General features: G+C 62.0%; 104 protein-coding genes (1 of these 104 only partly in view). 51 read left to right on the top strand and 53 right to left on the bottom strand.

The window, feature by feature from the left end; all coding sequences use genetic code 11:
- Nucleotides 1–800, top strand: partial view of a hypothetical protein gene (locus ACIPO9_RS10395; protein WP_400780681.1) — the 3' portion only. It extends 67 nt beyond the left edge of the window; only the last 800 of its 867 coding nucleotides appear in the window; its start codon lies off the left edge, out of view; the stop codon is at nt 798–800.
- A gap of 15 nt (nt 801–815) precedes the next feature.
- A complete protein-coding gene (locus tag ACIPO9_RS10390) occupies nt 816–2,153 on the top strand; it encodes an endonuclease/exonuclease/phosphatase family protein (RefSeq protein WP_400780679.1) in 1,338 nt (445 codons plus the stop codon).
- Nucleotides 2,154–2,288: 135 nt separating this feature from the next.
- On the opposite strand, the gene ACIPO9_RS10385 is transcribed toward ACIPO9_RS10390, so the two are convergent.
- The 5 genes from ACIPO9_RS10385 to katG form a co-directional block, all read right to left on the bottom strand.
- A complete protein-coding gene (locus ACIPO9_RS10385; RefSeq protein ID WP_400781061.1) occupies nt 2,289–4,733 on the bottom strand; it encodes a TonB-dependent siderophore receptor in 2,445 nt (814 codons plus the stop codon).
- 137 nt (nt 4,734–4,870) lie between these two features.
- On the bottom strand, nt 4,871–5,875 hold the full coding sequence (locus ACIPO9_RS10380) for a FecR family protein (RefSeq protein ID WP_400780676.1): 1,005 nt from the start codon (nt 5,873–5,875) through the stop codon (nt 4,871–4,873).
- A 49-nt stretch (nt 5,876–5,924) separates the two neighbouring features.
- Nucleotides 5,925–6,425, bottom strand: a complete 501-nt coding sequence (locus tag ACIPO9_RS10375) for a sigma-70 family RNA polymerase sigma factor (protein WP_274132816.1) — start codon at nt 6,423–6,425, stop codon at nt 5,925–5,927.
- 625 nt (nt 6,426–7,050) lie between these two features.
- On the bottom strand, nt 7,051–7,674 hold the full coding sequence (yfcF, locus tag ACIPO9_RS10370; protein ID WP_400780674.1) for a glutathione transferase: 624 nt from the start codon (nt 7,672–7,674) through the stop codon (nt 7,051–7,053).
- 172 nt (nt 7,675–7,846) lie between these two features.
- Nucleotides 7,847–10,108, bottom strand: coding sequence for a catalase/peroxidase HPI (katG, locus tag ACIPO9_RS10365; RefSeq protein ID WP_400780673.1), 2,262 nt, complete (start codon nt 10,106–10,108; stop codon nt 7,847–7,849).
- 278 nt (nt 10,109–10,386) lie between these two features.
- Here katG and ACIPO9_RS10360 point away from each other — a divergent pair, with 278 nt between their 5' ends.
- Entirely contained in the window at nt 10,387–10,821 is a 435-nt protein-coding gene (locus tag ACIPO9_RS10360; RefSeq protein ID WP_400780671.1) for a GNAT family N-acetyltransferase, read from the top strand.
- A gap of 20 nt (nt 10,822–10,841) precedes the next feature.
- Here ACIPO9_RS10360 and ACIPO9_RS10355 read toward each other — a convergent pair whose 3' ends face one another.
- Nucleotides 10,842–11,783: a DMT family transporter gene (locus ACIPO9_RS10355; protein WP_400780669.1), complete on the bottom strand. Its 942-nt coding sequence runs from the start codon at nt 11,781–11,783 to the stop codon at nt 10,842–10,844.
- Between the two features lie 92 nt (nt 11,784–11,875).
- Here ACIPO9_RS10355 and ACIPO9_RS10350 point away from each other — a divergent pair, with 92 nt between their 5' ends.
- On the top strand, nt 11,876–12,820 hold the full coding sequence (locus ACIPO9_RS10350; protein ID WP_400780668.1) for a LysR substrate-binding domain-containing protein: 945 nt from the start codon (nt 11,876–11,878) through the stop codon (nt 12,818–12,820).
- 7 nt (nt 12,821–12,827) lie between these two features.
- Here ACIPO9_RS10350 and ACIPO9_RS10345 read toward each other — a convergent pair whose 3' ends face one another.
- The 3 genes from ACIPO9_RS10345 to ACIPO9_RS10335 all read right to left on the bottom strand — a co-directional run bounded on the left by ACIPO9_RS10345 (nt 12,828) and on the right by ACIPO9_RS10335 (nt 16,881).
- On the bottom strand, nt 12,828–15,233 hold the full coding sequence (locus tag ACIPO9_RS10345) for a TonB-dependent receptor (RefSeq protein WP_400780666.1): 2,406 nt from the start codon (nt 15,231–15,233) through the stop codon (nt 12,828–12,830).
- Nucleotides 15,234–15,424: 191 nt separating this feature from the next.
- Nucleotides 15,425–16,375, bottom strand: coding sequence for a FecR domain-containing protein (locus ACIPO9_RS10340; protein WP_400780665.1), 951 nt, complete (start codon nt 16,373–16,375; stop codon nt 15,425–15,427).
- The gene (locus ACIPO9_RS10335; RefSeq protein WP_400610333.1) at nt 16,372–16,881 is read right to left on the bottom strand and encodes a sigma-70 family RNA polymerase sigma factor; all 510 of its coding nucleotides are present in this window, start codon (nt 16,879–16,881) and stop codon (nt 16,372–16,374) included. Before ACIPO9_RS10335 ends, ACIPO9_RS10340 begins: the two co-directional genes overlap by 4 nt.
- Before the next feature lie 146 nt (nt 16,882–17,027).
- Between ACIPO9_RS10335 and ACIPO9_RS10330 the strand changes: the two genes are divergently transcribed.
- From ACIPO9_RS10330 to ACIPO9_RS10320, 3 genes are all read left to right on the top strand, one after another.
- Nucleotides 17,028–17,537, top strand: a complete 510-nt coding sequence (locus ACIPO9_RS10330) for a thioredoxin family protein (protein ID WP_400780663.1) — start codon at nt 17,028–17,030, stop codon at nt 17,535–17,537.
- Between the two features lie 131 nt (nt 17,538–17,668).
- Nucleotides 17,669–18,130, top strand: coding sequence for an Hsp20 family protein (locus tag ACIPO9_RS10325; protein ID WP_400780661.1), 462 nt, complete (start codon nt 17,669–17,671; stop codon nt 18,128–18,130).
- A 139-nt stretch (nt 18,131–18,269) separates the two neighbouring features.
- On the top strand, nt 18,270–18,623 hold the full coding sequence (locus ACIPO9_RS10320) for a hypothetical protein (protein WP_274132799.1): 354 nt from the start codon (nt 18,270–18,272) through the stop codon (nt 18,621–18,623).
- Nucleotides 18,624–18,837: 214 nt separating this feature from the next.
- Here the strand turns inward: ACIPO9_RS10320 and yghU are convergent, their stop codons facing one another.
- Nucleotides 18,838–19,677 carry a glutathione-dependent disulfide-bond oxidoreductase gene (yghU, locus tag ACIPO9_RS10315; protein WP_400780658.1) on the bottom strand — a complete coding sequence of 280 codons (840 nt, stop codon included), beginning with the start codon at nt 19,675–19,677 and terminating at the stop codon, nt 18,838–18,840.
- Nucleotides 19,678–20,010: 333 nt separating this feature from the next.
- Nucleotides 20,011–20,412 carry an ester cyclase gene (locus ACIPO9_RS10310; protein ID WP_400780656.1) on the bottom strand — a complete coding sequence of 134 codons (402 nt, stop codon included), beginning with the start codon at nt 20,410–20,412 and terminating at the stop codon, nt 20,011–20,013.
- Between the two features lie 286 nt (nt 20,413–20,698).
- On the opposite strand from ACIPO9_RS10310, the gene ACIPO9_RS10305 reads away from it, so the two are divergent.
- On the top strand, nt 20,699–23,122 hold the full coding sequence (locus tag ACIPO9_RS10305) for a glucose/quinate/shikimate family membrane-bound PQQ-dependent dehydrogenase (protein ID WP_400780653.1): 2,424 nt from the start codon (nt 20,699–20,701) through the stop codon (nt 23,120–23,122).
- Between the two features lie 68 nt (nt 23,123–23,190).
- Here the strand turns inward: ACIPO9_RS10305 and ACIPO9_RS10300 are convergent, their stop codons facing one another.
- Entirely contained in the window at nt 23,191–23,802 is a 612-nt protein-coding gene (locus ACIPO9_RS10300; protein WP_400780651.1) for a glutathione S-transferase, read from the bottom strand.
- A 277-nt stretch (nt 23,803–24,079) separates the two neighbouring features.
- On the opposite strand from ACIPO9_RS10300, the gene ACIPO9_RS10295 reads away from it, so the two are divergent.
- Together ACIPO9_RS10295 and ACIPO9_RS10290 are read left to right on the top strand one after the other, a co-directional pair.
- On the top strand, nt 24,080–25,723 hold the full coding sequence (locus ACIPO9_RS10295; protein WP_400780649.1) for a phosphoethanolamine transferase: 1,644 nt from the start codon (nt 24,080–24,082) through the stop codon (nt 25,721–25,723).
- A gap of 6 nt (nt 25,724–25,729) precedes the next feature.
- Nucleotides 25,730–26,554 carry an AraC family transcriptional regulator gene (locus ACIPO9_RS10290; protein ID WP_400780646.1) on the top strand — a complete coding sequence of 275 codons (825 nt, stop codon included), beginning with the start codon at nt 25,730–25,732 and terminating at the stop codon, nt 26,552–26,554.
- On the opposite strand, the gene ACIPO9_RS10285 is transcribed toward ACIPO9_RS10290, so the two are convergent.
- From ACIPO9_RS10285 to ACIPO9_RS10265, 5 genes are all read right to left on the bottom strand, one after another.
- The gene (locus ACIPO9_RS10285; RefSeq protein ID WP_400610347.1) at nt 26,555–27,142 is read right to left on the bottom strand and encodes a LysE family translocator; all 588 of its coding nucleotides are present in this window, start codon (nt 27,140–27,142) and stop codon (nt 26,555–26,557) included.
- A 206-nt stretch (nt 27,143–27,348) separates the two neighbouring features.
- Nucleotides 27,349–28,788: an MFS transporter gene (locus ACIPO9_RS10280; protein WP_400780644.1), complete on the bottom strand. Its 1,440-nt coding sequence runs from the start codon at nt 28,786–28,788 to the stop codon at nt 27,349–27,351.
- A gap of 150 nt (nt 28,789–28,938) precedes the next feature.
- Nucleotides 28,939–30,336 carry a class II fumarate hydratase gene (locus tag ACIPO9_RS10275; RefSeq protein ID WP_400780642.1) on the bottom strand — a complete coding sequence of 466 codons (1,398 nt, stop codon included), beginning with the start codon at nt 30,334–30,336 and terminating at the stop codon, nt 28,939–28,941.
- A complete protein-coding gene (gene dctA, locus ACIPO9_RS10270) occupies nt 30,333–31,634 on the bottom strand; it encodes a C4-dicarboxylate transporter DctA (RefSeq protein ID WP_274136579.1) in 1,302 nt (433 codons plus the stop codon). Before dctA (ACIPO9_RS10270) ends, ACIPO9_RS10275 begins: the two co-directional genes overlap by 4 nt.
- A gap of 78 nt (nt 31,635–31,712) precedes the next feature.
- Nucleotides 31,713–33,068 carry an adenylosuccinate lyase family protein gene (locus ACIPO9_RS10265; protein WP_274136580.1) on the bottom strand — a complete coding sequence of 452 codons (1,356 nt, stop codon included), beginning with the start codon at nt 33,066–33,068 and terminating at the stop codon, nt 31,713–31,715.
- A 115-nt stretch (nt 33,069–33,183) separates the two neighbouring features.
- Here ACIPO9_RS10265 and ACIPO9_RS10260 point away from each other — a divergent pair, with 115 nt between their 5' ends.
- The gene (locus ACIPO9_RS10260) at nt 33,184–33,933 is read left to right on the top strand and encodes a GntR family transcriptional regulator (RefSeq protein WP_400781059.1); all 750 of its coding nucleotides are present in this window, start codon (nt 33,184–33,186) and stop codon (nt 33,931–33,933) included.
- A gap of 118 nt (nt 33,934–34,051) precedes the next feature.
- Here ACIPO9_RS10260 and ACIPO9_RS10255 read toward each other — a convergent pair whose 3' ends face one another.
- Together ACIPO9_RS10255 and ACIPO9_RS10250 are read right to left on the bottom strand one after the other, a co-directional pair.
- On the bottom strand, nt 34,052–35,485 hold the full coding sequence (locus tag ACIPO9_RS10255) for an NAD-dependent succinate-semialdehyde dehydrogenase (protein ID WP_400610359.1): 1,434 nt from the start codon (nt 35,483–35,485) through the stop codon (nt 34,052–34,054).
- A gap of 132 nt (nt 35,486–35,617) precedes the next feature.
- On the bottom strand, nt 35,618–35,890 hold the full coding sequence (locus tag ACIPO9_RS10250) for a helix-turn-helix transcriptional regulator (protein WP_274133283.1): 273 nt from the start codon (nt 35,888–35,890) through the stop codon (nt 35,618–35,620).
- A gap of 374 nt (nt 35,891–36,264) precedes the next feature.
- On the opposite strand from ACIPO9_RS10250, the gene ACIPO9_RS10245 reads away from it, so the two are divergent.
- Nucleotides 36,265–37,752, top strand: a complete 1,488-nt coding sequence (locus tag ACIPO9_RS10245; protein WP_400780638.1) for a nucleobase:cation symporter-2 family protein — start codon at nt 36,265–36,267, stop codon at nt 37,750–37,752.
- A 59-nt stretch (nt 37,753–37,811) separates the two neighbouring features.
- Nucleotides 37,812–38,291 (top strand): LEA type 2 family protein, encoded by a 480-nt coding sequence (locus ACIPO9_RS10240; protein WP_274133285.1) that lies wholly within the window; start codon nt 37,812–37,814, stop codon nt 38,289–38,291.
- A 141-nt stretch (nt 38,292–38,432) separates the two neighbouring features.
- On the opposite strand, the gene ACIPO9_RS10235 is transcribed toward ACIPO9_RS10240, so the two are convergent.
- Nucleotides 38,433–39,359 (bottom strand): carbon-nitrogen hydrolase family protein, encoded by a 927-nt coding sequence (locus ACIPO9_RS10235; protein WP_400780636.1) that lies wholly within the window; start codon nt 39,357–39,359, stop codon nt 38,433–38,435.
- Nucleotides 39,360–39,452: 93 nt separating this feature from the next.
- Here ACIPO9_RS10235 and ACIPO9_RS10230 point away from each other — a divergent pair, with 93 nt between their 5' ends.
- Complete coding sequence (locus tag ACIPO9_RS10230; RefSeq protein ID WP_400780634.1) at nt 39,453–40,358, top strand: LysR family transcriptional regulator; 906 nt, start codon at nt 39,453–39,455, stop codon at nt 40,356–40,358.
- A 1-nt stretch (nt 40,359) separates the two neighbouring features.
- On the opposite strand, the gene ACIPO9_RS10225 is transcribed toward ACIPO9_RS10230, so the two are convergent.
- The gene (locus tag ACIPO9_RS10225) at nt 40,360–40,617 is read right to left on the bottom strand and encodes a hypothetical protein (RefSeq protein WP_400610369.1); all 258 of its coding nucleotides are present in this window, start codon (nt 40,615–40,617) and stop codon (nt 40,360–40,362) included.
- 202 nt (nt 40,618–40,819) lie between these two features.
- Here ACIPO9_RS10225 and ACIPO9_RS10220 point away from each other — a divergent pair, with 202 nt between their 5' ends.
- Nucleotides 40,820–41,137, top strand: a complete 318-nt coding sequence (locus tag ACIPO9_RS10220; protein WP_274133292.1) for a YqjD family protein — start codon at nt 40,820–40,822, stop codon at nt 41,135–41,137.
- Nucleotides 41,138–41,328: 191 nt separating this feature from the next.
- Here ACIPO9_RS10220 and ACIPO9_RS10215 read toward each other — a convergent pair whose 3' ends face one another.
- The 3 genes from ACIPO9_RS10215 to ACIPO9_RS10205 all read right to left on the bottom strand — a co-directional run bounded on the left by ACIPO9_RS10215 (nt 41,329) and on the right by ACIPO9_RS10205 (nt 44,472).
- Entirely contained in the window at nt 41,329–41,682 is a 354-nt protein-coding gene (locus ACIPO9_RS10215; RefSeq protein ID WP_400780631.1) for a hypothetical protein, read from the bottom strand.
- Between the two features lie 112 nt (nt 41,683–41,794).
- The gene (gene dctA, locus ACIPO9_RS10210; RefSeq protein ID WP_400780629.1) at nt 41,795–43,132 is read right to left on the bottom strand and encodes a C4-dicarboxylate transporter DctA; all 1,338 of its coding nucleotides are present in this window, start codon (nt 43,130–43,132) and stop codon (nt 41,795–41,797) included.
- Between the two features lie 167 nt (nt 43,133–43,299).
- Entirely contained in the window at nt 43,300–44,472 is a 1,173-nt protein-coding gene (locus ACIPO9_RS10205; RefSeq protein ID WP_400610372.1) for a mandelate racemase/muconate lactonizing enzyme family protein, read from the bottom strand.
- 117 nt (nt 44,473–44,589) lie between these two features.
- Between ACIPO9_RS10205 and ACIPO9_RS10200 the strand changes: the two genes are divergently transcribed.
- Nucleotides 44,590–45,459: a LysR family transcriptional regulator gene (locus ACIPO9_RS10200; RefSeq protein ID WP_400780627.1), complete on the top strand. Its 870-nt coding sequence runs from the start codon at nt 44,590–44,592 to the stop codon at nt 45,457–45,459.
- A 123-nt stretch (nt 45,460–45,582) separates the two neighbouring features.
- Here the strand turns inward: ACIPO9_RS10200 and ACIPO9_RS10195 are convergent, their stop codons facing one another.
- Nucleotides 45,583–46,989, bottom strand: a complete 1,407-nt coding sequence (locus ACIPO9_RS10195; RefSeq protein ID WP_400780624.1) for an NAD(P)/FAD-dependent oxidoreductase — start codon at nt 46,987–46,989, stop codon at nt 45,583–45,585.
- Between the two features lie 256 nt (nt 46,990–47,245).
- On the opposite strand from ACIPO9_RS10195, the gene ACIPO9_RS10190 reads away from it, so the two are divergent.
- The 6 genes from ACIPO9_RS10190 to ACIPO9_RS10165 all read left to right on the top strand — a co-directional run bounded on the left by ACIPO9_RS10190 (nt 47,246) and on the right by ACIPO9_RS10165 (nt 52,999).
- Complete coding sequence (locus ACIPO9_RS10190; protein ID WP_400610455.1) at nt 47,246–47,878, top strand: paraquat-inducible protein A; 633 nt, start codon at nt 47,246–47,248, stop codon at nt 47,876–47,878.
- Nucleotides 47,875–48,489, top strand: a complete 615-nt coding sequence (locus ACIPO9_RS10185) for a paraquat-inducible protein A (protein ID WP_274133304.1) — start codon at nt 47,875–47,877, stop codon at nt 48,487–48,489. The genes ACIPO9_RS10190 and ACIPO9_RS10185 overlap by 4 nt, the downstream gene beginning before the upstream one ends.
- Nucleotides 48,482–50,164 carry an intermembrane transport protein PqiB gene (locus ACIPO9_RS10180; protein ID WP_274133306.1) on the top strand — a complete coding sequence of 561 codons (1,683 nt, stop codon included), beginning with the start codon at nt 48,482–48,484 and terminating at the stop codon, nt 50,162–50,164. The genes ACIPO9_RS10185 and ACIPO9_RS10180 overlap by 8 nt, the downstream gene beginning before the upstream one ends.
- Nucleotides 50,161–50,778: a membrane integrity-associated transporter subunit PqiC gene (locus tag ACIPO9_RS10175; RefSeq protein ID WP_400780621.1), complete on the top strand. Its 618-nt coding sequence runs from the start codon at nt 50,161–50,163 to the stop codon at nt 50,776–50,778. The genes ACIPO9_RS10180 and ACIPO9_RS10175 overlap by 4 nt, the downstream gene beginning before the upstream one ends.
- Nucleotides 50,779–51,158: 380 nt before the next feature.
- Nucleotides 51,159–51,626, top strand: a complete 468-nt coding sequence (locus ACIPO9_RS10170; RefSeq protein ID WP_400610381.1) for a helix-turn-helix domain-containing protein — start codon at nt 51,159–51,161, stop codon at nt 51,624–51,626.
- Between the two features lie 86 nt (nt 51,627–51,712).
- Nucleotides 51,713–52,999, top strand: coding sequence for an amidase (locus ACIPO9_RS10165; RefSeq protein ID WP_400780618.1), 1,287 nt, complete (start codon nt 51,713–51,715; stop codon nt 52,997–52,999).
- A 155-nt stretch (nt 53,000–53,154) separates the two neighbouring features.
- On the opposite strand, the gene araH is transcribed toward ACIPO9_RS10165, so the two are convergent.
- The 5 genes from araH to ACIPO9_RS10140 all read right to left on the bottom strand — a co-directional run bounded on the left by araH (nt 53,155) and on the right by ACIPO9_RS10140 (nt 58,572).
- Complete coding sequence (gene araH / locus ACIPO9_RS10160; RefSeq protein WP_400780616.1) at nt 53,155–54,120, bottom strand: L-arabinose ABC transporter permease AraH; 966 nt, start codon at nt 54,118–54,120, stop codon at nt 53,155–53,157.
- A gap of 39 nt (nt 54,121–54,159) precedes the next feature.
- On the bottom strand, nt 54,160–55,695 hold the full coding sequence (araG, locus tag ACIPO9_RS10155; RefSeq protein WP_274133316.1) for an L-arabinose ABC transporter ATP-binding protein AraG: 1,536 nt from the start codon (nt 55,693–55,695) through the stop codon (nt 54,160–54,162).
- A 62-nt stretch (nt 55,696–55,757) separates the two neighbouring features.
- Complete coding sequence (locus ACIPO9_RS10150; RefSeq protein ID WP_274133318.1) at nt 55,758–56,762, bottom strand: substrate-binding domain-containing protein; 1,005 nt, start codon at nt 56,760–56,762, stop codon at nt 55,758–55,760.
- Between the two features lie 177 nt (nt 56,763–56,939).
- On the bottom strand, nt 56,940–57,818 hold the full coding sequence (locus ACIPO9_RS10145; RefSeq protein WP_400780615.1) for an SMP-30/gluconolactonase/LRE family protein: 879 nt from the start codon (nt 57,816–57,818) through the stop codon (nt 56,940–56,942).
- Nucleotides 57,819–57,879: 61 nt separating this feature from the next.
- A complete protein-coding gene (locus ACIPO9_RS10140; RefSeq protein ID WP_400780614.1) occupies nt 57,880–58,572 on the bottom strand; it encodes a FadR/GntR family transcriptional regulator in 693 nt (230 codons plus the stop codon).
- A 344-nt stretch (nt 58,573–58,916) separates the two neighbouring features.
- Here ACIPO9_RS10140 and ACIPO9_RS10135 point away from each other — a divergent pair, with 344 nt between their 5' ends.
- The 8 genes from ACIPO9_RS10135 (at nt 58,917) to ACIPO9_RS10100 (ending at nt 64,203) form a co-directional block, all read left to right on the top strand.
- Nucleotides 58,917–60,062: an aldose epimerase family protein gene (locus ACIPO9_RS10135; protein ID WP_400780611.1), complete on the top strand. Its 1,146-nt coding sequence runs from the start codon at nt 58,917–58,919 to the stop codon at nt 60,060–60,062.
- 619 nt (nt 60,063–60,681) lie between these two features.
- Nucleotides 60,682–60,906: a DUF6555 family protein gene (locus tag ACIPO9_RS10130; RefSeq protein ID WP_274133327.1), complete on the top strand. Its 225-nt coding sequence runs from the start codon at nt 60,682–60,684 to the stop codon at nt 60,904–60,906.
- 346 nt (nt 60,907–61,252) lie between these two features.
- Nucleotides 61,253–61,570 (top strand): YXWGXW repeat-containing protein, encoded by a 318-nt coding sequence (locus tag ACIPO9_RS10125; RefSeq protein ID WP_400780610.1) that lies wholly within the window; start codon nt 61,253–61,255, stop codon nt 61,568–61,570.
- Between the two features lie 106 nt (nt 61,571–61,676).
- Nucleotides 61,677–62,273: an RNA polymerase sigma factor gene (locus ACIPO9_RS10120; RefSeq protein WP_400780608.1), complete on the top strand. Its 597-nt coding sequence runs from the start codon at nt 61,677–61,679 to the stop codon at nt 62,271–62,273.
- Nucleotides 62,270–62,704 (top strand): hypothetical protein, encoded by a 435-nt coding sequence (locus ACIPO9_RS10115; RefSeq protein ID WP_400780605.1) that lies wholly within the window; start codon nt 62,270–62,272, stop codon nt 62,702–62,704. The genes ACIPO9_RS10120 and ACIPO9_RS10115 overlap by 4 nt, the downstream gene beginning before the upstream one ends.
- The gene (locus ACIPO9_RS10110; RefSeq protein WP_274133335.1) at nt 62,701–63,174 is read left to right on the top strand and encodes a periplasmic heavy metal sensor; all 474 of its coding nucleotides are present in this window, start codon (nt 62,701–62,703) and stop codon (nt 63,172–63,174) included. Before ACIPO9_RS10115 ends, ACIPO9_RS10110 begins: the two co-directional genes overlap by 4 nt.
- A gap of 89 nt (nt 63,175–63,263) precedes the next feature.
- Nucleotides 63,264–63,476, top strand: coding sequence for a hypothetical protein (locus tag ACIPO9_RS10105; protein ID WP_274133336.1), 213 nt, complete (start codon nt 63,264–63,266; stop codon nt 63,474–63,476).
- Between the two features lie 73 nt (nt 63,477–63,549).
- Entirely contained in the window at nt 63,550–64,203 is a 654-nt protein-coding gene (locus ACIPO9_RS10100; protein ID WP_400780604.1) for an HAD-IA family hydrolase, read from the top strand.
- Between the two features lie 12 nt (nt 64,204–64,215).
- Here ACIPO9_RS10100 and nagZ read toward each other — a convergent pair whose 3' ends face one another.
- The gene (gene nagZ, locus ACIPO9_RS10095; protein ID WP_400781057.1) at nt 64,216–65,214 is read right to left on the bottom strand and encodes a beta-N-acetylhexosaminidase; all 999 of its coding nucleotides are present in this window, start codon (nt 65,212–65,214) and stop codon (nt 64,216–64,218) included.
- Between the two features lie 103 nt (nt 65,215–65,317).
- Nucleotides 65,318–66,031, bottom strand: coding sequence for a TetR family transcriptional regulator (locus ACIPO9_RS10090; RefSeq protein WP_400780601.1), 714 nt, complete (start codon nt 66,029–66,031; stop codon nt 65,318–65,320).
- Nucleotides 66,032–66,281: 250 nt separating this feature from the next.
- Between ACIPO9_RS10090 and lexA the strand changes: the two genes are divergently transcribed.
- Nucleotides 66,282–66,893, top strand: coding sequence for a transcriptional repressor LexA (gene lexA / locus ACIPO9_RS10085; RefSeq protein ID WP_274133339.1), 612 nt, complete (start codon nt 66,282–66,284; stop codon nt 66,891–66,893).
- Nucleotides 66,894–66,904: 11 nt separating this feature from the next.
- Nucleotides 66,905–67,405: an SOS-induced cell division inhibitor SulA gene (sulA, locus tag ACIPO9_RS10080; RefSeq protein ID WP_274133340.1), complete on the top strand. Its 501-nt coding sequence runs from the start codon at nt 66,905–66,907 to the stop codon at nt 67,403–67,405.
- Between the two features lie 94 nt (nt 67,406–67,499).
- Here sulA and ACIPO9_RS10075 read toward each other — a convergent pair whose 3' ends face one another.
- From ACIPO9_RS10075 to ACIPO9_RS10045, 7 genes are all read right to left on the bottom strand, one after another.
- Nucleotides 67,500–67,736: a hypothetical protein gene (locus tag ACIPO9_RS10075; RefSeq protein ID WP_093467610.1), complete on the bottom strand. Its 237-nt coding sequence runs from the start codon at nt 67,734–67,736 to the stop codon at nt 67,500–67,502.
- 82 nt (nt 67,737–67,818) lie between these two features.
- Nucleotides 67,819–68,340 (bottom strand): DUF6586 family protein, encoded by a 522-nt coding sequence (locus tag ACIPO9_RS10070; RefSeq protein ID WP_400780598.1) that lies wholly within the window; start codon nt 68,338–68,340, stop codon nt 67,819–67,821.
- A gap of 130 nt (nt 68,341–68,470) precedes the next feature.
- Nucleotides 68,471–71,074, bottom strand: a complete 2,604-nt coding sequence (gene topA, locus ACIPO9_RS10065; protein WP_400780596.1) for a type I DNA topoisomerase — start codon at nt 71,072–71,074, stop codon at nt 68,471–68,473.
- Between the two features lie 110 nt (nt 71,075–71,184).
- Nucleotides 71,185–71,421: a DUF1653 domain-containing protein gene (locus ACIPO9_RS10060; RefSeq protein ID WP_400610405.1), complete on the bottom strand. Its 237-nt coding sequence runs from the start codon at nt 71,419–71,421 to the stop codon at nt 71,185–71,187.
- A gap of 101 nt (nt 71,422–71,522) precedes the next feature.
- Nucleotides 71,523–72,698 (bottom strand): acetyl-CoA C-acyltransferase FadA, encoded by a 1,176-nt coding sequence (fadA, locus tag ACIPO9_RS10055; RefSeq protein WP_274133346.1) that lies wholly within the window; start codon nt 72,696–72,698, stop codon nt 71,523–71,525.
- Nucleotides 72,699–72,721: 23 nt separating this feature from the next.
- Nucleotides 72,722–74,869, bottom strand: a complete 2,148-nt coding sequence (gene fadB, locus ACIPO9_RS10050) for a fatty acid oxidation complex subunit alpha FadB (RefSeq protein WP_400780593.1) — start codon at nt 74,867–74,869, stop codon at nt 72,722–72,724.
- A 591-nt stretch (nt 74,870–75,460) separates the two neighbouring features.
- Nucleotides 75,461–75,898 carry a hypothetical protein gene (locus ACIPO9_RS10045; RefSeq protein ID WP_400780590.1) on the bottom strand — a complete coding sequence of 146 codons (438 nt, stop codon included), beginning with the start codon at nt 75,896–75,898 and terminating at the stop codon, nt 75,461–75,463.
- A gap of 109 nt (nt 75,899–76,007) precedes the next feature.
- On the opposite strand from ACIPO9_RS10045, the gene ACIPO9_RS10040 reads away from it, so the two are divergent.
- The gene (locus ACIPO9_RS10040; RefSeq protein ID WP_274133349.1) at nt 76,008–76,451 is read left to right on the top strand and encodes a universal stress protein; all 444 of its coding nucleotides are present in this window, start codon (nt 76,008–76,010) and stop codon (nt 76,449–76,451) included.
- 167 nt (nt 76,452–76,618) lie between these two features.
- On the opposite strand, the gene ACIPO9_RS10035 is transcribed toward ACIPO9_RS10040, so the two are convergent.
- Entirely contained in the window at nt 76,619–78,538 is a 1,920-nt protein-coding gene (locus ACIPO9_RS10035; RefSeq protein ID WP_400610412.1) for an ATP-binding cassette domain-containing protein, read from the bottom strand.
- 539 nt (nt 78,539–79,077) lie between these two features.
- Here ACIPO9_RS10035 and ACIPO9_RS10030 point away from each other — a divergent pair.
- On the top strand, nt 79,078–81,006 hold the full coding sequence (locus tag ACIPO9_RS10030) for a transglycosylase SLT domain-containing protein (protein ID WP_400610414.1): 1,929 nt from the start codon (nt 79,078–79,080) through the stop codon (nt 81,004–81,006).
- Nucleotides 81,007–81,131: 125 nt separating this feature from the next.
- Here ACIPO9_RS10030 and ACIPO9_RS10025 read toward each other — a convergent pair whose 3' ends face one another.
- Complete coding sequence (locus ACIPO9_RS10025) at nt 81,132–81,941, bottom strand: MOSC domain-containing protein (RefSeq protein ID WP_400780588.1); 810 nt, start codon at nt 81,939–81,941, stop codon at nt 81,132–81,134.
- A 120-nt stretch (nt 81,942–82,061) separates the two neighbouring features.
- Nucleotides 82,062–82,988: a chemotaxis protein CheV gene (locus ACIPO9_RS10020; protein ID WP_274133353.1), complete on the bottom strand. Its 927-nt coding sequence runs from the start codon at nt 82,986–82,988 to the stop codon at nt 82,062–82,064.
- A 532-nt stretch (nt 82,989–83,520) separates the two neighbouring features.
- Here ACIPO9_RS10020 and ACIPO9_RS10015 point away from each other — a divergent pair.
- The 3 genes from ACIPO9_RS10015 (at nt 83,521) to ACIPO9_RS10005 (ending at nt 86,061) form a co-directional block, all read left to right on the top strand.
- Nucleotides 83,521–84,030 (top strand): hypothetical protein, encoded by a 510-nt coding sequence (locus ACIPO9_RS10015; protein WP_400780586.1) that lies wholly within the window; start codon nt 83,521–83,523, stop codon nt 84,028–84,030.
- Between the two features lie 520 nt (nt 84,031–84,550).
- Nucleotides 84,551–85,405 carry a sensor histidine kinase gene (locus ACIPO9_RS10010; RefSeq protein ID WP_400780584.1) on the top strand — a complete coding sequence of 285 codons (855 nt, stop codon included), beginning with the start codon at nt 84,551–84,553 and terminating at the stop codon, nt 85,403–85,405.
- Nucleotides 85,402–86,061, top strand: coding sequence for a response regulator (locus tag ACIPO9_RS10005; RefSeq protein ID WP_400780581.1), 660 nt, complete (start codon nt 85,402–85,404; stop codon nt 86,059–86,061). Before ACIPO9_RS10010 ends, ACIPO9_RS10005 begins: the two co-directional genes overlap by 4 nt.
- Before the next feature lie 283 nt (nt 86,062–86,344).
- Here the strand turns inward: ACIPO9_RS10005 and ACIPO9_RS10000 are convergent, their stop codons facing one another.
- The 5 genes from ACIPO9_RS10000 to ACIPO9_RS09980 all read right to left on the bottom strand — a co-directional run bounded on the left by ACIPO9_RS10000 (nt 86,345) and on the right by ACIPO9_RS09980 (nt 93,071).
- Nucleotides 86,345–86,722: a response regulator gene (locus tag ACIPO9_RS10000; protein WP_274133356.1), complete on the bottom strand. Its 378-nt coding sequence runs from the start codon at nt 86,720–86,722 to the stop codon at nt 86,345–86,347.
- A gap of 167 nt (nt 86,723–86,889) precedes the next feature.
- A complete protein-coding gene (locus ACIPO9_RS09995) occupies nt 86,890–88,071 on the bottom strand; it encodes a hybrid sensor histidine kinase/response regulator (protein WP_274133357.1) in 1,182 nt (393 codons plus the stop codon).
- Complete coding sequence (locus ACIPO9_RS09990) at nt 88,065–88,694, bottom strand: chemotaxis protein CheB (RefSeq protein WP_274133358.1); 630 nt, start codon at nt 88,692–88,694, stop codon at nt 88,065–88,067. Before ACIPO9_RS09990 ends, ACIPO9_RS09995 begins: the two co-directional genes overlap by 7 nt.
- Nucleotides 88,691–89,512 (bottom strand): protein-glutamate O-methyltransferase CheR, encoded by an 822-nt coding sequence (locus ACIPO9_RS09985; protein ID WP_274133359.1) that lies wholly within the window; start codon nt 89,510–89,512, stop codon nt 88,691–88,693. The genes ACIPO9_RS09990 and ACIPO9_RS09985 overlap by 4 nt, the downstream gene beginning before the upstream one ends.
- A gap of 49 nt (nt 89,513–89,561) precedes the next feature.
- Complete coding sequence (locus ACIPO9_RS09980) at nt 89,562–93,071, bottom strand: response regulator (protein WP_400780579.1); 3,510 nt, start codon at nt 93,069–93,071, stop codon at nt 89,562–89,564.
- Nucleotides 93,072–93,343: 272 nt separating this feature from the next.
- On the opposite strand from ACIPO9_RS09980, the gene ACIPO9_RS09975 reads away from it, so the two are divergent.
- From ACIPO9_RS09975 to ACIPO9_RS09915, 13 genes are all read left to right on the top strand, one after another.
- A complete protein-coding gene (locus ACIPO9_RS09975; RefSeq protein ID WP_274133361.1) occupies nt 93,344–93,706 on the top strand; it encodes a response regulator in 363 nt (120 codons plus the stop codon).
- A complete protein-coding gene (locus tag ACIPO9_RS09970) occupies nt 93,696–95,000 on the top strand; it encodes a glycosyltransferase (protein ID WP_400780577.1) in 1,305 nt (434 codons plus the stop codon). Before ACIPO9_RS09975 ends, ACIPO9_RS09970 begins: the two co-directional genes overlap by 11 nt.
- A 189-nt stretch (nt 95,001–95,189) precedes the next feature.
- A complete protein-coding gene (locus ACIPO9_RS09965; RefSeq protein ID WP_400780574.1) occupies nt 95,190–95,510 on the top strand; it encodes a helix-turn-helix domain-containing protein in 321 nt (106 codons plus the stop codon).
- A gap of 73 nt (nt 95,511–95,583) precedes the next feature.
- Nucleotides 95,584–96,489 carry an AraC family transcriptional regulator gene (locus ACIPO9_RS09960; protein WP_400780571.1) on the top strand — a complete coding sequence of 302 codons (906 nt, stop codon included), beginning with the start codon at nt 95,584–95,586 and terminating at the stop codon, nt 96,487–96,489.
- A gap of 377 nt (nt 96,490–96,866) precedes the next feature.
- Nucleotides 96,867–98,180 carry a sugar ABC transporter substrate-binding protein gene (locus tag ACIPO9_RS09955; RefSeq protein ID WP_274133365.1) on the top strand — a complete coding sequence of 438 codons (1,314 nt, stop codon included), beginning with the start codon at nt 96,867–96,869 and terminating at the stop codon, nt 98,178–98,180.
- Between the two features lie 78 nt (nt 98,181–98,258).
- Nucleotides 98,259–99,191 carry a carbohydrate ABC transporter permease gene (locus ACIPO9_RS09950; RefSeq protein WP_274133367.1) on the top strand — a complete coding sequence of 311 codons (933 nt, stop codon included), beginning with the start codon at nt 98,259–98,261 and terminating at the stop codon, nt 99,189–99,191.
- Between the two features lie 10 nt (nt 99,192–99,201).
- Entirely contained in the window at nt 99,202–100,035 is an 834-nt protein-coding gene (locus ACIPO9_RS09945) for a carbohydrate ABC transporter permease (RefSeq protein WP_274133369.1), read from the top strand.
- Between the two features lie 147 nt (nt 100,036–100,182).
- Nucleotides 100,183–101,286: an ABC transporter ATP-binding protein gene (locus ACIPO9_RS09940; protein ID WP_400780568.1), complete on the top strand. Its 1,104-nt coding sequence runs from the start codon at nt 100,183–100,185 to the stop codon at nt 101,284–101,286.
- A 32-nt stretch (nt 101,287–101,318) separates the two neighbouring features.
- Nucleotides 101,319–102,818, top strand: coding sequence for a mannitol dehydrogenase family protein (locus tag ACIPO9_RS09935; RefSeq protein WP_400780566.1), 1,500 nt, complete (start codon nt 101,319–101,321; stop codon nt 102,816–102,818).
- Nucleotides 102,819–102,825: 7 nt separating this feature from the next.
- Nucleotides 102,826–104,307, top strand: a complete 1,482-nt coding sequence (xylB, locus tag ACIPO9_RS09930; RefSeq protein WP_400780563.1) for a xylulokinase — start codon at nt 102,826–102,828, stop codon at nt 104,305–104,307.
- 22 nt (nt 104,308–104,329) lie between these two features.
- The gene (locus ACIPO9_RS09925) at nt 104,330–105,265 is read left to right on the top strand and encodes a carbohydrate kinase (RefSeq protein WP_400780561.1); all 936 of its coding nucleotides are present in this window, start codon (nt 104,330–104,332) and stop codon (nt 105,263–105,265) included.
- Nucleotides 105,266–105,360: 95 nt separating this feature from the next.
- Nucleotides 105,361–105,558, top strand: a complete 198-nt coding sequence (locus ACIPO9_RS09920) for a type II toxin-antitoxin system HicA family toxin (protein WP_400610438.1) — start codon at nt 105,361–105,363, stop codon at nt 105,556–105,558.
- A 20-nt stretch (nt 105,559–105,578) separates the two neighbouring features.
- The gene (locus ACIPO9_RS09915) at nt 105,579–105,983 is read left to right on the top strand and encodes a type II toxin-antitoxin system HicB family antitoxin (protein WP_400780559.1); all 405 of its coding nucleotides are present in this window, start codon (nt 105,579–105,581) and stop codon (nt 105,981–105,983) included.
- Between the two features lie 99 nt (nt 105,984–106,082).
- On the opposite strand, the gene ACIPO9_RS09910 is transcribed toward ACIPO9_RS09915, so the two are convergent.
- The 6 genes from ACIPO9_RS09910 to ACIPO9_RS09885 all read right to left on the bottom strand — a co-directional run bounded on the left by ACIPO9_RS09910 (nt 106,083) and on the right by ACIPO9_RS09885 (nt 112,100).
- On the bottom strand, nt 106,083–106,700 hold the full coding sequence (locus ACIPO9_RS09910; protein ID WP_274133378.1) for a hypothetical protein: 618 nt from the start codon (nt 106,698–106,700) through the stop codon (nt 106,083–106,085).
- Between the two features lie 176 nt (nt 106,701–106,876).
- Nucleotides 106,877–107,905, bottom strand: a complete 1,029-nt coding sequence (locus ACIPO9_RS09905; protein WP_400780556.1) for an alpha/beta fold hydrolase — start codon at nt 107,903–107,905, stop codon at nt 106,877–106,879.
- 153 nt (nt 107,906–108,058) lie between these two features.
- Nucleotides 108,059–108,418: a winged helix-turn-helix transcriptional regulator gene (locus ACIPO9_RS09900; RefSeq protein WP_400780554.1), complete on the bottom strand. Its 360-nt coding sequence runs from the start codon at nt 108,416–108,418 to the stop codon at nt 108,059–108,061.
- Nucleotides 108,419–108,494: 76 nt separating this feature from the next.
- Nucleotides 108,495–109,526: a histone deacetylase family protein gene (locus ACIPO9_RS09895; RefSeq protein ID WP_400780552.1), complete on the bottom strand. Its 1,032-nt coding sequence runs from the start codon at nt 109,524–109,526 to the stop codon at nt 108,495–108,497.
- Complete coding sequence (locus ACIPO9_RS09890) at nt 109,526–110,767, bottom strand: Zn-dependent hydrolase (RefSeq protein WP_400610445.1); 1,242 nt, start codon at nt 110,765–110,767, stop codon at nt 109,526–109,528. The genes ACIPO9_RS09895 and ACIPO9_RS09890 overlap by 1 nt, the downstream gene beginning before the upstream one ends.
- 28 nt (nt 110,768–110,795) lie before the next feature.
- Nucleotides 110,796–112,100, bottom strand: a complete 1,305-nt coding sequence (locus ACIPO9_RS09885; protein ID WP_400610447.1) for an MFS transporter — start codon at nt 112,098–112,100, stop codon at nt 110,796–110,798.
- 163 nt (nt 112,101–112,263) lie between these two features.
- Here ACIPO9_RS09885 and ACIPO9_RS09880 point away from each other — a divergent pair, with 163 nt between their 5' ends.
- Complete coding sequence (locus ACIPO9_RS09880; protein WP_274133384.1) at nt 112,264–113,208, top strand: LysR family transcriptional regulator; 945 nt, start codon at nt 112,264–112,266, stop codon at nt 113,206–113,208.
- Nucleotides 113,209–113,463 lie beyond the last annotated feature (255 nt).

The following is a 113,463-nucleotide window of genomic DNA, read 5'->3' as shown; positions in this document are numbered from 1 at the left end:
CTTCGGAAAGCTGCCGCATGGTGCTGCACAAAGGCACTCTGTATTGCGCCTACCTGAGTGGCGGCGAAATCAGGCTAAGCAGCCGGCAGTCCTCATCAGCGCAGTGGAGCCTGGGCACACCGAGTACTGGCCTGGTCAGCACAACCTTACCCGGGCTTGCGTCTTTCAAAGGCCAACTGGTCATCGTTTACAAGAACACATATGGCAACATTGCGGTGTGCAAGTACAACGAAACGGCGCAGACCTTCATTCAGACAGCAGTGCTAACAGATGGGCTGTCACAGACACCAACGTTCTCGGTCCTCAATGGCGTGCTGTTCATGTTCTACAAACACCCTGGTTTTTCCAGCGTTTTTTACCGAACAACCGCCAATCTTGTCACCTGGACAACGTGGAAAGTCCTTCAGAAAGACAAGGACATCAACATCTCCACCTTTCTGAGCCCTGTGGCAACCCTGTACCAGAACCTGACTCATCTGATCTATGAAGATCGTGACGACAAGAAGGTCTATCTGCTCAAAAGCGATGGTGAAAACTGGACGAGCAGCATCCTGCTGATCAACAAGCGATATGGCCACTCCCCGGGCCTTGCGGTCCATAACGGACTGCTCAAGCTGATCTTCATCGGGAAGAACAATCGACTGGATCAATACACCTACGATGGCAACGCCTTCAGCCCCGCCATACCCAGCAACGGGCTTCTGTGCGGGTCGGGAAGTCCGGCACTGGCCGTTCAGGATGGCGCACTGGTCGCGGTTTTCCCCGGCTACGTATCCCCACCCACCGCTTCGGCATCCTGATCGTGAGTCCCGCCCATGCCCGTTGACAGCACGATTCACGACTACACCTCGATGCAGCTACTGCCATCCTTGAGCGCAACAGATTTCGAGACACAGCTGGAAGTCATCGTGACCGATATCTTCGCCCTGCTGCCCACCAACCCCGAGACTGCACGGCATACGGCTGCCTGGCTGGTTTACTACCTGTCGACCCATTGCATGCGCAGCGCCAACGACCCCACGCAACGCAGCTACGCACTGGTTCTCAGGTCAACCTTCAGTCGCCTGTACAACGAAGCCGGGATCATCGCTCACATCAATGCCGTGCACCCGCGGGACAGTTACCCGCTGTTGCTGAGCTTCTATCACCTTCACCACGCATTCATCATGAACGGCATGCGGGCGCCCTTTGGTCCTCAGACCCTCGATTACGGCGACGCCCTGAGAATGCTGCAGTTCGCCGTCGGTGCCGCGCACGGTCCCTGGCATGCCCGGATCAGCCTGCAAGGCGGCATCCGTGATTATTACCACGCCCTGATTCGCGACGATGGTCAGGACGCGTTGATCGAACTGGGCAGACCCCCTGTCGCAGGGAATCATCCGGTGAACGTCGCAACCTGGAACATGCAGGGTGCTGCGGAAGCGACCGATACCAAGTGGCGCACGTTCGTCCTGCAACTGGCTCGCGCCAATGCGGTGGTGGCCTTGCAAGAGGTGGGTGTTGTACCAAACTCTGCAGTTCATGCGACTCCGATCGTCGTTCTGGACCAGTTCGGCACAGCGTTCCAGATAGAGCATTACCATTGGAACGCCGGAACGGTCACGCGCCCGGAGTGGTACAGGATCTTCTTCATCGATGTTCAACGCCTGCGGGTTAACCTGGCCATCGTCGTCTCGCTTGCCAGCGGACTGGATATCGTGCGACCCGTGGTGATTTCCGACGGTTTGCCAAACAGCGAGAGCGGCCGATTCAATCGCCCCGCGCTGGGCCTGCAGCTACGTTTCCGGTCAGATTCCCAGGAACTCTTCAGCGTCTACAGCTTTCATGCGATCTCCGGTGGCGGTGTCAACGCTCCGCGCATGCTGCGCGAGGTCAGTTGGCACACGCCTTCGCGCTTTTTCATGACAGGAGACTTCAACAGGGATCCACGCCAAGGCCCACCCGGTTCAACGCAGCGACGAGGCAACTGGATTTCCCCTCCCGACATCGCGCAACTGGCGTTGCCCGCTTCCGAAACCCACCCCAGTGTCGCCCCGCTGAACATGCTCGACTATGCCGTGGTCAACGGCACTGAGCCTTCAACTGGCAGAGTACTCCCGGCGGGACCGTCCGATCACCGGGCCGTGAGTTTTCGGTGCAATTTCCCGGGCTGACCCGGGCCAAACCGATTGCCAGATAACCCCGTAGCAGCACGGCTTGCCGGCGGGAGCGGTGTGTCAGACAAGAATCCATTGCCTGACACGCCGCTCCCGCCGGCAAGCCGTGCTGCTACGGGATATGGATCGACCTTAGAACCCCACGCTCGCCTGCACGAAGAAGGTACGCGGCTGGCCCAGGTAGATGCCTGAGTTGTTGTCGCTGGAACGAGTGAAGTACTGATGGTCGAAGACGTTCTTCACCCCTGCACCCAGCTTCAGGTTGGACATCGTCTTGCCGAAGTCATAGGCGCCGCGCAGGTTCCAGGTCACGTAGCCGGGGATGTTGCCGTACTGGCCGTCAGCCGAGGGTTCGGTGATGTAGTTGCCATTGAAGCTGCCATCGGCGTTGGTGCCGGTGCCCGGGGCGCGCTGTTTCGATTGGGCGAAACCGTCGAGGTTGTAGGTCCAGCGGTCGACTTCATAACGCAGGCCCACGGTGGCCACCTGACGGGAATAGAACGGCAGGTCGCGGCCCTTGAAGCCCGGAATGTCGCCTTCATAGGTGGCGCGGGTGTAGGTGAAACCGGCGTTGGCGGTCAGGCCGGCCAGGCGTGCATCCAGGGCGCTGAGGTCATAGTGCGCCGAGGCCTCGATGCCCTGGTGCTTGGTGGCGCCCAGGTTGGTCCAGCCCACGTCGTTGCTGATGTATTGCAGCTCGTCGTCGAAGTCGATGTAGAACGCCGTCACCTCGCCGCCCCAAGTGCCGTTGTCGTAACGGGTGCCGAGTTCGTAGGTCTTGGCCTTCTCCGGTTGCAGGCCGCTGGCGGTGTCATTGCCGATACCGCCCTGGGCCACCTGGAAGTATTGCAGGCTGCCGAAGGAAGTTTCGTAGTTGGCGAACAGTTTCCACTCGTCCGACAGGTGATACATCACGCTCAGCGCCGGCAGCGGCTCATTGTTGTTGACGCTGCGGTCCTTCTCCTGCACCCGCACACCGTTGGTGCCCAGCACCGGGCGTTCGTGCCAGTCAGTGCTGATGCGCTCGAAGCGAATGCCCGGGGTGATGGTCCATTTGCCCACGTCGATCTTGTCGTCGATGTAGAACGCCGTCGCTTCGGTGCCGCCGGTGCGGTCCTGATAGACGTGCCCGTCGGAGCCAGGAATCGCCACCGGGGTATTGTTGACCAGGCCCAGGCGCGAAGCCTGCTCGTGCATGGCTTCTTTCAGATAGCGCGCCCCCACGCTGACTTCCTGGGTGGTCGGCCCCAGATCCAGCACGTGGGATACCCGAGGCTCGATACCAAAGGTGTGGTAGCTGCGCGGGAACGAACCCAGGGTCTTCTGATCGCGGGCCGCAATGTTGCTGCCACGGAAACTGTCGGTGTAATAGGTCAGCACCTCGGCCTGGGTCGAGTCGTCGATCTGACGCTTGTACTTGATCGACACGTCCTTGCGCCGCCCCGTGAAGTTGTCGTAATCGCGGTCGGACTGGTACGGGTTGGCGTCGAACTGGCGCTGGGTCAGGCCGCCCGGCATGTCGGCCTTGGCGTCGTAATAATGGAAGTTCACCGACAGGTCGTCTTCTTCGGTCAGCGCCCAGTGAGTCTTGAGCAGTACGTCGTCGATGTCGTTGTCGTTGTTGCTGGATCGATAGCCATTGCCATTGACGGTGGAGTACAGCAGGGCCGCGCCCAGGCCGTTGTCCGCCGTGCCGCCGATGAACATGGTTTCCAGATTCTTGTAGCCACCGTGGCGGCTGGTTTCGATGGTACTGCTGAGGTCACCGCTGAGTTTTTCAGGGATGGCGCGGGTCACGAAGTTGATCACGCCGCCGACGTTCTGCGGCCCGTAGCGCACGGAACCGGCGCCGCGCACCACGTCGATGCTGTCCAGGTTGCCCGAGGAAATCGGTGCCATGGACAGTTGAGGCTGGCCATAGGGGGCAAATGCCGCCGGCACGCCGTCAATCAGCACGGTGGAGCGTGGCGACAGGCGCGAAGTCAGGCCGCGCACGCCGACGTTGAGGGAAATGTCGCTGCCACCGGTGCCATTGGACTCCTGCACCTGCACGCCGGGAATCCTGCGCAGCACATCGCCGACGTTCTGCGCGCCCTGCTCGACCATCGCCTGACGACGCACGACGGTACGTGCGCCGGGGTGGTTCTGCACCACCGCCTGGTCGGCATCGCCCAGCCAGTCGCCCACCACCTTCACTTCCATCGGGGCGATTTCCATGCTGCCAGGGGTCGCGGCGGCGCTGGTTCCGGCAGGCTTGAGCACCACGGTGTCAGCGGACATCTCGTAATCCAGCCCACTGCCCTTGAGCAGGGAACGCAGGGCCTGCTCCGGCGACAGGTTGCCATCGACTGCCGGGGCCTGCTTGCCGGCGACCAGATCAGGACTGAAGAATAATTGCAGGGAGGTCTGCTGACCCAGTTGACTCAACGCAGCGCCCAGGGACTGAGCCTGGATGTGAATGGCGGTCGGCGCGCCTTCGGCAAAACTGTTGCTCGCCCCCGTGCCCACGGCAAAGGCCAGCACCCACGGCAACCAGCGGGAAGATGGCGAAGATGGCAGTGAGCGACTGACAGCCAGTTGAAGCGCGTTGAGTCTATTGTTTTTCACGTCGTTTCTTGTCCTGAAGTCCAGAATGCGGAGCCTGTCTGCGAATTTTTGAATGCTAAGCAATCGCAGTTGGACAAGAAGACGAAGGGCGCGAAAAAAACCTGAATCTATTTTGAAAAAATTTCCTGGCTGCCATCGGCCAGGGTTCGCACGGCCACTGGCAGGATGCTTGGCAAGGCGCGCAACAGAGCGTCTGTGTCATCGGATTTGAACACGCTGGTCAGGCGCAGGTTCTCGGTTTTGCCCGGTGCAACCCGCAGCGGTTTTTCCCGATAACGCGACACGTCCCGAACCACATCCTTGAGCGAGGCATCGTTGAACACCAGCTTGCCGCCGCGCCAGGCGGTGATCGCTGCGGTGTTGACCGCCGATGCCGGGGTCACCTTGCCGCTGGCGTCGATGTTCGAGCCCAGCCCTGCGGTCAGCGTGACCTGGTTGCCCGGCTCGTCGGCACGGCCCTTGACCTTCACCGTGCCGGATTCCACCACCACCTGGGTCAGGGCCGGATCGCGGCGCACATCGAAACGGGTGCCGGTGACTGTCACCGAGCCCTGGCCAGTCTGCACCACGAAAGGTCGCGAAGGGTCGTGTTCGACGCTGAACATGGCCTCGCCTTCGGCCAGCTCGATCTGCCGGCTGTCGCGGTAGAAATGCACCTTCATGCGCGTGCGGCCATTGAGGTCCAGCACCGAGCCATCGGGCAAGGCCACCTGGCGCCGTTCACCCAGGACCGTGGCGAACTCTTCGCTGTAGTCGGGCTTGGGGTTCACACCCAGGTACAAGGCACCTGCGCCCACCATCGCCACCAGGCTGGCGGCCACGGCGTAACGGATGAACGCCCTGCCCGTCGCGGGTTTCGGAGGGCGCAACAGCGTCGGCGCGTCGGCTTCGCACAGGGCTTCAAGACGGGCACGGGGCAGCAGGTCGGCGGCGCCCCAGAGGTTGTGCAACAGGCGGATTTCATGGGCATGCTGGTCATGCTCGGCCAGCCAGCTTTCGAAACTGGCCCGCTCCTCGGCAGGCAGGTCACCATCGCGCGAGCAGGCGAACCAGAAGGCCGCCTGATCGCGTACAGCATCGGCGCCACATGGGCATTCACGGTCCGTCGTCATGGCATTTCCTGAGCTGATAAAAGGCGGGCCTGTTCCCGATGACAAAGCTTCATTTCGCCGAGGCGTCCAGCCGGTCACGCAGATGGCGAAGTGTGCGGATCATATACTTTTCCACCATGTTCTTGCTCAAACCCAGCCGTTCGGCGATTTCGAGCTGGCTCAAGCCTTCAAGCTTCTGCCAGATGAACACCTTGCGGCAATTGAGCGGCAACTCGGCCAACGCCCGCTCGACGGAGTCGGCCAGTTGAACGGCATGCATGAACGCCTCCGGGTCACCTTCGTGGCCGGCTGAACTGTCGATGGAGTGTGTTTCCAGCTCCTGGCGCCGGTCTTCCCGTCGCCAGGTGTCGACCGCGATGTTGCGGGCCGTCTGGTGCAGATACGCGCGAGGCTGCTCGACGCTGGCCCCACCCGATTCCAGCACGCGCACGAAGGCGTCATGGGTCAGGTCTTCGGCCTGATGACGGTTCTTCAGACGGCGAGTCCAGGTGCCCACGAGCTCTTCGTAGTGATCAAGAAAGCCTTTGCTTCGCGGCAGCTTGAGGGTCATGGGATGGGGGCATGGGGAGAAAGGCGCGAATGGTAATAGTTATTATTAAAACCCGCAATGCGCGTGTCTCTCCCGGCACAGCCCTGGCAGGCGCGCCGTGGCGCCTGATGGGGATATCAGCCCGGCGGGATGGTCGCCAGCATGCCGATGCCGATGGTCAACGCCAGAAATCCCAACAGAAAAAGCGTCATCTTGCCCATGGGGCCACCTCTCATTGACAGATTTGCGGTACAGGTGAAAACACCTGCCTTCAAGGTTCGAGTCCGGATTGGCCGAAGCCTTGATGTGGGTTCAATTCTGGAGGGATGGGCTGTTTCAGTACAGATTCAGGTTGATGTGAAAAATACGGATCAGATGAATATCTAATCCTGCTCCGGTATGCACAAGACCCCAGGATGATCGCATCATCCAAGGTGTACCGATAACCTGTGGGAGCGGGCTTGCCCGCGAAGGCGTACGACCTGACGCCTTGATGGTGCTTGATCCACCGCCTTCGCGGGCAAGCCCGCTCCCACAGATCCGAGCCGGGCAAACATCGGAGGTACACCTGAAAACCGTAGCAGCACGGCTTGCCGGCGGGGCGATTTCAAGGACGCCCCCGCGGGCGATGTGGTGTCTTGAGCACTCAGCGCGAGAGGTTCAGCCATGCCTGAACGCTGGGCCGCTGCCATTGGCGTTGTGCGTACTGGACCAGCGCAGGCGGCACGTCGTCGCCGTTGAGAATCAGGCGATTGAGCATCAGGGCCAGGTCCACGTCGGCAATCGACCATTCACCGAACAGGTATTCCCGGCCATCGGCAAGCAAGGTGCTGGCGGCGTCGAACAGCTTGCTCACGGCTGGCGCTGCGTCGGCGGTCAGCGGTGGCCGCTTTTGCCCGCAGAACACCACTTCCGTCGAGCGCTGCTGACGGATGGGCATCAGGTCACTGCGCAGCCAGGCCTGGATCTGCCGCGCGCGGGCGCGCTGTTTGATGTCTTGCGGGAACACCGGCGCCTGCGGAAACGCCTCTTCCAGATACTCGATGATCGCGCTGGATTCGGACAGGGCGAAATCCCCCTGCACCAGGGTCGGCACGCGCTGGGTCAGCGACAGATGGGCATAGTCTTTGGCCTGATGTTCGCGGGCACCCAGGTCCAGGGCAATCAATTCGAAATCAATGCTCTTTTCCTTGAGCACCACGAACGCCGACATTGCGTAGGGGCTGGTGTATTGGGCATCGACGTACAAGCGAGTGCGGGCAGTGTTCACGACTTGATCTCCATATTCAGGGAACGCAATGACAGGAGACGCAAAGCTACGAGAACGCCCGCGCCCAAGACAAATCAATGTTTTTCATGGGCCCAGTCCCGAGCGGAATACAAACGACAACGCCGCCTCAAACGGCGGCGCTGTAGTTCACTCAAGCCAGGCCGAGCCCGGATCAGGCCAGGTCGAAACGGTCCAGATTCATGACCTTGGCCCAGACTTTCACGAAGTCCTTCACGAACCGTTCCTGCGCATCGGCGCTGCCATATACCTCGCTCAGGGCCCGCAACTGCGCGTGGGAGCCGAACACCAGATCCACGCGGGTGCCGGTCCATTTCACTGCACCGGTCTTGCGATCACGGCCCTCGAAAGTCTCGTTGCTCGGTGAGGTGGCCTTCCATTCCACGTTCATGTCCAGCAGGTTCTTGAAGAAGTCGTTGGTCAGCGCTCCCGGTTGCTGGGTGAAGACGCCGTGCTTGCTCTGCCCTGCGTTGATGTCCAGCACCCGCAGGCCGCCCAGCAGCACGGTCATTTCCGGCGCGCTCAGGGTCAGCAGTTGCGCCTTGTCGACCAGCAGTTTTTCCGCCGACACCTTGTACTGCCCTTTCAGGTAGTTGCGGAAACCGTCGGCGATGGGCTCAAGAAAGCCGAACGATTCAACGTCGGTCTGCTCCTGCGACGCATCGGCGCGGCCCGGCGTGAACGGCACGCTGACACTGTGCCCTGCGTTCTTCGCCGCCTGCTCGACGCCCGCAGCACCGGCCAGAACGATCAAGTCCGCCAGCGAAACGTGCTTGCCACCGGCGTTGAACCCCGACTGGATGCCTTCAAGGGTGGAGAGCACTTTAGCCAGTTGTTCGGGCTGGTTAGCCGCCCAGTCTTTCTGTGGCGCCAGACGCAGACGCCCGCCGTTGGCGCCGCCGCGTTTGTCGGAACCGCGGAAAGTGGAAGCAGCAGCCCACGCGGTGGACACCAGTTGCGACACCGACAGCCCCGATTCCAGCACCTTGGCCTTGAGCGCAGCCACATCGCTGTCGCTGATCGGCGGTTGCTTGGCGTCCGGGATCGGGTCCTGCCAGAGCAGTTCCTCACCGGGCATTTCCGGGCCCAGGTAGCGTGCCAGCGGTCCCATGTCGCGGTGGGTGAGCTTGAACCAGGCGCGGGCGAAGGCGTCGGCCAGTTGCTCGGGGTTTTCCTTGAAGCGCCGGGAGATCGGCTCGTAGATCGGGTCGAAACGCAGCGCCAGGTCAGACGTCAGCATGCGCGGTTCCTGCCGTTTGGCCGGATCGAAGGCGTTGGGAATCTGCCCCGCGCCTGCGCCGTTCTTGGGTTTCCACTGATGGGCGCCGGCCGGACTCTTGGTCAGTTCCCAATCGAAGTTGAAGAGGTTTTCCAGGTACTCGTTGCTCCACTTTGTCGGTGTCGAGGTCCAGGTCACTTCCAGGCCGCTGGTAATGGCATCGATGCCCTTGCCGCTGCCGAACTTGTTGCGCCAGCCCAGGCCCTGCTCTTCCAGGCCTGCGGCCTCGGGCTCTGCGCCGACGTTGTCGGCCGGGCCTGCGCCGTGGGTCTTGCCGAAGGCGTGGCCGCCGGCGATCAGCGCGACGGTTTCCTCATCGTTCATGGCCATGCGGCCGAAGGTTTCACGAATGTCGATGGCGGACTTCACCGGGTCCGGGTTGCCTTCCGGGCCTTCGGGGTTGACGTAGATCAGGCCCATCTGCACGGCGCCCAACGGGTTCTCCAGAATACGCTCGCCCGAGTCGGTGCGGCTTTCTTCTTCCGGCCGCTTGGCAGGCTCGGCTACCAGATCGCCCTGGCCCGGTTGCTCCATGGCCTTGTGCGCGCCGTAGCGTTCTTCACCGCCGAGCCAGGTGGTTTCCGAACCCCAGTAGACGTCTTCATCAGGCTCCCACACATCAGGCCGCCCGCCAGAGAAACCAAAGGTTTTGAAGCCCATGGATTCCAGCGCGACGTTGCCGGTGAGCACGATCAGGTCGGCCCAGGAAATGTTGCGGCCGTACTTCTGTTTCACCGGCCAGATCAGGCGCCGGGCCTTGTCCAGGCTGACGTTGTCCGGCCAGCTGTTGAGCGGCGCAAAACGCTGCTGCCCCGCGCCTGCGCCACCCCGGCCATCGGCGGTGCGGTAGGTGCCGGCGCTGTGCCAGGCCATGCGCACGAACAGCGGGCCATAGTGCCCGAAGTCGGCTGGCCACCAGTCCTGGGAGTCAGTCATGACCGCCAGCAGGTCCCTTTTGACTGCGGCGAAGTCCAGGCTCTTGAAGGCCTTGGCGTAATCGAAATCCTCACCCATCGGGTCGGACAGGGAAGAATGTTGATGCAGGATCTTCAGGTTCAGCTGGTTCGGCCACCAGTCACGGTTCGTCGTGCCACCACCGGCTGCATGGTTGAACGGGCATTTCGATTCAGTTGCCATGTTTGATCTACCTTTGGTCGGTGTCACCCGGCCCCCCCACAGCCACTGGAGGCTGGATGAACTCAGTAGTTTTTTTATCGCCTTATCAGGTTTGAACTGGACGGCAATCGCCGACGCTAGATCAAGGGTAGACGCCTTCTCCCAGAGGTCTAATAGTCAGAGCATTCGGCCCTGATAGAGAGACTCTGTTAACCGCGCCTGGCCTTGCAACAGGGCTGTCATATCTAGCACTCATGGCTCTGCTACCCTGCCCGGCCACCCTGTGCACAGGACCTGCCATGATCCACATCCGCATGATGACCCTGGACGATTACGATGCCGTGATTGCCCTGATGAATATGACCCCCGGCATTTCCATTCGCGACGCCGACTCGCGGGAAGCGACCGCCCGCTACCTGGCGCGCAACCCGGGCATGAGTTTCGTCGCCCAGACCGACTCAGGCCTGTGCGCATGCGTGATGTGCGGGCACGACGGGCGACGGGGTTATCTGCAGCATTTGCTGGTGCTGCCGGATTACCGGGGCCAGAACATTGCCAACCGCCTGGTGCAGCGCTGCCTGTCGGCGCTTGAAACATTGGGTATCGAAAAATGCCACCTGGACGTGCTCAAGACCAACCACCCCGCTGCCGAGTTCTGGCAGCACCAGGGCTGGAAACTGCGCACCGACATCGACCGCTATTCCTTCACCCGACCGGGCAAAGACAACGCCTGAAGCAGTTCGAGGCAACGGGCTCAGCAGCTCGGCAGCTTGACCGCAGGCACCCGATGGCGGCTGGCCGCCCAGACCACGCCGCCGACCAGCAGCGAAATCGACAGCAGTTCCATGAGGCCGGGGAAATGCCGGGTGTAGATGAACCCGTAGACACAGGCGAACAGCGTCTCCATGACGATCAACTGGCCACTCAGTGACGAGGCCATGCGCCGCGAGCAGGCGTTCCACAAGCCATTGGCCAGCCACGAGCCACAGAATGCCAGGTAAGCGCAGACCCAGAAGAACGTCATCCAGCGGCCGCTCTCGACCTGGCTCGGCATGAGGTCGGGAAACAGCAGCAGCGCCACGGCGCCGAACAGCACCGCGACAACGCCGGTGACGATACCCATCAGGGTTGACCACTCGCTGCTGTTGAACTGGCTCTGCCTGAGGTAGCGCGCGTTGCGCGTGGCGAACCAGGACCAACTGAAGACCGCGCAGAACCCGCACGCCAGGCCCAGCGCCTGGGACCACAGGGAGCTGCCCGTTGCGGCGTTCGCCGTGTGCCCGAGGCTGATCGATGAAATGCCGAGGAAGACCATCAGCAGCGGCAGCTTGAGTTTGCCAAGGGGCAGCGAGCCTGCGTCGCCTCGGGCAAGGTAGGTGATCGCGATCGGCATCGTGCCGTTGATCAGCGCGCCGGCGGTGACCCCGCACAACTGGATCGCCGCGCCCAGCAAGGCGTAGTTGAGTACGTTGCCGGCCAGCGACAGGCGCAGCAGCAACATCAGGTCGGCGCGGGTGAGCCTGGCGAACAGGCGTGAGGCGAACGGCAGCGCAATCAGCAGTGAAATCAGGCCGTACAGGGCAAAACGCGCGCTGCTGATCAGCACCGAGCTGAATTCCGGCAACAGCGAGGGGCCGATGATCACCCCGCCCCAGATGGCAGCCGCCAGCAACGCAAACCCGATCCCGCTGTTCATGTGTTCGACTCGAAAGGCAGTTTGCCCAGATTCTATCGGTGGCCAAACCTGCGCACATGCGATAAAAAGTCAGCGACACATTCCCCCACGGAATGTCACGGACATCCCGAAGCCCCTGGAGAGTCGCCATCAACCGCTACCTGCGCACCCTGCCGCCCCTGGAAACACTGATCACCTTCGAGGCGGTCGGACGTCACGCAAGCTTTACCGGCGCGGCCTCAGAGCTGTTCATCACGCAAAGCGCCGTGAGCAAGCAGATGCGCCAGCTGGAGGCTTCGGTGGGCGTGGCGCTGTTCGAGCGCAAACCCCGTGGGGTCGCCCTGACCCAAGCGGCAGAGGAATTGCTCGTGACGGTCAACGTGATGCTCGCCAGCCTCTACCAGAACGTCACGCGGATCCGTAACGTGCACCAGTCCAACGCCGTTTCGGTGCTGGCGACCCACGCGCTGGCGCAGTTCTGGCTGTTTCCCAGGTTGATCGAATTCAACAAGGCCTACCCCGACATCGCCGTGCACGTGCATGCGATCAACGAAATCGACGAGGCCAGCCTCAACGACTTCGACCTGGGCGTGCTCTACGGCGCGGGTGAATGGGCGTCGCTGAACAGCGATTTCCTGCTGCCAGAGATCGTCTACCCCGTGGCGCACCCGTCACTGAACGTTGCGGGTATCCAGACGCTGGAACAACTGGCGAAAGCCAACCTGGTGCAGATCGATACGTCGGCCTGGCATTGTCTGGATTGGCAACAGTGGTTCAGACACCTGGGGCACGACTACCTGCCGCCGGACAAGGCACCTGTGTTCAACCAGTTGACCCTGGCGTTTCGCGCCGTGCAGCAAGGCATGGGCATCGGCCTTGCCTGGACCTTCATGGGCGACGAAGCGATCGCCAAGGGTGAACTGCAACGGGTGACCGACTATGAATGCATCACCGGGTTCGGCGAGTACCTGGTGTCGGTCAGGCACCGCAGTCTGTCGCCCTCGGCCGAGGTCTTCCGCCATTGGCTGCTGGCGGCGACTGCGGCCGAGGCCGGCTGATTGGTCATCAGAAGCCGACGGTCGCCGACAACAGATAAGTACGCGGCGTGGCCAGGGTCAGGCCCGGTTCGCTGTCATCCGATGCACCGGCCGAACTCCAGTAGCGCTTGTCCAGTACGTTCTCGACGTTGGCCCGCAGCGTCACCGACTTGCCTTCGACCTTGAAGGCATAGCGGGCGCCGACGTCGAAGCGCTCCCACGAGTCGATCTCCTTGCTGTTGGCCTGATCCAGGTACTGCGAGCTTGAGTAGATGCCGCGCCCGGTCAACGTCAGGCCCTGCACCCCCGGCACGTCGTACTCGGCGCCCAGGTTGACGTTGTACTTGGGGGTCGCCGGGGCGCGGTTGCCGTCGAAGGTGCCGTTGGTGGTGTGGGTCAGTTCGCTGTCGATGTACATCACACCGCCCAGCAGGCGAACGCCCTTGAGCGGTTCGCCAAACACCGTGACCTCGGCACCGTCGTTCTGGCGCTTGCCGTTGGGGCCGAACACACGCGTGGTGGAATTGGTCTCGTAGGCAGGCTGCTTGATGCGGAACACTGCCGCCGTCAGGCCAAAGGTGCCCTGATCGTACTTGGCGCCGAACTCGACCTGGCGGCTGATGAAGGGCGGGAAAATCTCGTCTTCGTTGATCGAGGTTGACGGCGCGATCTTGCCCTGGCTCAAGCCCTCCATGTAGTTGGCATACAGCGAGACCTGGTCGGTGACCTTGTAGAGGATCCCGCCCGAGGGCGAGACCTTTTCCTCGTCATAGGACGTGATGCCCTTGACGCCATCGGACCAGTCATCGACCTTGACCCGCTGCCAGCGCGCGCCAAGGGTCAGCAGCAAACGGTCATCGAAGAACCCCAGGGTGTCGGACAGCGCCACGCCGCTGAAACGATTTTCGGTGTAGACCCGGGCGTCCTGGCGCGTGGGGTTGACGGGCGTTGGCGTGTCCACCGGGTTGAACAGGTTGCTGGGCGCCGAGGCGTAGCGCGCACCGCCGTTTTCGAAGTCCATGTAGAAGTAGCTGGCGGCCAGGTTGAGCTCGTGGCTGACAGGGCCGGTGTGGAACCAGTTGCGCACGCCAGCGGTGGCCGTGCGCACGTTTTCGTCCCGGGTGAAGTCCCGGGGCTGGACGCTGAAGTCACCGGCGTTGTTGGTGATCGACACGGCGTGGCGCAGGAAGTCGTGATTGCTTTTGCGCGCCCCGACGCCGCCGTAAAGCATCACCGATTCATTGACATCGTACTCGGCGTTGACGGTGCCGAAGGTGTCTTTGGTGCGTGCCTTGCTCCAGTCCTGGGCGTAGTTGTGCCGTACGTCGTTGGGGTTGGGCACCCTGGCGTTGGTGCCGATCTGCACCCGCTCCTGCGGCGCGTCGGTGTCGCGCTCGGTGTGGCCGACGTCGGTCGAAAGGCGCAGCCGGTCTCCGCGAAAGTCCAGGCCGAGCACGGCCATTTCCCGGTCGACGCTCTGGTGGTCCCATTCGGTGTCACCGGACTGTTTCACCCCGTTGAAGCGGATCCCGAACTGGTTCTCGTCGCCGAATCTGCGGCCCACGTCCAGCGCGCCACCCACCTGATTATTGGAGGCATAGAGGGTGGTCAGTTCGGTGAGGGGCGTGTCACCCGCCCGCTTTGGCACTACGTTGATCCCGCCGCCCACACTGCCTCGTGGCGAGATGCCGTTGATCAGTTGGCTCGGCCCCTTGAGCACATCGACCCGCTCGGCCATTTCCATGTCGATGGTGTAAGTGGGCAGCACGCCGTACAGGCCGTTATAGGCCACATCGCTGTTGAACAGGCTGAAGCCGCGAATGGTGAACTGCTCGTAGCGCCCGCCTGCCGGGTTGGTGGCGCGAACCGACGGGTCGCTGGCGATCAGGTCACCCAGGGTGCGCGCCTGTTGGTTCTTGACCGTTTCCTGGGTGTAGGTGGTCATGCTGAACGGGGTGTCCATGAAGTCCTTGTCGCCCAGCAGCCCCTGGGAACCGCGCCGCGCCACCTGGCCGCCGGCGTAGGACTGGCCGTCGCCGGCCCCCGCCGTCGCGCCGAGAATGGACGTCGGCGCCAGTTGCAGGCTGCTGCCTTCCGGCGCGGGGGTCAGGGTGTAGGCCTGCTCGCCCACCGGCACCAGCGCAAGGCCGGAGCCTAGCAGCAGGCGGCGCAGGCCTTCTTCCACGCCGTATTCGCCGGACAGGCCTGGGCTGTCATGGCCGCTGACCAGCGCCGGGTCCACCGAAAGATTGACCCCGGCAAGGCCGGCAAACCGGGTCAGCGCTGCGCCCAATGAGCCGGCTGGCACCTGATAGCTGCGGCGCTGGGTAGCGTCAGCCCAACTGGTGGCGGCCAGGAAGGGGCTTGAGCTCAAGGTGAACAACAGCCCCAGGTGCAGCAGCGGGCGCAAGCGATAAGGCGAAACGGCGGACATAGAGGAAAGCTCTCGTATTTTGTTCAATTACCTTCAATGACCGGTGAGGTTGAAAAAGGGGACAGGGGGATGTGTTTTCTTTTTTGAACCTGGGCTGATTCAAGACCGCTCCCGCGGGCAACCCCGGCTGCTACGGGGGTTGGGGTGTTGCCGGGATTTGCGTCCGCCCCGATCCCGGTTCGCGTTGCTGCTCACACGCGGCTGGCGCGGGGCACCAGGGCTACCCAGTAGCGGGTTCGGGTTTTTACCTCGATCGGCAGGCTGGCGGCGAGCAGGGAAAGCACCCGGTCGGTGTTGTCGATGCGAAAGCTGCCGGTGACGCGCAGGGCTTCAAGCTCCGGCTCCCAGCGCAGCAGGCCGGTGCGGTAGCGCGACAGCTCGCGCAAGAAATCCCCCAGGGGCTGATTCTGGGCCATCACCACACCGTCTCGCCAACCGGGAGCGACGTTGTCGAAGGGGCTGACCGGCCCTGCCCCGCTCACCTGCAGATCGACTTGCTGGCCCGCCTCCAACAACAGTGCAGGCCCTTGCAACGGCAACAGACGGACCCTGCCACTGACCACCGACACCCGGCAGTCATCGCGGCTCAGACGGACGCAGACTTCACTCTGGCTGACCACCACCCGGCCATACGGCCCCTGGATGGTCAGCGCCGACTCACCCGGTACCTTGAGCGCGATTTCACCCCGGACCAGGGTCAGGCGGCGTGCAGCCATGTCCAGGTTCACCGCGCTGGCGGTGTTCAGCTCCAGCGTACTGCCATCGGCGAGGACCACGCGCTTGTGCTCGCCGGTCGAGGTTGAAAGATCAGCCTGCCAGACATCCAGTGGCAACTGGCGGCTGAGCATCCAGGCAGCGGGCGCCAGCGCGGCCAGGCCCAGCGCACCTTTGAGCAGCGCCCGCCGGCCTGGCTGGGGACGGTCCAGCGTCGCCATCGCCAGACGGGTCGGCAGGCTGTTGAAGCGCTGCCGCAGTTGCTCGACCTTCTGCCACGCCTGCTCATGGCTGGCATGGCTGTCGCGCCAGTGTTGCAGTCTCAACCGGTCGGCTTCGCTCGCATCCCCCGATTCGAGCAGCGCCAGCCACTGCGCTGCCTTGCGCACGACCTCACGCTCCTGGCCTGCGGGCGCGGCGCGGTTCACCAGTCCACCAACAGGCAATGCTCATAGGCATGCGCCATGTAGCGTTTGACGGTGCGCTCGGAAACGTCGAGGCGCTCGGCAATCTCGCGATAGCCCAGCCCTTCCAGCTGGCTCAGGAGAAACGCCCGACGCACCATGGCAGGCAGCCCGTCGAGCAACTCGTCCAGGGCCTGCAGGGTTTCGAGCAGTACCCAGCGCTGTTCCGGCGAAGGCACGCATTCCTGCGGCAACTGCGCCAGCGCCTCCAGATAGGCCTGTTCCAGACTGCGGCGGGTGTAGAAATTGCTCAGCAGGCGCTTGCCCACCGTCAGCAGGTAGGCCCTGGGCTCGCGCAATTCGCCGAGCGGTTGCGAACTGCCGAGTACCCGCACGAAGGTGTCCTGGCTCAGGTCGGCCGCATCCCAGGCGTTGCCCATGCGCCGCCGCAGCCAGCCTTCGAGCCAGCCATGGTGGTCGCGATACAGGGCATCGAGAGTGGGTTGCGGGGGCGGCGCGGCGTCGGACATCTAAAGGCTCGGTAGGAAAGCGCGACTCAAATGAGACTGATTCTAATTAGTGATCTTGATCAACAACAAGCTCTTTTGGCGCAAAGGTTGCCGCCCGCCGACAATTCTGCTGGGATGAGCCATCCGTTTTTCACAGAGCACTGACCATGGCGTCCTATAAAGACCTCTTCGAGTATGGGGAGCATTTCGAGTCGTTCGTCGCCCGAGGTTTCCCGACAGAAATCGCCGCGATCCGCGACATGCAGCACAAGCTGGCCGAGCAGCAGGCCATCAGCCTCGCCAGCCAGCAGCGCCTGCTCGCGGTGCAGGCGACCTTTCATCTGCTGGTAGTCGGCGAAATGTGGTGCCCGGACTGCCAGATCAACATCGCAGTCATGGATTACCTGCAGCGGGGCAAGGCGAATATCGACCTGGCGATCATCTCCAAGGGCCGCGCGGAGAATGAACTCAAGCAGCGCCTGGACCTTGAGCGCATTTCGATCCCGCTGGTGCTGGTGCTCGACGAACAGTTCGAGCCGGTCGGACGTTTTGTCGAAAGCCCGCAGGCGGTCATCGAGGGTGGTGACGCCGCGAAAGCCGACTACCGGGCCGGCAAGTATCTGGAAAGCACCTTGCAGGACTTTCTGGCTATTTTCGAAGAGTCGGCACAGGGCTAGATCACCCTGCCCTTTGCCGCAAAATGTGTCGCCATGCTTGTGTTTTCCGGCAGGTAAGCCTAACTGATTGCAGTACTGAGCCCGAAAGCGACTCCGTCTTGATCACTTGCGCAATGCCAGGAGATTTTGACATGGCGACTGCAATCACCCTGGCGCCCCTGCTGCGCCAATCCGTAGGTTTCGACCGGCTGAGCGACCTGTTCGAGTCGGCCCTGCACAACGAACCCTGCACCTGCTATCCACCCCACAACATCGAGCGCTACGGCGACGATCACTACCGCATCGTGGTCGCGGCCGCCGGGCTGTCGGCGGACGACCTGGACCTGCGGATCGAAAAAAGCGTGCTGATCGTCTGCGGCGGCGAGCGTTCGGCAGACGCCGGCGCCACCTACCTGCATCAGGGCATCGCCCATGGCGCCTTTCGCCTGGTGTTTCACTTGGCTGACCATATCGAAGTCCAGGGCGCGACCTTCGAAAACGGCCTGTTGATCATCTTCTTGCTGCGCGTGGTGCCAGACGAGATCCGCCCGCGGCACATCAAGATCAACAGCCCGGGAGATGGCCCGGACCGGCGGCAGATCGATCAGCACTGAGCGTCAGCGCAATTTGATGGAACTCACCCGCGCCCAGCGGGCCATATACCCTGTACGCCTCTGCAACGGGCCTGACCGGGGAGGCACGCATGGACAGCTGAGACTGTCTGTTGGCATCCACTCGCATACAGGTGACGCAGTGAATACATTTGTCTCGCTGGAAAAACTGGGTAAGACCGATCTGCACGATTATCACGAAGTCTGGATCACCACCTCCGAACGCTGGCCACAGGACCCCGAAACCGCGCAACGCATGTGCCTCTGGCGCGTTGACCGCGAGCTGACCCGGGACGTGGAAATCGATGAGGTGTATTTCCAGAACCTGCCAAGGCTCTGGTTGCTGGTAGACGACCTGCACGACACCGCAGCCGTCGCCGGCATTGAACAGGCGCTGACCCTGCGCCTGGACGAGCAGAACCTGGAGGGCGAATTTCACCCCGCGGAACAAGACAAGGTGCCGTGCGGCGATAAACACACCGATTTGCGCAGTTGACCCCGTAGCAGTCCGGCTTGCCGGCGTCGGCGATTTCAAAGACGCCGACGCCGGCAAGCCGGACTGCTACGGAATCGGGGCGGTCTCAAATCAGGAGGGTGCACCGATAAGCTGTAGGAGCGCGCTTGCCCGCGAAGGCGTCAGCCCTGACGCCTCGATGGCGCCTGATTCACCGCTTTCGCGGGCAAGCGCGCTCCTACAGATATTCGTCATGTCAATCCAGATCCGAAGCCTGATGGCGTTCAGGCACCTGGTTGCCTTCGTCGCCCCATGTACGGTTGACCCGCAAGCCACGGATCACGGCCGGGCGCTTGGCGATTTCCTTGGCCCAGCGTTGCACGTGGGTGTACTCGTGGGCGGCGAGGAATTCGGCGGACGAATACACGTTGCCCAAGGCCACCTGGCCGTACCATGACCACACCGCGATGTCGGCGATGGTGTAGGTATCGCCCGCCAGGTAACGGCTCTCACCCAGGCGGCGGTCGAGCACGTCCAGTTGGCGCTTGGCTTCCATGGTGAAGCGGTTGATGGCGTACTCGATCTTCTCCGGCGCGTACACATAGAAGTGCCCGAAACCACCCCCCAGATACGGCGCCGCACCCATCTGCCAGAACAGCCAGTTGAGCGTTTCAGTACGCGCAGCCGGCGCCTTGGGCAGCAGGTCGCCGAACTTTTCCGCGAGATACAAAAGGATCGAGCCCGACTCGAACACCCGCACCGGCGGCTCGACGCTGCGGTCCAGCAGTGCCGGAATCTTGGAGTTGGGGTTGATCTCGACGAAACCGCTGGAGAACTGATCCCCCTCACCGATCTTGATCAGCCAGGCATCGTACTCCGCGTCCTTGTGCCCAAGGGCCAACAGCTCTTCGAGCATGATGGTGACCTTCACCCCGTTGGGCGTGGCCAGGGAATACAGCTGCAACGGCTGCTTGCCCACCGGCAGGGTCTTTTCGTGGGTGGGGCCGGCCACCGGGCGGTTGATGCTCGAGAACTGGCCACCGGACGGTGCCTCGTATGTCCAGACCTTGGGGGGAACGTAGGCAGCTTTGGTCATGAAACGAACCTCTTGATTGAGTCACGGCAGCGTCAGGCCGCGCAGTGAAAAGGCAAAGGAAGAGAAAATGAGACCGGGCACAAGCGTGAGCAGTTCAGGGCGGGTGTCGACCAGTCCCCTGCTGCGTTGCGTGGACGAACCTTACCGCGTCAGGCAGCCGGTCGTCACTCGATACGGGTGTCCGACCCTGAGGGCAAACGTTAAAGTGCTACCGAATTCGAGCAAAGACGTTCGCCTGCATTGAAGCGGCCGGACGCCCACGAGGTGAATCTGACGATGGACAACGCCATCCCTCACCTGCAACAGCGCTTGCTGCAATACGTGCTCGCCTCGTCAGGGTGAATCATTGCCCAGCTGCGCCCTGACCGCCTCCTTGTCGATCACCGAAAACACCTGGGCAATGCGCCCGTCGCGGATTTCATAGAAGACGTTTTCGGTAAAGCTCACCCGCTTGCCGTTAACCGGCAAGCCAAACAACTCCCCTACAGGCGTGCAATCGAAACAGAGCCGCGCCGCGATGTGCGGTGGATCCGCGATCAAAAGATCGATCACGAAGCGCAGATCCGGGATGGCACGGAAATCGTTTTCCAGCATCTCCCGGTAGCCTGACAGGCCGATGCGCTGCCCGTTGTAGTGCGCATCCTGATGCACGAAGCGACCCAGCTCAGGCCAGGCCTGCCGGTTGAGGCAATCGATGTAGCCGCGATACAGCTCGCTGATGTCCTGTCTGGTCATAGGTAACGGCCTGTCGTCGGTGTATCTGGCATTGGGCGTCTCGGGCCGCGGTTGGTTCACACCCAATTGTTACGCCATAAGCAACAGTGTTTATCCATCGATTACGAGGACAATTTGCCGCAGGGCACGGATTTTTTGCTAAAGTTAGGTAATTAACTAACTGGTTAATTACCTGTGTGGCTACCCCCTTCGCCTCCCGGCGCATGCGGGCTTCGCACTGCAAAACCGTTCTTCCCACCCTCGTAGAGCGTTCGCACGACGCTCAACGTCAGCAGGATCACGCAACATGACTACGTCTCGCCCTTCGGCATCCGTCAGTCGCTGGCCCATCTGGGTCGTCGCACTTGGCGTGCTGGTATTTGGATTACTTTTCGCAGCAGGTGGCGGCTACCTCGTCACCCTCGGTGGCAGCTGGTACTTCCTGCTTGCCGGTCTTGGCCTGATCGGTTCGGCATTCCTGCTGTTCAAAGGGCGCGTTGCCGGTGCCTGGCTGTTCGCAGCCGTCATGGTACTGACCCTGCTGTGGGCGGTGTCGGATGCAGGCCTGGTGTTCTGGCCGCTGGTGTCGCGCCTGTTCGCGTTGGGCGTGCTGAGTCTGCTGGTGGCGCTGGTCTACCCGACGCTGCGCAAGGCCAACGGCCTGCCTGGCGGCGTGGGTGGTTACGCGCTGGGCGGCGTGCTCGCCATCGCCATGGCAGCCGGTTTCTGGGGCATGTTCCAGCCTCACGCCTCGGTATCGCCCACCGGCAACGGCCCGGAGCTGACCAAGGTCGACCCGGCCAAGGCGCAGAAAGACTGGGCCCACTACGGTAATGACGAAGGTGGCGGCCGCTTCGCTGCGCTGGACCAGATCAACCGCAGCAACGTATCCAGGCTGGTGCCGGTCTGGACCTATCACACCGGTGACGTGGCCATCAGCGACGGCAACGGTGCCGAAGACCAGATGACCCCGCTGCAGATCGGCGACAAGGTGTTCATCTGCACCCCGCACAACAACATCATCGCGCTGGACGCCGACACCGGCAAAGAGCTGTGGAAGCACGAAACCAACGCCAAGTCCGCCGTGTGGCAGCGTTGCCGTGGCCTGGCGTACTTCGACGCCACCGCCGCCATTGCGCAACCTACCGATGGCAGCACCCCTGCCGTGCCAGTTGCCGTGCCTGAAGGCGCCAATTGCACGCGTCGCCTGCTGACCAACACCATCGACGCACGCCTGATCGCGGTCGATGCCGACACCGGCGAGCTGTGCAAAGGCTTTGGCGACAACGGCCAGGTCGATCTGAAAGCCGGCCTGGGCAAGGTGCCGGACTCCTACTACCAACTCTCGTCCGCGCCGCTGATGGCCGGCACCACAGTGGTCGTTGGTGGCCGTGTGGCGGACAACGTGCAGACCGACATGCCAGGTGGCGTGATCCGTGGTTTTGACGTGGTCACCGGTGAAATGCGCTGGGCGTTCGATCCGGGCAATCCTGAAGACAAGAAAGCCCCGGAAGGCGACAGCACCTATGTGCGCAGCACGCCGAACAGCTGGGCGCCGATGTCCTACGATCCGGCGATGAACACCGTGTTCCTGCCGATGGGCAGCTCGTCCACCGACATCTACGGCGTTGAACGCACCCAGCTCGATCACACCTACGGCGCGTCCGTGCTGGCCCTGAACGCCACCACCGGCGAGCAGAAGTGGGTCTACCAGACCGTACACAACGATCTGTGGGACTTCGACCTGCCGATGCAGCCGAGCCTGATCGACTTCACCAAAAAGGACGGCAGCAAGGTTCCGGCCGTCGTGATCGGCACCAAGGCCGGTCAGATCTACGTGCTCGATCGCCACACCGGCCAGCCGCTGACCGAGGTCAAGGAAGTGCCGGTCAAGCCGTCGAACATCCCGAACGAGCCGTATTCGCCGACTCAACCGAAATCGGTGGGCATGCCGGAAATCGGCGCGCAGACGCTGACCGAATCGGACATGTGGGGCGCCACGCCGTTCGACCAACTGCTGTGCCGTATCTCGTTCAAGAAGATGCGCTACGACGGCCTCTACACCGCGCCAGGCACTGACGTGTCCCTGAGCTTCCCGGGCTCGCTGGGCGGCATGAACTGGGGCAGCCTGTCGACCGACCCGGTCCACGGTTTCATCTTCGTCAACGACATGCGTCTGGGCCTGTGGAGCCAGATGGTGCCGCAGCAGAAAGACGCCAAGGCCTCCAGCGGCGGCGAAGCGCTGAACACCGGCATGGGCGCGGTGCCGCTCAAGGGCACCCCGTATGCCGTGAACAAGAACCGCTTCCTGTCGGTAGCCGGCATTCCGTGCCAGGCGCCACCGTTCGGCACCCTGACCGCCATCGACATGAAGACCCAGAAGATCGCCTGGCAAGTGCCGGTCGGCACCGTGCAGGACACCGGCCCCATGGGCATCAAGATGCACATGCAACTGCCGATCGGCATGCCGACGCTGGGTGGCACCCTCTCCACCCAAGGCGGCCTGATCTTCATCGCCGGCACCCAGGACTACTACCTGCGCGCCTTCAACAGCGCCAACGGTGAAGAAGCCTGGAAAGCCCGTCTGCCGGTGGGCAGCCAGGGCGGCCCGATGACCTTCGTCTCGCCGAAGACCGGCAAGCAGTACATCGTCATCACCGCCGGTGGCGCTCGCCAGTCGGCCGACCGTGGCGACTACGTGATCGCCTACGCGCTGCCTGACAGCAAGTAAGCGGCTGCGAGACAAAAAAACCGCTGTCGCCCTTGAGGTGACAGCGGTTTTTTTATGGCTGCGGTTTACTAGACCATTGGCAAACGGCTGAAGATTTCCAGCTGCTCGGCCTCGGCACTGAACGCTGCCAGCAGCGGATACTCCTGAGCACTGGCCTGATCCGGCACTACCAGCTGAATGAAGCTCCAGCCCACGGCAATGCTGATGCCGTCCTGGCCGATGTCCGGTCCGGCACTGGGTGGTTGCTCGCGCAACTCACGCTCGAGCTCGGCGCAGGCGGTCTTCAACTGTTCGCTGACCCGCTCCACCCAAGGCCCGTGCTGGATGTGCTCTGGCCGCAGATTACGCTCGTAGTAGATCTGCACGGCCTTTTCATAGGCCACCAGCGCCAGCCCCGACAGGCGCAGAACCCGTGTGCGTTCGGCCAGCGTCGTGGGCACCAGGCCCTTCCCCGGCCCCTTGAAGCATTCGACATAATCGAGGATCAGGCTCGACTCCATCAGCACCGTGCCGTCATCGGTGATGAAGGTCGGCGCCTTGATCAGCGGGTTGATCTGGCGAAAGCGCTCCATGCCGCGAAACACCGAAACCGGCTCATGCTCGAAAGCGATCCCCATGCGGGCCAGGCTGACCGCGACACGCCGCACATAAGGGGAATCCAGCATACCGACGAGTTTCATCCACAACCTCCTTGGCTTCGGTGATATCAGAGTAATAGCTTCCCACGCAGGCTAGCAAAAAGCCCTGCGCGCACAACCTGCCTTTCAAAAAACAGTGCAGGACCGGGTTGCTGGACTACGCTCGATTCACAAATTCTTCACAAATATTTTGAAACACTCCGCGCGATCCTCGCCCTTAACCACCCCCACCTGCCATGACAGGTTTGTCTGACGTGCCGATCCCACGGACAGGTTCGATGCCACGTATGTGCAGGCTGTGCTTCGAGTAGTGCTTTATATGGAAATGCGTTCAAGGCTCAAACCCGTCACCTCTACCCGCCTGGTCATGTTGTTTTCCCTGTGCATGGTGGTGTTCTACAACCTGGCCACCTGGCACGCGCTGGTCGGCCTGACCCAGCTGCAAGGCATCAAGGTCGCGGCGTTCTACGCCTCTTTTGCGATCTTCCTGTGGGCGGCAATCACCCTGCTGCTGACCCCGTTCTCGTTCCGGCCAACCCTCAAGCCGGTGTTGAGCCTGGTGGCGCTGTGTTCGGCGGCAGCGGCGTATTTCATGAACAGCTATGGCATCACCATCGACACGGTGATGATGCAGAACGTGCTGGAAACCAACCCCGGCGAAGCCAAGGCCCTGCTCAGCGGCAAGCTGTTGGCCTACCTGCTGTTGCTCGGCGCGCTGCCCATCGCCCTGATCTGGCTGTGGCCGGTGACCTACCGCCGCGTGCTGCCGGGCCTGGTCAACAAGGTGCTGGTGTGCATCGGCTGCGTGCTGGTAATCGCTGCCTCGGTGGGCCCGTTCTATTCGACCTACGCGCCGATCTTCCGCGATGAAGACAAGCTGACTCACTTCATCAACCCCACCAACTACATCTACGCCATCGGCAAACTGACCAAGCAGACCGTGGCGATCAAGGAGACGGTGAAGATCCAGACCGTAGGCGCCGACTCGGCCCTCACGGCCCAGGCCCGGCAACGTCCGAAGAAAAGCCTGATGATCTTCGTGGTGGGCGAGACCGCCCGGGCCGACCACTTCTCACTCAACGGCTATGAGCGCGAGACCAACCCGGAACTGAAGAAGCAGGACATTCTCAACTTCACCCAGGTGGCCTCCTGCGGCACCTCGACCGCCGTATCGGTACCGTGCATGTTCTCCAAGTTTCCGCGCACCGATTACAGCGACAAGAAAGGCAAGACCTACGAGGGTCTGCTGGACATGCTGCAGCGCGCGGGCCTGAAGGTGGTGTGGCTGGACAACAACAGCGACTGCAAGGGCACCTGCCTGCGCGTGCCCCACAGCGATATCCCGAAAACCCAGAAGAGCCCCTTCTGCGACGGCCAGAACTGCCTGGACGAATCGCTGCTGGTGGGCTTGCAGGAGTACATCGATACCCTGTCGGACAACGCGATCATCGTCCTGCACTCCGACGGCAGCCATGGTCCGGAATACTACGACCGTTACCCCAAGACCATGGAGCGCTTCACCCCGGTGTGCCGCACCAACCAGTTGGGCAGTTGCACCTCTGACGAGCTGAAGAACGTCTACGACAACACGATCCTCTACACCGACCATTTCCTGGCGCAGACCATCGAGTTGCTCAAGCGCAACCAGGACAAGGTCGACACCTCGATGATTTACGTGTCGGATCACGGCGAATCCTTGGGCGAAAACGGCATCTACCTGCATGCAGCGCCCTACGCCATCGCGCCGAGTGCCCAGACCCACGTGCCGATGGTCATGTGGTTCGGCAACCAGACACTGGAAGACGCTAACGTCGACCGCAGCTGCCTGGCCGCCAAACAGCAGCAGCCGGACCTGAGCCATGACTACCTGTTCCATTCGGTGCTAGGCTTGCTCGGCGTCTCGACCACCGAATACCAGCCCGCGCTGGACATTTTCAGCAGCTGTACGCGCAGCAAAGGATGACCTGACATGCCCCTCCAGAACCCGGCCAGCAATGACGCAACCCCGGTGTTCTGGAGGGATGCTGCCCTGCCCTTCATCGAGGCCCGCTCCATCGCCGACGGGCGCAAAGTCTGTTACTCGCGCCATTCCCACGAAGTGTTTTCCATCGGCGCCATCACCGCCGGGCAAAGCACCTACCTGCACGAAAAGACCACCCAGACCATCCGCACCGGCACCTTGGTGCTGATGAATCCGGGTGATGTCCACGCCTGCAATCCCATCGATGACCAGCCTTGGTCCTACGTGATGCTGTACGTCGATGCGCAGTGGCTGGGCCGGGTGCAACAGGCTTGCGGCGTGGATGGATTCCGGCCCCTGTCCCCGATCTCAAGTAACGACCCCGAGCTGTTTGCCGGGTTGCTGGCGCTGCATCGGGTGTTGATCGATCCGGCGCTGGAATCCCTGCAGAAACACGAAGCGGCCATTGTTTTTTTCACGATGATGCAGCAGCGCCTGGGGGATTGCGACGCCCCGCTGAAGAAGGTCAATGCCAGGCTTGAGCGTGCGGCGGATTACATCAACGCACACTTTCTTGAAGCCTTGAGGCTCGAGGACATCTGCCAGGTGGCGAACCTGTCCGAGGCCTACCTGATTCGTGCCTTCGAGCAGCATTACCACATGACGCCCCACGCCTACCTCATCAACCGCCGCATCCAGCATGCTCAAGGGCAACTGCGCGAGGGCGAGGCAATCGCCGATATCGCCCAGCAGAACGGCTTTGCCGACCAGGCGCATTTCCAGCGGGTGTTCAAGAAGCACCTGGCGGTAACGCCCGGCCAATACCGCCAGTGATCAGACGTACAACAGCGACACCGCGCACCCGGCCAGCATGGCAGCCATGCTGCGGTTGAACGTGCGAATGCGCTGCGGGCTGCGCAGCCAGGGCCCGAGGAAGGCGCCGGCGTAGGCCCAGCAGGCCACCGACAGGTAGCAGATCACGAAATAGATCAGCGCAAACAACCCGATCAACCGCCCTTCGCCATCGGCGACGAACGCCCCCATCCCTGCCACGGCGGCCAGCCACGCTTTAGGGTTGAGCCACTGCATCAGCGCGCCATGCCAGAACGAGGGGGATTGGGTGGGCTGGTCGACGTCAAGACGACCGTCGTCGAGCGCCAGCTTCCAGGCCAGGTAGACCAGAAACGCCATACCGGCCCAGCGAATGATGTCGGTCAGCACCGGGTACTGACGCAACACTTCGTGCAGCCCGAAGCCGGTGAACACCAGCAACAGCACAAAGCCGACCGTGGCCCCCAGGACATGCCGCAGGCTGGCCAGCAATCCGAACTGCGCGCCGCTGCTGAGCGCCACCACATTCACCGGGCCAGGGGAGATCGACGCGGCCAGCGCGAAGGCGGCCATGGACATCATCAGGTTCATTCAGAGTGTTCTCCGTTCATTGAATGAGCCAGAGGTTAAAGGGGTGGGGTTTGGGCGGTATTGAAGAAAACTGACCAGGCTGATGCCCGCCGTTGATGTTGTAGGAGCGCGCTTGCCCGCGATGGCGTCAGGCCTGTGACATTGACGGCGGCTGACACGACGCCATCGCGGGCAAGCGCGCTCCTACGCCTACCGGCAGAGGCCGGCTAATCCCTGGCCTGCGACAACGGCCGGGCCACCTGCTCCAGGGACTTGCGCTCCGACGCCGCGCCCCAGATCGCCTGCACCGCCGCTGCCAGCAACATCAACGCCGCGCCGATCAGGTAGCCGATGAACACTGGCCCGCGCTGGTGGCTGTCGATCAACTCGCCAAACAGGGTTGGCCCGACGATCCCGCCCAACGCCGTGCCGAAGGCGTAAAACACCGCAATCGCCAATGCGCGAATTTCCAGCGGGAAGGTTTCGGCCACCGTGAGATAGGCCGAACTGGCCGCCGCCGAAGCGAAGAAGAAAATGACCATCCAGGCGATGGCCTGCTGGGTGACCGTCAACAGGCCCTGCTCGAACAGATAACCGCTGATACTCAGCAGCACCGCTGACACCGCATAGGTCAGGCTGATCATCACCCGCCGCCCCACCACATCGAACAGCCGCCCCAGCAACAGCGGCCCGCAGAAATTACCCAGTGCCAGCGGCAGCACGTACCAGCCGATGGAGGCCGACGGCACACCATAGAACTCGGTCAATACCAGCGCGTAGGTGAAGAAGATCGCGTTATAGAAGAACGCCTGGGCAGTAAGCAGCGTCATGCCCACCAGCGCCCGTTGCCGATAGGCGTTGAACAGGGTGTCGAAGATTTCACCGAGCGGCGTGTGGTCCCGGGCATGCAGGCGCAATGGCGGGCCTTCGGGATTCTTGAGCACGTGGCCCTGCTCGCGCAAGCGCTGCTCGATGCCCTCGACGATCGTCCTCGCCTCCTCGGCCTGGCCATGGATCAGCAGCCAGCGCGGGCTTTCCGGCAGCCACAGACGCATCAGCAGAATCACCAGCCCGAGCACCGCACCGATGCCGAAACACAAGCGCCACCCCAGATCGCCCCCCACCACGTTCGCATCGAGCAACAGAATTGAACCACCGGCCCCCAGCGCTGCGCCGATCCAGAAGGTGCCATTGATGGTCAGGTCGACCCAGCCACGAAAGCGCGCCGGGGTGAATTCCTGGATGGTGGAATTGATCGCCGTGTATTCGCCACCGATGCCCATGCCGGTGAGGAAGCGAAACAGCATGAAGCTCCACAGACTGAAGGAAAACGCCGTGGCGGCCGTCGCGCTGATGTACAGCGCCAGAGTGATGAAGAACAGTTTGCGCCGCCCGAGCCGGTCAGTCAGCCAACCGAAAAACAACGCCCCCAACACCGCGCCACAGATGTACGCGCCACCGGCCAGGCCAATGTCGGCATTGCTCAGGTGCAGCACCGGACTTTCCTTCAACGCCCCGGACACCGACCCGGCCAGGGTCACCTCAAGGCCGTCGAGCAGCCAAGTGATGCCCAGCGCAAACACCAGCAACGTATGAAACCGCCCCCACGGCAACCGGTCCAGCCGCGCAGGCAGATCGGTTTCGAACAGCGTGCCGGTGTTATTCATGCCCGATCCCTGCCCCGGTGGTCTCTGGGTTGAGAGTTCAGGGGCGTGGCAGGAGTTCATTCGCGAGGCCAACACACACCGTAGCAGCACGGCTTGCCGGCGGGAGCGATCTCACGGACGCCCCCGCCGGCAAGCCGTGCTGCTACGTGATCAGAGTGCCAGCGGCCCCACCATCAACTCCGGCCTCACCTGCCGCTCATATTCCTCGGCTGTGATGAACCCCAGCGCCACCGCTGCGGCCTTGGGCGAGATGTTTTCTTCTGCAGCCTTGCGGGTGATCTGCGCGACGCGGTCGTAGCCCAGCAGCGGGTTGAGCACGGTGGCCATCAGCAATGCGTTTTCCAGGTTGGCCGCCAGTTGCCGATGATTGACTTCCAGCCCCTTGACCAGTTTGTCGGTAAAGATCCCGACGCAATGGGCGAGCACGCCAATCGACTGCAACAGGTTGTGAATCAGCACCGGCTTGGCCACGTTCAGCTCGAAGGCACTGGACGCCCCCGCCACCGTGATGGTGGTGTGATTACCCATGACCTGCATGGCTGCCTGCACCAGCACTTCGGCGATAGTGGGGTTGCGTTTGCCGGGCATGATCGATGAGGTCAGCCCGTCGTCCGGCAACAGAAGCTCCCCCAAACCGCAACGCGGACCCGAGCCCAGCAGGCGGATGTCATTGCCGATCTTGCTCAGGGACACGGCCAGTACATTGAGCGCCCCCGAGACCTCCACCAGCGCATCATGGGTGCCCATGCCCTCGAACTTGCTCGGGTTAGGGCTGAACGGCTCATCGGTGATTCGGCTCAATTCCTCGCAGAACGCCTGATCGAACCCCGCTGGCGCATTCAGCCCGCTGCCCACCGCCGTGCCGCCCTGGGGCAATACGCGCAAGCGCGGCAGGCAGCCCTGGAGACGGTCGATGCCATGGCCGATCTGCCGGGCGAAGGCATCGAAAGCCTGGCCCTGGGTCATCGGCACCGCGTCCATCATGTGGGTCCGACCGATCTTCAACACGCCGGCCCAGGCTTGAGCCTTTTCCGCCAGTGCATCGCGCAACTCGCTTAAGGCGGGCAAGAGAGCGTCGCGCAACTGCAAAGTGGCTGAGAGGTGCATCACCGTGGGAAAGCTGTCGTTGGACGACTGCGAACGGTTGACGTGATCGTTGGGGTGCACCGGGTGTTTACTGCCCAGCTCGCCGCCCAGCGTCAGATTGGCCAGGTTGGCGATCACCTCGTTGGCGTTCATGTTGGTCTGGGTGCCGGAGCCGGTCTGCCAGACCGTCAGCGGGAAATGCTCATCGAACTCCCCTGCCGCCACCCGTTGCGCCGCCTGCTCAATAACCTGCGCCATCTCGTGAGGCAACGCGCCGACGCGCTGATTCGCTCGCACGGCGGCGATCTTCTGCAAGCCGAAGGCATGAATCAACGCCGGGGCGAAACGCTCTCCGTGGTTGCCGAACACCTCAAGGGCACGCTGAGTCTGCGCACCCCAGTAGCGATTGGCCGGGATCGTCACCGGGCCGAACGCATCGTTTTCGATCCGCGTGCCGGTCATAGCGCAGCCCCCGGCGCACGGCCCAGTTCACGCCGGTATTCCTCACGGGCGGTCTGCTCGGAGAACTCCCCGGCCCACTTGGCCACGACGACGGTGGCGACGCTGTTGCCGATGGTGTTGCAGGTGGCAATCGCCATGGACATGAAGCGATACACCCCAAACAGCAGCGCCAGCCCTTCGGCAGGCAGCACGCCGACCGCCGTGACGGTGGCGGCGAACACCACGAAACTGCCGCCAGACACCGCCGCCGCGCCTTTGGAGGTGACCAGCATGATCGCGATGATCCCCAGTTGATGTTCCCAGCTCAAGGGCACGCCATAGGCATTGGCAATGAACAGCACGCACAGGGACATGTAGATGGAGGTGCCGTCCAGGTTGAACGCATACCCGGTGGGCAGCACCAGGCCAACACTCTGTTTGGAGCAGCCGAATTTCTCCAGTTTCTGCAGCAGGCGCGGCAAAGCGCTTTCCGAGGACGCGGTGCCCAACACGATGAAGATTTCATCCTTGATGTAATGCAAAAAGCGCCACAGGCTGAAGCCGGACAACCGGCACACCGCGCCGAGAATCACGAAGATGAAGAAAAAGATCGCCACGTAGAACATCAGCACCAGGTTGGCCAGCGACATCAGCACCGCCGTGCCGTTGCTGCCCACCGCGTAAGCCACCGAACCAAAGGCACCCAATGGGGCGAACTTCATGATCAGGTTGATGAACTCGAAGAAGCACTCGGAGATGCGCGTCAGGCCGTCCTCGATCACTTCACGACGCTCGGGCTTGAGCGCCAGCAGCGCGAAGCCGAACAGCACGGAGATCACCAGCACCTGCAACAACTGGCCACCGGCGAACGCGCCGACGAAGTTGTCCGGAAAGATGCCGTAGATGAAATCCATGGTCGATGCCGGGCCATGGCCCTTGGCGACGGCGGCACTGGCTGCGGCAGCGGTCGCACTGCTCGGATGGGCGTCGTGCATGCCCGAGCCGATGTTCAGCAGGTTGCCCCAGATCAGGCCGATGGCCAGCGCCACCGTGGACAGCACTTCGAAGTAGATCAGCGCACGCAGGCCGACCTTGCCCACCCGCTTGATGTCCCCCGCCGACGCGATGCCGTGCACCACGGTGAAGAACACCAGGGGCGCGACGGCGGTCTTGATCAGCTTGAGAAAGATGTCACCGAGAATCTTGAAGCTGGCCGCCGTTTCCGGGGCGATAAAGCCAAAGGCGATGCCCAGGACCATGGCCGCGACGACCTGGAACGTCAGGTCGCGGTAGAACGGTTTTTTACCGGTAGAAGACATGTTGGCGCTCTCATTGTTTTTATCGGGCACAGATAGCGAAACACCGGGCCTGCAACCTGGCAGGCCCGGTTCAACCGGTCAGCGCTTGACCGAACCTTCACGGGCCAGCGCGCGATCGACCATCTGCGGCGCCAGGCCCAGGTAATTGCAGGGGTCGGTCAGGCGTTGCAGCTCGGCCAGGTCCAGGCGCTCGGTGACTGCGCCCTGGGCCACCAGCGCATCGAGCAGGCTGATGTTTTCGTCATTGGCCACGCGGCAGGCGGCGTACACCACATCGTGGGCCAACTGGCGCCCCAAGGCCGGCGCCAGGCCCATCATCACCGCTTCAGCGACGATCAGACCTTGAGTCATGTTGAGGTTCTTGAGCATGCGCTCCGGGCGCACTTCAAGGCCGGCCAGCATGAACTTCGCCTGGCCCAGAGAGGCGGCGCTCAGGGCGAAAGCTTCAGGGATGGCAATCCATTCCGCCTGCCAGGGCCCGGTGGAGCGCTCGAAATCCTGAATCATCGCATCGAGCATCAGCCCCGCCTGCTGGCGCACGCCCTTGGCTGCCGCGTACATCAGCTCGCAGGAGATCGGGTTGCGCTTCTGCGGCATGGTGCTGCTGGCGCCACGGCCCTTGACGAACGGCTCGTAGGCCTCGCCCAGCTCGCTGGTCATCATCATCATGACGTCCAGCGCCACCTTGCCCAGGGATGCGGTGACCAGGCCGAGGAAGTTCAGGGTTTCGGCCAGGCCGTCGCGGGCCACGTGCCAGGTCGCCTGCGGCACGCCCAGGCCCAGTTCGTCCATCAGCGCTTCCTGCACTTCCAGCCCTTTGTCGCCCAGGGAGGCCAGAGTGCCCGCCGCGCCGGCGAATTGCCCCACTTCCACCCGCGGACGCAGCTCCACCAGACGCTCGGCATGGCGGTCGAACATGCTCAGCCACACCGCGCACTTGTAGCCGAAGGTGATCGGCAAGGCGTGCTGCAGATGGGTACGGCCCGCCATCGGCGTGTCGCGGTACTTCTGCGCAAGACCGGCCAGCAGGCCACGCACGGCCTGAATGTCACGCTCGACCAGCGCCAGAGCGGCACGGACCTGCAACACGACCGCAGTGTCCATGATGTCCTGGGTGGTGGCGCCCCAGTGCACGTAGCGCCCGGCCTCACCGCAGGTTTTCGACAGTTGCTCCACCAGCGGCAGGATCGGGTAACCGACGATCTCGGTCTCGTGCTGCATCAGCGCAAGGTCAAGGGATTCGAAGGTGGATCTGGCAGCGATCTGTTCAGCGGCCTCGGCAGGGATCACGCCGCAGCGGGCTTCGGCGCGGGCCAGCGCTACTTCGACTTCGATATAGCGCTCGATCAGCGCCTTGTCGGAGAACACTTCACGCATCTCGGCGGTGCCGAACATGTCGCGGAACAGGGCGGAATCAAAAACGGTAGTGGACATGGAGAGGGTCCCAAATGTTGTTATTGGCCGTACATATTTATTATGTCCGTACATAATTATTACCCCCTGCCCTGATACACTGTCAACTCGTCGTTGGGAGAGCTCGATGGAAGGCATCAATCAAACGCGTTACGCCGTGGTCGCCAGGGACTTGATGGAAGGCATCAGTAACGGCCGCTATCCGGTGGGTTCACTGCTGCCGACGGAATTCGAGCTGTGCGAGCTGTACGAGGTCAGCCGCCACACCGTGCGCGCGGCCATCACCCAGTTGCAGAACCAGGGCATGGTGTCGCGCCGCAAGCGCGTCGGCACCCGTGTCGAAGCGGCGACGCCCAGTGGGGGTTATTCGCAGTCGCTGGCGTCGGTGGCGGATCTGGTGCATGTGGCCGAAACCCATATCCGCGATGTGCAGCAGGTCGAGCACTTCGTGGCGGACATCGCCCAGGCCCGGCGTCTGGGGCTGGAGCCGGGTTCGCACTGCTTTTGTATGTCGAGCATCAAGGTCGATGTCGGCCAGCGTCACGCGCCGTTGTGCTGGACGGATGTGTACGCCGATGAGGTCTATGCCAGCGTGATTCCTCTGGCCCAGGAGTGCCCAGGCGAGTTGATCGCGGCGTTGATCGAGCGGGAGTTCGGGCGGCGGATCGATGCGGTGGATCAGCAGGTGCGGCCGGTGCAGTTGAATGCCGACCTGGCGACCCGTTTGAATGCGGCGGCGGGTTCACTGGGGCTGAACATTATCCGCCAGTACCGCGACGATCAGGGTGGTTTGATTGCCGTGTCGGAGACGGTGTATCCCGATGACCGGTTTACCCTGGTGATGCAGATGAAACGCGAGAAGAGAGGCTCGGCGCAGGAACTGTAGGAGCGCGCTTGCTCTGGGCCGCATTCGGACGACCCCGGTGTGTCATTCACACATCCGGATTTGACACACCGCGGTCGCGGGCAAGCGCGCTCCTACAAGGATTGGCGCATCGACATGCTTAGAGGTTGAACACCGTCACCAGCTTGGTGTTCAGGTACGCCTCGATGGCCTCGGTGCCGCCTTCGGAGCCGTAGCCGGAATCCTTGATCCCGCCGAACGGCACTTCGACAAGGCCAATGCCCTGGTGGTTGATCGACAGCATGCCCGCTTCGATGCGCGTGCTGAGGATGTGCGCGGTTTTCATCGAGGTGGTGAACGCATAAGAGGCCAGGCCAAACGGCACGCGGTTGGATTCCTTGACCGCGTCTTCGACCGTGTCGAACGGCACGATCAGCGCCAGCGGGCCAAAAGGTTCTTCGCTCATGGCGCGCATGTCGGTGGTCAGGCCACTGAGCACGGTCGGTTCGAAGAAGTAGCCAGGGCCGTCGATCGCCTTGCCACCGGTTTCCAGCTTCGCGCCCTTCTCACAGGCGTCCTTGACCAATGCCGCCAGTGCCGGAGCACGACGCTCGTTGGCCAGCGGGCCCATGGTCACGCCCTGCTCCAGGCCGTTGCCCACGTTCACTTCACGGGCCAGACCGACGAACTGCTCGACGAACCGCTCATACACGCCACGTTGAACCAGGATACGGGTCGGCGAGACGCACACCTGGCCTGCGTTACGGAACTTGGCGCCTGCCAGAGTGCGGGCGGCCAGGTCGATGTCAGCGTCGTCGAACACCAGCGCCGGCGCATGACCACCCAGTTCCATGGTGGCGCGCTTCATGTGCTGACCGGCCAGCGCGGCCAGTTGCTTGCCCACCGGGGTGGAGCCGGTGAAGGTCACTTTCTTGATGGTCGGATGGGCGATCAGGTAGCTGGAAATCTGCGCCGGGTCGCCAAACACCAGGCCGATCACACCGGCCGGAACGCCCGCATCGATGAACGCGCGGATCAGCTCTGCAGGGGACGCCGGGGTTTCTTCCGGGGCCTTGACGATGATCGAGCAACCGGCGGCCAGTGCCGACGACAGCTTGCGCACCACCTGGTTGATCGGGAAGTTCCAAGGCGTGAAGGCAGCCACTGGACCTACCGGCTCCTTGATGACTTTCTGCTCGACCGAAACATTGCGCGAGGGCACCAGGCGGCCATAGGCGCGACGGCCCTCTTCGGCCAGCCAGTCGACGATGTCGGCGGCGGACAGGGTTTCCATGCGCGCTTCGGCCAGTGGCTTGCCCTGCTCCTGCGTCATGATGCGAGCGATCTGGTCGGCGCGTTCACGCAGCAGGTTGGCGGCTTTTTGCATGATCTTGTAGCGATCGTAGGCCGGGGTGCTGCGCCAGGTTTCGAAACCGCGCTCGGCGGCGGCCAGCGCCTGGTCCAGGTCGGCAACGGAGGCATGGGCCACGGTGCCCAGGGTTTCGCCGGTGGCCGGGTTGAGCACGGCGATGGTGCGGCCATCTTCACTGGCGCGCCATTGGCCGTCGATGTACAGCTGAACGTCTGGGTACATAAAGAAGCTCCGAATGCGCCTGTCGCAGGCAGGAGAAGGAAGAAAAAGCGTAGGCCGGGCAATTTACTGGCGTATGCCGATAACGGTCAAGGACCTTTATATGATGACTGACCAGCTCGTCTCGGCAGAACCTCAGCAGAACTGCATCAACTGCTGCGCATAGGCGCGCAACACGTCGCGTTGCATGGCGAACCGGGCGTACTTGCCTTCGCGCAGAGTGTTGATCAGCCCGGCTCGCTCCAGCTCCTTGGTGTGGTGGGACACCGTGGCGGCGCTGACCGGGTGCACCTTGAGCAGTTCGGCGCAGGGCACCGGCTCCGTGGACGCGCTGATCTGCAGCAGAATCTGATAGCGCCTGCTGTCCGCCAGCGCCCGGGAAATCAGCGCGATTTGCAGGTCTGTCAATGGAAATGGCTCTACAGTGCTCATCAAGATCGATACACCCCGTTTGAAACCTCCTTGTAGAGTCTGAATGCGGACGCGGCCCGAAACCGTGCGTCAGGTTGGACGCCCGAGTGCGGCTCAGGTTCAGTGCGACAGAATAAGCGGGTATCGCAGACCCGCGAAGCATTTTCTGGCATTCTGCGCGGCCTTTTCCTACGGCCCTGCTTCTCGCTCATGGCATCTTTTTGCACACAATCTGCAAATGAATTGTTTTTCAATGTGTCGACATGTTGTAGAGTCGCAAAACCTGACCCAGTAGACAGCTTTTGTATACAGGCCAGGCCAGCGTCAACTGCAAAGCCCACGACCGAATAAAAACAACAGGCAGGCTAACCATGACCACAGCTCACAGCACGCCCCCGACGCACCCTGCGTCCCGTAAGACAGACCTGATCTACGGCCTCAACGACCGACCGCACTTCACGGCGGCGATCTTCGCCGCGCTGCAACATGTTCTCGCGTCCTTCGTCGGCATCATCACCCCTACCCTGATCGTCGGCAGCGTTCTGGGGCTGGACAGTGAAGTGCCCTACCTCATCAGCATGGCGCTGTTCGTCTCAGGCCTGGGCACCTTCGTCCAGGCCAAGCGTTTCGGCCCCATCGGCTCGGGGCTGTTGTGTCTGCAAGGCACCAGCTTTTCGTTTCTGAGCGTGATCCTCAGCGCCGGATTCTTGGTCAAGAGCCGCGGCGGCGGCACCGAGGAAATCCTCTCGACCATCTTCGGCGTGTGCTTCTGCGCGGCGTTCATCGAAGTCGCCCTGAGTCAGTTCATCGGCAAGCTGCGCAAGCTGATTACCCCGGTGGTGACCGGCACCATCATCACCCTGATGGGCCTGTCGCTGCTCAAGGTGGCGATGACTGACATGGCCGGCGGCTTCGGCGCCACCGACCTGGGCTCGGCCACCAACCTGGGGCTGGCCGGCCTGGTACTGGCTACCATCGTGATCCTCAATCGTTTCAATATTCCGTTGCTGCGCCTCTCGGCGATCATCATCGGCCTGACTTTGGGCTTCTTCGTGGCCTGGTATCTGGGCCGGGTGGATTTCGCCAAGATGCCGAATGTGCCGGTGATGAGCATTCCGGTGCCGTTCAAGTACGGTTTCTCGTTCGATCTGCTGGCCTTCATTCCGATTGCGGTGATTTTCCTGGTCTCGCCGCTGGAAGCTGCGGGCGACCTGACAGCCAACTCGATGATTTCCCAACAGCCGGTGAGCGGCCCGGTGTATATCCGCCGGATCAAATCGGGCTTGCTGGCCGACGGCCTCAACTCGGCGATGGCCGCCACCTTCAACAGCCTGCCGATGGTGACCTTCGCCCAGAACAACGGGGTGATTCAGCTCACGGGCGTGGCCAGCCGCTACGTGGCGTTCTTCATTGCCGGCATCCTGGTGTTGCTGGGGCTGTTCCCAATCATCGGCGCGGTGCTGCAATTGATGCCCAAACCGGTACTGGGCGGCGCCACGCTGATCATGTTCGGCACCGTGGCCGTGGCGGGGATCAAGATCCTTTCCGAGGCCGGTCTGCATCGGCGCAACATGCTGATCGTGGCGATCTCTTTGGGGATGGGCCTGGGCGTGGCGGCGGTGCCTGAGGTATTGCGCGAACTGCCCAAGGCGCTGCACAACATCTTCGAATCGCCCATCACGGTGGGCGCCTTCTGCGCGATCATCCTCAATATCTTCCTGCCCGAGGAATACCAGGATGAAGAGGAAGTCACCGAGTTCGACCCCGAGGCTTCCACCGTCAAGGTCCTGCAAGACCCGCAACAGCCGGGCGACGGCGAACCTCTGTCGGCGCGCGCGGTCGCAGAGTTGAACCGCTAGGCTCAACGGCAGGGGCGCAATCGCGCCTCTGCCATGCCTTGGTAACCGGAGCGCCGTCAATGCCGCGACACCCCTTCCGCACCCTGTGTACCTGTGTGCTGCTGCTGGCCCTGAGCGCCTGTGCGCTTTTTCCCAATCGCGATCCGTTGAACATCAACGTGGTGGGCATCGAGCCGCTGCAAGGGCAGGACCTGGAAGTGCGCTTCGCCGTGAAACTGCGCCTGCAGAACCCCAACGACGTGGACATCCAGTACGACGGCGTGGCACTGAACCTGGACGTCAACGGCAAGCTGCTGGCCTCCGGCGTTAGCGACCAGAAAGGCACCATCGGGCGTTTTTCCGAGGGTGTTCTTACGGTGCCGGTGACGGTGTCGGCGTTTGCCGCGTTGCGTCAGGCAGTCGGGCTGACAGAACGCCAGAGCCTGGACAACCTGCCCTATGAACTGCACGGCAAGCTCGCGGGCGGGTTGTTTGGCACCATGCGTTTCTACGATAGCGGAACCCTGAGTTTGCCGCAGCCGGCGAGTGGGGAGTGGTGATCGGCGCGACTGGACGCCACAATCCTATGTAGGAGTGAGCTTGCTCGCGATAGCGTTGTGTCAGTCAACGCTGGCGGCACAAGCAAACCGCCATCGCGAGCAAGCTCACTCCTACGGGGTCGGGGTGACTTGAAGGGGTTGTCAGTCCTTGACGAACCGCACCCCGGGCTTGGCCCGTTCATCCACCACCAACTCGAACACATCCGGCCGCGCGTAGTGGCCGACCACGTCGAAATCGTAGCGGGCGCGCACCAGTTCGTCGGTGTCGATCTCGGCGGTCAGCAGGCCGCGCTCGCCCACCAGCGGCCCTGCCAGCACCTCGCCCATGGGGCTGACGATCACACTGCCACCATTAATCAGCGGACGTTCGGCAGGCCAGTTGGCAACGTCGAGGCCCAGCGCCTGCGGCGAGTCCTGAACCTGGCAGGCGCTGATCAGAAACACCCGGCCTTCCTGGGCAATGTGGCGCATGGTGCACTGCCACATCTCCCGCTCGTCCACCGTCGGCGCACACCAGATCTGCACGCCCTTGGCGTACATCGCCGTGCGCAGCAGGGGCATCTGGTTTTCCCAGCAGACGGCAGCGCCGATCCGCCCGGCCTTTGCGTCGATGACCGGCAAGGTCGAACCGTCACCCTTGCCCCAGATCAGCCGCTCGGTGCCGGTGGGCATCAGCTTGCGGTGCTTGGCGACCAGCCCGCCGTCCGGCTCGAAGAACAGCACGGTGCAGAACAGGCTGCTGCCTGAACGCTCGATCACACCGATTACCAAGCTGGCTCCGGTACGCGCCGACAGCTCGCCGAGGGCGTCGGTTTCGGCACCCGGCACATCGATTGCGTTTTCAAAATAGCGGGCAAAGGCATCGCGCCCTTCAGGCAGGCGATAACCCAGTTGAGTGCCGAACGTCTCGCCCTTGGGGTAGCCGCCGAGCAAGGCTTCGGGCATCACCACAACACTGGCGCCCGCCTCGCGAATGGCCGACTCGTAAGACAGGATCTGCGCCAGGGTCTCGGCCTTGCCGCCGGGTAAGGCGCCGATCTGCAACGCAGCAACGATGGACTTGCTCATAAGGGGTACTCCTTGTGATGTGAATGCGGGATCTGTTGCCAATTCTCCGCCTCACCCTCAACATGAATAAACCCCTCGCCAGTTGTGAATGATATGAGCAGCATGAATATCGCCAGCGTCGACCTCAATCTGCTTAAAGTCTTCGAAGCCCTGCACGATGAGGCCAGCGCCAGCCGCGCGGCATTGCGCCTGGGCGTCACGCAATCGGCGGTCAGCGCCTCGTTGCGCCGACTGCGCGAGGTGTACGACGATCAACTGTTCGTGCGCACAGGCCGTGGGCTGGCGCCGACCCTGCGGGCCAACCAGCTCAAGCCGGTGGTCTCTGACGCGCTGAACAAGTGCCGGCAAAGCCTGGCGATGGTCGAGCCCGAGGGCAGTCATTTCGAAGGACGCTCGGTGGCGTTGGGCTGGTCGGATGATTTCGAGATCGCGTTCGGCAGGCGCCTCATGGCGTCGGTGCGGCACAGCGCGCCGGGGTTGCGCCTGATCTTTCGCCAGACCCACAGCCAGATCGTCGGCACGGCATTGATGGAGCGCAGCATCGACCTGGCGGTGGCATCGGGAGGGTTCGCCGAACGGCTGCTCAGCCGCAGGGTGCTGGGGGAAGGCGGCTATCTGTGCCTGGCGGATCCGGCCAGCCTGGCGCCCGGCCAGCGCACATTGAGCCTCGAGGAGTTCATCGCCCGGGAGCAGATTCTGGTGTCGTCGGGCGGCTTCATCGGCATGGTCGACGAAGGCCTGTCGAGCCTGGGCCTGAGCCGCACGGTCTGCGCCTCGACCACCCATTTCGCGGCCTTGCCCTACCTGCTCAACGGCACGGACGCGATTTCGACCATTCCGTCACACGCCGCGCAAGCGGTGGCGCAGATTGCCGGGCTGGCCCTGCTCGAATGCCCCCTGCCGATGCCGCGCTATCCTGTCGAGCTGGGCTGGCGCACCTCCACCCAACTGGACTCGGCGGTGCTCAAGGTGCGCGAGGCGATACAGGGGCTGTTCTGAATCAGCCGCGGGCGGCGGCCACCAGGCGGTTCACTTCGGCGCGCACCATGTTGGCGTACTCGGGCGGCGACATGGCGTCCAGCTCGGCCCGCACCCACTCCGACCATTTGCCCTTGCGCTTGCTGCGCTCGCCCATCAGCCGGGCGGCTTCACCCTTGGACTTGCCCAGGTTGCTCTGCCACAGCTCGAACAGACGGGACTTTTCGTCCTCGATCTCTGCGCGCTCGGCAAGGGACTTGTTGGCCAGGTTGAAACTCATGACGTCTACCTCGATGTGCAAAAACAGAACGCTCGCTCGCCGTTGACTGACGATCGAAAAGCGACAGCATCTTACACCCGGGCGGACAGAAGCTTGCCTTCATTCGTCGCACTTTTTTCCTCGGGCTTGAAATGCCCTGCAACTTTTTCGAAGCGCCAGGACTCCATTGCTCACTGCCATTCTCAACTGAAAGGAAATAGCCATGGCTCGTAAAACCGCTTCCCAGACCGCCGCCGAACAGATCAAGGATCAGGCATTCAGCGAACTGGCGGCCCTGATCGAAGAGTCCGACAAACTGCTCAAGGACAGCGCCGCACTGGTCGGCGAAGAGGCAGAAACCATGCGTGCGCAGTTGAGCCTGAAACTCAAGCAGGCGCTGGATTCGGTGGGCAGCGTGCGTGATCGCACCAAGCCTGCGGTCGAAGCCACCGAAACCTACATCGGCGGCCACCCATGGCAGACCGTGGCGATCTCGGCCGGCTTCGGCCTGGTGGTCGGTCTGTTGCTGGGCCGTCGTTGATACGACCCGGACAATCCCTGTAGGAGCGCGCTTGCCCGCGAAGGCGTCGTGTCAGTCGATACATTCATCGCTGTCAGATCGCGGTCGCGGGCAAGCGCGCTCCTACAAGTTACGGCGACCGGCCGGACACGTTACGGCGACTGGCGGGACAAGTAACGGTAATTGGTCGGACGATGATCCCCGGCGGAAGATTACGGCTTGGGCGGGATCACTTCCAGCTGCGACAAGCGATGCCCCTTGACCAGGGCGGCGTCGATGTCGGTCTTGGATTTTTCAGCGGCGTCCTTCGAGTCGAACGGGCCGATCATCACCACTTCCTTGCCATCGACCTTGACCACATACATGGGGTAATGGTGCTCGACCAGCCAGTAGCTCATGTCGCTCAGGGCTTCTTTCAAGTGAACGCGAATGGTCCACTGATCCGAGGCCGGGGTCGGTGCTTCCGCGACCGAATCAGCGGCTGACACCTTGGGCGTCGGCGCTTGTTTTCCAGCATCGCAGCCTGCCAGCATCAACACCGCCACCATCATTGCCATCTTGCGCACGTCTGTCGCTCCTCATTTGAAGTGGCGCAAGTCTACCATCGCAGGTCATTTCAAGTTGTAACACGGCTGTGTAGCGGGCAGCGGACACCCGCCGACCGCCAGCCCTTGCGCCCTACACCTGCGACTTTCCGACGCGGGCAGTGACCACTGAATCGACGCGCTTGCCCCCCTTGGCCGAGCCTTCATTCATGGCGGCAATTTCACGGGCCGCCTGGGCCTTGTCGAACGAGCCGTCCCACTTGGCGATGGCAATCGTGCCGATGCCGTTACCGATCAGGTTGGTGACGGCCCGCGCCTCGTTGAGGAAGCGGTCGACGCCGAGCAACAGCACCAGGCCTATCATCGGGATACCGTGGAACACCGACAGCGTCGCTGCCAGCGTCACGAAGCCGGCCCCGGCCACGCCCGCCGAGCCTTTGGAGGTCAGCAGCAACACGCCCAGCACCGTCAGTTGATCCCACAGGGTCAGTGGGGTGTTGGTGGCCTGGGCGACGAAAATCGCCGCCATGGTCAGGTAGATGCAGGTGCCGTCCGAGTTGAAGGTGTAACCGGTGGGCAGGACCATGCCGACCACGGATTTTTCGCAGCCCAGTTTCTCGAGCTTGACCATCATGCGCGGCAGCACCGCCTCGGTGGAGCAGGTACCGAGGGTGACCAGGATCTCATCCTTGAAGTAGCGCAGGAACTGCATCAGCGGCAGCCCCGACCAGCGCGCCACGGCGCCCAGGATCACCACGATGAAGATCAGCGTCGTGGCATACAGCGCCACCAGCAGTTGCCCCAGCGACAGCAGCGTGCCGATGCCGTATTTGCCGATGGTGCACGCCATGCCGGCCCCCGCACCCAGCGGTGCAAGGCGCATGACCATCGCCACCACCCGAAACAGGCTTTGCAACAGCATGTCGATGACGTTGACCAGCGGCTTGACCGGCTCGCCGATCTGCACCAGCGCCACGCCCATCAGCACCGAGACCAGAATCACCTGCAGCATCGCGCCCTTGGCAAAGGCGTCGAACAGCGTGGTGGGGATGATGTTCATGAAGAACTCGACCACCCCGCCCTGGGCCGCCGCAGCCTGGGTGTAGCCAGTGATCGCGCTGCCGTTGATGGTGTTGATGTCGATGTTCATGCCCACGCCGGGCTTGAGAATGTTGACCACCACCAGGCCGATCACCAGCGCCAGGGTCGAGAGGATTTCGAAATAGATCAGCGCCTTGGCGCCGATGCGCCCCACTTCCTTGACGCTGCCCATCTTGGCGATGCCCACCACCACTGTGCCGAAAATGATCGGCGCCAGCAGCATCTTGATGAGTTTGATGAAGCCGTCGGCGAAGGGTTGCAGCTTGGCGCCGATATCGGGAAGAAAGAAGCCGACCGCACCGCCGATGACGATGCCGATCAGTACCTGAACGTAGAGCTGGCTGTACCAGCGTGTCGAAGCCTGTTCCATGGGATGCCTCACTGTTGTTTTTGTATGAGGGGAAAGGACAGTTGCACGAAAAGCTTTTCTTGTAGGAGCGCGCTTGCCCGCGAAGGCGTCGTGTCAGTCGATGCATTCATCGCTGTCAGATCGTGGTCGCGGGCAAGCGCGCTCCTACAAAGTGGAATGAGCAGGACTTAGGCGCCCTCACCCAACTCGCGCATCACCGCATACAGCGCCGACTTGGCTTCGAAGCCCACGCCCGGAATGTCCGGCAGGCCGACGTAGCCGTTCTCTACCCGGATGCCATCGGCAAAGCCGCCAAACGGCTGGAACACGTCGGGGTACGACTCGTTGCCGCCCAGGTGCAGGCCGGCGGCGATGTTCAGCGACATCTGGTGACCGCCGTGGGGCACCACGCGGCGCGACGACCAGCCCAGTTCCTGCATCACATCCAGAGTGCGCAGGTACTCCACCAGCCCGTAGGACAGTGCGCAGTCGAACTGCAGGAAGTCGCGGTCCGGGCGCATGCCACCGTGGCGCAGCAGGTTGCGCGCGTCCTGATGGGAAAACAGGTTTTCGCCGGTGGCCATCGGCAGGTCGTAGTGGTTGGCCAGCTCCGCTTGCAGCGCGTAATCCAGCGGATCACCCACTTCCTCGTACCAGAACAGGTTGTAGGGGCGAATCGCTTCGGCGTAGGCGATACCGGTCTTGAGGTCGAAACGGCCGTTGGCGTCCACCGCCAGACGCTGACCGTCGCCCACCACTTCCAGCACCGCTTCGATGCGGCGCAGGTCTTCGGCCAGCGGCACCGCGCCGATTTTCATTTTCACTACGTCGTAGCCTCGATCTAGGTAGCTCTGCATCTCGGCCTTGAGCTTGCTCTGGTCCTTGCCGGGGTAGTAGTAACCGCCTGCGGCATACACCCAGACCTTGTCGTCGGCCACGCCGTTGCGATAACGGTCAGCCAGCAAGCGATACAGCGGCTTGCCCTCGATCTTCGCAACCGCGTCCCACACCGCCATGTCGATAGTGCCCACAGCCACCGAACGCTCGCCGTGACCGCCAGGTTTTTCGTTGGTCATCAGGGTTTTCCAGATGGCGAACGGGTCCAGATTATTGTGCTCCTGGTCGATCAGCGATTCAGGGTCGGCTTCCAGCACCCGGGCCAGGAAACGGTCGCGCATCAGGGCGCCCTGGCCGTAGCGGCCATTGGAGTTGAAGCCGTAGCCGATCACCGGTTTGCCGTCGCGAATCACATCCGTGACCACCGCCACCACCGAGCAGGTCATCTTGGAAAAGTCGATGTAGGCGTTGGCAATGGGCGAGGCAATGGACACGGTTTTCTCGCGAATGTCGACGATGCGCATGGGTCACTCCTGTTATTTTCGAAAGAGGTGCAGCGGTTGACGGGGCCACTCTAGGGCTGGACCTTTGCGCGCGGCCAATGCTAAAAACGCGGCACTCAATGCGCGGATGGCATCACGATGGAATTGGTCTGGCTGGAAGATTTCAACGCCCTGGCACAGAGCGGCAACTTCTCCCGTGCCGCCGAATTGCGCCACGTCACGCAGCCGGCATTCAGTCGCAGGATCCGCGCGCTGGAGACCTGGGTCGGGGTCGATCTGTTCGAGCGCACGACTCAGGGCGCGACCCTGACCGAGGCCGGCAGGCACATGATCGGCAGTGCCCAGGAGATGACCCGGCGCCTGTATCAAATGCGCCAGGAAGCCCGCGAAGTCGCCGGTAAGCAGGCGCGTTCGCTGCATTTCGCGGCCACCCATTCGCTGTCGTTCACGTTTTTTCCGGGCTGGGTGCGGGCGGCCGAACGGACCAGCCCCATCGAAGCGATCCGGCTGCATTCGGACAACATGCGGGTCTGCGAGCAGATGTTGCTGGGCGGCGAGGTACAGTTTTTGCTGTGTCACCAGCACCCGGAAGTGCCGCCGCAATTTCCCGCCGAATCCTTTCATTCCAAGGTGGTGGGCAGCGATGTGCTGATGGCGTTGCAGGGGCAACAGGTGCACGCCATTGGCGGCGACACCCCGCTCTCACTGCTGGGCTACACCGCTGAATCGGGGCTGGGCCGCATCGTCTCCGCACGCCTGCGCAAGGAGCCTCAGCCGCCGAACGTGCACACGGTGTTCACCTCCCATCTGGCGGCGGTGCTGCTGTCGATGGCGCTTGAAGGCAAAGGCATCGCCTGGCTGCCCAGGACCCTGGCTGAACCTGAAATCAGCAGCGGCAAACTGATCCGGGCACTGGATGAGCATTGGGACATTCCAGTGGAAATCCGCCTGTTCAGGCCGACCATGGCGTTGAGTGATTTCGCCGAGGATTTCTGGGCCAGGCTCTAGTCGGCTGGCCTCGGGTCGATCTTGCGCACGCCCCCGCCGGCAAGCCGTGCTGCTACGGGCGGGGTCGGGCCTCATTCCTGTAGGAGCGCGCTCGCCCGCGACGGCGATCTTATGGGCGTCGGGTCACTTCATGAACCCTTCCATGAAATCCGCCACGCCCATGGCGATCTTGCGTCGCCAGGCCGGTGTCGCGGGGTCCGCCAGGGTCTGGTCTTCGCTGACGAAGCTGCGGATGATTGCGTTGTAGCCCAGCCAGCGGCAGGGTTCCGGCTCCCAGGCTTTCAGGGCCTTGAGCCCACCTTCGCGAATCACCCAGGGCTGGTGAACCAGCGGCGTGTCGCGCTCAAGAATCAGGTCCGCCAGGGTGCGTCCGCCCAGGTTGCTCGCCGCCACACCCTCCCCGCCGTAACCGCCGGCCAGGGCAATTCCGCTTGACCGGTCACACAGCATGTGAGGGTGAAACCGCCGGGACATCCCCAGGTTGCCGCCCCAGGAATGCGTAATGCGGACCTTCTTCAACTGCGGGAACAACTCGCCGAACAGGTAGCGCCGCAGTTCGACTTCGCTGGTGCTCAGATCGAAGTTTTCCCGCAGGCGGCCGCCAAACTGATAGCCGCCACGGGCGCCGAAGATCAGCCGATTGTCCATCGAGCGCTGGCCGTAGGTGACCTGCCTGCTGCTCTCGCCAAACGCTTGGCCCTGGTTCAGGCCGATTTCATCCCAGACGCTCGCTGGCAAGGGTTCGGTCGCGACAATCAGGCTCTGCACCGGCAATTGATAGCGGGCCAGAGCGGGCATACTGGCCGCATACCCCTCCACCGCAGGCACCACCCAACGGCAGCGAATCCGGCCATGGGCGGTTGTGACCTGCCCGGCCTGCCAGTCGGTGGCCGGGGTATTTTCATAGATCGGCACGCCCAGCGCCTCGACCGCCCGCGCCAGGCCTCGGACCAGTCTGGCCGGCTGAATGGTCGCCAGGTGGGAAAAATGAATGGCGCCGTAGGCACGGGCAATCCGCAGCTGCGAACTCAATTGCTCAGGAGTGAGCCAGCGATAGTCGGCCTCGGTCAGATCCTGTTTGTAGAGTTTGTCCAGATAGGCGCGCAGGCTGGCTTCCTGTTCGGGATAACGCGCTGCGCAGTACAACGCGCCGCCTTTGCGATAATCGCAGTCGATGCCTTCGCGGTCGATGACGCTCTTGACCTCATCGGGGATGCCGAACAGCAAATCGTAGGAGGCGCGGCGATCTTCTGCCGAGAACCCCGCGAGCATCCGGTCATCGCCCAGCAGGTTGCCCATGACCCAGCCGCCGTTGCGCCCCGAGGCGCCAAAGCCTGCGGTCTGCGCCTCGACAATGGCGACGTTCAACTGCGGGGCGTGGCGCTTGAGATAGTAGGCCGTCCACAACCCGGTGTACCCGGCGCCGATGATCGCCACATCGACATCCAGGTCCTGTTGCAGCGATGCCCTGGGCGTCAGCGGCTCGTCCAGCTGGTCCATCCATAAACTGTTCAAACGCCATGCAGACATCACCCTACCCCACCGACCCTGGCTCAAGGCATCGATCCTAGTCGGTGCGGCGAGCGGATGTCCAATGTGCATCGGACGGAGCGCGCGGGGCCGCAGCGCGGTACACTTGTCCGTCCCCGACCACACACACCGCAACAGCTCAACCACGGGCAGGGTGCGAAAACGTGCTTTGATTCACCAATACCGACACCTTGGCATCGAACCGGATGATGGCAATGTGGTCAATGTCTCAATCGAACCTATCAGCGTGCTGTCCATGTATCCAACGCCTCCACCAGTAGACGATCCCGCCCAGTGGATCATCTGCGAGCACTGCGACTCGCTCTATGAGGCCCACCCCCTGAGCAAGGGCGAATCGGCCTATTGCCTGCGTTGCGCTGCGGTGCTCGATCGCGGCCATCGCATGAGCATCGAGCAGATGCTGGCGCTGAGCATCGCCGCCGGCATCCTGTTCATCTTCGCCAATGTGTTTCCGGTGATCAGCATCAGCATGAAAGGCCTGTACAACGAGGTCACGCTCTGGGGCTCGGTCGAGGCACTGGCCCAGGGGCAGATCACCCTGATCGCGCTGGTCGCGGGGCTGGCGATCATCCTGGCCCCGGCGCTGCAGATCGCCCTGCTGTTCTGGGTGCTGGTGCACGCCCATCGCAACGAGATCGCTCCAGGCTTCAAGACCTGCATGCGCACCCTGGAGCACCTGCGCCCCTGGAGCATGCTGGAGGTATGTCTGCTGGGGATCCTGGTGGCCATCATCAAGCTGGCGGGCATGCTCGACGTGCATCCCGGCGTCGGGCTGTGGGCCATGGCGATGCTGATGGTGCTGATCGTGCTGATCGCCGGCAAGGACATCAGAAGGCTGTGGGACGAGCTGGGAGTGCAGCCCGAATGAACGGCATTCCCTTCGCCCGCGAGCGCAACGTGACCCTTTGCCATGTGTGCGGCTATGTCTGCCCGCAAGATACCCATGTCTGCCCGCGCTGCGAATCGGCGGTGCACACGCGCAAACCCAACAGCATGGTGCGCACCTGGGCGTTCCTGATCGCCGGGCTGATCTTCTATATTCCAGCCAATACCCTGCCCGTGATGTTCACCACCCTGCTGGGCCGGTCCAGTGAGAACACCATCATGAGCGGTGTGATCGAGTTCGCCGAGGGCGGCTCGTGGGACATTGCCATCCTGATTTTCATCGCCAGCGTGCTGGTGCCGTGCATCAAGTTCCTGGTGCTGGGCATGCTGCTCTACACCTGCCAGCGCCGCAGCCAGTGGGCCATGCGCGAGCGCTCCAGGCTTTATCGCTTCATCGAGCTGATCGGCTACTGGTCGATGCTCGATGTGCTGGTGGTCGCGCTGGTCGCGGCGCTGGTCCAGTTCCGCGGCTTGAGCACCATCGAGCCGCGGCTGGGCATCCTGTTTTTTGGTTTGGTGGTGGTGATGACGATGTTTGCCGCCATGAGTTTCGATCCCCGGTTGATCTGGGATGCAGAGGTTGAAGATGTCTGAGAACACCCTACCCCCGTCGGCGCAGGCCCCTGGGCGACCGCAAGTCAAGGCCCGCAAGGCGCGTATTTCCCTGGTCTGGCTGGTACCGATCGTGGCCGGGGTGATCGGCCTGTCGATGGTCATCCACGACTTCCTCAACGTCGGCCCCAAGGTGGTGGTCAGCTTCCTGACCGCCGAAGGCCTCGAAGCCAAGAAGACCCAGGTCAAGTACAAGAACGTGGTCATCGGCACCGTTTCCGATATCGCCCTGAGCGACGACCGTACTCACGTACTGGCCACCATCGATCTGAATCAGTCGGCCACCCCCTTCACCCGCGCCGACACGCAATACTGGGTGGTGCGCCCGCGCATCGGTGCCCACGGTGTTTCCGGGGTCGATACCCTGCTGTCCGGGGCCTTCATCGGCGCCGACGCGGGCAGCTCCGAGGAAACCAAAAAGGACTTCACCGGCCTTGAGACCCCGCCGCCGGTGACCTTTGGCGAAAAGGGCAAGCGCTTCATCCTGCACACCGATGACCTGGGGTCGCTGGACATTGGCTCGCCGATCTACTTCCGCCGCATTCAGGTGGGTCAGGTGGTGGCCTATGAACTGGCGAAGGATGGCAAGGGCGTGGACATCGAGATCTTCGTCAACTCGCCAAACGATCAGTACGTGCTGACCGACTCGCGCTTCTGGAACGCCAGCGGCGTGGACGTCAGCATCGGTGCGGCCGGTCTGAAGGTATCGACGCAGTCGCTGACCTCGATCATCTCCGGCGGCATCGCCTTTCGCGAACCCAAGTACAGCCCGGACGCCAAGCCTGCCGACAGCAACGCCGAGTTCAAGCTGTTCGAAGACCAGGCCACCGCCCTGGCGCCACCCGACGGCGATCCCAAATACATCCGCATGCGCTTCAACCAGTCCCTGCGCGGCCTGGTGGTCAATGCCCCGGTGGACTTCCTGGGGGTGAACATCGGCCGCGTGGTCTCGGTGGACCTGGACTACGACCCGGCCACCCGCACCTTCCCCGGCGTGGTCGGCGCGGTGATTTACCCGCAACGCCTGGGCGCGGCCAACGACAAACTGCGCGAGCAGGCCGGTGGCGGCGACGAAGAGGAACAGACCTCGAGAATCCTGGGCGGTTTTGTCGAGCGCGGTCTGCGGGCGCAGATTCGTACCGGCAACCTGCTGACCGGCCAGCTTTACGTGGCCATGGATTTCGACCCCAAGGCACCGAAAATCGCCTATAACGCCAAGGCTCGTCCGCTGGAGATTCCAACCGTGGGCGGCAGCTTCGACAAGCTGCAGGAACAGTTGCAGGCCTTCGTCGACAAGCTCGGCAAGATTCCGATCGACGACCTGGCGAACAACCTCAATGGCAGCCTGATCGAACTGCAGAAGACCATGAAGAACGTCAACGGCCAGGTCCTGCCGCAAGTCACCGGCACCCTGGCGCAGGCTCAGAAGACCATTGGCACGGCCAACGCTACGCTGTCGGATGATTCCCCGGCGCGGCTGCAACTGGGCCAGGCCATGGAAGAAGTCCAGCGCACCGCGCGCTCGGTCCGGGTCCTCACCGACTTCCTCAGCCGCCATCCCGAATCACTGATCCGCGGTCGATCCGGCGATGCTGCGCCCGGCTCGTACAAAGGTTCGTCCTCTTCCCGTGAAATTGCTCCGGAGCCTGCACAATGACCGTGCGTAACCACCTGCTGGTCCTGGCGTGCGCCCTGGGCCTTGGCGCCTGTTCGTCCACGCCCACCCATTACTATACTTTGATAGCCCCTGCGACCCAGACCCAGGCCACTCACGCACAGGTGCCATTCCAGTTCGAAATGCAGCCGGTGCTGATGGCCGTTCAGGTCGATCAGCCCCCGCTGGTCGTGCGCCAGGGCGACGGTAGCCTGGCGATTCTGGAGAACGATCGCTGGGGCGCACCACTGGGCGATGAGTTCCATGATGCACTAACGGGAGAATTAGAACGTCGTTTCGGAGTTCGAGATCTGGCAGGATTACCCAAACAGAACGAACTACCTGTATTGTCCATTCGTACCGATGTTCGGCGCTTCGAATCGATCATCGGCCAATATGCGATGATCGATGTAGTCTGGAACTTGAGTATTCGCTCTAATCAAAACAATGGCCAACGCCAGACCCTGACGTGCAGTAGCGTGGTGCGTCAACCTGCGGGGCCGGGCATCGAAAATCTGGTGCTGGCCCACCAGAAAGCCCTTTCCTCGCTGGCGGACATCATTGCCAAAACCGCGACCGACTGGGGCCGGCAACCGGGTACTCGCTGCCCTTCGTGATGTTACTCAATAACTTATTGACACTCAAACGAGTGTCAATAAAGTATCTAATTGAATGAATAGTCTTTCTATTTAGATATAAACATCGAGAAAACATGAATAAAGCTGTACATGTACGCGAACGAGTATAATTTACACCTCACCACTGCCATACGGCCGTTTCATAAAAAAACCCTCCAAACGTTTGTATACATCAGGATCCAATCGAATACTTACACTTGTCTTGGAGCCGATAGACGGCTTTAATGCACCAATTCATGGCATATTCATGAAGTTGATTAATTAAACGTCCATACATCTTTAGCGTGATTGTAAATCGTGCGTGCTGCCGGCTTTTTGCGGGCGACACCGCCTGCAACACTGCCAGCGGGGAGAAACACATGACAGGGATTGGCCCGAGACTTCGCGAAGAACGCACTCGCCTGAAACTGTCGCAAAGCGCACTGGGCACCCTTGGTGGCGTCGAGACCAATGCCCAGGGCAACTATGAAAGCGGTGCCCGCTCTCCGAAAGCCGACTACCTGTTGCGAATCGCCGAAGCTGGCGTCGATATCTATTACGTATTGACCGGCACCCGCTCACGTCCCGGAGACACCATCGCCCAGGCGCTCATGCCGCCCCACGGCGCGGCCACGAATGAACACATGAGCAAGGTCACGCATCAGCTGCATCGTAACCTGCACGGACTGATCGAGGCCCTGTTCCAGATCACGATTCTGATCGAATCCCAGGCAAACGACATTGACGACCATGCCGTGAAGACGGAACTCGATACCTTCCGCAACGAAGCCCAGGCCCTGGCCCAGGCGTCCATCCGGCTGATTTTCGAAACCTCACGGCTCAGCTGACCTCCCCTGCGTGCCCGGTGTACACCGCGCATTGCCTGCGGCATGATCCGGCTTCTTCAGAACAACAACCGGACAGTGCCGCGCCCATGACTCCCCATGACCTGACCCTGCTCACCGCCAGCGAAGCCGCCCGCCTGTTGCAAACCCGGACGCTCAGCGCCGAGGCGCTGCTGGGCGCGTGCCTGGAGCGCATCGAGGCGCGCGAACCACAGGTTCTGGCGTGGCGCCAGTACGACGGGGCCAGCGCGATGGCGCAGGCACGGGCGCTGGATCGCGGCCCGTTGCGCGGCCCCCTGCACGGTTTACCGCTGGGGGTGAAGGATCTGTTCGACACTCGGGATTTTCCTTCCGGTTACGGCTCGCCGATCTACCAGACGCACCGGCCGGTTCATGACGCCGCAGCCGTCGCTCTGTGCCGGGACGCCGGCGCGCTCGTGCTGGGCAAGACCGTCACCAGCGAATTCGCGACCTTCAGCCCTGGCCCGACGCGCAATCCGCACAACCCGGATCACACACCCGGCGGTTCATCCAGCGGCTCGGCGGCCGCCGTCGGTGCGCACATGGTGCCGTTGGCGTTGGGGACGCAGACCGCAGCTTCGGTGATTCGGCCTGCGGCCTTTTGTGGCGTGGTGGGTTTCAAACCCAGCTTCGGCCTGATCTCCCGCGCCGGGGTCAAGAGCCTGAGCGAATCGCTGGACACCGTGGGTGGATTCGGTCGCTGTGTGGATGACGTGGCCCTGCTGACGTCGGTGATGGCCAACGCGCCGCAGTGGCGTCAGTTGCCCGTTGATCGCAAGCCGCGTATCGGCGTGTGTCGCTCACCCTATTGGGACAAGGCCAGTGCGTCGGCGCAACAGGCGTTCGAATCCACGCTGCGGACGGTGGCAGCCAATAAGGTGCACATGGTCGATGTGACCCTGGCCGATTCAGTGGCAGCCCTGGTCGAGGTGCACGATCAGGTGATGTGTGGCGAGGCATTCAAGGCGCTGGCCGATGAGCGTCTGAATCATGGCGAGCTGTTGAGCGACAGACTGGTCGCGATGCTTGAGCGTGGGTCGCGCGTGACCTTTGAACAGAGTGTGCAGCACCGGGCACAGGTGGCGTCGGCGCGGCATCAGTTGGGGCGGGGCTTTGCCGATTATGACCTGCTGCTCACACCCAGTGCCTGCGGCGAGGCCGACCTTGGGCTGGAGCGCACGGGTGATCCGCTGTTCTCGCGGATCTGGAGCCTGCTGGGTTTGCCGAGCCTGAATCTGCCCGTGGGGTTCGGCGATCAGGGCTTGCCCCTGGGGATTCAACTCATCGGCCCGATGATGAGCGACACCGCGATGCTCGGGTTTTGCAAGTGGGTCGAGCAGAGCCTTGCGGCGTGACGTCATCGCTCGTGAGCGGATCCTGAACCGCCGACGCCGGCAAGCCGTGCTGCTACGGGGGGGCGGGCCTCATTCCTGTAGGAGCGCGCTTGCCCGCGACGGCGTCCTGGAAATCGCCGACGCCGGCAAGCCGGACTGCTACGGTTCGGGTGATGTCAGCGGCGCTTCAACCGGTCGATGATCACCGCCAGCAACAGAATCGTCCCGCGAATCACGTACTGATAGAAGGTATCGATGTTTTTCAGGTTCATGGCGTTCTCGATGATCGCCAGGATCAACACCCCCGCGATCACGTGACGAATCATCCCGATTCCGCCACTGAGCGATACCCCGCCCAGCACGCACGCGGAAATCACCGTCAGCTCGAAGCCCTGCCCGATCATCGGTTGCCCGGATGTCATCCGCGAGGCCAGGACCACGCCCGCCAGCGCGCCGATCAGGCCGTGCACCGCGAAGATGATGATCTTTGTGCGGTCCACGTGCACACCCGCCAGCAATGCAGCTTCCTGGTTGCCGCCGATCGCCAGCGAGTTGCGCCCGTAGGTGGTGTAATTCAGCAGCCAGCCGAAGAACACGAAGCAGACGATGGTGATCAGGATCGGCACCGGCACGCCGAACAATTGGCCATTACCGAATACGAAGAAGCCTTCGTCACCCACGCCCACCGCTTTACCGTTGGAAAAGATGTAGGCCAGACCGCGCACGATCTGCATGGTCGCCAGGGTGGTAATCAACGCGTTGATCCGCAGCTTGGCGATCACGATGCCGTTGATCAGCCCCACCACCAGCCCCATGGCCAGGGCCGCAGAGACCCCGAAAAACACACTGTCGGTGTCACGAATCACGATCCCGGCGATCACCCCCGAACAGGCCAGCACCGAGCCGACCGAGAGGTCGAAATGCCCGGACGCGAGACAGAACAGCATGGTGCAGGCAGCGATGCCGACCGTGGAAATCGCCAACCCAAGCCCGCGCATGTTCAGCGGAGACATGAAGTTGTCGATCAGCAAGGCACAGAGCACAAAGATGCTCAATGCGGCGAGAAGCATGGCCCAGTCGTCGAAGAATCGACGCATGTTCATGCCCTGGCGGGGAGCCGTCAGGCTGGTTTCGGTAGACATACGCACCTCGTTTTTATTTTTCACTGTCTTGACCCGGTGTCAGCCGCGAGTGCGCGGCAGTGCCAGTTGCAACAACCGTTGTTCGTTGGCCTCGTCACGAGAAAGCTCGCCAGTGATGGCGCCTTCGCTCATGACCAGAATCCGGTCGGAAATGCCCATGACTTCCATCAGATCGCTGGACACCACGATCACCGCGATCCCCTCGGCGGCCAGGTTATGAATGATCTGATAGATCTCGGACTTGGCGCCGATGTCGATGCCGCGAGTCGGCTCGTCCAGCAACAGCACCTTCATCGGCATCGACAGCCAGCGGCCCAGAATGGCCTTTTGCTGATTGCCGCCGGACAGGAACATGATCTGCTGCTCGGGTGATGGCGTCTTGACGTTCATCGAGCGGATCTGGGTCTTCGCGTTGTCCCGCTCCCAGCGCCCCTGGATCAGGCAACCCAGGTGCACATGCCGTGGGCGGGCGCCGATGTTAATGTTCTCGGCCACGCTGGAAAGCGGTACGATGCCCTCTTTCTTGCGGTCCTCGGGGCACAGCAACACCCCGGCGGCGATGGCGTCGCGCGGGGACCGGAGGTTCAGCGGCTTGCCGTCCAGTTGCAGGGTGCCGGCCTGGCTCCTGGTCAATCCGGAGAGGATGCGAAACAGCTCGGTACGCCCAGCGCCGACCAGGCCGAAAAAGCCCAGCACTTCGCCTTTATCCACCGCGAAACTCACCGGCTCCTGCAAGCCAGGCCCCAACAGACCGGTGACACGCAGGCTTGGGCCCTGGTGCTGGCGCGGGCGGTAGTTGTAGATGTCCTGAATGTCGCGGCCGACCATGCAGGTCACCAGACGGTCGTGGTCCAGGTCGGCCATGTCCTCGAAAGTGCGTACGAAACGTCCGTCCTTGAAGACGGTAACTGCATCGCAGACGCGAAAGATTTCTTCCATGCGATGGGAGACGTACAGAATCACCCGCCCCTCGTCCCGCAGCTTGACGATGATCGCCATCAGGCGGTCGATCTCGCGCGCCGAGAGGCTGCTGGTGGGTTCGTCGAACGCGATGACGTGGGCATTGCGCGACATGGCCTTGGCGATTTCCACCAGCTGCCGTTGCCCCAGGGACAGATCGCCCAGGCGCGTGCCCGGATCGATTTCATCGGCCAGGCCTTTGAGCAGTTCGCGTGCGCGACGCATCATGGCCCGACGATTCACCAACCCGAAACGATTGGGCATGTGCCCCAGCAGCAGGTTCTCCGCCACCGACATTTCCGGCACCAGGTGCAGTTCCTGGTGAATCACCGCGACACCGGCGGCAATGCTGTCAGCCGTGGACTTGAACGCCAGGTGTTGATCGCCGATCTGCAGGTCGCCGCTGTTGGGCTGGTACGAGCCGCCGAGAATCTTGAGCAGCGTCGATTTGCCCGCGCCGTTCTCGCCCATCAGCGCATGAACACTGCCGGGCCTGGCTTCGAAATTGATGTCGGACAGCGCCTTGACCCCCGGAAAGGTCTTGCCGATCCCGTTGAAACGCAGGCTGCCGCCCGCCTGTTGTTGCTGTACCTGTGGTGCAGAAGCCTGTTGCATGAACCACCTCCCACTCGCTCCACCCTGGGGTGAAGCGAGGCCTTGCAGATTGTCGCCAGGGATTACTTGTACAGACCGATCTTGGTCAGCACGTCCTTGAAGTTCTCACGGGTGATCAGCGTCACGTCGTCCATGGCGGTGTATTTAGGCGGCTCCTTGCCAGTGGTGACCCACTCGTACATCTGCAGGGCGGTGTTGTAGCCCTCTTTGTCCGGGCTTGGGAGCATCGAGCCGAAGAAGCCGCTCTTCGGCTTTTTCAGCTCGTCGATGGCGTCGGTGCCGTTGATGCCGATCCCGATCACGTTGTCCGGGGAGAAGCCTGCACCGGCGGTCGCACGCACACCACCGAGCACGGTGTTGTCGTTCATGCCGCCGACGATCAGGTTTTTCGCGCCGCTTGGCAGTTTAGGCAAGGCCGCGTTGGTGGCGTCCATGCTGCCCGGCACGTCGAGGGTCTTTTGCGGGGTAAAGAGGATGTGATCTTCAGGCAGGCCGGCTTTCTTCAGGGCATCGACCGAACCGTCGGTGCGCTTCTTGCCGGTGTCCAGTTCGTTGTAGGTGTTGATGATCGCGTAGGTTTCCTTCCAGTCCCACTTGCGATTCTGCGCCTCGGTCGCCATGGCAGCGCCCTGCTTCTGGCCCACTTCAAACGCGGCCATGCCCAAGTACGGCACGTCTTCCATGAACTTGCCCTTGGCGTCGACGAAGCGGTCGTCCACGGCCATGACCTTCAGATCGTTGGCCTTGGCCTTGGCGACGATGGCAGGGCCCAGGGATACGTCAGGCGGGCAGATGACAAAACCCTTGGCGCCGTTGGCGGCCAGGTTGTCGATGGCGGTGAGGGTTTTCTCGCCGTCGGGAACGGCGATCTTGATGACTTCGAAACCGTGATCCTTGCCGGCCTTTTCAGCGAACTGCCATTCGGTCTGGAACCATGGCTCTTCGGCCTGTTTGACCAGAAAGCCAATCTTGACCTTGTCGGCAGCGATGGCGCCGCCGCTCATTCCAACGATAGCGGTGGCAACAGCAGCACAGCACAGGGAGCGAATCCCGTGGCGACTCAACATAGCTAACTCCTTATTTTTATTGACTAGCTACAGCGTCCAGCAGTGAGTGTCGTGGCGACCGGAAAGCGTGAGGGCCCGACGGTCGTTTCGACTGAAAACAGTCATATCATATTATCAATGCAGTCTATGTAACCGAGTGTCACACTGCCCGTGACACTCGCTTGCAGTCCGAAATCCTCAGCCGGCAAAGCGCTGGCAGGCCAGCCCCTGAATGCCGGTTTCAACGCTCAACACACAGCCATCGAGTTCAAGCGCTCCACTGGAAGGCCTGGCGCTGGTGACGAACAGGGTGGCCATGTCGGGACCACCGAACACGCAACTGGTGGGGTGACTGAGCGGCACTTCGACTATCCGGTCTATGCTGCCGTCGGGCGCGAAACGAATGATGCAATGCCCACCCCAGCGGGCGTTCCAGACATAGCCCTGGGCATCCATCGCCGAGCCATCGGGCACGCCGCGCACATGCTGTGCTGCCCAGATGCGCCGCTCGCCCAGAGAGCCATCGGTCAGTATCGGGTAGCGGTAGATCACACCGTCAAGGCTGTCTGCGGTCAGCAGCGCGCTGTCGTCATCGGCCCAGAGCAGGGTGTTGACGATGCCCTGCCCGCCCAGCAGCGGGGTTGACTGGCCACGGGCATCGACCCTGAACAGCCCGCCGGAGCGGCGTTCCAGCGGTACGTCGCCGCCCTTGGCATCCAGATTGTTCTGCATGCTGCCCAGCCACAACCGCCCCTGGCTGTCGCAGCGGGCTTCGTTGGCGCGGTTGCCCGGCACCGGATCGGCCTCGCAGAACAGCGCCAGACCAGGCGCATCGGCGCTGGATTCAAGGTTGAGGCGGTACACGCCACTGGCCAGGGTGACCAGCGCATCGCCTTGAGTGGTGGGGATGAATGCCGAGACAGGCTCGTTGAATTGCCAGTGCCGCACCTGCCCCTGATGCAGGCGCAGGGCGCGAAACCCGGCGATGTCGACCCAGTACAGGCTCTGCCGGGATTGATCCCAGAACGGCCCTTCGGCCAATTTGAAACGCTGGTCACAGACCGCAAGCCACTTCATGCCAATGTCCTGTTTTTATTCTTGTCCAGGGCCGCAGCCCGTCTTGAACAGCTTTTGTCGCTCAGTCGCTCAGCGAGCGGGAAATCACCTCGCAGGCGTTCTCGATCAGGCTCATGCAGGCCCAGACCCCTCGCGCTGCATCCCGGCTGGCGATGGCGTCCGCCAGGTCCTTGTGCAGCGGTAGCGTGCGTCCCAATTCGCCCGGCACCGCCGAGGAAACCTCGAAAGAGATCGCCAGCAGCGCACCCAGCGCCGGCAGCATCTGCTCGATGAACTGGTTATGGCTGGCCGCCAGCACCGCCTCATGGAAACGCTGGTCGGCATGGTTGTAATCGCCCATGTCCGCCACGCTGTCCGCCAGCAGGCCATACGCCGCCTGAATCTCGGCGATCTGCGCAGGGGTTGCCCGCTCACACGCCCAACGCACCGCCATCGGTTCGATGGCCCGGCGCAGATCCAGCAGGTCCATCACAAAACTCTTTGGCAAACCCTTGGCTGCCAACCAGCCGACCACCTGCGGGTCGAACAGGTTCCAGCTGCGCACCGGTAACACCCGCGTCCCGACCTTCGGGCCGACTTCCAGCATGCCCTTGGCCACCAGCGTCTTGATGGCCTCGCGGATCACCGTACGACTGACCCCGAACTCCTCGCCCAACGCCGCTTCAACCTTCAGTGCCTGCCCCGGCGGCACACTGCCTTGAGCAATCCAGGCGCCGAGACGGTCTACGGTCGAGGCGTGAAAACTGTTGCTCATGCCCTACCCCTTTTTGCGGTGCTTTCCGCAGATCGAGGCTAATCATCATATGATTGACTGTCAAACGGCTGTACAAGTGGCGAAAGCTGGTCTACACCTGATTCGCGACTGAAGTCGAGCTTCAGTTGAGCTAAATAGTATTACAATTTATTTTTAAATCGAGTGTTTTTGATCTATAAAACAGAAATACCGTCACAGGAAGCCAAAATAGTATTACCAATGTAGGAATGAGCCTGCTCTCGATGGGGTCCGAGCCTGTAAACGGAGCCGACTGAACGAACGCCATCGCGAGCAAGCTCACTCCTACAGCCGTCGCTGCTCAATAACAAAAAAGGAAGGACGCAATGAGGAAGACGCTTATCCCTGCTATCGGACTGACCCTGCTGGCCGCCGCCCTGCAAGCCAACGGCGCAACGGGCCTCACCAGCGAACACGCAGCGTTCGGCAAGATGCCGGACGGCACCACGGTCGAGAAATACACCCTGCGCAACAGCCTGGGGATGCAGGCCACGGTGATCACCTATGGCGGCACGCTGCAGTCGTTGCTGGTACCGGACAAGAATGGCAAGACAGAAGACGTGGTGCTCGGTTTCGATGATCTGGATGGCTACCTCAAGGGCACGTCCTACTTTGGTGCCACGATTGGCCGTTTCGGCAACCGTCTGGCGGACGGCAAGTTCAGCCTGGACGGCAAATCCTTTCAGGTGCCGCAGAACGACAAGACCAACGCCTTGCACGGCGGCACCAAGGGCTTCGACAAGCAGATCTGGAAGGCCGAACAGGTCAAGGACAAGGGCTGGGTCGGGGTCAAGCTGACCTATGTCTCGGCGGACGGCGAGATGGGCTTTCCCGGTACGCTGAAAACCGAGGTGACCTACAGCCTCAACGAGAAGAACGAACTGCGCATCCAGTACCACGCCACGACCGACAAACCGACGGTGCTCAACCTGACCAACCACAGTTACTTCAACCTGGCGGGTGCAGGTAACGGCGATATTCTGGATCAGGTGGCCATCGTTCACGCCAGCCATTACACGCCGGTCAACGAGAAGCTGATTCCAACCGGCGAGATCGCACCGGTGGCAGGCACGCCGATGGACTTCCTAAAGCCCGTGGCCTTTGGCAAGCGCATCCGCGAAGACCACCAGCAGCTGAAATTCGCCGAGCCTACCCAGGGCGGTTATGACCATAACTGGGTGCTGGACACCAAGGGCAAGGTGGCGGCGCTTGCTGCGGACGTGAGCGATCCGAAATCGGGTCGTCGTCTGCAACTCTTTACCAGCGAGCCGGGGGTACAGCTGTATACCGGCAACTTCCTGGATGGCACGGTCAAAGGCAAGGGCGGCAAGATCTATCCGCATTGGGGGGCATTCACGCTGGAGACGCAGCACTATCCGGACTCGCCAAACCAGAAGAACTTCCCGTCCACGCGGCTGGATCCGGGCAAGGCGTATAGCCAGACGACCGTGTTCAAGTTTTTGACCAAGTAAGGCGTGTTGCAGACTAGCGCCTGGGTGATGATCGTTCCCACGCTCTGCGTGGGAAATGGCTTGTGCGACGCTGAGGACGGGTATACATCCGTTTTCGCGTTTTCTTTGGCTTAGGGTTTCGCCCCTTACGGGCGACCTACTTTCTTTCGGGAAAGTAGGCAAACCATTTGCTCCTGGCTGGGGTCCTCCTTCGTCGGACTTCCCTCGACTCCGGCGCCGTTCCGGGGGCACGCTGTGATGGGCCGTCCCTGGCCCGCACAGCTTTCGCGGCTTCCTGCCGCTCATCCCCCTCCACGACGCCTGCGCTCGGCCTGGCGCCTTTACGTCGCGTTCGGCGTCGTCCGCACCATCGCGTACCAAGATCAGAAGCAAAAGCCTTGGTTTAACTCGGACCCGTAGCAGCACGGCTTGCCGGCGGGAGCGGCCTGGATATCGCCCCCGCCGGCAAGCCGTGCTGCTACGAGCGGGTCTGACCATCCATTTGCCTGCATCTGCAACACTGGCCCCCTTCGTCTGTACCAATACGCACCGTTTGCACCCCAACGGATCAATTCGAGTGAATTTTCCTGGCCCTGGCGACTCAGTGAAGTGTGAGCGACTGATAGGGAGGTTTACGAGAGTGGGACAGTACAAGCATTTCAGAATCGATTATCTGCTGCATGGAAAATACAAAAGCTTTTATATCAGCGCCGAAGCCATGGACAGCGCTTCTGCATGGCATTGGGCGTCAGTGGACGCAGGCTTTGGCCAGATCCCCAAATATCGTTCTGACAAGGTGCCTAAGGTCAGCAAACCCAAGGCCGAGCAACTGGGCCTCACGGATGTAGAGTGGGCCGAATCCTGAGCTGTGCTCGGAAAAACCCATGACGCCGATCAGCCTGGCGGAACAGTTTTCTGACAATTGACCGGCTGTATCGAGGCCATAGAAAGAGCTGTTCATTAATCGACCATATTGACCAAGCCCTTGCACCCAAGGGCTTACAGACAGTTATCCACAGAGATATTCACTATTTCCGTGGACAACTTTCTGAACCCTTTCCCGTTGACTATCAACGTCATATGGCGCTAGCACCCCTCCCTTCCTTTCGATCCTCCCATTTTTTTCGCACTGCCTGCGACGGATTTTTCCAGCGCCTGCGTTGAACCCTTCAGCTGCACTCACTTTCGCGTGCAGGCATGAAGGAGTTGTCATGAGAGTCCCACGATCTCTGGCCAGATTAGGTTACGCCCTGCTCATCCCGGTCGCACTCGCGGCACTGGCGAGCACCCCCTCCTACGCGCAGGAAATCATCATTCGCCAGGCGCCACCCCCCATGCGCATGGAGCCGGTTCCGGGCGGGCGGCCCGGATATGCCTGGGACCGCGGTCACTGGCGCTGGGAGGGCCGGGGCTATGTCTGGGCGCCCGGGCACTGGCAGCGCGTGCGACCCAATGCGCACTGGCAGCCGGGCCACTGGGTGGCGCGCGGTCCGAACTGGTACTGGATAGAAGGTCGCTGGGTGCGGTGAACCATTGGCGGGGATGCGGTCAGTAGTAACAAGATATTTCAACACCCTCCCCGCCAGCCTTGAACATGACGTGGCTGCCCCAGTAACCGGACCGAGACACGCCATATTGAACGAAACTGATCCGGACCTTGAGTTGTTGGCCCGCGTCGGCAACAACGAACCGGAGGCCGTCAAGGAGATGGTGTCACGCAAACTCCCTCGCCTGCTCGCCTTGGCCAGCCGCCTGTTGGGCGATGCCGAAGAAGCCCGGGATGTCGCCCAGGAAAGCTTTCTCAGGTTGTGGAAACATGCGGCGGGCTGGCGCACCGGCCAGGCGCGCTTCGACACCTGGCTGCACCGCATCGTGTTGAACCTGTGCTACGACCGCCTGCGCAGCCGCAAGGGCATGCCGCTGCTCGAAGACGACTTCCTCGCCGAAGTCCCGGACAGCGCGCCGCTACCCGAAGAGCAGTTGCAAACCCAGGCGCAGCACGCACAAATGGCCGCAGCACTGGCCGCCTTGCCGGACCGCCAGCGTGAGGCCATCGTTTTGCAGTATTACCAGGAATTGCCCAACACCGAAGCCGCAGCGCTGATGCAGATCAGCGTCGAGGCGCTGGAAAGTCTTTTGTCACGAGGCCGGCGCAACCTGCGCACTTATTTAGCCGAGTCAGACCTTGCCCCGCAGCAGCGCAAGGCCAGCCCAGGGAGAGGAAAACCATGACGCCTGAACGCTTTGCCCATCTGGCCGACGCCTACGGGGCGGACCTGCGACACTGGCCGGCAGCCGAACAGGAAGATGCCCGTCGCCTGCTGGCTTCGGGGGAAACAAGCGTGCATGAAACGCTGCGGCAGGCGGCCTGGCTCGACCGGCAACTGGACACTCATCGCGCGGCCACCCCTGATCCGTTGCTGGTTCGCGCAGTGCTGGCAGCGGCCTTCACCCCGGCCTCTTCATCGTTCTGGCGTCGGCATTGGGAATGGCTGTCGAGCCTTGGCATCGTCGGCGTGGGCCTTGCCGGTGCAGCCGCGGGAATGCTGGTGGTTTCCCTCAGCCTGCCGCTCACCGGCACCCCCGAGGTATTGCCCAGCATCTTCGACCATGGCGATGTCGAGCTCTTCCAGGGCCTGGATGCCGAGGAGAACGATCAATGAGCCAGGCCCCCGCTCGCTTCAAAACCCTACTGATCGCCTCGGTGCTGACCAACGTTTTCCTGATCGGCGGCCTTGCGGGCGGCTGGTATCAATGGTCCAACCGCCCGCACCCTCCCCGCAGCGTGGTGCAACACGGGTTGCATCAGGCGCTGGCGCAACTGCCCGAAGCCCGTCGCCATCAGTTGCGCCGCCTGCTGCGTGAAACCCGCGCGCAAAACCAGGCGCTGATCGTCGCCAGCCGTCAGGCCCACGCCGATGTCGTGCAGCGCCTGCAATCTGCAGCGCTGGATCGCGATGCGCTGGACGCCGACCTGGACCGCGCCCGCACCGCCGACATCAGCCTGCGCACCCGCGTTGACGCCACTCTGGCCGACTTCGCCGCCACCTTGCCGGCCGATGAACGCCAGAAACTGGCCGAGGCGATGGTCAACCGGCGTCAGGCGCTGCCACGCAACGCGATGAAAGAGTAAAAACCGGCGACGGATTCTGCGCCATGCAACGTTAAATCCCTGTACGCCCCACCAATCAGGTGCGGGCCAGGTCGACACAAGGATTTCCCATGTTGCGATTCACCAAGGCCGCCCTGCTGGCCACCGCCTTCACCCTCACATTGTCCGGCTGTGTCGTCGAGCCGGTTCACCCGCGCCGCCCACCGCCGCCTGTAGAGGTCGTGCCCGTGATGCCCGCCCCCGGCGCACAATGGGTGCCGGGACACTACCGCTGGGCTGGCAATCAGTGGCTGTGGATGCCGGGGCACTGGCGCCGCTACTGACAGACTCTCTGTGCAGTGCATGCTAGGCTCGCGAATCGACTGAACGACAGCGCTTCATAAAAGGACAGCATGCATGCCAGAGCAGCACTCATTCGCCGCCTTCCTGTTCGACATGGATGGCACTCTGACCAACTCCACCGTGGCCGCCGAGCGGGTCTGGACGCAATGGGCGCTGAGCAAGGGCGTCAATGTCCAGGAGTTGCTCGCGACCATTCACGGGGTGCGCTGCATCGACACCCTGCGCCGTTTGAACCTGCCGGGAGTTGATCCGGAACTCGAAGCGCAGCGGCTGACCGAGGCGGAAATCGAGGATGTCGAGGGCGTGGTAGCCGTTGAGGGCGCCGCGCAGTTACTCGCTGCGATCCCGGACAACCGCTGGGCCGTGGTCACTTCCGCTCCGCGCCAACTGGCCGAGCGCAGGATCCTCGCGGCCGGCCTGCCGCTGCCGCAGGTGCTGGTCAGCGCCGAAGACGTCGAGAGAGGTAAACCCGCGCCGGACTGCTTTCTGCTGGGTGCCCAGCGCTTGGGCGTGAAGGCAGAGGATTGCCTGGTATTCGAAGATGCGGCGGCGGGTATTGCAGCGGCCGAAGCGGCCGGGGCGCAAGTGATGGTGGTCACGGCGGCGCATACCCACAGCCTACAGACGCAGCATCCTTCACTGAACAGTTACGATGCCTACAAGGTAGTGGTCGATCAGCAGGGGCGCCTGCAACTGCGCCCCAACTGATCTGCACCAGGCTCAGTCGATCAACTGGGCGTCACGAAGCGCACCCAGCGCGGCCTGCCAGCGCGGGTGCTGACGGTATTCGGTGGTCGCCAGCCCCTGCCCACGCATCCGGGCAATTCGCGCAGGGGCGGTGATTTTCATCCGCTGCGCAGCACTGAGGGCCAGTTCTGCGGCAGCGCGATCGTTGCACACCAGGCCCATGTCGCAACCGGCCGTCAGGGCCGCCTCGATACGGCTGGCGGCATCGCCCACCACATGGGCACCGGCCATGGACAGGTCATCACTGAAAATCACCCCGTCAAAGCCAAGCTCGCCGCGCAGAATGTCCTGCAGCCAGCGCCGAGAGAAACCTGCCGGTTGCGAATCCACCTGCGGATAGATGACGTGAGCCGGCATGACCGCCGCCAGTTGCTTGCTCAAGCGGGCAAAAGGCACCAGATCGTTGGCCCGGATGGTTTCCAGACTGCGTTCATCGTTGGGGATCGCCACATGGGAATCCGCTTCGACCCAGCCGTGCCCCGGGAAATGCTTGCCGGTGGCCGCCATGCCAGCGTCGTTCATGCCGCGAATGAAAGCACCCGCCAGCAACGCCGCACGCTCGGGATCGCCTTCGAACGAACGGCTGCCCACCACCGCGCTGCGCTGGTAGTCCAAGTCCAGCACCGGCGCAAAGCTCAAGTCCAGCCCGACGGCCAGCACTTCGGCTGCCATCAGCCAGCCGCACTGCTCGGCGAGGAATTCGGCATTCGGGTTGTCGGCAATCGCGCGCATGGCTGGCAGACGCACGAAGCCCTGGCGCAGGCGCTGCACCCGCCCGCCCTCCTGATCGACCGCCAGCAGCAAGTCAGGACGAATGGCGCGGATAGACGCGCACAGCTCACGTACCTGGCGAGGGCTTTCGATGTTACGGGCAAAGATAATCAGGCCGCCCACTTCGGGCTGGCGCAGAAACTGACGGTCTTCGGCGGTCAGCCAGGTACCGGCGACGTCCACCATCAGGGAGCCTTGCAGGCCAGAATTCATACCAAGATCCTTCAACAACCAATGCTCAGACCGGCATGGTGAGGGATCGAGGGGTGCGATGCAAATTCACCGCACCGTACTGCGAGAGCGGTCAGACTTTGGCGGGGGTCGGCGGCGTCGCGCTTTTGCTGCGTGGCTTGAGCTGGGCGCTGATCATGGCAGAGTCCGTCACCCCGGTTTCGGCGCGCATGCCGGCGGCCAGGAAGGGCACCATCAGGCGCATGACCTGCTCGATAGAGGTATTGACGCCGAAATCGGTCTCGGCGATGGCGCGCAACGCCTTGATACCGGACATGCTGAACGCTGCGGCGCCGAGCATGAAGTGCACGCGCCAGAACAGCTCGATAGGCGGGATACGCGGCGCGGCCTCGTTGACCAGCAGCATATAGCGGCGGAAAACCTTGCCGTACATGTCTTGCAGATAGCGGCGCAGGTGGCCCTGGCTCTGGCTGAACGCCAGGCCCAGCAGACGCATGAAAATCGACAAATCATTGCCGCTTCGAGGTTGCACCACCAAGGCTTGCTCGACGAGAATTTCCAGCAGCTCTTCAAGGGTCGGCTTGTGCTCGGGCTTGGCCTGGCGGCGCTCAAGCTCTTTGTCCAGGCTCAGGCAGAACGGCCCCAGGAAACGCGAGAACACAGCCTGGATCAGCGCCTTTTTCGAACCGAAGTGGTAGTTCACCGCTGCCAGGTTCACCGACGCCTTGCTGGTAATGAGCCGCAACGACGTTTCGGCAAAACCCTTCTCGGCGAACAGCTGTTCTGCAGCATCGAGAATTCGTTCAACTGTTTCCGACTGAGCCATGGTTCTTCGCCTGACAAACACTTGTTTGAAACATACGTTTCAAGCGATTTCCTGTCAACCCTGCCCGTTCGTTTTCTGCCCGTCCGGTCACGCCATTTAATCATACAAATCGGCACTTACAGCCACTGCCTGGCAAAGTCCGCGAGGGATCTTTGCACGGTCATCGGCTGCGCCGGATAAAAGGATGATTGCCAAGACGCGATCACTGTATATAATCCCAGTCACTGTATAAAAAGACAGAGCGACGTACATGATTAAACTGACAGCACGCCAAGCCGAGATTCTGGATTTCATCAAACGCTGTCTCGAAGACAACGGCTACCCGCCCACCCGTGCGGAAATCGCTCAGAAACTGGGGTTCAAATCCCCCAACGCTGCCGAAGAGCACCTCAAGGCCCTGGCACGCAAGGGCGCCATCGAGATGACCCCTGGCGCCTCCCGCGGCATCCGCATTCCGGGCTTCGAGGCCAAGAACGACGACACCGGCGGCCTGCCGATCATCGGCCGCGTCGCTGCCGGTGCGCCGATCCTGGCCCAGCAACACGTCGAGGAATCCCTGGCCATCAACCCGGCGTTCTTCCACCCTAGCGCAGACTACCTGCTCCGGGTCCACGGCATGAGCATGAAGGATGTCGGCATCCTCGACGGCGACCTGCTGGCGGTCCACACCACCCGCGAAGCCCGCAACGGCCAGATCGTCGTGGCGCGCATCGGCGACGAAGTCACCGTCAAGCGCTTCAAGCGTGAAGGCAGCAAGGTCTGGCTGATCGCCGAGAACCCTGATTTCGCCCCCATCGAGGTCAACCTGAAAGATCAGGACCTGGTCATCGAAGGGCTGAGCGTCGGCGTGATTCGCCGCTAAGGAGAACGTCCATGCAGTTCCAGACACCGCAACAACATGCACAACTGCCCCTGTTCGAAGCCTTCATGGCCCCGGTCGGGCACCTGCTCGACGCGCCGCTGCTCAAGGTGCCGGTCCTGGACGATGTGGTCCAGAAGCCCTGGAACAACGATGCGGAAGTCTTCAGTGAATTGTCATTGCGCGGCGCTGCCGGGAACTGCCTGAACCTTCTGGCGCCTATCCTCCGGGATCTGAGCCAGGACTCCAACGACCGCTGGCTGACGCTCATCGCTCCGCCTTCGAGCGTCACCCAGGCCTGGCTGCGGGACGCAGGGCTGAACCGGGAGCGCATTATCCTGATGCAGCCCCGTGGCAATCAGAGCGCGCTGGAACTGACCCGCGAAGCCTTGCGCCTGGGCCGCAGTCATACCGTCGTCAGCTGGATCAACCCGATTTCGGGCACCGCCCGTCAGCAACTGATCAGCGCGGCGAGCATCGGAAATGCGCAAAGCCTGAACATCCGCCTGGGCTGAGTGACAGCGGCGGGTTCAGTCAGTATCGGAAAAGGTGTGTAGCCAGGCTTCTGCGAACGAGAAGCCTTGAAGCACGCATTTGACCCGGGCCGGATCAATGCAGGACGCGAGGCCCCTCTTCTTCCTTGGTCAGCTCGCCTTCAGCCAGGCGGCCAGCCATCTGCACGCCGACGCTCAGCATTGCCTTGGCGACTTCGACGTGTTGGCCTTGCAGAAATGCCTTGGCATCCTCGGAGAAATTCAAGGTCACCAGCGACCCTTCATCCTCGGCACGGCGCAACTCGATGCGGCCGTCAGGCAATTCGACAATTTCCAGAAAAGAGGTTGGCATCAGGACAGTTCTCCACGAAAGACGACCATTGTAACAGCCTGATGACGCATGCCCTAGTCCATCGATCAATCAGACGTTTGGCTCAGCATTCGCTCAGACCTTCGCGGAAACGAATGGCCAGCCCCTTGAGCTGTTGCCGCCAGCTTTCCATTTCTTCACGGCTCAACTCGGGCTCCGGCTCTTCCTCTGCGGCCACAGCGATGATCAGCGGCTGGGTCACGTCACCTTTTGGCTTGCTCGGGGCACGTGGCGGCTGGAACAGCGCGTTGTAGGACGCCAACAGCTGCGCCAGCCAGGTTTCGCGCTGCTGCGCCAATTCCACCAGCTCAGCCATTTCCGGAATCTGGATCGATTCCAGCACCTGCGGAGTCAGCAGCGCCTCGGCACGCGGCGAGTTGGCCTGGGGCAAACGATAGAAGCCGGCGATTTCGTGACACAGGCCCAGCAGCGCGCCGTACAGGTGAAACACCGCCGATTCACATTCAGCCTGCTCCAGGCCCTGGGCGTTCATGGCGCCACTGGCCTTGGCCTTGGCCATGGCTTCCAGGGCAAGCCCTGCGAAAAAGATCTTCTGGTTGGTACGTGTATAGAGTTCGCGAGCCATGAACGTGGCCTCCACCTCGATGAATAGGGACAGGTCGCCTTGCGAAAAAAATCCCCCGCTACGCAAGCGCACCGGGGGACTGATTCAACGCAAGACGGGTGCGCCAGCCGACAGGCTCAGGCGCACGCGATCAACGCTTGTCTTCGACCTTCCAGGTGCCGCCGTCGTAGAACGCGCGCCAGCCGGTCGGCTTGCCGTCCACTTCGGTCTGCACATATTGCTCCTTGGACTTGCGGCTGTAACGGATCACTGCCGGACGGCCATCAGGATCTTTCTGTGGTGCTTCGCACAGGAAGTGGTACTTCGGATCGATCTCGGACTTGTGCGGCACGATTTCCAGCACCAGCGGCGCACGGGTCTCGCGGTTTTTCGGGAACTGGCTGGCCGCCAGGAACAGACCCGAGGCACCGTCACGCAGGATGTAGGTGTCGTCGACCTTCTCGCACTTGAGTTCCGGCATCTTCACCGGGTCCATCTTCGGCGGTGCAGCCTCGCCGTTCTTCAGCAGCTTGCGGGTGTTCTTGCAGTTGGTGCAGCCGAAGAACTTGCCGAAACGGCCAGTCTTGAGCTGCATCTCGCCGCCACACTTGTCGCACTCCACGCTCGGGCCTTCGTAGCCCTTGATGCGATAGGTGCCCTCTTCGATCTCGTAGCCTGCGCAGTCCGGGTTGTTGCCGCAGATGTGCAGTTTGCGCTTCTCGTCGAGCAGGTAGGCGTCCATCGCGGTGCTGCAGATCGGGCAGCGATGCTTGCCACGCAACACGCGCGATTCCGATTCACCCTCGTCGTCCTCGGCGATTTCGTCGCCTGGGGTCAGGTTGACGGTGGCCTTGCAGCGTTCCTTGGGCGGCAGGCTGTAGCCCGAGCAGCCGAGGAACACGCCCGTGGACGCGGTACGAATCTGCATCGGACGGCCGCAGACCTTGCACGGGATGTCGGTCATCACCGGCTCGTTGGCACGCATGCCGCTGCCGGTCGCTTCGGCCACTTCGAGTTTCTTCTTGAAGTCGCCGTAGAACTCGTCGAGCACGTTTTTCCAGTCACGCTCGCCCTGGGCCACGTCGTCGAGGTTCTCTTCCATGCCGGCGGTGAAGCCGTAGTCCATCAGGTTCGAGAAGCTCTCGGACAGGCGCTCGGTAACGATGTCGCCCATCTTTTCCGAGTAGAAACGACGGTTGTGCAGCGCCACGTAGCCACGGTCCTGGATGGTCGAGATGATCGCCGCGTAGGTCGAAGGACGACCGATCCCGCGTTTTTCCATTTCCTTGACCAGACTCGCTTCGGAGTAGCGCGCCGGCGGCTTGGTGAAGTGCTGGGTCGGGTCGAGCTTGATCAGCTTCATGCTGTCGCCCTGAGCCATGTCCGGCAGCACGTCGTCGTCGCCCGGCTTGCTCATCTGCGGCAACACACGGGTGTAACCGTCGAACTTGAGGATGCGGCCCTTGGCGCGCAGTTCGAAGTCGCCGGCGGTGACGCTGACAGTGGTAGACAGGTATTGCGCAGGCGGCATCTGGCAGGCCACGAACTGGCGCCAGATCAGCTCATACAGGCGCTCGGCGTCACGCTCCATGCCCGACAGCTTGCTCGGGTGGGTATTGACGTCGGAAGGACGAATCGCTTCGTGAGCCTCTTGTGCGCCTTCCTTGCTGCTGTAGACGTTCGGCGAGTCGGGCAGGTACTTCTTGCCGAACTCGCTTTCGATGTAGGTGCGGGCCATGGCCACTGCGTCCGCCGACAGGTTGGTCGAGTCGGTACGCATATAGGTGATGTAACCCGCTTCGTACAGACGCTGGGCCATCATCATGGTTTTCTTCACGCCGTAGCCCAGACGGTTACTGGCCGCCTGCTGCAGGGTGGAGGTGATGAACGGCGCCGACGGCTTGCTGCTGGTCGGCTTGTCTTCGCGCTTGGCGATGCTGTAGGCCGAAACCTTGAGCTTCTCCAGGGCCGCCATGGCCTGGGCTTCGTTCAGCGGCTTGAAGGCCTCGCCTTTCTCGCGGGCCACTTCGAAGCGCACCTTGGCGCCCTTGGCGGTCCCCAGGTCAGCGTGCACTTCCCAGTATTCTTCAGGGTTGAAGGCACGGATCTCACGCTCGCGCTCAACCACCAGCTTCACCGCAACCGACTGCACCCGACCGGCGGACAGGCCACGGGCGATCTTCTGCCACAGCAGCGGAGAGACCATGTAACCCACGACGCGGTCCAGGAACCGGCGCGCCTGCTGGGCATTGACGCGGTCGATGTCCAGTTCGCCCGGCTGGGAGAACGCTTCCTGGATGGCTTTCTTGGTGATCTCGTTGAACACCACGCGCTTGTAGCGATCGTCGTCACCACCAATGGCTTCGCGCAGGTGCCAGGCAATGGCTTCCCCCTCGCGGTCCAAGTCCGTTGCCAGGTAGATGGTGTCGGCATCCTTGGCCAGGCGGCGCAGCTCCTCGATCACCTTTTCCTTGCCAGGCAGGATCTCGTACTTGGCTTTCCAGCCATGATCGGGATCGACGCCCATGCGGGCCACGAGCTGGCGCTTGGCCTTTTCCTTGGGCGACAGCGCAGGCGCTTCGGCCGCTGCCTTGCCGCGCTTGGCAGCAGGCTCTTTGGCGGCGCTCGCCGAACCGCTGGTGGGCAGGTCTCGGATATGGCCGATACTCGACTTCACCACGTACTGGCTGCCCAGATACTTGTTGATGGTCTTGGCCTTAGCCGGGGATTCCACAATGACCAGCGATTTGCCCATGGATCGGAAAATTCCTAATGCGAGAAAAAAAGACGTTGGAGCCTCAGAGGCCCCGCTATATATAGTGGCTACAAGGTGAGGTCAAGCACAGGCTACTGCAAGGCCCTGCCTCATGACCTCTGAAAAAGGTCAGGTTCGGCCGTGACCAAAGCAAAGCGCGGCACTTGCTCCCCGTCAACCTCGACCGACTCCAGAAACATGCTCAATGGACGTACCCAGAGGCCGTATTCGCCATACAGCGCTTGGTAGAACACGACTTCCTCTTCGGTCTCCGAATGCTTCGCGACACCGAAAACACGGTACTCGGGGCCTTTGTAGTGACGGTAGAGACCTGGTTGTAGCTGCATGCTGCGAACCTCAGGGAATGACCCGAAAAAACTATCAAAAAACGTTTCGTAAAAAATACAAAAGCCGGGGCACCTGGCCCCGGCTTGCAACCTCGCACCGCTTAGATGCGCTCAAAGACGGTCGAGATACCCTGACCCAGGCCGATACACATGGTGGCCACACCCAGGGTGCCGCCCTTCTGCTTCATGACGTTGAGCAAGGTGCCGGAAATCCGCGCTCCCGAGCAACCGAAAGGGTGACCCAAGGCGATGGCGCCGCCGTGCAGGTTAACCTTCTGGTCCATCTTGTCGAGCACTTTCAAATCTTTCAGCACTGGCAGGGCCTGTGCCGCAAAGGCTTCGTTGAGCTCGAAGTAGTCGATGTCGGCAATGCTCAGACCCGCGCGCTTGAGCGCTTTCTGGGTCGCCGGAACAGGCCCGTAACCCATGATTGCAGGGTCGACACCGGCCACTGCCATGGAGCGAATAACCGCCATCGGCGTGATGCCCAGATCCATGGCGCGCTGGCCCGACATCACGATCATGCACGAAGCACCGTCAGTGATCTGCGACGAAGTACCGGCCGTCACAGTACCACCTTTGGGGTTGAATGCAGGCTTCAACGCCGCCAGGCTTTCGAGGGTGGTCTCGGGACGAATGGTTTCGTCGAAGTCGTACATCTTCAGGAAGCCGTTCTCGTCATACCCTTGCATCGGGATGATTTCGTCCTTGAAGTTTCCTTCCACGGTCGCCTGGTGGGCCAGACGGTGCGAACGCACGCCGAACGCATCCTGGGCTTCACGGGTGATGCCGTGCATCTTGCCGAGCATTTCGGCGGTCAGGCCCATCATGCCCGAGGCCTTGGCCGCGTACAGCGACATGTGCGGGTTCGGGTCGACACCGTGCATCATGCCGACGTGGCCCATGTGCTCGACGCCGCCGATGACGAACACGTCACCGTTGTTGCTCATGATCGCCTGGGCGGCGGTGTGCAACGCGCTCATGGACGAACCGCACAGGCGGCTGACGGTCTGCGCAGCGGAGGTGTGCGGGATCTGGGTCATCAGCGACGCCATGCGCGCGATGTTCCAGCCCTGCTCCAGGGTCTGGTTGACGCAGCCCCAGATCACATCCTCGACTTCCGAAGGATCGACCTTGGTGTTGCGTTCCAGCAGTTTGCTGATCAGGTGCGCCGACATGTCTTCGGCGCGGGTGTTACGGTGCATGCCACCCTTGGAGCGGCCCATCGGGGTGCGACCGAAGTCGACAATCACGACGTCTCTGGGATTCAAGCTCATATTCTCACCTGTTCGTTGGGCACTTAGCCGAAGAAGCGCTGGCCGGTCTTGGCCATTTCACGCAGCTTCGCAGTGGGGTGGTACAAAGCGCCCAGATCAGCGTATTGGTCAGCCAGGGCAACGAATTGGGCGACACCGATCGAGTCGATGTAACGCAGCGCACCGCCACGGAACGGAGGGAAACCGATGCCGTAGATCAGGCCCATGTCGGCCTCGGCTGCGGTTTCGACGATGCCGTCTTCCAGGCAGCGCACGGTTTCCAGGCACAGCGGGATCATCATCCAGTTGATGATGTCCTCGTCGCTGACTTCCCGTTGCTCATAAACCACCGGCTTGAGCACTTCGAGCACCGAGGCGTCGACAACCTTCTTCGGCTTGCCGTTCTTATCGGTCTCGTAGGCATAGAAGCCCTTGCCGTTCTTCTGGCCCAGACGATTGGCCTCGTACAGCGCGTCGACCGCGGAACGACGGTCGTCCTTCATGCGATCAGGGAAGCCTTCAGCCATGACGTCGCGACCGTGGTGGCCGGTGTCGATGCCGACCACGTCCATCAGGTAGGCCGGGCCCATGGGCCAGCCGAACTTTTCCATGACCTTGTCGATGCGCACGAAGTCGACACCGGCGCTGACCAGCTTGGCGAAACCGCCGAAGTACGGGAACAGGATGCGGTTGACCAGGAAGCCCGGGCAGTCGTTGACCACGATCGGGTTCTTGCCCATTTTCTTGGCGTAGGCCACGGTGGTCGCCACCGCGACTTCGCTGGACTTCTCGCCACGGATCACTTCCACCAGCGGCATCATGTGCACCGGGTTGAAGAAGTGCATGCCGACGAAGTTTTCCGGACGCTTGAGCGCCTTGGCCAACAGGCTGATCGAGATGGTCGAGGTGTTGGACGCCAGGATCGCGTCTTCACGCACCTGCCCTTCCACTTCGGCCAGTACGGCCTGCTTGACCTTCGGATTCTCGACCACGGCTTCGACCACCAGGTCGACATGGCCGAAATCGCCGTAGGACAGCGTAGGACGAATCGCATTGAGCGCTTCGGCCATCTTCGCCGGGGTCAGACGACCTTTCTCGACGCGCTTGCCCAGCAGCTTGGACGCTTCGTTCAGGCCCAGTTCAATGGCTTCTTCGCGGATGTCCTTCATCAGGATCGGCGTGCCCTTGACCGCCGACTGATAGGCGATGCCGCCGCCCATGATGCCGGCGCCCAGTACGGCAGCCTGCTTCACGTCCTTGGCGACTTCGTCGTAGATCTTGGCTTTCTTTTTCAGCTCCTGGTCGTTCAGGAACAGGCCGATCAGACTCTCGGCAGCCGAGGTCTTGGCCATCTTCACGAAACCGGCAGCTTCGACTTCCAGCGCCTTGTCACGACCGAAGTTGGCGGCTTTCTGGATGGTCTTGATCGCTTCGACCGGTGCCGGGTAGTTCGGGCCGGCCTGGCCTGCGACGAAACCCTTGGCGGTTTCGAAAGCCATCATCTGCTCGATGGCGTTGAGCTTGAGTTTGTCCAGCTTCGGCTGACGCTTGGCCTTGAAATCGAACTCGCCGGAAATGGCGCGCTTGATCAGGTCCAGCGCTGCGTCACGCAGCTTCTCGGGAGCAACCACGGCATCCACGGCGCCCACTTTCAGGGCGTCTTCGGCGCGGTTGTCCTTGCCCGAGGCAATCCACTCGACGGCGTTATCGACGCCGATCAGGCGTGGCAGGCGTACGGTGCCGCCAAAGCCCGGGTAGATGCCCAGCTTGACTTCCGGCAGACCGATCTTGGCGGTGGCGGACATGACACGAAAATCCGCGGCCAGACACATTTCCAGCCCGCCGCCCAGCGCGATGCCGTTGATGGCTGCCAGGGTCGGGACGCCCAAGTCTTCGAAGTCGCTGAAGATCTTGTTCGCTTCAAGGTTGCCAGCGACCAGTTCGGCCTCGGGCAGTTTGAAGTTGTCTACGAATTCGGTGATGTCGGCGCCGACGATGAACACGTCCTTGCCGCTGGTGACGATGACGCCCTTGATCGAACCGTCGGCCTTGATGGCCTCGATGGCCTGGCGCAGGTCGTTGAGGGTGAGGCGGTTGAATTTGTTGACGGACTCACCCTTGAGGTCGAAATTCAATTCGACGATGCCACTTTCAAGAGCCTTAACCGTGATGGCTTTACCTTCGTAAATCATCAACTGATCTCCACGATATGGAAGCTGAACAATACGCGTCAGACGCTGAAATCCGGCAAAAAACACGACGTTTCCGTCGGTGCGACCACCAAAAGCCAGGTACCCCGTCGACACGATTCGGGCGTCTGTAAGAGCGTTCCTACGGCAAACGCTCAATTCATACGGCCGTTTGATTTGGGTGCGCCTACCTTCTGCCATATTCCAGCAATTGTCAATTCGCCAGACAGCGGGCATAAGCGGCAAATCACAGGCAAAAGACACATTTGATAAACAAGCATTCAGAAAAATGATTGCGTTCAATGTTTGCAGACGTGACTAAACGCCGGAAGCGACGACCGGCGCGCAATTCTGGAAAAAATCTGGAGGGCCGCAGCAGACAAATGCACCAATAACGTCTACATTCAGCGCACTGCGCCTCAAGACGGGTCATTTTTGCGAAAGAGTGTGAAGCAAATCTGATCAGCAGCAGCGGCCTTGCACCGCTTCTGCACCCCGATGCAGGCACCACGAATTATCGGCCTGCCTGGCCAAACCCCAGCCCGATGTTGTTATCGGGCTTTTTAATGTCTGCGATTTGTGTCGCGCAACCTGTCAGGCCAGCGCTTTCAACACCGCGGCAATGCGCTGCAACACTTCTGTCTCACCTTTCTCGGCCCAGTACAGAGCGATCAACTGCTTGCCTGCCTCGACCTTGTAGACGTCGCCGGGCAGCGTGCGCAGATGGGCCAGCAATTGCATATCCGCACAGGGCTCGCGCCATTGATTGACCCACTCCCCCGGCGTCATTTGCCAGTAGACCCAGCTGTCGGGCTCACGACTCCTGCGGGGCCGATGGTACTGCGCACACGGGCTTGGCGGCTGCACGGGGAGCCAGTGCGGCCACTCCTGGGGGATCAGTTGCATGGCCAGGCCCATGCGCCGCGCTTCCATGCGCATGGCCATCCGGCCGCTCTGGGAACGGGACGGTCGCAGCCAGACCAGAGGGCTTAAAACGACAGCAACGATTGACAGCACTATCCACACCGTCATATGTCTATGCCCCTGTCGCGGGGAGCGACGTGAAAAAACAACGGCGTGCCATGAGGCGCACGAAAAGAGCCATAATTAAAACCATCGCAAACCTCAGAAGGAACATCCCATGTCCTATGAACATATTCTGGTAGCCGTGGACCTCACTGAAGAGTGCGATCCGGTCATCAAGAAAGCCATCAAACTGGCGGTTGCCAGCGGCGCCAAGCTGTCGCTTGTGCACATCGTCGAACCCATGGCGATGGCCTTCGGTGGCGACGTCCCCATGGATCTTTCGCAACTGCAACAGCAGCAGTTCGACCAGGCCAAGGAAAAGCTCGAAGCCCTGAAACTCAAATACCCTGACGTGCACACCGGCGACAGTCACCTCACCTACGGCCAGCCACGCCAGGAAATCCATCAACTGGCCAAGCAGCACCATGTCGACCTGATCGTGGTTGGCAGCCATGGCCGTCACGGCCTGTCGCTGCTGCTGGGCTCCACCGCCAATGACGTCCTGCACGGCGCGCCGTGCGATGTGCTGGCGGTGCGCCTGGTCAAGCGCGTGGAGTAACCTGTTTGCCCTCGTAGCAGTCCGGCTTGCCGGCGACAACGATCCTCAGGACGCCGACGCCGGCAAGCGGAGCGCCGCCCGGCCGGACTGCTACATTGCTGAGCTATCGCAACAAAAAGCCCGAGCCCTTTAGGGGGATCGGGCTTTTTTATTGCTGCGCGCGAGCGTTACTCGTCCAGCTCCGCCCAGCGCTCAACCAGTGCATCCAGCGCTTTGTTCAGCGTTTCGAGGGATGCCAGCACCTTGGCGGTTTCAGCCGCAGGGCGCTGGTAGAAACCGGCGTCGGCGATTTCGGCCTCAACGGCAGCGATCTGCTGCTCCTTGGCGTCGATTTCACCCGGCAGTGCTTCCAGCTCGCGCTGAAGCTTGTAGCTGAGTTTCTTCTTCGCTGCCGGCGCTTCGGCCACTGGCGCCGGTGCGGGCGCTACAGGGGCGACCACCGCGGAGTTGAGCTCGGCCTTGCCGGACTTGCCTTCAGTCACGCCCAGCAGGCGCGGCGAGCCGCCCTGACGGATCCAGTCCTGATAGCCACCGACGAACTCGCGCACCTTGCCCTCGCCTTCGAACACCAGGGTGCTGGTGACCACGTTGTCGAGGAATGCCCGGTCGTGGCTGACCATCAGCACGGTGCCCTTGAAGTTGGAAAGGACCTCTTCGAGCAGCTCCAGGGTTTCGACGTCCAGATCGTTGGTCGGTTCGTCGAGTACCAGCAGGTTGGCAGGCTTGCTGAACAGCTTGGCCAGCAGCAACCGTGCGCGTTCGCCACCGGACAGCGCCTTGACCGGCGTGCGGGCACGCTGCGGGCTGAACAGGAAGTCCCCCAGGTAACTCAACACGTGACGGCTCTGGCCGTCGATCTCGATGAAGTCGCGGCCTTCGGAAATGTTGTCGATCACGGTCTTTTCCAGATCCAGCTGATGACGCAACTGGTCGAAATAGGCCACTTCCAGATTGGTACCGACCTCGACCTTGCCGGCGGTCGGCGTGAGGTTGTCGAGCATCAGCTTGAGCAGCGTGGTCTTGCCGGTGCCGTTGGCACCCAGCAGACCGATGCGGTCTTCGCGCTGCAGGACCATGGAAAAGTCCTTGATAAGGGTCGGGCCACCCGGGTGCGCGAAGCTGACGTTCTCCAGCACCATCACTTGCTTGCCGGACTTCTCGGCGGTATCCAGCTGAATGTTGGCCTTGCCGGTGCGCTCGCGACGCTCGCCACGCTCCACGCGCAGGGCCTTCAGGGCACGCACACGGCCTTCGTTGCGGGTACGACGGGCCTTGATGCCCTGGCGAATCCACACTTCTTCCTGGGCCAGACGCTTGTCGAACAGCGCGTTGGCGGTCTCTTCGGCGGCAAGCATCGCCTCCTTGTGGACCAGGAAGCTGGCGTAGTCGCCGTTCCAGTCGATCAGGCCGCCACGGTCCAGTTCCAGGATGCGGGTGGCCAGGTTCTGCAGGAAGGAACGGTCGTGGGTGATGAACAGCACCGCCCCCTGGAATTCCTTCAGGGCCTCTTCGAGCCAGGCGATCGCGCCGATGTCCAGGTGGTTGGTCGGCTCGTCGAGCAGCAGCAGGTCGGGCTCGGCCACCAGCGCCTGGGCCAGCAGCACGCGACGGCGCCAGCCACCGGACAGCTCGGCCAGGGTCTTGTCGGCCGGCAACTGCAGACGGCTGAGGGTGCTGTCGACCAGTTGCTGCAGGCGCCAGCCGTCACGGGCCTCGAGGTCCGACTGCACATGCATCAGCTTGTCGAGGTCTTCAGCGGTGACGATGTTCTGGCTCAGGTGGTGATATTCGGCCAACAGGGCGCCAACGCCGTCCAGGCCTTCGGCCACGACGTCGAACACGGTACGGCCATCGGCCACCGGCAATTCCTGGGGCAATTCGCCGATCTTCAGCCCAGGCGCCCGCCAGACACTGCCGTCATCGGGCAATTGCACGCCCTTGACCAGCTTCATCATGCTGGACTTGCCAGTACCGTTACGACCGATGATGCAGACCCGCTCACCACGGGCGATCTGCCAGGACACCTTGTCCAACAACGGCATGGCGCCGAACGCAAGGGACACATCGCTTAATTTGAGCAGGGTCATGAGCTTCTCCAAAAACCGGGCGCGCATTCTACCTGAGATGGGCGGGGTTGGGTTCAAATGGTTGGATGGGTGGTTTGTGGGGGTTTGGTGTGGGGGTGTTGTCGTTGATTTGTGGTGTTGGTTTGTGGTGTTGGTTTGTGGTGTTGATTTGTGGTGTTGATTTGAGTGCCAGGTTTGAGATTGTTACGTTGATGCCCTTCGGGCCTATCGCGGGCAAGCGCGCTCCTACATTTGTTGCAACGCGCCATGGCCTGATGAACCGTGTTGGTAGCCTTGGCGCCCGGCGCGAAATTTTCTGGTGTATCACCAAGACTACGCACTCGGTCCTTCAGAATGACGTACGTTGCAAAAAATGTAGGAGCGCGCTTGCCCGCGACCAGGCCCGAAGGGCACCAGATTAAGAATCTAAACTGAACCCCCCCCCCCAACTGCAAGCAATTGTTTCCACACCCCTCCCTTCAACACCTTTGCCCTTCAACCCACGCTGGCAAAAGGCTAAGCTAGCGGCACTTTTCACGGTTCATCTGCACGGAAGTCTCATGCGCAGTCGTTTGTTCAGCCTTTTGTCCTGCCTGCTTCTGTCGGCCACCGCAGCCCAGTCTGTCCACGCGGTGGATCTTGCGACCCAACGCCAGTACTACGATCAAGCCAAACGTGCCCTGGCCAAGGGCGATGCCGGTCCGTACCGCATGTACGGCGCGGCGCTGGCCGATTACCCGCTGGAGCCTTACCTGGCCTACGACGAACTCACCGCGCGCCTGAACAGCGCCAGCAACGAGGAAGTCGAACGGTTCCTGGCCGAACACGGTGACCTGCCCCAGGCCAACTTCATGAAGTTGCGCTGGCTGCGCCTGCTGGCGTCCCGGGGCGACTGGCAGCCCTTCGTCAAGTACTACGACCCGAAACTCAATTTCGTCGAACTGGACTGCCTCAACGGCAGCTACCAGCTCAGTCACAACCTGCGCTCGGAAGGCTACGCCAACGCCGAGCGCATCTGGATGACCGGCAAGACCCTGCCAACCGCCTGCGACACCTTCTTCACCCAGTGGGCGGTAGAGGGCCAGTTGACCGAGCAGAAACGCTGGCAACGCGCCAAGCTGGCCGCCCAGGCACGCAACTACGCGCTGGCCAACCAACTGGTCAACAGCATGACTACCCTGGCCCCTCAGGGTCGCCTGCTGATTGCCGTCGCGCAGAAGCCCGAGATGGTCAACAACCAGGCGCAGTTCATGCCGGCTGACGAGGCCATGTCCGATGTGGTCGGCCTGGGCCTGCGCCGCCTGGCCAAGCAGGACCCGCAGCGGGCGATGGAACTGCTCGACAGCTACTCGCCGGTGCTGCGCTTCTCCCATGAAGAGCAGGTGCAGATCGCCAAGGAAATCGGTCTGACCCTGGCCCGCAGCTACGACGACCGCGCCCTGGGCCTGATGACCAAATACGACCCGGACCTGCGCGACAACACCGTCACCGAATGGCGCCTGCGCCTGTTGCTGCGCCTGGGCCGTTGGGGCGATGCCTACGAACTGACCCGGCGCCTGCCCCAGGACCTGGCCACCACCAACCGCTGGCGCTATTGGCAGGCTCGCTCCCTGGAGCTGTCGCAGCCCAACAACCCGCAGTTGCCGGCGCTGTACAAGGCCGTGTCCCGGGAGCGTGATTTCTACGGCTTCCTCGCCGCCGACCGTACCCAGACGCCGTACATGCTCAACAACAAGCCGTTGATGCTCAGCCAGGCCACCATCAACAAGGTGCGCAATACACCGGGCGTGCGCCGTGCGCTGGAGTTCTACGAGCGTGGCGAAGTGGTCAATGGCCGTCGCGAGTGGTATCACGTGACACGCCGTTTCACCCGTGACGAGATGGTCGCCCAGGCCAAGCTGGCCTACGACATGCGCTGGTACTTCCCGGCCATTCGCACCATCAGCCAGGCGCAGTACTGGGACGACCTGGACATCCGCTTCCCGATGGCCCACCGCGATACCCTGGTGCGCGAGGCGCAAGTGCGCGGCCTGCATTCGAGCTGGGTGTTCGCCATCACCCGTCAGGAAAGCGCCTTCATGGACGACGCCCGTTCAGGTGTCGGCGCAAGCGGTCTGATGCAACTGATGCCGGCCACAGCCAAGGAAACTGCGCGCAAGTTCAGCATCCCGCTGGCCTCCCCGGCGCAGGTGCTGGATCCGGACAAGAACATCCAGTTGGGTGCGGCGTACCTGAGCCAGGTCCATGCGCAGTTCAACGGCAACCGGGTACTCGCCTCGGCCGCCTACAACGCCGGCCCCGGCCGCGTGCGGCAGTGGCTCAAGGGCGCCAACCACCTGGCGTTCGATGTCTGGGTCGAGAGCATCCCGTTCGACGAAACCCGCCAGTACGTGCAGAACGTGCTGTCGTATGCGGTGATCTACGGGCAGAAACTCAACGCGCCACAGCCGCTGGTTGACTGGCACGAGCGGTTTTTCGACGATTTGTAACGTCACTCTGTGGGAGCGGGCTAGCCCGCGAAAGCGATGGGTCAGACAACATCGCGGCGCAAGCCTCTCCCACTTCGCGGGCTAGCCCGCTCCCACAGATGTTGGGCGCAAGCCAGGCACGTCAGCTACTCCAACACCTCAACCTGCATCCCCACCTCGAGCGTTCCGGGCCCGTCATTGACCATGTTCTGCCCGAACCACACCTCGCCCTCTTTCTCCCGATAGGTCTTGAGCGTACTCAGCGGCTCACGGTCCTCGCTGCGCGCACCGGTCGCCGGGTCGATGGTGGTGAGGATGCAGCGCGAGCAGCCCTTGAGCAGGCGAAACTCCATGTCACCGATGCGAATGCGTTTCCAGCCGTCTTCGGCGAAAGCTTCGCTGCCCTCGACCACCAGGTTCGGACGGAAACGCAGCATCTCCTGAGGTCGGCCGATTTTCGCCGACAGGTCGTCCAGCGAAGCCTGACCAATCAGCAGCAGCGGAAAACCATCGGCAAAGCCGACCTTGTCATCCACAGTGCCATAGCCTGAGGGCAGCCAGCGCGCACGTGCGTGGGGGATGTGCACCATGCGGGTCGGCTTGCCGATGAACTCGCTGACCCACTGCGCCGCTTCATCGCCGGCATCGGGCACGCGCAGGGTGTCGCGCCAGACGGTGACGCCGCGCAGGTTGGCCTCGACGTCGTCAGGCAGCGCGACCTCCAGTGGCGAGGTGCCCGGGGCCGAGAGGGTCACCCCGCCCCGAGCATTCCACAGCACCGACAGCTGCGACATGTGCGGCAAGGCGCGCTGGGTGAAGAAGCGGCCAGTGGCTTCATCCACGAGCATCCAGCGTCGATCCCCGCTCAACCCCAGCTCGTCGAAACTGGCCTGTTGCAGAGGCTCCGCCTTGCAGGATTTGAGGGGATACCGATACAGCGCGCTAAGGTGCAGCATGAAAGCGTCCTTGAAGTGACGAAGCGGGAAGCCCCCACTTTATACGAGCCATCACCTTCGCGAACGGTACAGATACAAAAAAGCCCCTCCATACAGCGAGGGGCCTGAAACCCTGGTGACTCAGTTGTCGAGCATCAGACGCTCGCGCACCACATCCACCAGCTTGTCCGGCTGGAACTTGGACAGGAAGTTGTCGCAGCCGACCTTCTTGACCATCGATTCGTTGAAGCTGCCCGACAACGACGTATGCAGCACCACATAGAGTCCGCGCAGCCGCGGGTCGTTGCGAATCTCGGTGGTCAGGCGATAACCGTCCATTTCCGGCATCTCGGCATCGGTGAAGACCATCAGCAGCTTGTCGGTCACCACCTCGCCGCTGTCCGCCCAGCCCTTGAGCATGTTCAACGCCTTGAGGCCGTCACTGGCCACGTGCATTTTCACGCCCAACTGACCCAGCGTATCGCGCAACTGCGACAGCGCCACATTGGAGTCATCGACCAGCAGGACTTCACGGCCGCGAGCGCGCGCCAGCACCGGATCATCGAGCTTGTCGCGGGACACCTTGGCGCTGTAGGGCACGATCTCCGCGAGCACTTTCTCGACGTCGATGATTTCGACCAGTTGGTCGTCGACCTTGCTGATCGCCGTGAGGTAATGCTGGCGCCCGGCACTGCCCGGCGGCGGCAGGATCGCCTCCCAGTTCATGTTGACGATGCGGTCCACGCCGCCGACCAGGAACGCCTGGACCGAGCGGTTGTACTCGGTGACGATGATGGTGCTCGACGGGCCCGGAACCAGCGGGCGCATGCCGATCGCCTGGGACAGGTCGATCACCGGCAGCGTCTGGCCGCGCAGGTTGACCACGCCGCAGACGTACGGGTGGCGTTGCGGCATCAGGGTCAATTTAGGCAGTTGCAACACTTCCTGGACCTTGAACACGTTGATCGCGAACAATTGTCGACCTGCCAGGCGAAACATGAGAATTTCCAGGCGGTTCTCACCCACCAGCTGTGTACGTTGATCTACCGTGTCGAGAATGCCAGCCATCTGTTGCTCCTGGAGCAGGGTTCAAGTGAGTCCGCATAGCCATTATCGGCAGCAGCTGCGCAAACCTGAGTCAGAAGATAAGCGCCTTACGCCGTATTTGATATCACATTAACATCATGTTCTACTGAGAAATATCCCGACCCGGGAACTCATCGACTATAGTGGCTCTTAGCCGCACTCTTTCTGCACCCTCGGAGAAACCCCTAGGGGCATTCCTTATCCGCCATCGGGGCAAACCTGATATTCGCGGTATCTAATTGCCATTATTGTGACGGCATTCTCATTGAATGAATGGAGTCAGATACGTGGTCGCGCTCGCGGAATCCCTCGATCCCCCCGTAAGAACAGTGATAACGGACCGCCAGATCCGACCTGCGACACGAGGAGTTGCGCAAGATCGCGTCTCGTTGGCTGCAAGAAAATTGAGAATTTCAGAAACGCCCTACAGACTTTTAATTGCCTTCAACATTAACTTTGGGCCACTCGCCCCCGGCGACTCTGGATCGCCCGCCATGAAGAGTGGAGATTTCACATGCTGAACGGCAATGAATGGCATCAACTGCACGGTGATTTTCTCAACGACGGCCAACGCCTGCTGGATCGCGCGGACGAATGCCTGAGCCACCTGGAACTGATCAACGACGACAAGGACGCCATCGAAGCCCTGCTCGGCGTCCTGCAACGCATCGCCGGCCTGGCCGACGCTGCCAGCGTGGCGCCGGTCGCGGGTTTCTCCCGACAGTTGCGCTATCTGCTGTATTTCGCAGGCGCCACCGGGCGCTTGCAGCCCAAGGCACTGATGTCGCTGCGCCAGTGCCTGTCGCTGTTGTCGTGGCAGATCGAGCTGATCGACCCCGTCACGGGCCTCTTGCCGCTGGACGATCAGGAGCAGCACGAACTGCTTGAACAGTTCGGCTGCTGCTGCGGCATCGGTACCCTCGAAAACAGCAATACCGTCACCGTCGACTGGCCCGTTACCCTCAAATTAGTGCATCGCGAACCGGCCCCAGACGAGCACGTCGGCCACACCGGCGCACGCTGACCCTTTTCAGTCTCGACGCTGCCGGCATGTCGCCAACCTGGACGACATGCCTGAAAACGACAATTGATCTTCACCATTACCGGAACATGGCCAAACGCGACATGCCTGCAACTTCCTCCTTGCCTCGCGACGCGGCAAGCGGCACGCTGAAGTTCTGAAGCAGGACCCCCCTATTGTTGCGGGGCTTTTCCAACTCCAATAATTAGCACCATCGTTCCACCGCCAGATCCTGACTAATCGGACAAATACCTTGCTGGTCTTATTTACACTCAAGGCTTATTAACGTCAGCATTTAAGGTAAGATCGGCGCCCGCGAATGAACGCCGAAAGTGTTTACGCGCATTACCGTTGTTGAACGTCGACCCCAGATTTTTTGTATACACGTAACAGGCCAGCAGCTGTGCTTCATTCTGTTGACCTCCTTAAGTGGCCTGACAACTATTGCTCAGGTATCCGCAACAATAATCCGATGGCTTCATCCGCTATGCATGGCAGCAACAGTATTTCCAGGTCCTGGGCCTTGGGCTCGAACAAAGCATTACGATGGGCAGCACTCTCGTGCCTGGCAGCAAGCGCATGCAATGTCGGCGTTTACCTTTTCGGCAACGGCCTGCCATGGGGCCTGCTGGTGCTCAACGTCCTGGTTTTCCTGAGCATTGGCTACAGCATCAGCCGTCCCAGCCACACCATCGAGTTTCAGCCTCAGGAACTGGCGCAGCATATGCTCCAGGTCCAGGAGACCGAACGCCATCGCCTGAGCCGCGAGTTGCACGACGACATCGGCCAGATGCTGACCGCAGCGAAGATGCAGAGCGACTGGCTGCAACGCCGGGCCGCCGAGGACCTGCACCCTCAGTGCGCCATGCTCAACAACATTCTGGACGAGACCCTGGCCAAGGTTCGGGACGTGTCGGCCATTCTGAATCCGCGCCAACTGACCAGCCTGGGTCTTGAAGCCAGCCTGCGCGAACACCTGCTGCGCACGCTGGCCGACACCTCGATCCTCTGGAGCCTGGAGTGCCATCAGCGCCTGGCGGGAATCCCCGAGGAGATGGCCGTCGCGGCGTTTCGCATCACCCAGGAAGCCGTGACCAACATGCTGCGCCACGCCCAGGCGCGCAATCTGCTGGTGCGGATTCAGCGCCGTCCCGAAGGCCTGGCGTTGAGCGTATCGGACGATGGCCTGGGGTTCTCCCCGGCCAGCAACCCTGGCCAGCAAGGCCAGCGCGGCATGGCGGGCATGATCGAACGCGCGACGCTGCTGGGCGGCCACCTGACCGTAGACAGCCAGCCCGGCCACGGCACTCATATCCAAGCCCTGTTCCCCTGGGCGCCCCGCGCCCGCGAACGCGCTGACATAAGTAAGCATTCATGATCTGCAATCTTCTTCTGGTCGATGACCACGCCCTGATCCGCGCGGGGGTACGCGCACTGGTGTCTGACATTCCCGGTTACCAGGTCATCGGCGAAGCCGCCGATGGCGCGCAATTGCTGGAAATGACCCTGGACCTGAAACCCGACATCATCCTGCTCGACATCTCGATGCGAGACAGCAACGGCCTGGATGCGCTCGAACGCCTGCACAAGGCACTGCCGGACAGCAAGGTGCTGATCCTGTCGATGCACACCGATCCGCAGATGATCATGCGCGCGCTGGAAGGCGGCGCCCACGGCTACCTGCTCAAGGATGCCACTGCCACCGAGATCGAGCAGGCACTGGAAGCACTGCGCAATGACGAGCGCTACCTGAGCCCCGCCATTGCCCACACGGTGATCAACCAGGCACTGGTCAGCGCCCAGAACACCAGGGCGGAACCGGTGGAGAACCACAACCTCACGGCTCGCCAGCTGGAGATCCTGCGCCTGATCGTGCGCGGCAAATCCACCCGCGAAATTGCCAACGGCCTGAGCCTGAGCGTCAAGACCGTCGAAACTCACCGCTCCCAGATCATGAAACGCCTGCAGATCTACGACGTTGCGGGCCTGGTCCTGTTCTGCGTCCGGGAACGCATCATCAGCCTGGATGATTGACCGGCCCGCACGCCGACACCGCCATCGTCCTGCCCTGTAGCAGCACGGCTTGCCGGCGGGCGATTTCAAGGACGCTGTCGCGGGCAAGCGCGCTCCTACAGGATTGGGGCCAGGCACAGAGACCGCGTTGCTACGGGAAGGTGGCGTGTTTTAGGTGTTGATTCAAGTGCGCGATGGCTCAGGCGGCGCAGAATGCGACGTCAAGGCGCCAGCCGACGCGGAGCGTCAAAACCGGCATTCCCACGCGGAGCGTGGGAACGATCAAAACAACGATCAATAACAACTAATTGAGCAACCGCTGGATCTGCGCATGCAAGCTGTCCATTGTGAACGGCTTGGCCAGAATCGGCGCCTTGCGCGCAATCGGACTGCCGGACTCGACAATCTCCGCCGGATACCCACTGATGAAGATGACCTTGAGCTCCGGTCGCAGCTTGACCGCGGGCTCGGCGATCATCACACCCGACACACCGCCCGGCAGGCGATAGTCAGTGATCATCAGATCCAGGTGAGGTTTGGTGGCGAGGATTTCGAATGCCTGCTCACCGTTCTCCGCCTGCAACACCCGATACCCTTCTCCGGACAGATAGTCGGAGAGCAGCATCAGAATCAGCGGCTCGTCTTCGACGATCAGTACGACATTTTCTGCATCAGAGCTCATTGGGACGCCTTCGATCTTGTAAATAGCTGCCATTACGACCATGGCCCGCGCTGGAGGTTGCGCAGAAAAATCAGTTATTTACCTCAGCGGTCATGACAGATCGAAGCGAGCGCGCTGGCAACCTGACGGCAGCGCTCTGGCCCGATGTTTCCGGTGCCCGAAGGCGTTCAAAGCGGCAGGCTGATGCGGAACATCGAACCCTTGCCCTCTTCGCTTTCCACCGTGATCGAACCCCCGTGGGCGGCGACGATCTGGTCGGAAATGAACAGGCCAAGCCCCAGCCCCGCAACCACATGGCTGGCCGACACCCGCTCGAATTGCTGAAAGATCCGTTTCTGGTTCTCGGGACTGATGCCGATGCCCTGGTCGCGAATCTCCACACGCGCCTCGTTACCCTCGCAGTACACCCGAACCTCAATGGGCTTATGGGCGCCGTATCGCAGGGCGTTGGTCAGCAGATTGGCCACCACTTGCTCAAGGCGGAACTCGTCCCACACCCCGATCACCGGCTCGCTGGCATGCAGGGTCACCACGCTTTCGGCGGCGGCGATCTGCGCCCCGTAGCTTTCCAGCAGGTTGACCACCAACTCCGACAGGTCGAACGCGGTGGTGCGGATCGACAGTTTGCCGGTACGGATACGCGATACGTCGAGCATGTCCTCGATCAGGCGGATCAGGCTCTGGATCTGCCGTTCATCGCGCTCGACCATGGCCTTGAGCTTGTCCATGGTGAACGCCGACGCGTTGTCCTTGGCCAGGTGCAACTTGCGCAACTGGGTTTCGAGAATCAACCCGTTGAGCGGCGTGCGCACTTCATGAGACACGATGGACATGAAATCGTCGCGCATGCGGATCGCGTGCTCGAGTTCATTCTGCGTCGACTTGAGCTCACGCAGCAACGCCTCCTGCTCCTGGCGGCTGCGTTCCAGTTCCTCGACCTGTTGCTTCATGGCCTTGCGCTGGCGGTACAGGTCGACGAATACGTTGACCTTGCTCTTGACCGCATGGATATCCAGCGGCTTGTGCAGGAAGTCCACCGCGCCACTTTCATAACCCTTGAACGCGTAGTTGTACTCGCGTGCGGCGGCGCTGACGAAAATGATCGGGATACTCTTGGTCTTCTCGGTGCTGCGCATCAGCTCGGCCAGTTCGAAACCGTCCATGCCCGGCATCTGCACATCGAGAATCGCCATGGCGAATTCGTGCTCCAGCAGCAGCGACAACGCCTCGACGGCGGTCTGCGCCTTGAAGACCTGGCGGTCCTCGCGCTTGATGAGCGCTTCAAGGGCCAACAGGTTTTCCGGCAGATCGTCGACGATCAGCAGTTTGGCAGTGGTTTCAGTCAGCATGCAATTCGTTCCAGCTCAACCAACAACCGCCCGATATCGGGCAAGGGCAAGAGAAAATCAGGTGTGCGCAGGGCCAGCGCGGCATCGGGCATGGTACGTACCAGCGCGCTGGCCGGGTCCTGGACTACGGTAAGACCACCGTACTCCTTGATTCGTGCCATGCCCTGGGCGCCATCGTTGTTGGCACCGGTCAGCAATACCCCCGCAAGCCTGGAATCGTAGGCATCGGCGGCCGATTCGAAGAGGATATCGATGCTCGGACGCGAGAAGAAAACCCGCTCTTCCTGGCTCAGCGACAGGCTCAGGTCGGCCTCCACAGAAAGGTGATAACCGGGCCCGGCGAAATAGAGTGTGCCCGGCGCGATGGGTTCCTTGTCGGCCGCTTCTTTTACCGGGATCGGCACATGGGCGCTGAACACATCGGCCAACAGGCTGCGGCGCTCGTCGGGCAGGTGCAGGACGGTAATGATCGGCAAGCGATAGCCCTTGGGCAACAGGCGGAAAATCTTCAGCAAGGCCTCGACACCGCCAGCGGAGGCGCCTACCACGATGGCATCGACCGCTGGCAACGCGGGCCTGTCTACACCTGCATCGGCATCGGCGCCGGGAAAGGACGTTCTCATGATTTGCGGTAGATCCGTTCCTGCTTGACCAGAGGCTCGAACCGGTCCTTGAAGTCTGAAAAATCCAGAGTTTCCTTGCTGCCCAGCACCAGGAAGCCCCGGTGGCCCAGGGATTCGTGAAACAGCCCGAATGCCCGGTTCTGAAGCTTCTTGTTGAAGTAGATCAGCACATTGCGACACGAGATCAATTGTGTTTCGGAAAACACGCTGTCGGTGGCCAGGCTGTGATCGGCGAAGGTCACGTTTTCCCGCAGCGTCTTGTCGAAGATCGCATAGTCGTAAGCTTCAGTGTAGTACTCGGAAAACCGCCGCTTGCCGCCCGCCTTGAGGTAGTTCTCGTTGTACACGCGCACGTTCTCCATGGAGTAGATGCCTTGTTTGGCCTTCTCCAGGGACGCGGGGTTGATGTCGGTGGCATAGATGATGGTGCGGTCGAGCAGGCCTTCTTCGCGCAGCAGGATCGCCATCGAATAGACCTCCTCCCCGGTGCTGCACCCGGCAATCCAGATCTTCAACGACGGGTAGGTCTTGAGCAGCGGCACCACTTCGTGGCGGATCGCCAGGAAATGCGTCGGGTCGCGAAACATCTCGCTGACCGGAATCGTCAGGAATTGCAGCAGTTGCATGAACGCCGAAGGGTCGTGCAGCACCCGCTCCTGCAACGCCGAAATGGTCTTGACCTCGAACTGACGCAACGCATGGCCGACGCGTCGCTTGATCGACGCGCCGGAGTAGTCACGAAAGTCGTAGCTGTATTTCAGGTAGATCGCCTCGATCAGCAAGCGCAATTCAATGTCTATGTTTCGCTCAAGGGCCATCAGTAAAACCTGGTCTTTCTACGGGCGTGATCCAGTTGATCGAATCCATTCAGATACGTTCCATTTTTGGCAACCACACACGAATCAGCGAGAACAGCCGGTCCAGGTCGATGGGTTTGGCCAGGTAGTCATTGGAGCCTGCTGCCAGGCAGCGCTCCTGATCGTCCTTCATGGCCTTGGCGGTGACGGCGATGATCGGCAGTTTGCGCCAGCGCGGGTCCTTGCGGATTTCAATGGTGGCTTCGTAACCGTCCATTTCCGGCATCATCACGTCCATCAGCACCAGGTCGATGTCATCAACCGCCTTGAGCCTTTCGATGGCCTCAAGGCCGTTGCGGCCGACCTCGACCACGGCGCCCTTGTGCTCCAGCGCGCTGGTCAGGGCGAAGATGTTGCGCACGTCGTCGTCCACCACCAGAATCTTGCGCCCCTCGAACACGCGGTCGCGGCTGCGGGCGGTCTTGAGCATTTTCTGGCGCTCGTTGGACAACTGCGATTCGACCTTGTGCAGGAACAGCGTCACCTCGTCGAGCAGGCGCTCCGGTGAGCGCGCGCCCTTGATGATGATGGTGCGCGAATACTTGAGCAGCTCGGCCTCTTCCTCGCGGGTCAGGTTGCGACCGGTGTACACGATGACCGGCGGGAACGAGCAGATCTCGTCGGTGGACATGCGTTTGAGCAGGTCATTGCCGAGCATGTCCGGCAGTTTCAGGTCGATGATCATGCAGTCGTAGGCGTTTTCGCGCAGCAGCTCAAGGGCGTCCTGAGCGAAGCCCACGGCAGTGATTTCGATGTCATCGTCGCCGATCAGCCGGGCAATGCTGTCGCGTTGCAGGGCATCGTCCTCCACCAGCAGGATGCGCTTGACCTTCTGTGTGAGCTTGGCTTCGAGACGTGCGAAGACGTCTTTCAACTCTTCACGGGTGGTCGGCTTGACCGCGTAGCCAATGGCGCCCATTTGCAGCGCCGCTTCCTGGCGATCCTCGACGGAAATCACGTGCACCGGAATGTGCCGGGTGCTTGGCATTTCCTTCAGGCGCTGCAGGACCGTCAGCCCGGAATGGTCAGGCAGGCGCATGTCCAGCAGGATGGCATCCGGCATGAAGGCCGACGCCAGCTCGAAGCCCTCGTCGGCGGCATGGGCCACCAGGCAGTGATAGCCCAGCTCGTGGGCCAGGTCGTAGAGGATATGGGCAAAACGCACCTCGTCCTCGATCACCAGAATGCAGCGCTTGGTGAACGGCACCTTGTCACGGTCATCGGCAAAGCGCGGGATCGGCTCGGCGTCCGGCGCGGCAGTGGCAACAACCTGCGCTTCGCGCGCAGGAGCAGCCGGCGCGGGAGCCGGCGCCGATGCCACAGGTGCAGTCTGCGCAGGCAGCGGCGTGGCGTCCTCGGCATACTGCTCAGGCATGACCAGGGTAAACACGCTGCCCTGCCCCGGCGTACTGGTGACGGAAATCGAACCGCCCAGCAGATGGGCAAGGTCACGGGAAATCGAAAGGCCCAGGCCCGTGCCGCCGAAACGCCGGTTGGTGGTGCCGTCGGCCTGGTGGAAGGCCTCGAAAATGATCTGCTGTTGATGCTCGGCGATGCCGATGCCCGAATCGCGCACGGTGAAGGCAATGCCCCCGCCCGGCTGGCCCGACACCGTCAGGCTGACGGCGCCGGTGTCGGTGAACTTGACGGCGTTGGACAGCAGGTTCTTGAGCACCTGCTCCAGACGCTGGCGGTCGGTGTACAGCGCCACCGGGGCGCCCGGCTGGACCTCCACCGAGAACTGCAGGTGCTTGTCGGCGGCCAGCGGTTCGAAGGTCATGCGCAGGCTGTCGACCAGGCGGCTGATGCTGGCGTTTTCCGGGCGTACGTCCAGCTTGCCGGCCTCGACCTTGGCGATGTCGAGAATGTCATTGATCAGATTCAGCAGGTCGTTGCCGGCCGAGTAGATCGACTCGGCGAACACCACCTGTTCGTTGGTGAGGTTTTCCTGCGGGTTCTCCGCCAGCAACTTGGCCAGGATCAACGAGCTGTTGAGCGGCGTGCGCAGCTCGTGGGACATGTTGGCGAGGAATTCGGACTTGTACTTGCTCGAACGCTGAAGCTCGTCGGCACGGGCCTGGAGTTCGACCTGGGCGATGCTCAGCTCCTCGTTGTTGCGATCCAGCGCATCACGCTGGTCGGCCAGCGCCCGGCTCTGTTCGGCCAGTTGCTCATTGGTCTGCTCAAGCTCCACCTGCTGGGTTTCCAGATGGGCCTGGGACTCCTTGAGGATCCGCGACTGCTCTTCGAGCTCTTCGTTGGCGGTGCGCAGTTCTTCCTGCTGGACCTGCAATTCTTCGTTGAGCTGCTGGGTTTCGGCCAGCACTTCCTGAAGACGTTGACGGTAGCGCGCCGCCTCGATCGAGGTGCCGACGTTTTCGGCCACCAGTTTCAGGAACTCGAGGTCGCGCGGCGTCAGCTCGCGCAGGAAGCCCAACTCCACCACACCATTGACCTGGTCATCGTTGCGGGTCGGGACCACGGCGACGCTGCGGGGCGAGCCTTCCCCCAGGCCGGACGTGACCTTGAAGTAATCGGGCGGGAGGTCGTCCAGGGTGATGATCTGGTTCTGCTCGGCGGCCTTGCCGACCATGCCTTCGCCGCTGAAGATCGACTGTTCCTGGAGTTCCTGCTGGCGGGAGAAACCATAGGAGGCAACGCGCAACAGCCCGCCGTGCTCCTGGCGAACGTAAACCGCCGCGACCACCGCGCCCAGGTAATGGGCAAAGAAATGCAGCACGTTGCGCCCCAGCAGGTTCAGGGTCAGTTGCCCGATGACCTGTTCGGCCAGCTCGCTCTGCCCGTTGCGCAGCCAGGCCACGTGGGCCAGGCGCTCGGCATCTTCCTGTTGGGCCTTGAAGTAAGCGGCGTAACTTTGCGAGAGCGCCGACATGTCGCGGCGCCCGACCCAGGCCAGCACCCCGCTGACCAGCAGGATGAAGGCGATGTACACCGATACGGTCCAGATCGTAGTGCGCGTCACGTCGGCGTTGCGGCTAAGACGCAACTGATGCTCCACCGCTTCGGCCTGGTCGTACTGCTCGCGAATTTCGTCGGTCAGGCGCTTGCCCTTGCGCGTCTGCACGGCGGTGATGTAATCGCCGTTGTTGCGCCGCAGGTCAATCATCTCCTGGGCGAAGTCATTCCAGGTGTTCTGCAGGGCGGCCAGGCGCTTGAGGCGGTCGACCTGATCCGGGTTGTCCGCCACCAGCTCTTCGAGCCCGATCAATTCTGCCGTGATCCCTGGTTTGGCGACTTCGTAGGGATCCAGGAAGCGCTCGTCGCCGGTCAGCAGGTAACCGCGCATGCCGGTTTCCATGTCAATCGACAGTTTGAGCGAGCGGTTGATGTTGTTGATGACCCGGTCGGTGTGCTCCACCCACTGGATGGCAGACAGCAGGTAGCTGATCAGGACGACGAAGAACACCGCACTCAGTACGCCGACCCCCAAGGGTAGACCGACGTTACGGCTCAACAGCTTGCGAAAACGTTGCTCATCGACTGCAGAGGTTTGGATCATCGCAAAAGGCCCGGGCAAATTCGTCTAAACGACGGAGTGTGCCGCAATCGTCGGCAAAAAACTCCAGTTTCTGACACACAAGGTAGAACATTCCCACCTTCGGTCAGGCGCAAAAGTATGACTACTATACGTTTGAATGATTTTATCTCGCCACTACACTCAATTGAATTGTGTTGTTGACGCTCAGAACTTGTCACAATCGCTGGCCCAATTGTTTAGCAGATCGGGCATCAATCGCCCGGTCCGGCGCCCTCATGCTCAAGGAAATTTTCATGTCCGACCCAGCCAGCACGATCCTGGTGGTTGAAGATGACAGCATCGTCCGCATGCTGATCGTCGACGTTCTCGAAGAGCTCGAGTTCAATGTGCTCGAGGCCGCCGATGGCGGCGAAGCCCTGGCGTTTCTGCAAGACCAGACCAAGGCCATCGACCTGCTGATGACCGACCAGGGCCTGCCCGACATGCCGGGCACTGACCTGGCGCGCAAAGCGGCCGACCTGCGCCCTGCCCTGCCGATCCTGTTTGCCAGCGGCTACGCGGAAAACATCGACACTCCGCCAGGCACCCACCTGATCGGCAAACCCTTTTCCATCGACCAGTTGCGCGACAAAGTGAACAGCATCCTTGGCCAGTGACTCTCCCTCCCGGACCCGCCACACCCACGTCCTGATCATCGGCTACGTGTGGCCCGAACCTCGCTCGTCGGCGGCCAGCGGGCATGTCATGCAATTGATCGACTGTTTTCTCGCGCAAGGCTGGCAGATTACCTTCGCCAGCCCCGCCACCGAAGGCGAGCACAAGGCCGACCTTGCGGCACTGGGCATCACCGAAGTGGCGATCAAGCTCAATGACAGCAGCTTCGACACCTTCATCAGCGATCTTCAGCCTGATGTCGTGCTGTTCGATCAATACGTGATGCAGGAACAGTTCGGCTGGCGAGTGGAGACCCACTGCCCCAATGCCGTGCGGGTACTGGAAACCTCCGACCTGCAGAGCATGCGTCACACCCGCCACCAACTGGTCAAGGATCTGCTGCAAGGCAAGCCGGATGCCGAGCTGAACGATTACTTCGCGATGTCACGGGACAACCTGTTCTCGCACATGGCCGGGACCGACATCGCCCAGCGGGAAATCGCCGCCATCTACCGCAGCGACCTGAGCCTGATGGTCTCGGACATGGAGATCGAGCTTCTGACGCGGCAATTCGGCATGTCCGAGTCTTTGCTGCTCTGGGCCCCGCTGCTGGTGCACGATGTACCAAGCCAGGGCAAGCCGTTCGATGAGCGCGCGCACTTCCTGACCATCGGCAACTTTCGCCACGCGCCCAACTGGGACGCCGTGCTCTGGCTGAAAAACGCAATCTGGCCACTGATCCGCCAGCAATTGCCGACGGCCCAGGTGCACGTCTACGGTGCCTACACCCCGCCCAAGGCCACCGCGCTGCATAACGCCGCCCAGGGTTTCCACATCATGAACTGGGCCGAAGATGCGTTCCAGGTGATGTCCGCAGCCAGGGTGTCACTGGCGCCGATCCGTTTCGGTGCCGGCATCAAGGGCAAGATCATGGACGCCATGGCCTGCGGCACGCCAAGCGTCACCACGCCGATCGGCGCCGAAGCCATGTACGGCGACCTGCCATTCCCCGGTGCCATCGCCACCGACGCCCAGGGCCTGGCCGACGCAGCCGTACGCCTGTATCAGGACCAGACCCTGTGGGAACAGGCGCAACGCGCAGGCTGGCGAGTGCTCGACGAGCGATTCCGCTTCCAGCGCCACTGCGCAACGCTGATCGAGCGCATCGAACAGATCCGCGACAACCTGCAGGCCCACCGCACCGCCAACTTCACCGGCGCCATGCTGCGCCACCATCAGCACAAGAGCACGCAGTACATGGCGCAGTGGATCGAGGCGAAGAATCGCACCCACTGAGCCCGTCAGCAGGTCTGAAACACTCGCCCTTGCATCACGTAACAGTTCCCCAATGGCACTCATGACCCCAGCCCCGGATAGTCACCGTCCTGGGCTGTCGTTGTGACCGCGACAGGTTGACTTGATACCCATATAGGTATAATTCAATCATAATCATGGCCGCGCAATCCCATTGGGAAGGACTGAAACATGACTGAAATCGAACACGGCAGCGGCAATATCTACGCCGACCTGGGCCTGCCCGACGCAGGCGAAATGCTGGTCAAGGCCCAACTGGCGGCGAAGATCGGCAGTATCCTCAAGGCCAGGCACCTGACCCAGGCGCAGGCCGCCGAAAACCTCGGGATGCCGCAGCCCAAAGTGTCGGGGATGCTCCGGGGGCAGTTTCGCGGAATCAGTGAAACGAAAATGATCGACTGTCTGGCCCGTCTGGGCCGTGATGTGCAGATCGTGGTGAAGGCGGCGCCACGCTCACGCAAGGAAGGTCGGGTCCAGGTGGTGTTCGTTTGAGAACCCGACTGTTCTCGATCCTGTAAATGGTGCACATTAAGGCCTTGGCAATTCCCGGACTCCCGGCACCCGCATGACCAAAACAACAAGAGTCACCGACCCTTCCTATGAGCTGATGGACGACCACAACGGTCTGTCGATCATCTACCGCGAGCATGGCTTTCCCTGCCCGCTGGTGCGCTGGCACTTCCACAAGGAGTACGAGCTGCACCTGATCGTGGCCAGTTCCGGCAAGGTGTTCGTCGGGGACTACATCGGCAACTTCTACCCGGAGACGCTGTTTCTGACCGGCCCCAACCTGCCGCATAACTGGATCAGCCAGGTGGAGGAGGATGAGGTGGTGCCCAAGCGGGACATGCTGGTCAACTTCACCGAGGAGTTGCTGGAAAGCGGCAACCAGGTGTTCGCCGAACTCAAGACCCTCGCCCCGTTGCTGGAGCGTGCGCAGTACGGCATCGAATTTCGCTGCAAGCACACGATTCGCCAGGCCATGAAATTGATGCAAAAAATTGCAGACTCCAACGGCATGACCCGCCTGGGGCACTTCTTCATTCTGCTGGAACTGCTGGCGGCCAGTGATGATTTCCAGTTGCTGTCGGGCACCACCGCTTCGCAACTCTCGGACGACCATGCCGTGGAGCGCACCAACAAGGCGGTGGACTACATCTTCACCCACTACGCCCGCGAGCTGAGCCTTGAAGAAGTGGCGGACTATCTGGGGATGAAGCCCACCTATTTCTCCCGCGTGTTCAAGCAGGCTACCGGCCGCACCTTCGTCGAATTCGTCAACCGGCTGCGTATCAGCAAGTCATGCGAATTGCTGGCCGACGGCGACAAACCGGTGACCGATGTCTGCTTCGAGTCCGGGTTCAACAACATTTCCAACTTCAACCGGCGCTTCCAGCAGCTCAAGGGCATGACCCCCTCCCACTATCGGCGCCTGGCCGTGCAGCGCCTGACCGAGCAAAACCTGTACTGATTCGCTTCACTACAGGCCCTCCCCTGAATACGCTTATCCCGTAGCAGCACGGCTTGCCGGCGGGAGCGATTCTGATGACGCCCCCGCCGGCAAGCCGGACTGCTACGGGTGCCAACGCCTGTGCCAGAGCGGTTCCCAACGTGGCGGGCTGGCGCTGATCGTCTACGCTGGAACTGCGTCGCATTCTGCCGAATCGAAGTTCGGGCGCGTTCTCGCCTGAACTCCGAGTGCAAGAAAGTATCAGTTCAAGTGTGCCGCAGGATTTGTCATAGGTCCCGCGCAACGTTGTAATCAACGGACATTCTTCCTGGTCTTTGGAAGGAACAAAAACAATAACCAAGCTTCTGTCGCCTCCCGGCGAAGAAGAGGAGAGATACATGAAGACCTCTGCAAAAGTTCTCCTTGCTGGCACCTGTCTCACTCTCAGCACCCTTGCCGCGGCAGGCGACGTGACCATCGCCACCGTCAACAACAGCGACATGATCCGCATGCAGCGGCTGTCGAAAACCTTCGAAGAACAACACCCGGACATCAAGCTCAAGTGGGTCGTGCTCGAAGAGAACGTCCTGCGTCAGCGCCTGACCACCGACATCGCCACCAAGGGCGGCCAGTTCGACGTGCTGACCATCGGCATGTACGAAGCCTCTCTCTGGGGTGCCAAGGGCTGGCTGAAGGAAATGAACGACCTGCCCGCTTCCTACGCACTGGACGACGTTTTCCCTTCTGTACGCGACGGTCTGTCGGTTGATGGCAAGCTCTTCGCCCTGCCGTTCTACGCAGAAAGCTCGATCACCTACTACCGCAAGGACCTGTTCAAGGCGGCCGGCCTGACCATGCCGGAGCGTCCGACCTGGACACAGATTTCCGAGTTCGCCGACAAACTCACTGACAAATCGAAAGAACAGTACGGCATCTGCCTGCGCGGCAAGGCCGGCTGGGGCGAGAACATGGCGCTGATCACCACCGTCGCCAACTCCTTCGGCGCGCGCTGGTTCGATGAACAGTGGAAGCCGCAATTCGACCAGCCTGAGTGGAAAAATGCGCTGACCTTCTACACCAACGTGATGAAGAAAGACGGCCCTCCCGGCGCGTCCAGCAACGGTTTCAACGAGAACCTGGCGCTGTTCAACAGCGGCAAGTGCGCCATCTGGGTCGACGCCAGCGTCGCCGGCTCCTTCGTCACCGACAAATCCCAGAGCAAGGTGGCCGACGACGTAGGCTTCACCTACGCGCCGCATGAAGTCACCGACAAAGGCTCGGCGTGGCTGTACTCCTGGGCCCTGGCGATTCCGACCAGCGCCAAGAACGACAAGGACGCGCGCGCCTTCACCGAGTGGGCGACCTCCAAAGAGTACGCAGCCCTGGTTGCCGAGAAAGACGGCGTGTCCAACGTACCGCCAGGCACTCGCGCTTCGACCTACACCGACGCCTACAAGAAAGCCGCGCCGTTCGCCGACATCACCCTGGAATCGCTCAAGGCCGTGACGCCGAAAGCACCGACGTTGAAGCCCGTGCCGTACGTGGGCATCCAGCTGGTGACCATCCCCGAGTTCCAGTCGATCGGCACCTCGGTGGGCCAGCAGTTCTCTGCGGCACTGGTCGGCACCTCTTCGGTCGATCAGGCACTGACCAACGCGCAAAGCGTTTCCGAGCGTGAGATGAAGCGCGCGGGCTACCCGAAAAAGGGTTGATCCCCGCCGTTTCCAGGCAGCAGTCGGCGTCCTGCCGCTGCTGCCCCGCTCAGGCTTTTGCTCAGGTTCGGAGTCACCATGAACACCTCAACCATTCCCCCTCGTGCGGCTTCGGTCGACGAAAAAGACCATAAAAAAGGCAGCGTGACCAAACCCGGCTGGTTTCTGGTCAGCCCTTCGGTGCTGTTGCTGCTGGTCTGGATGATCGTCCCGCTGGGCATGACCATCTACTTCTCGCTGATTCGCTACAACCTGCTCAATCCCGGCGAGAACGAATTCGTCGGACTTGAGAACTTCGAATTCTTCGTCACCGATTCGGGGTTTTTCCCAGGCGCCATGAACACCCTGCTGCTGGTCGGCAGCGTGCTGGCCATCAGCGTGATCCTCGGTGTGCTGATTTCCGCCCTGCTGGAGGCCAGTGAATTTCTTGGCCGCGGCATCGTGCGCGTGTTGCTGATTTCGCCGTTCTTCATCATGCCCACCGTCAGTGCGCTGATCTGGAAGAACCTGATTTTCCACCCGGTGTCCGGCATCCTCGCCTCGGTCTGGAAGCTGTTCGGCGCCCAGCCTATCGACTGGTTGGCCAACTACCCGATGCTGTCGATCATCATTATCGTGTCCTGGCAGTGGCTGCCGTTCGCGATCCTGATCCTGATGACCGCCATGCAGTCCCTGGACCAGGAGCAGAAGGAAGCTGCGCGGCTGGATGGCGCAGGCCCTATCGCGATCTTCTGGCACCTGACCCTGCCGCACCTGGCGCGGCCAATCGCCGTGGTGGTGATGATCGAGACGATCTTCCTGCTCTCGGTATTCGCGGAAATCTTCACCACCACCAACGGTGGCCCGGGCTTCGCATCGACCAACCTGGCGTACTTGATCTACAACCAGGCGCTGTTGCAGTTCGACGTGGGCATGGCCTCGGCCGGCGGCTTGATTGCCGTGGTCATCGCCAATATTGCCGCCATCATCCTGATCCGGATGATCGGCAAAAACCTCACCGACAAGTCCTGAGGGCCCGATCATGATGACGCTCAAACAATCCCGACGCCTGCAAAGCGTGTTGCTCGGTGGCCTGTCGTGGCTGATCGCGGCGCTGATTTTCTTCCCGATCTTCTGGATGGTGCTGACCAGCTTCAAGACCGAGATCGACGCGTTCGCCACGCCGCCGCAGTTCATTTTCACCCCGACGCTGGAAAACTACCTGCACATCCAGGAACGCAGCGATTACTTCCACTTCGCCTGGAACTCGATCCTGATTTCCTTCAGCGCGACGATCCTCTGCCTGCTGATCGCAGTCCCGGCAGCCTACTCCATGGCCTTCTTCGAGACCAAACGCACCAAGAGCACGCTGCTGTGGATGCTCTCGACCAAGATGCTGCCGCCGGTGGGCGTGCTGATGCCGATCTACCTGCTGGCCAAGACCTTTGGCCTGCTGGACTCGCGCATCGCGCTGATCGTGATCTACACGCTGATCAACCTGCCGATCGTGGTCTGGATGATTTACACCTACTTCAAGGACATCCCCGGAGAAATCCTCGAAGCCTCGCGGCTGGACGGCGCCACCACGCGCCAGGAAATCTTCAGGGTGCTGATTCCGATCTGCAAGGGCGGACTGGCGTCCACCGCGCTGCTGTCATTGATCCTGTGCTGGAACGAGGCGTTCTGGTCGCTGAACCTGACCTCCTCCAACGCAGCGCCTCTGACTGCGCTGATCGCTTCGTATTCGAGTCCCGAGGGGCTGTTCTGGGCCAAGTTGTCGGCGGTGTCGACCCTGGCCTGTGCGCCGATCCTGATCTTTGGCTGGATCAGCCAGAAACAACTGGTGCGCGGCCTGTCGTTTGGTGCTGTGAAATAAATCGAGCATAGCGATCCCCATGCTGTAGGAGCGCGCTTGCCCGCGATTGCGTTTTGCCAATCACCTCATGCGTTGCTGAACCAACGCAATCGCGGGCAAGCGCGCTCCCACAACTGATGTATTTGAAGAATAAGACTGGAGCCCCACATGGCTAACCTGACAATCAGAAATCTGCAAAAAGGCTTCGACGGCCACCAGATCATCAAAGGCATCGATCTGGACGTCAAAGACCGTGAATTCGTGGTCTTCGTCGGCCCGTCCGGCTGCGGCAAATCCACCCTGCTGCGCCTGATCGCAGGCCTCGAAGACGTCACCAGCGGCAGCATCGAACTCGATGGCCGCGAGATCACCCAGGTCACCCCGGCCAAACGCGACCTGGCCATGGTGTTCCAGACCTACGCCCTGTACCCGCACATGACCGTGGGCAAGAACCTGTCTTTCGCCCTGGACCTGGCCGGTACGCCCAAGGCCGAAGTCGAGAAGAAAGTCGCCGAAGCTGCACGCATTCTGGAACTGGGCCCGCTGCTGGAACGCAAACCCAAGCAGTTGTCCGGCGGTCAGCGCCAGCGCGTGGCCATCGGCCGCGCCATCGTGCGCAACCCGAAGATCTTCCTGTTCGACGAACCGCTGTCCAACCTCGACGCCGCCCTTCGCGTACAGACCCGCCTTGAGCTGTCGCGGCTGCACAAGGAGCTGGAAGCGACCATGATCTACGTCACCCACGATCAGGTCGAAGCCATGACCCTGGCCGACAAGGTGGTGGTGCTCAATGGCGGACGCGTCGAGCAGGTCGGCTCGCCCCTTGAGCTGTATCACCACCCGGCCAACCTGTTCGTGGCAGGCTTCCTGGGCACGCCAAAAATGGGTTTTCTCAAGGGCAAGGTCAGCGGCGTGGCGTCCACGGGTTGCGAAGTCACCCTCGATGCGGGCACCAAAATCAACCTGCCTTTCACCAACGCCCAGCAGAGCGTCGGCGATGCCGTGACCCTGGGCATCCGCCCGGAGCATCTGGAACTGGCCCAGCCCGGCGACTGCCAGTTGCAGGTGGTGGCGGACGTCAGCGAGCGCCTGGGCAGCGATACCTACTGCCACGTGCGCACCCAGTCCGGCGAAGCCCTGACCATGCGGATTCGCGGCGACCTGGCCAGCCAGTACGGCGAAACCCTGAACCTGCACCTGGACAGCGCCCATTGCCACCTGTTCGACGCACAGGGCCAGGTCATTCGTAAAGCCTTGCAGGCCGCTGCCTGAGCAGGCGGCCTCACAGAATCGGGAATGCAGTCATGAAACTGAACAAACAGAACCTGTCGAATCTGGGCGACGGCATCAAATTGCCCGCCTACACCCTCGAAGAGCGCCGCCAAGGCATCGCCCACATCGGTGTCGGCGGTTTTCACCGTGCGCATCAGGCGTTCTACACCGACGCGCTCATGAACAAAGGAGAGGGCCTGGACTGGGCCATCTGTGGCGTCAGCCTGCGTGAAGAAGACCGTGCCAATTTCGAAGCCTTGAAGGGCCAGGACTTCCTCTACACCCTGTTCGAACTGGGTGACACCCCGGACACCGAAACCCGCATCATCGGTGCCATGAGCCAGATGCTGATGTCCACCGACAACGACCTGCTGCTGATCGACAAACTGGCCAGCCCCGAGATCAGGATCGTCTCGCTGACGATCACCGAAGGCGGCTATTGCATCGACGACAGCACCGGCGAGTTCATGAGCCACCTGCCGCAGATCCAGCACGACCTGGCGCACCCCGCCACGCCGAAAACCGTGTTCGGCTACCTGTGCGCCGCGCTGGCCAAACGCCGCGCCCAAGGCACGCCGGCGTTCACCCTGATGTCCTGCGATAACCTGCCGCACAACGGCGCCGTCACCCGAAAGGCGCTGCTGGCCTTCGCCAAGTTGCGCGACGCCGAGCTGCACGACTGGATCGCCGCCAACGTCAGCTTCCCCAATGCCATGGTCGACCGCATCACGCCGATGACCAGCACCGCCCACCGCCTGCAATTGCACGACGCCAAGGGCATCGACGACGCCTGGCCGGTGGTCTGCGAGCCCTTCGTGCAATGGGTGCTGGAAGACAAGTTCGTCAACGGCCGCCCGGCCTGGGAAAAGGTCGGTGTACAGTTCACCGACGACGTCACCCCCTACGAAGAAATGAAGATCAAGCTGCTCAACGGCAGCCACCTGGCCCTGACCTACCTGGGCGCGCTCAAGGGCTATCGCTTCGTTCACGAGACCATGAACGATCCGCTGTTCGTCGACTACATCCGCACCTACATGGACCTGGATGTCACCCCACAACTGGCGCCGGTGCCGGGCATCGACCTGACTGAGTACAAGCAGACGCTGATCGACCGCTTCTCCAACCAGGCCATTGCCGACCAACTGGAGCGCGTGTGCTCGGACGGCTCGTCGAAATTTCCGAAATTCACCGTGCCGACCATCAATCGCCTGATCGTCGACAGCGGCAACATGGACCGCGCCTCCCTGGTGGTCGCGGCCTGGGCGCTGTACCTGCAAGGCAATCGCAACGGCGACTTCAAGGGCGAGAATGGCGTCGAGTACAAGGTGGTCGATCCACGCGCCGAATTCTGCAAGGCGCTGGTGGCCGATGACGTGCTCATCACTCAGCGCCTGCTGGAAGTGGAAGAAATCTTCGGCGCGGCGATTCCGAAATCAGCCGAATTCGTGGCATCGTTCGAACACAACCTGAACAGCCTCAAGCAATTGGGCGTCAGCAAAACCCTGGAAAACCTGTTGGCGAAAGCCGTCTGAGGTGGACATGTTTCTCGGCATCGATTGCGGCACCCAAGGCACCAAGGCGATTGTCCTGGATGCCGTCAGTGGCAAGGTTCTGGGCGAAGGCTCAGGCGCACATCATATGATCAGCGGCGCCAACGGGCGTCGCGAGCAGGATGTGCAGGAATGGCTCACGGCATTCGAGCAGGCGACCGCAGCGGCACTGGCGCAGGCCGGTGTGTCCGGTGCCGAGATTCAGGGCATCGGCGTGTCGGGCCAGCAACATGGCCTGGTGATGATCGACGAGCTGGGCCACGTGCTGCGCCCGGCCAAGCTGTGGTGTGACACCGAGTCGGCGCCCGAGAACGATCGCCTGCTGCAGTACCTGGGCGGCGAAGCGGGCTCGCTGGAGCGCCTGGGCATCGCCATCGCGCCGGGCTACACCGTGTCGAAACTGCTGTGGAGCAAGGAGCAGTTCCCTGAACTGTTCGCCCGCATCGACAAGATCCTGCTGCCCCACGACTTCCTCAATTACTGGCTGACCGGGCGCTGCTGCAGTGAATTCGGCGACTCGTCCGGCACCGGTTACTTCAATGTACGCACCCGTGAATGGGACCTCGACATCCTCAACCACATCGACCCGACGGGGCGACTGGTCAAGGCCTTGCCCGAGTTGCTTGAAGCCCATGAACCGGTGGGCAGGATTCTCCCTGCCATCGCCGAACGCCTGGGCCTGAACCCTGACGTCATCGTTTCCAGCGGCGGCGGCGACAACATGATGGGCGCCATCGGCACCGGCAACATCGCACCGGGCTCGATCACCATGAGCCTGGGCTCGTCCGGCACCGTCTACGCTTTCGCCAGTGAGGCGAACGTCAGCGCGCAGCCTTCGGTGGCGACCTTCTGTTCATCGTCCGGCGGCTGGCTGCCGCTGATCTGCACCATGAACCTGACCAACGCCACCAGCGCCATTCGCGAGCTGTTCGCGCTGGACATCGGTGCGTTCAACGCCGCCATCGCCTCCTCGCCCATCGGCGCGCAGGGTGTGTTGATGCTGCCGTTTCTCAACGGCGAACGCGTGCCCGCCCTGCCCCACGCCACCGGCAGCATCCTGGGGCTGGACAGCACCAACCTGAATCAGGCCAACTTGTGCCGCGCCGTGGTCGAGGGCACCACCTTCGGCCTGCGTTACGGCCTGGATCTGCTGCGCGACAGTGGCATCAAGAGCGCCAACATCCGGCTGATCGGCGGTGGCGCGAAAAGCGCGATCTGGCGGCAGATCGTTGCCGACATCATGGACACCCCGGTGATCTGCACCACCGGCACCGAAGCGGCTGCCCTGGGCGCGGCGATTCAGGCGGCCTGGTGTCACTCCCATGCCAGTGGCGGAAATGAATCGCTGCAGGCCCTGAGCGAGCGCTGCGTCAGCCTCGACCCGCAGAGCGAAACCCGCCCGGTGGCCGAGCACGTGGCGGCCTATCAACAGGTTTATCAGCACTACCGCAATCAATTGCAGGGTATTTGACAGAAACCCTTACGGAGCACCTATGTATCTGGTCTGTGGCGAAGCACTGTTCGACTTTTTCAGTCAGCCGGACGGCGCACAACTCAACAAAATCGGTTATCAGGCCATTGCCGGCGGCTCGCCGTTCAACGTCGCCGTAGGCCTGCGCAGGCTTGGGGTGGATGCCGGTTTCTTCGCCGGGATTTCCACCGACTACCTGGGCAAGCGCCTGGCGACGGTGCTGGAAGAAGAAGGCGTGCGCGATGACTTTCTGATTCACTTCGATGCACCGACCACCCTGTCGATGGTCGCGGTGGGCGCTGACGGCTCGCCACAGTACAGCTTCCGTGGCGAAGGCTGCGCCGACCGCCTGCTGACGGTGGATCATCTGCCGACCCTGGATGCCAGCGTGCGCGGCCTGCACGTCGGTTCGTTCTCGCTGGTGGTGCAACCGGTCGCCGACGCGCTGCTGGCCCTGGTGCAACGGGAAAGCGGCAAACGCCTGATCACCTTCGACCCCAACGTACGCCTGAACCCGGCGCCGAGTATGGATTTGTGGCGCAGCCAGGTGGCGAAGTTTGCCGAGCACGCACACATCATCAAGGTCAGCGATGAAGATCTGCACCTGCTCTACCCTGACAGCGACGCCGAAACCGTCGCCAAAGGCTGGCTGCAACACAATTGCCAGCTGGTGATCATGACCCGAGGCCGCCAAGGCGCCACGGTCTTCACCCGTGAGCACGGCCACTGGTCAGTGCCGGCCCGCGAGGTGAAAACCGCTGACACCGTGGGTGCCGGCGACACCTTCCAGGCAGCGCTGATTACCTTCCTCACCGAACGCGAACTCGACAACCCGGCCAGCTTGCCTGGTCTCGACCGCCAGACCTTGACCCAGATGCTCGAATTCGCCGTCGCCGCCGCTGCGGTGACCTGCACGCGCGTGGGACCGGATTTGCCGTATCGGGATCAGGTGGTTTGAAAGGTAATTTATACCTCTGGATACATCTTCCCGCTTGATCTACCATCAGCCTCTGCCCACCATCAGCGCCCTTGTACATCAAAGGGATGTTGGTGGTGAACAGCAGAGAACTGATAGCAGAACTTGAAGCGGCGGGATGGACGCTGCAGCGGATTCGAGGAAGTCATCACATCTTCACGCATCCGCGCAGCGCCTACTCAATCCCGGTACCGCATCCCAAGAAGGACCTACCTTTGGGAACCGTAAAAAGCATCAGGAGGCGCGCATGGCTAATCCCACCCGAGCAGGCCTGATTCTTTCGCAGGAGCACACTATGCAATATCCCATCGCCATCGAATGGGGCGACGAGACCACCGCGATCGGTATTCAGATTCCGGACATTCCGGGTGCGGTGACAGCAGGCGACAGCTTCGAGGACGCCTACAACGCTGCCATCGAGATTGCCCACATCATGCTCGAAGAACTCGTGACCAGCGGGCAATCGGTGCCTATGCCGACCTCTGCCAGGAACCATCACGATCACCCCGACTACGCAGGTATGGGTTGGGGAATGCTGGAGGTCGACATCACGCCGTATCTGGGCAAGACCGAAAAGGTCAACGTCACCCTGCCCGGTTTCGTCATCCAGCGTATCGATCGTTATGTGCGGGATCACAATATCAAGAGTCGGTCATCGTTCCTGGCCGATGCAGCACTTGAAAAACTGACGCGCCTTTAATCGCCCACGCGCAACGTTCAGCCTGAAGATCCAGTCACAAAAAAAAAGGGGCAGCCGGTCAACACCGCTGCCCCTTCTTCATTGACACCGCACATCACCTCAGGCCATTTCCGCCTTGGCCATGGCGATTTTCGTCTTCACCTCTTGCTCGGCGATTTGCTGCTCGGATTTCTGTTTCTGCAGATCCGCGACTTTCTTGTCCACCGCCGCCTGCTGCTCCGGCGTCATGTTGTCGTACTCTTCCTTGGACACACCGGTCAGTTGCTGGCGCACTTTCTCGGCATCGCTCTGGTTCATGTAGGCCAGGAACTGATCCTTCGCCGACTGGCCGACGGTCGATCCTGCGTCACTGTCGCTGACCTTGGCGATGTCTTTCTCCACCGTCTCGGTCACGCTGTCAGACGCCGCTACCTGCTTGTCACTGCTGGCAGAGAACGCCGCGGCAGCCGCTGCCTTGTCGTCATCTGTCACCTGTGCGGTGGTATTGGCCATGGCCGCCTTGAGGTTCACCATCATTTTGGCGAAGGACTCGTCATAGCCCTGTTTGTCTTCGGTACTGCTCTGGGTGGAGCTGTCGGTACTGCCCGCGATAGCGGCGACCGGCGCCGAGGCACCTGCCATTGCGCTGGTGTACGCATCCTTGTCCGTTGTGTCGAAATGCGTGTGGGTCACGGCTTTGGACACAAAGTGCTGGATGGCATTGTTGCCAATGATCATCTTTCACCTCCTTCATTCAGGTTCGATGCATCGTCGAGAACAGCAAAAGCAATGCCATAACCTGAAACATTTCCTGTAGGCCGCGTCCTACAAGGCTTTGACGCCCCTGCCCGTTCCCGCAGCCCAAGGCAGCAGCGGCCCGCCCTTGCCGCCAACGGCAGCCGCTGGCCGCCTGTTCACTTGAGAAAGGTCTTGAGCGCCTCATCGACCTTGCCCATCTCGCACACCGGCGCCATGTGCCCGCAGTCGTTGTCGAGCACCAGCAGTTGCGCACGCTTCTGTCGGCCCAGCGCCTTGGACGGCGCGGGATCCACCAGCCGATCCTGCTCGGAGGTGACGATCAGCATCCGCGCCTTGATCTTGCTCGCCAGGGTGGCCATGTCGCCATCACGCACCAGATCGAAGGTGGTCATGGCCTGCAGTTGCCGATACCAGTCCACCGCATTGAAGCTCTGGCTGGTCTGAGTGCCGTGCAGCCGATCCTCGGTGGCACGCTTGCCGGCCACGGTCCTGGCGGCCTGATGCTCGGGGGTCCACAGGGATTCGGTGTGCAGGGCGGCAAGGTTCTTGAACGGCGTGCCCGGTGCGTAGTTGCCGCCGTTCCAGCCAGGGTTGCGCTCGATGGCGTTCATTTCGGCCTTCCACACTTGCAGGTCGCGGGCGGTGGGTTGCGGCGTGCCGACGATGGTCACGATCTTGCTCGCGTAATCGGGGTACATTACCGCCCATTGCAGGGCCTGCATGCCGCCCATGGAAATGCCGACGATGGCGTGTGCATGATCGATGCCCAGGGTCAGCGCCAGCAGGCGATGCTGGGCCTTGACCATGTCGCGGATGCCGAACTCGGGAAACTTGAGCCGTGGATGGGTCTTGCTGTTGGAGGGTGAACAGGACACCCCGTTGCCCACCGCGTCCAGCGCCACCACGTACCAGCGGTCGGTGTCGATCAGCTTGCCGGGGCCGATCAGGTCGATCTGGTCGGCGGTGCGCCCGGTCAGCCAGGTGGGCACCAGCACCACATTGGATTGATCGGCGGCCAGGGTGCCGTAGGTTCGATACCCCAGCGAGCATTGCTTGATCTTGCCGCCCACCATGTTCAGCGAGCCGATGCTCGCCAGTTGCTGCTCGGCGGCCACGGCCACGCACGCACTGCTCATGGCCAGCAACGCACACAGCGTCTGGCCCGCATATCGATACAGGTTCATGGTCTTCCCCCAGAAGATCAGACTTCAGTTCTGCGGCCGAGGAAAACCATGTACGTCACGGAACATGCCGTCGTGCTGCAGGCTGAGCGTAGACGCTGGGTCGAGCGGCGTTGAACCAGGGGATGAAATGCCTGTTGTGACCAACGCGGCCGCCTACTGCGGCGGGCCCTGTTCCTGCAGGCGCAGGCCCCAGTCGCGAAGGGACGCCACCACCGGGCCGACTTCACGGCCCTTGGCCGTCAGCAGGTATTCCAGGCGCGGCGGGTGCTGTTCGTAGAGGCGCCGCTCGATCAGACCGTTGGCCTCCAGCGACTTGAGCCGGGTCGACAGTGTGCTCGGCGCACAGCCCTTGAGGGAATCCTGCAGATCCTGGAAGCGGCGACTGGGATTGCGCAGCAGGTCGCGCAGGATGAGGATCACCCAGCGCTCACCGATCACCTCGAGCGCGGTGATGACCGGGCAGAAGGCGTAGGTGGGGAAAGCTTCTGGTCGTTCGGGCTTGGATTCGGACATGTGCGCGAGTCTAGCAAGGGGTGGCAGGGCTGGAAAGCGGACTCAACCGCCTCTGTCCCGCCCCCCCTTCAGCCGGTCAATCCACCAGACGCCACGCCTTCGCGCTGTCGAAGAACGCCGTGGCGTTGCTCTCCAGGGTTTCCAGATGGTAGCCGCCCTCCTGCACGATCACGCAGGGCAACCCCAGGCTGCGGATCCGCTCACCCAGCCTGGCAAAGCCTTCGCGGGTCACGGCCACCTTGCTCTGTGGGTCCAGCTCATAGATGTCGAAGCCCAGGGACAACACCAGTGCGTCAGCCTGAAAATCCTTCACGGCAGCCAGTGACTGCTCCAGCTTGTCCATGAACAGCGCTTCGCTGGCGCCATGGGGCATCGGCAGGTTGAGGTTGAACCCCTCGCCCTCGCCTTCGCCACGTTCATCGTCGAAACCGGCGACACCCGGATAGAAGTTGGTTGGATCGCCGTGAATCGACACGTAGAGCACATCGTTGCGGGTGTAGAAGATTTCCTGAATACCCTGGCCGTGGTGCATGTCGGTGTCGAGCACGGCCACGCGATGGAAGCGCTCGCGCAGCACCTGAGCCGCCACGGCAGCGTTGTTCACGTAACAGAAGCCACCGGCGGCTTCTGCGCGGGCGTGGTGCCCCGGCGGCCGGCACAGCGCATAGGCAGCCGGCTCACCATCGACAATGGCCTTGGCCGCAGCCACTGCGCTTTGCGCCGACCAGTACGCCGAGCGCCAGGTCAGCTCGCCCACCGGGCAGCTGCCGTCAGCCAGGTAGCGCCCGGCCTGGGCCAGTATTCCGCGCAAGGCGTTGGGCTCACGCACGAAGATGTTGGACATGACCTCATCGCCCCAGTCTTCAGGCACTTCCTTCCAGCGCAGCCAGGCCTCCTCGAGAAACGCCAGATACGGCGCGCCATGCACGGCCAGCAATGGGTCGAGACCGAAATCCGTCGGTTGCTCGATGGCAAAACCCAGTGCCTTGGCGGCTTTCAGCAGATTCTGCGCACGCTCGGGGACTTCCTGCGGCGTGCGCATCTGGCCCCGGGAGTAGTAGCTGCGAGGGTGGTGCAAGAGTTGTTCAGGATGGAAAAAGCTGCGCATCACAGGTCTCCTTGATCGACTTGCCCGGCGCGGGTCAGCACGGCGTTGAGCAATACATCGCTGCCCTGGCGAACGTCATCGGGCAACGCGTCTTCGGCTTCGTTGTGGCTCAGGCCACCTACGCAGGGGATGAAAATCATCGCGGTCGGACAGAACCGTGCGAGGTGAATCGCATCGTGCCCGGCACCACTGACGATGCGCTGCTGGTCGTATCCGAGCCCATCGACCGCCTGCTGCACCGCCGCCACGCACTCGCCATCGAACGGCGTGGCAGGGCTGATCCAGTGCGGGTCGATGCTCACGCTCAGGCCACGCTGCGTGCCGATCTCCTGCAACCGCTGACGCACCTGCTGCTCCATTGCGTCGATGGCCTCGTCGCGGTGGTGACGCAGGTCCACGGTGAAATTCACCAGGCCCGGGATGGTGTTGCGCGAGGACTTGGCGATGCTCAGTTCGCCCACCGTGGTCAGGCCTTCAGGGGCGAAATCCCCGGCCAGTTCTTCCAGCGCCTGAATCATCCGGGCGGCGCCGTACAGGGCGTCCTTGCGCAGCTTCATCGGTGTGGTGCCGGCATGAGCGGCCATGCCCTCGACGCGTACGTCCAGCCAGCGAATGGCCTGCCCGCCGGTGACCACGCCGATGCTCTTGCCGTTGTCCTCAAGGATCGGGCCCTGCTCGATGTGCGCCTCGAAGTACGCATCCACCGCACCGCCCAACGGGCGCTCGCCGTCATAGCCGGTGCTGGCCAACGCCTGAGCGACGCTGACGCCTTCGGCATCCGTGGATGCCAGGCCTTTTTCCAGCGACAGGCTGCCGGTGAACACCGCCGAGCCGAGCATGGCCGGGGTGAAGCGCGCGCCCTCCTCGTTGGTCCAGACCGCAACTTCCAGCGGTTTGCGGGTCTGGATGTTCAGGTCGTTGAGGCGACGAATCACCTCAAGCCCGGCCAGCACGCCGTACACGCCGTCGAAGCGGCCACCTTCGGGTTGGGTGTCCAGATGGCTGCCCATCATCACCGGTGCAGCCTCGGGATCGGTGCCTGCGCGGCGGGCAAACAGGTTGCCGATGCGATCGACGCTCAGGGTCAGCCCGGCTTCGCGGCACCAGTGGGCGAACAGTTCGCGTCCGGCCTTGTCTTCTTCGCTCAGGGCCAGCCGGCAGCTGCCACCGCGAGCCGTGGCACCGATTTCGGCCATGGCCATGAGGCTTTGCCAGAGGCGCTCGCCATTGATTTTCAACATCGTCAGACTCCTTGAATCGTAGAGCGGATCACGCCATTTCCAGGCGATGGGCCGTGGCGTGGCGGCGCGAGAGGGCCAGCACGCAGACCAGCGACAGTGCGGCGATCAGGCTGTAGAACACTGCCATCGGCCACCACTGACCGGTGTATTGGTGGGCCAGCCAGGTGCCGATCAGCGGCGTCAGGCCACCGGCGATGGCGCCGCACACCTGATAGGCAAGGGAGATCGCGGTGTAGCGCACGCGGGTTTCGAACATGCCGCTGACGTACCCGGCGATCACCGCATAGAACGACGCCATGCACACCACCGCCAGGGCGATGCCGGCAATGATCAACGGCGCCTGGGCGGTGCTGACCAGCACGAACATCGGGTATGGCGAGGCCATGGCCAGCACGGTCATGATGCACAGGAAACGCGTGGCGCCGATCTTCTCGGCCACCCAGGCGGCCACCGGCTGGATGCAGAACTGGATGATCGCCACGAAGAACAGGCACTCCAGGATCAGCGAACGCGGCAGGCCCAGTTGTTGGGTGCTGTAGGCGATCATGAAGGTGTTGGTGAAATACACCCCGGCGATGCCCAGGGTATTGGCGCCGATGCACAGCAGCAGTGGGCGCCATGAGGTTTTCAGCACCTCGAGCACCGGGGCCTGCTCCTTGCGCACGGCCTTGGCGCGCTGGTCCTTCTCGGCGAGAAACTCGGGGGATTCGCTCACCCCCAGACGGATCGCCAGCCCCACGACCAGCAGCAAGGCGCTGGCCAGGAACGGCAGGCGCCAGCCCCAGCTCATCAGGTCGGCCTCGGGCAGCCGGGTCACGGCGCTGAACGCCAGCAGCGACAGAATCAGGCCCGCCGGGCTGCCCAGTTGGGCGAAGGATGCAAAGAAATTGCGGCGGCCCTTGGGCGCGTGTTCACCGGCCATCAAGACCGCACCGCCCCATTCGCCGCCGACCGCAATGCCCTGCACCACTCGCAGCAGAATCAACAGCACTGGCGCGGCGGTGCCGATCTGCGCGTAGGTCGGCAGCAGGCCGATGCAGACGGTGACCACGCCCATCATCACCAGGGTGATGACCAGCGACTTCTTGCGGCCGATCCGGTCGCCGATATGGCCGAACACCACGCCACCCAGCGGCCGGGCGAAGAAGCCCACGGCGAAGGTGCCGAATGCCGCCATGGTGCTGAAGAGTTTGTCGTCGGAGGGAAAGAACAGCTGGCCGAACACCAGCGCGGCGGCGGTGGCATAGATGTAAAAGTCGTACCACTCGATCATGGTGCCGATGAAGGCGGCAGCCGCCGCGCGGCGTGGCTGGGGCGAAGCGATGGGCTTCATGGATCAGGCTCCTTTGGGTTTGTTTTTCTGGCAGGAGAAAGCAGTCGCATGTGCGCTCTCATGGCGCTTTGTGTGAGGTGATTTTTCGGCTCGGGGCTATGATTAGTCAATTTTCTATTTATTATTCGAATTATAAATTTCGCTTATTATCGAGCCCTGCCCTGTGTCCGACCTTCGCCGCGACGTGCACCCTTTGCTCAACGACCGCCTGGACTGGAACCTGCTGCGCACCTTTCGGGTGATCGGTCAGGAACGCAGCATCAGCCGCGCCGCCGCCCGCCTGCACCTGACGCAGCCAGCCATCAGCCAGGCCCTCAAGCGACTGGAAGAGCAACTGGGCTGCCAACTGATTGCCCGGCGCGGGCCGCGTTTCGACCTCACCGAGGCCGGGGAACAGATTTTCGCCATTGCCGGCGAGATGTATGGGCAGGTTTCGCAACTGAGCAGCGCGCTGCAACAGCCGGGAGACGAGGTAATCGGCAAGGTACGGTTGCTGATGATCAGCCGGATCGTCTCCGAACGCTTCGACCGTTTTCTTGCCGACTTCCATCGCGAACACCCCAGGGTCGACCTGGAAATCGATGTGATGCGCAGCTCCGACATCGTCGCTGCCTTGCTGGAGAAGACCGCGTCCCTGGGGCTGAGCCTCAACCGTCGGCCACAGCCAAGGCTGGAGCAACGGCTGTTCCTGCGTCAGCGCTACGGGTTCTATTGCGGCAGGCACCACGCCTTGTTCGGCCGGGACAGGCTCAACGAGAGCGACCTGCAATCGGAGAATTTCGTGAGTTTTACCAGCGACCAGATCGGCGGAATGCTCTCGCCGCTGACCATTTTCCGCGACCAGCAGGGCTTCAGCGGCCGCATCGTCGCCTCATCGCCCAGCCTTGAAGAAGTGCGCCGGTTGGTGATCGCAGGTTATGGCCTGGGCTGCCTGCCCGAGCACGTGGTGGCCGAGGATGAAAGAAACGGCCTGCTGTGGCGCCTGCCGCCCCATGAGGGAATCGCCGACGTGGACATTCACCTGCTGTGGAACCGCGAACAGAAAATGAGCCGCGCCGAAAGCGTGTTCATCGAGAGCCTCGGCCAGCGTTTGCAGGAAGCCCCGTAGCAGTCCGGCTCCCGGCGTCAGCGGTCTCAAGGCCGCCCCGCCGGCAAGCCGTGCTGCTACGGGACCGGTGGTGACCACAATTGTGAGGGCCGCACCGATAGCTGTGGGAGCGGGCGTGCCCGCGAAGGCGCCGGGCCTGACGCCTCGGGGATGCCTGAGCCACCGCTTTCGCGGGCAAGCCCGCTTGTATGGTAGGACTCGAAGGGGTGGGTGGGACCAAAAGCCAGCTTCTGACTGTTAGCCGCAGTACAGACC

The sequence above is a fragment of the Pseudomonas sp. NPDC090203 genome (assembly GCF_044746765.1).
In the GTDB taxonomy this organism is placed as follows: Bacteria; Pseudomonadota; Gammaproteobacteria; order Pseudomonadales; family Pseudomonadaceae; genus Aquipseudomonas; species Aquipseudomonas putida_AD.
Note: the sequence above shows the minus strand (reverse complement) of the source record. Positions and strands in the feature narration are given on the sequence as shown.

What these genes read in the sequence shown, in the direction of transcription:
- dctA (WP_400780629.1), bottom strand. Translation starts at nt 43,132, where the DNA reads ATGGAACAGGCTTCGACACGCTGGTACAGCCAGCTCTACGTTCAGGTA.
- ACIPO9_RS10225 (WP_400610369.1), bottom strand. Translation starts at nt 40,617, where the DNA reads ATGAGTTTCAACCTGGCCAACAAGTCCCTTGCCGAGCGCGCAGAGATC.
- ACIPO9_RS10335 (WP_400610333.1), bottom strand. Translation starts at nt 16,881, where the DNA reads ATGTCCGACGCCGCGCCGCCCCCGCAACCCACTCTCGATGCCCTGTAT.
- ACIPO9_RS10305 (WP_400780653.1), top strand. Translation starts at nt 20,699, where the DNA reads ATGACTACGTCTCGCCCTTCGGCATCCGTCAGTCGCTGGCCCATCTGG.
- ACIPO9_RS10180 (WP_274133306.1), top strand. Translation starts at nt 48,482, where the DNA reads ATGTCTGAGAACACCCTACCCCCGTCGGCGCAGGCCCCTGGGCGACCG.
- ACIPO9_RS10245 (WP_400780638.1), top strand. Translation starts at nt 36,265, where the DNA reads ATGACCACAGCTCACAGCACGCCCCCGACGCACCCTGCGTCCCGTAAG.
- ACIPO9_RS10265 (WP_274136580.1), bottom strand. Translation starts at nt 33,068, where the DNA reads ATGTCCACTACCGTTTTTGATTCCGCCCTGTTCCGCGACATGTTCGGC.
- ACIPO9_RS09985 (WP_274133359.1), bottom strand. Translation starts at nt 89,512, where the DNA reads ATGGCCCTTGAGCGAAACATAGACATTGAATTGCGCTTGCTGATCGAG.
- ACIPO9_RS09945 (WP_274133369.1), top strand. Translation starts at nt 99,202, where the DNA reads ATGATGACGCTCAAACAATCCCGACGCCTGCAAAGCGTGTTGCTCGGT.
- ACIPO9_RS09955 (WP_274133365.1), top strand. Translation starts at nt 96,867, where the DNA reads ATGAAGACCTCTGCAAAAGTTCTCCTTGCTGGCACCTGTCTCACTCTC.
- ACIPO9_RS10255 (WP_400610359.1), bottom strand. Translation starts at nt 35,485, where the DNA reads ATGTACCCAGACGTTCAGCTGTACATCGACGGCCAATGGCGCGCCAGT.
- ACIPO9_RS10030 (WP_400610414.1), top strand. Translation starts at nt 79,078, where the DNA reads ATGCGCAGTCGTTTGTTCAGCCTTTTGTCCTGCCTGCTTCTGTCGGCC.
- ACIPO9_RS10140 (WP_400780614.1), bottom strand. Translation starts at nt 58,572, where the DNA reads ATGAGCAACAGTTTTCACGCCTCGACCGTAGACCGTCTCGGCGCCTGG.
- ACIPO9_RS10235 (WP_400780636.1), bottom strand. Translation starts at nt 39,359, where the DNA reads ATGAGCAAGTCCATCGTTGCTGCGTTGCAGATCGGCGCCTTACCCGGC.
- ACIPO9_RS10045 (WP_400780590.1), bottom strand. Translation starts at nt 75,898, where the DNA reads ATGACGGTGTGGATAGTGCTGTCAATCGTTGCTGTCGTTTTAAGCCCT.
- ACIPO9_RS10310 (WP_400780656.1), bottom strand. Translation starts at nt 20,412, where the DNA reads ATGACCAGACAGGACATCAGCGAGCTGTATCGCGGCTACATCGATTGC.
- ACIPO9_RS10380 (WP_400780676.1), bottom strand. Translation starts at nt 5,875, where the DNA reads ATGACGACGGACCGTGAATGCCCATGTGGCGCCGATGCTGTACGCGAT.
- yghU (WP_400780658.1), bottom strand. Translation starts at nt 19,677, where the DNA reads ATGACCAAAGCTGCCTACGTTCCCCCCAAGGTCTGGACATACGAGGCA.
- ACIPO9_RS10375 (WP_274132816.1), bottom strand. Translation starts at nt 6,425, where the DNA reads ATGACCCTCAAGCTGCCGCGAAGCAAAGGCTTTCTTGATCACTACGAA.
- xylB (WP_400780563.1), top strand. Translation starts at nt 102,826, where the DNA reads ATGTTTCTCGGCATCGATTGCGGCACCCAAGGCACCAAGGCGATTGTC.
- ACIPO9_RS10195 (WP_400780624.1), bottom strand. Translation starts at nt 46,989, where the DNA reads ATGTCTGCATGGCGTTTGAACAGTTTATGGATGGACCAGCTGGACGAG.
- ACIPO9_RS10105 (WP_274133336.1), top strand. Translation starts at nt 63,264, where the DNA reads ATGTTGCGATTCACCAAGGCCGCCCTGCTGGCCACCGCCTTCACCCTC.
- ACIPO9_RS10060 (WP_400610405.1), bottom strand. Translation starts at nt 71,421, where the DNA reads ATGCAGCTACAACCAGGTCTCTACCGTCACTACAAAGGCCCCGAGTAC.
- ACIPO9_RS10360 (WP_400780671.1), top strand. Translation starts at nt 10,387, where the DNA reads ATGATCCACATCCGCATGATGACCCTGGACGATTACGATGCCGTGATT.
- ACIPO9_RS10200 (WP_400780627.1), top strand. Translation starts at nt 44,590, where the DNA reads ATGGAATTGGTCTGGCTGGAAGATTTCAACGCCCTGGCACAGAGCGGC.
- ACIPO9_RS09975 (WP_274133361.1), top strand. Translation starts at nt 93,344, where the DNA reads ATGTCCGACCCAGCCAGCACGATCCTGGTGGTTGAAGATGACAGCATC.
- ACIPO9_RS10035 (WP_400610412.1), bottom strand. Translation starts at nt 78,538, where the DNA reads ATGACCCTGCTCAAATTAAGCGATGTGTCCCTTGCGTTCGGCGCCATG.
- ACIPO9_RS10165 (WP_400780618.1), top strand. Translation starts at nt 51,713, where the DNA reads ATGACTCCCCATGACCTGACCCTGCTCACCGCCAGCGAAGCCGCCCGC.
- ACIPO9_RS10090 (WP_400780601.1), bottom strand. Translation starts at nt 66,031, where the DNA reads ATGGCTCAGTCGGAAACAGTTGAACGAATTCTCGATGCTGCAGAACAG.
- ACIPO9_RS10075 (WP_093467610.1), bottom strand. Translation starts at nt 67,736, where the DNA reads ATGCCAACCTCTTTTCTGGAAATTGTCGAATTGCCTGACGGCCGCATC.
- ACIPO9_RS10040 (WP_274133349.1), top strand. Translation starts at nt 76,008, where the DNA reads ATGTCCTATGAACATATTCTGGTAGCCGTGGACCTCACTGAAGAGTGC.
- ACIPO9_RS10355 (WP_400780669.1), bottom strand. Translation starts at nt 11,783, where the DNA reads ATGAACAGCGGGATCGGGTTTGCGTTGCTGGCGGCTGCCATCTGGGGC.
- ACIPO9_RS10390 (WP_400780679.1), top strand. Translation starts at nt 816, where the DNA reads ATGCCCGTTGACAGCACGATTCACGACTACACCTCGATGCAGCTACTG.
- ACIPO9_RS10275 (WP_400780642.1), bottom strand. Translation starts at nt 30,336, where the DNA reads ATGACCGGCACGCGGATCGAAAACGATGCGTTCGGCCCGGTGACGATC.
- ACIPO9_RS10015 (WP_400780586.1), top strand. Translation starts at nt 83,521, where the DNA reads ATGCTGAACGGCAATGAATGGCATCAACTGCACGGTGATTTTCTCAAC.
- ACIPO9_RS10205 (WP_400610372.1), bottom strand. Translation starts at nt 44,472, where the DNA reads ATGCGCATCGTCGACATTCGCGAGAAAACCGTGTCCATTGCCTCGCCC.
- fadB (WP_400780593.1), bottom strand. Translation starts at nt 74,869, where the DNA reads ATGATTTACGAAGGTAAAGCCATCACGGTTAAGGCTCTTGAAAGTGGC.
- fadA (WP_274133346.1), bottom strand. Translation starts at nt 72,698, where the DNA reads ATGAGCTTGAATCCCAGAGACGTCGTGATTGTCGACTTCGGTCGCACC.
- ACIPO9_RS09990 (WP_274133358.1), bottom strand. Translation starts at nt 88,694, where the DNA reads ATGAGAACGTCCTTTCCCGGCGCCGATGCCGATGCAGGTGTAGACAGG.
- dctA (WP_274136579.1), bottom strand. Translation starts at nt 31,634, where the DNA reads ATGTCTTCTACCGGTAAAAAACCGTTCTACCGCGACCTGACGTTCCAG.
- ACIPO9_RS10020 (WP_274133353.1), bottom strand. Translation starts at nt 82,988, where the DNA reads ATGGCTGGCATTCTCGACACGGTAGATCAACGTACACAGCTGGTGGGT.
- topA (WP_400780596.1), bottom strand. Translation starts at nt 71,074, where the DNA reads ATGGGCAAATCGCTGGTCATTGTGGAATCCCCGGCTAAGGCCAAGACC.
- araG (WP_274133316.1), bottom strand. Translation starts at nt 55,695, where the DNA reads ATGCAACAGGCTTCTGCACCACAGGTACAGCAACAACAGGCGGGCGGC.
- ACIPO9_RS10220 (WP_274133292.1), top strand. Translation starts at nt 40,820, where the DNA reads ATGGCTCGTAAAACCGCTTCCCAGACCGCCGCCGAACAGATCAAGGAT.
- ACIPO9_RS10000 (WP_274133356.1), bottom strand. Translation starts at nt 86,722, where the DNA reads ATGAGCTCTGATGCAGAAAATGTCGTACTGATCGTCGAAGACGAGCCG.
- ACIPO9_RS09935 (WP_400780566.1), top strand. Translation starts at nt 101,319, where the DNA reads ATGAAACTGAACAAACAGAACCTGTCGAATCTGGGCGACGGCATCAAA.
- ACIPO9_RS10070 (WP_400780598.1), bottom strand. Translation starts at nt 68,340, where the DNA reads ATGGCTCGCGAACTCTATACACGTACCAACCAGAAGATCTTTTTCGCA.
- ACIPO9_RS10285 (WP_400610347.1), bottom strand. Translation starts at nt 27,142, where the DNA reads ATGAACCTGATGATGTCCATGGCCGCCTTCGCGCTGGCCGCGTCGATC.
- lexA (WP_274133339.1), top strand. Translation starts at nt 66,282, where the DNA reads ATGATTAAACTGACAGCACGCCAAGCCGAGATTCTGGATTTCATCAAA.
- ACIPO9_RS10115 (WP_400780605.1), top strand. Translation starts at nt 62,270, where the DNA reads ATGACGCCTGAACGCTTTGCCCATCTGGCCGACGCCTACGGGGCGGAC.
- ACIPO9_RS10110 (WP_274133335.1), top strand. Translation starts at nt 62,701, where the DNA reads ATGAGCCAGGCCCCCGCTCGCTTCAAAACCCTACTGATCGCCTCGGTG.
- ACIPO9_RS09980 (WP_400780579.1), bottom strand. Translation starts at nt 93,071, where the DNA reads ATGATCCAAACCTCTGCAGTCGATGAGCAACGTTTTCGCAAGCTGTTG.
- ACIPO9_RS10240 (WP_274133285.1), top strand. Translation starts at nt 37,812, where the DNA reads ATGCCGCGACACCCCTTCCGCACCCTGTGTACCTGTGTGCTGCTGCTG.
- ACIPO9_RS09960 (WP_400780571.1), top strand. Translation starts at nt 95,584, where the DNA reads ATGACCAAAACAACAAGAGTCACCGACCCTTCCTATGAGCTGATGGAC.
- ACIPO9_RS10295 (WP_400780649.1), top strand. Translation starts at nt 24,080, where the DNA reads ATGGAAATGCGTTCAAGGCTCAAACCCGTCACCTCTACCCGCCTGGTC.
- katG (WP_400780673.1), bottom strand. Translation starts at nt 10,108, where the DNA reads ATGGCAACTGAATCGAAATGCCCGTTCAACCATGCAGCCGGTGGTGGC.
- ACIPO9_RS09895 (WP_400780552.1), bottom strand. Translation starts at nt 109,526, where the DNA reads ATGCGCAGCTTTTTCCATCCTGAACAACTCTTGCACCACCCTCGCAGC.
- ACIPO9_RS10170 (WP_400610381.1), top strand. Translation starts at nt 51,159, where the DNA reads ATGACAGGGATTGGCCCGAGACTTCGCGAAGAACGCACTCGCCTGAAA.
- ACIPO9_RS09925 (WP_400780561.1), top strand. Translation starts at nt 104,330, where the DNA reads ATGTATCTGGTCTGTGGCGAAGCACTGTTCGACTTTTTCAGTCAGCCG.
- ACIPO9_RS09905 (WP_400780556.1), bottom strand. Translation starts at nt 107,905, where the DNA reads ATGAACCTGTATCGATATGCGGGCCAGACGCTGTGTGCGTTGCTGGCC.
- sulA (WP_274133340.1), top strand. Translation starts at nt 66,905, where the DNA reads ATGCAGTTCCAGACACCGCAACAACATGCACAACTGCCCCTGTTCGAA.
- ACIPO9_RS10300 (WP_400780651.1), bottom strand. Translation starts at nt 23,802, where the DNA reads ATGAAACTCGTCGGTATGCTGGATTCCCCTTATGTGCGGCGTGTCGCG.
- ACIPO9_RS10175 (WP_400780621.1), top strand. Translation starts at nt 50,161, where the DNA reads ATGACCGTGCGTAACCACCTGCTGGTCCTGGCGTGCGCCCTGGGCCTT.
- ACIPO9_RS09940 (WP_400780568.1), top strand. Translation starts at nt 100,183, where the DNA reads ATGGCTAACCTGACAATCAGAAATCTGCAAAAAGGCTTCGACGGCCAC.
- ACIPO9_RS10190 (WP_400610455.1), top strand. Translation starts at nt 47,246, where the DNA reads ATGTATCCAACGCCTCCACCAGTAGACGATCCCGCCCAGTGGATCATC.
- ACIPO9_RS09915 (WP_400780559.1), top strand. Translation starts at nt 105,579, where the DNA reads ATGCAATATCCCATCGCCATCGAATGGGGCGACGAGACCACCGCGATC.
- ACIPO9_RS09965 (WP_400780574.1), top strand. Translation starts at nt 95,190, where the DNA reads ATGACTGAAATCGAACACGGCAGCGGCAATATCTACGCCGACCTGGGC.
- ACIPO9_RS10330 (WP_400780663.1), top strand. Translation starts at nt 17,028, where the DNA reads ATGGCGTCCTATAAAGACCTCTTCGAGTATGGGGAGCATTTCGAGTCG.
- araH (WP_400780616.1), bottom strand. Translation starts at nt 54,120, where the DNA reads ATGTCTACCGAAACCAGCCTGACGGCTCCCCGCCAGGGCATGAACATG.
- ACIPO9_RS10290 (WP_400780646.1), top strand. Translation starts at nt 25,730, where the DNA reads ATGCCCCTCCAGAACCCGGCCAGCAATGACGCAACCCCGGTGTTCTGG.
- ACIPO9_RS10025 (WP_400780588.1), bottom strand. Translation starts at nt 81,941, where the DNA reads ATGCTGCACCTTAGCGCGCTGTATCGGTATCCCCTCAAATCCTGCAAG.
- ACIPO9_RS10230 (WP_400780634.1), top strand. Translation starts at nt 39,453, where the DNA reads ATGAGCAGCATGAATATCGCCAGCGTCGACCTCAATCTGCTTAAAGTC.
- ACIPO9_RS09885 (WP_400610447.1), bottom strand. Translation starts at nt 112,100, where the DNA reads ATGAAGCCCATCGCTTCGCCCCAGCCACGCCGCGCGGCGGCTGCCGCC.
- ACIPO9_RS10345 (WP_400780666.1), bottom strand. Translation starts at nt 15,233, where the DNA reads ATGTCCGCCGTTTCGCCTTATCGCTTGCGCCCGCTGCTGCACCTGGGG.
- ACIPO9_RS10100 (WP_400780604.1), top strand. Translation starts at nt 63,550, where the DNA reads ATGCCAGAGCAGCACTCATTCGCCGCCTTCCTGTTCGACATGGATGGC.
- ACIPO9_RS09910 (WP_274133378.1), bottom strand. Translation starts at nt 106,700, where the DNA reads ATGATCATTGGCAACAATGCCATCCAGCACTTTGTGTCCAAAGCCGTG.
- ACIPO9_RS10005 (WP_400780581.1), top strand. Translation starts at nt 85,402, where the DNA reads ATGATCTGCAATCTTCTTCTGGTCGATGACCACGCCCTGATCCGCGCG.
- ACIPO9_RS10280 (WP_400780644.1), bottom strand. Translation starts at nt 28,788, where the DNA reads ATGAATAACACCGGCACGCTGTTCGAAACCGATCTGCCTGCGCGGCTG.
- ACIPO9_RS09950 (WP_274133367.1), top strand. Translation starts at nt 98,259, where the DNA reads ATGAACACCTCAACCATTCCCCCTCGTGCGGCTTCGGTCGACGAAAAA.
- ACIPO9_RS09995 (WP_274133357.1), bottom strand. Translation starts at nt 88,071, where the DNA reads ATGCTGACTGAAACCACTGCCAAACTGCTGATCGTCGACGATCTGCCG.
- ACIPO9_RS10135 (WP_400780611.1), top strand. Translation starts at nt 58,917, where the DNA reads ATGAGGAAGACGCTTATCCCTGCTATCGGACTGACCCTGCTGGCCGCC.
- ACIPO9_RS10145 (WP_400780615.1), bottom strand. Translation starts at nt 57,818, where the DNA reads ATGAAGTGGCTTGCGGTCTGTGACCAGCGTTTCAAATTGGCCGAAGGG.
- ACIPO9_RS09900 (WP_400780554.1), bottom strand. Translation starts at nt 108,418, where the DNA reads ATGTCCGAATCCAAGCCCGAACGACCAGAAGCTTTCCCCACCTACGCC.
- ACIPO9_RS10185 (WP_274133304.1), top strand. Translation starts at nt 47,875, where the DNA reads ATGAACGGCATTCCCTTCGCCCGCGAGCGCAACGTGACCCTTTGCCAT.
- ACIPO9_RS10325 (WP_400780661.1), top strand. Translation starts at nt 17,669, where the DNA reads ATGGCGACTGCAATCACCCTGGCGCCCCTGCTGCGCCAATCCGTAGGT.
- ACIPO9_RS10125 (WP_400780610.1), top strand. Translation starts at nt 61,253, where the DNA reads ATGAGAGTCCCACGATCTCTGGCCAGATTAGGTTACGCCCTGCTCATC.
- ACIPO9_RS10150 (WP_274133318.1), bottom strand. Translation starts at nt 56,762, where the DNA reads ATGTTGAGTCGCCACGGGATTCGCTCCCTGTGCTGTGCTGCTGTTGCC.
- ACIPO9_RS10350 (WP_400780668.1), top strand. Translation starts at nt 11,876, where the DNA reads ATGTCACGGACATCCCGAAGCCCCTGGAGAGTCGCCATCAACCGCTAC.
- ACIPO9_RS09890 (WP_400610445.1), bottom strand. Translation starts at nt 110,767, where the DNA reads ATGTTGAAAATCAATGGCGAGCGCCTCTGGCAAAGCCTCATGGCCATG.